The sequence below is a fragment of the Xanthomonas sp. WHRI 7065 genome, from assembly GCF_040203115.2.
Classification (GTDB): Bacteria; Pseudomonadota; Gammaproteobacteria; order Xanthomonadales; family Xanthomonadaceae; genus Xanthomonas; species Xanthomonas arboricola.
On sequence record NZ_CP168194.1, the window covers coordinates 2,857,452 to 2,972,794 of the forward strand.

The following is a 115,343-nucleotide window of genomic DNA, read 5'->3' on the forward strand; positions in this document are numbered from 1 at the left end:
TGGTGGCAGCAGTCTCGAAGTTGATGCGCGTGCAGGACCTGATCCTGGTCGCGCAGAAGACGCGGGTGGTCACGCGCTTTCGCAATACGCTGGGCTTGCGTGGCCGTCTGTCCACGCGCCTGCAGCCCAACCATCCTACCGACGATGCCACCGGCATTGCCGCCAGCGTGCTCGACGGCTTGTTGTACGGCAACGGCGATGCAGTGATCGGCATCAATCCTGCCAGCGACAGCCTGGCCGCCACCACCGCATTGCTGCGCATGCTCGATGCGGTGATCACCGGCTACCAGATCCCCACGCAGTCCTGCGTGCTGGCACACATCACCACCACCATCGACGCGATCAACCGCGGTGTGCCGGTGGACCTGGTGTTCCAGTCGATCGCCGGCACCGAAGCGGCCAATGCCAGCTTCGGCATCAATCTGGCGCTGCTGCAGGAAGGCCATGACGCAGGGGTGTCGTTGCGGCGCGGCAGCGTCGGCGACAACGTGATGTATTTCGAGACCGGCCAGGGCAGCGCGTTGTCGGCCAATGCGCACCATGGCGTGGATCAGCAGACCTGCGAGGTGCGCGCCTATGCCGTGGCGCGGCAGTTCAAGCCGCTGCTGGTGAACACCGTGGTGGGCTTCATCGGCCCGGAATATCTCTACGACGGCAAGCAGATCATCCGTGCCGGGCTGGAGGATCACTTCTGCGGCAAGCTGCTGGGCGTGCCGATGGGCTGCGACATCTGCTACACCAATCATGCCGAAGCCGACCAGGACGACATGGACGTGCTGCTGACCCTGCTCGGCACCGCCGGCATCAACTTCATCATGGGCATTCCCGGCTCCGACGATGTGATGCTCAACTACCAGACCACCTCGTTTCACGATGCGCTGTATGCGCGCCAGGCGCTCGGGCTGCGCGCTGCGCCCGAGTTCGAACACTGGCTGGAACAGCAAGGCATCCTGCGCCTGCGCGATGGCCGCTTCGAACTCGGCAGCGAGCTTCCCGCACCGTTCCGACGTGCGCTGGAGCAATTGAACGCTGGCAGCGTGCAATGAGCAGCCCGACCACTCCTCCGCGCGATGCCTGGGCGCAGCTGCGTCAGCTCACACCGGCGCGCATTGCGCTGGGGCGCGTCGGCACCAGCCTGCCGACCGCGGCGCATCTGGATTTCCAGCTTGCGCATGCGCAGGCACGCGATGCGGTACATCTGGCATTCGACCCACAGCCGCTGCAGGCCGCGCTGCAACAGCGCGGACGGGACAGCATTCTGCTGCACAGCGCGGCGGTGGACCGGCATGCCTATCTGCAACGTCCGGATCTGGGCCGGCGCCTGGGCGAGGATGCGGCCGCGCATCTGCGTGGCCTGACCGCGGTGCATGGCGGCGGGCACGATGTCGCGGTGGTGGTCGCCGACGGACTCTCCGCATTGGCCGTGCATCGGCATGCGGCGCAGATGCTGGAGTATATCGACGCGCTGGCTGCACACGAAGGCTGGTCATTGGCGCCGGTGGCGTTGATCGCGCAAGGCCGCGTCGCCATCGGCGACGAGGTCGGCGAACTGCTCAAGGCGCGTCTGGTGATCGTGTTGCTCGGCGAGCGGCCAGGGCTGAGCTCGCCCGACAGCCTGGGCCTATATCTGACCTACACCCCGCGGGTCGGCCTCACCGACGCCGCGCGCAATTGCATCTCCAATATCCGCGCCGAAGGACTGAGTTACGCCGAAGCCACGCACAAGCTTGCGTACCTGCTGCGCGAATCGTTCCGGCGCAAGCTGTCCGGCGTGCAGCTCAAGGACGAGGCCGAGCAACCGGCGCTGCCGTCGGCGGGCCCGTCCGATGCCGCGCCGCGGACATTCTTACTTCCCGATGGGATGCGGCCGGACTTTTGAACCTAGTTCGTAGTTAGCCGACTTAAGTAAGCGCGCCGTCGTGCGGATCGCTGGCCGCATAGGTGCTGGTCGGCAACTCGTTGTCGTGCGGATGGCGCAGGGCATTGCGTACCTCTTCCGGCAGTTGCTCGACATCCAGCATCACCTTGCCGGAATGCACATCACGCACCACCGACGCAGGCAGCACGAAGTCGCCCCCGTTTTCGATATTGATGACCAGCTCGGCGCCATCCTTGCGCACCTCGCGGACGGCACCGACGCCGACTTCGCCATCGCGCAGAAATACCATCTGGCCGATTTCGATCTGTTGCATCTTGTTTCTCCTTTGGCAGGCAGCGCTCGAACGCGCAGTGCCATGAACGTTCTTGTATGCAATCCAGGCTGACAGCGCCGATCCAGCCTCACAACTGGATCGGCGCTTGCGCAAGCGATAGGACTGAAATTAGGACCGTGCACCATCGCGAAGATCGTGCAGACGTGCAGCAGGCCTCAGCGCAGCGGAACGTCCGCCACCTTGTCCTGGTAATCCTTTTTCGGGTCGACGCCGAACAACACCTTGATACCGGCCAACAGACTGGAACCGTTGAGCCAGATCTGCGCGTGATCGGTGTCCAGACGCAGCAGCGCCAGCTTGGGATCGTCCTTGCCGCCCTCGTACCAGGCAGCCACATGCGGGTTCCACAGGCGCTCGACCACGGCCGGGTCAGTGTCTTCGCGCAACGAGCCGCTGATACTGGCGAACAAGTCATGCCCCTTGCTGCTGAAGGCGCCGATGACGCGGCGGCCCTGCCCCAGCATGGCAATCAGCGCATTGTCCTTGGAGGTGAAGAACCAGATCGGACCACCGCTGTCGCCTTCGATCTGCGCGGTCATCGGGCGGGCATGCCCGTCTTCCACGCCATCCAGGCCCAGCATCACGGTGCGATCGGACTTCAGGGCTTTCCAGAATTTTTCCTGCAGCTCTTTGGGATCTGCCATCTCGATGTCTCACATGCGCGTGTCTACGCGGGTGACTCAGTCTGGAAGTCTCCCCGCCCACGGCATGTGACGATGCGCACTCCTGCCTGCACATGGCGGCAACGCGATCGCCTCCGGTGAAATGGTGCACCTGCATAAATCACGACAGCCCAAGTGCCTGTTTGCGACGCAGTCACGTTGCAGAGCGTGATGCCACCGAAGCTCTTGAACATTGCATCTGAACGCCGGGCCGCTGTAGGGACCACGTCAGTAAGATCGCCCCGCCGATTGCTCCGCCATCCAGGAACACCCAGACGCGGTGACCGGCATCCGCCGATCGCATGCTGCGCCATGGTTGCGGCACATGCACGCGACGTCCGGCGGTTGAAGCCTATCCATCAATCGTCTGCGTCCCTTCCGAGAGAGCGCCACTCATGTCTGCATCGCCCTTGCGCACGACCTGTATCGCCGCCGTCCTGCTGAGCCTTGTCAGTGCCGATGCCACTGCCTTGACCGGCACGGCCAGCCGCCCACAACTCACCAGTAGCGAGGCGAGCACGTACACCATCTCCAAGGCCCTGGCCAAGGCCGGCCCAATCACCGCCCTGGTCACCGACAACTGGAATCCCACTGCAGGGGTCGCGCTGCTCAGCGCAGACTTCGCCGTCGCCGCCGATGGCTCCACGCGCTACCGCACCGTGCAGTCGGCGATCGATGCCGCTGTCGCTGCCGGCGGCAGCACCCGTCGTTACATCAGCATCAAGGCCGGCACCTATACCGAACTGGTTTGCGTGCCGACCAACGCGCCGCCGCTGACCATATTTGGCCTGGGCACCAACACCACCGACACCGTCATCCGCTTCAACAACGCCAACCCGACGCCCAAGCCGGCCGGCACCGCAAGTCACCCCTGTGCCAGCAATGCAGCGGCAACCACGGTGGGCACCTCCAACAGCGCGACACTGACCGTGCGCGCCGCCGGCTTCCAGGCGCGTCACCTGCGCGTGGACAACAACTATGTCGAAGGCACTTACCAGGACAACAACCAGTCGGCAGTCGCGCTGGCGGTGCGTGGCGACCAGGCCAGCTTCGAAGACGTGCTGGTGACCGGCAATCAGGACACCTTGCTGATCAGTGCGACCAATGCCGCCAATGTGATCCGCGCCTATTTCAAGAACAGCACCATCGAAGGCGATGTCGACTTCATCTTCGGCTCGGGTGTGGGCGTGTTCGACAACGCCACCATCCGCTCGGCCGGCGCGCGCCTGGGCAGCAGCCGTGGCGGCTACATCTTTGCGCCAAGCACACGTCCGGGCAGTGCCTATGGGTTCCTGGCGATCAATAGCCGCTTCGTCGCCGGCTCCGGATCACCCGACAACCAGACCTACCTGGGGCGTGCCTGGGACGAAGGCATCAGCAGCCTGTCCGCCTACGTCAACGGCACCTCACCCAATGGCCAGGTCACGGTGCGCAATTCCAGCCTGGGCAGCCACATCCGCAAGACCGCACCGTGGAATGCCTCCACCGTCAGCCGCCCGTACTGCAGCAGCAACTGCACCAATTCGACCAACCGGTTCTACGAATACGGCAATAGCGGTGCCGGCAGCGCGGACTGATGGTTCGCTACGCCAGGTTGCCCTGAGGCACCACGTCGCAACGCGTTGACGTTGCCACCCTCGCCTCTCGGCACGCCGTGTGATGCGGTGAGCCGGCAGGCGTTTTTGTTGCCTCCGATTGCGGCAACGCTGCAGCGCCTTCGGCAATGCGGTGCTGAATTCGCCCAGCCGGCAGCACGCATGGACGCAAGGGGCCACGCTTGCTCGTCGCTCGCCGCCAGCCAAGTGCTGCGGCAAGCGAGATGGTTGGCGCGCTGACGACCTGTGTTGAGGATCGCTGTCATGCGACTGCAACACCCAGGCGCGCCTGTGACTGATCGATAACGTCTTTCGCATCCCACTCCCGGAGCATCCCATGCAGTCCGATTGCCCATTTCCAGCGCTTGCGCCGTTGACGCTCGCGCTGCTTGGTCTGACAACATTCCAGGCCAGCGCCGCGCGGCCGCATACAGCGGACGCGCCCGACACCGCGCACAGCATTTCCACCAGTTGGGGCGTGATCCAGCAACCGACGCTGCCGACGCAGGTCTGCGCAACGCTCAAGGCCGCGTTGACGCCGGTTGCCGGTTCGCTGGACGCGCTCGATGCAGATCCCGCGCAGTCCAAGCGCGACACCGCGCGTTTGCAGGCGGCCATCGATGATTGCCCGGCCGGCAGCGCGGTGCGCCTGGTGCCCGGCGATGCCGGCGAGTCCGGCTTCTTGAGTGGCCCGCTGACGATCAAGAGCAAGGTCACGCTGTGGATCGACCGCGGCGTCACCTTGTTCGGCTCGCGCAATCCGCAGGATTACGACAACGGGCTGGGCACCTGCGGCACCGCGACCAGCGACAAGGCCAAGTCCTGCAACCCGCTGATCCACGTCGCCGATACCGCCAACAGCGCGATCGTGGGTGCCGGCAAGATCGACGGCCGCGGCGGCAGCACGCTCACCGCCGGCCCTAATGCCGGCACCGCCAGCTGGTGGGATCTGGCCTATCTCAATGTCAGCAAGGGACTGAGCCAGCACGTACCGCGGCTGCTGCAGATCGACGACAGCAGCGACTTCACCCTGTACGACATCACCCTGGAAAACTCGCCCAATTTCCATGTCACCACCGACAACGTCGTCGGCCTGACCGCGTGGGGCATCAAGATTCTTGCACCCAGCCTGGTCTACTCGCGCCCCGGTTATCGCTGCCCGGCCGGCACCACGCCCGACGTCACTGCGCACGCCAGTTGCTTCACGCCCGAAACGGCCAAGAACACCGACGGCTTCGATCCGGGCCAGTCGAAGAAGGTGTTGCTGGCGTACTCCTACATCGGCACCGGCGATGACGGCGTGGCGATTAAGGCGCATGCCAGCAGCAAGCGCAGCATCGCCTCGGAAAACATGCTGTTCGCATACAACCAGTTCTACTACACGCATGGTTTTTCGCTGGGCAGCGAAACCGATGCGGGCATGCGCCACATCGCCGTGCGCGGCTTGAGCATCGACGGCTTCAACGCGAATGATGTCGCGAGAGACCCGTATTCGGCCAACGGCTTGCGCATCAAATCCGATGGCACGCGCGGCGGCCAGGTCTACGACATCAGCTTCGAAAACGTCTGCATGCGCGGGGTTGCCCGGCCGCTGGTGTTCGACGCCAACTATGCCAACGCGGCGGTGCGCAGCAAACTGCCGAGTTTCAACGGTATTGCGCTGACCAATGTGCACTCGCTGGGTTCCAAGGCGTTCGGCGGCGGCGAGCTGAGCTTCTATGGGTATCGCGATGCGACCACGACCTTGCCGATCACCCTGTCACTGGACAACGTGGTACTGGAGGGCGGGCCGATCTCGTTCGCGCAACCGCACTTCGGTGGGCCGGCCAGCAATCCGGGCGCGACGCACTTCAGCTTCAAGGGCGGCCCGGTGAGCTTCTTCGATCAGCTATCCGAATCGGTGCCCAACGATATACAGCTGCAAGGCAAGCCCGGGCCGGGCACACCACTGCAGTGCAATGACGCGTTCATTGCCTACCACTCGGTATTGCCGGATTCACCGATCTGATCTTGCGCTTGAGTGGCAGCGATGCTGCGATCAGACGATCCAAGCATGCATCAAAACTCGGCTGATCGAGGGCGCGGCGCCCCCACCGCTTGCGGGACACGCCGTGAACCCATCCCTGGGGCTCGGTGGCGGCCTCCATGCCGCCACACGGTCCCGCAAGCGGTAAGGACACCGCGCCAGGGAGTTGGTCGGTGGCCGCATAAAAAAAGCCGCTAGTAGCGGTGTCCGTTGGACCTCGAGTAGGCGCGTCATGCTCGGACAACGCGCAACGCACTGCTCTTAAGCTTTGCACACCGACCATCTGGACTGGCCCTTGCCTGTCTACCGTCGTGGGACCTTACGCGGCATGGATGCCGCGTGAGGGCCTACATGGACGTACTTGCGGCGTGTCCCGCGACGGTGGGCGGGAAAGGGCCCTGCAGCCAAGCAGCAGATATACCGCTCTACCGCTGATCTATCACACCTTACAAGCCCCAATACACAACGCAGCAAGCAATCGAGACTTAGAGCGGTGGCGTCGTTTAGCCGCGATCAGAGGCTTGAATCAAAAGCTCGGTGGGTCGAGGGCGCGATGCCCTCACCACTTCCGGGACACGCCGTGAATCCATCCATGGAGGCTCCTTGGCGGCATCCATGCCGCCAAGGGTCCCGGAACCGGTAAGGACATCACGCCTCCTAAGTTGGTCGTACGCTGATGCAACCGCAAAACCGAGATGACCTATCCGAGGTGACTTAACGCAGCGGCTTGGTCGCTTGCATGCATGGGTGCATGGCTATCTAGCGATAGGGGCAGACCCACTCAACTTGCTGCCCGCCTTCGACGGAACGTGTTGTTCGGAAATCAGACCACGTCGGCCAGATCGCACAAGGCCCATGCAACCACCGCTGCATCTGACCCGCGGGCCGCCGGTCCTGCTCTTGCCATGCACACCGACGCTCTCGACTGGTCCTTGCCCGCTCACCGTCGCGGGACCTTACGAGGCATGAATGCCGCGTAAGAGCCTACAGGGACGTACTTGCGGCGTGTCCTGCGATGGTGGGCGGGCAAGGGCCTCGCAGCCAAGCCGCAGATCGACCGCTCCACCGCTGATCTACCGCACGTTACAAGCCCTGATACACAACGCATCGAGCAATCGAGACTTGGAACCGCTAACAAAACTACCGCGCTAGCTTCAGACGGGCGCAGCCGATGCTCGGTATCAGCATGTACCACCCGTACACTCCGCTCACCGCGCGCCACCCGCACTCACTGACGACCGTTCGCGACGTTTTGTTAGCCGCTCCTAGTCCGCGCCGCTGGCAGCACGCCAGCTATGCCACAACTGCTGCACGGGCGGTGGATAGGCGGCCTTGCCGGCAAGCTCGCGCTGCAGGCGCAGGCGTGCCAGCCGCGACCATACCCGGTGCGGGCGCGCCAACGCCGGTTTGCGCGGCCAGGCGCGCAGCAATTGCGTGCGCCATGCGGCGAGCGTCATGTCGCCGGGTGCGGCGCTGTCGCCAACCACACGCTGGCGTGCATCCAGCCATTGCAGCGCCACCGCGGTGGCATCGCCAGGCTCGGTGCGCGCAAACAGCGCGGCTTCCACGCCGACCACGGCCTCGGCGAAGGCACGCAATCTCGCCAACGCCTGCTGCAACGATTGCGGCTGCGCACGGGCGTCCTGCATGGCCGGCAAGGTGTCGGCCAGCTGCGCCCATGGCGCAGGCACCGGCTCCAGCACGCGCCCCAGCGGATGGCGCGAACGCTGCTGCGACCAGTCGCGCAGCTCCTGCTGCCACCATGCCAGCTTGGCGTCGGCCGGCAACGGGTCGCCGGCGATGTTCATGATGTCTTCCCATTCCTGCAGCAGCGCAAACCAGGCCGCCGTGAGGCGTCGCTGCGGTTCGGGAATGAAGGGCTCGGCAACCGACCATTCCGGCCAGCGCGTGCGCCACTTGTCGAGAAAACTGTCGAGAGCGCTGGATTGGCTCATGGCGGGTCCAGAAAAAAACGAAAGAAGATCAGGTCTGCGGCCACGCCACGGCATCCCACAGCGTCTGCGGCTGCGCGACGAGGACGTCGGCCTGCCAGCGCGACGGCTCGTCGTCGTGCAGGCGATAGCCCCACAACACCGCCACCGAGGGCATCGCCGCGGCGCGCGCGGCCAGGATGTCGCGCTCGTCGTCGCCGACGTAGACGCAGTGCGCCGGCGCAACGCCGATGCGCTCGGCCGCGGTCAGCAAGGGCAACGGATGCGGCTTGCGCTCGGCCAGCGTATCGCCGCCGATCAGCACCGCGCAGCGTTGCTCCCACCCCAATTGCGGCAGGATCAGCCGGGCCAGATATTCGGGCTTGTTGGTGACCACGCCCCAGATGCAACCGGCGCGCTCCAGCCGCAGCAGCAGTTCTTCGACACCGTCGAACAGCTGCGACTGCGTACCGATCAAGTCCTCGTAACGACGCAGGAATTCCGGCACCAACGCATCGCGCTCGAGCGCATCGAGTTCGGCAAACGCCACCGCCAGCATAGCGCGCGAGCCCTTGGATACCACCGGACGCAACTGCGCCAACGCCATCGGCGCACGCCGGCGTGCATCCAGCATCGCGTTGACGGTCGCCAGCATGTCCGGCGCACTATCAAGCAAGGTGCCATCCAGATCGAACAACACCGCACGCGGAAACTTCGACGATGCAGCGGCGTCTTTCCGCTGAGCGGCGTCATCTTGAACTCGGAATGGCTCGGACATCACCGGCGCCGGTCTCTGTTGTTGCGATTCCCGAATCCCGATTCCCGATTTGTCACGGCTTCACCGCATAGGCCAGGTAATTGACCTCGGTCCGCGACGACAGGCGCGCACGATTGCGCCATGGCTCGTACACCATGCCGCTGACATCTTCCAGCTGCAGTTCGGCACTGCGCAACCACGCCGCAAGTTCTGCCGGCTTGATGAAATCCTTGTAGTGATGCGTGCCCCTGGGCAGCAGCCGCGCGATGTATTCGGCGCCGACCACCGCCAGCGCAAACGCGGCCGGGGTGCGGTTGAGCGTGGACAAAAACAGCTTGCCGCCCGGCTTGAGCAGGCTGGCGCAGGCACGGATGATCGCGGTCGGGTCCGGCACGTGTTCGAGCATTTCCATGCAGGTCACCGCATCGAAGCTGCCCGGCTGTTCGGCGGCCAGGTCTTCCACCGACTGCACGCGGTAATCCACCTGCGCGCCCGATTCCAGACTGTGCAGGCGCGCCACCTTGACCAGCTCTGGCGCCAGATCGATCGCCGTGACCTGCGCGCCCAGACGCGCCATCGACTCGCTGAGCAAACCGCCGCCGCAGCCGACATCGAGCACACGCGCGCCGGCCAGGCCCAGCCGCGCGGACACGTACTCCAGGCGCACCGGATTGAGCGCATGCAGCGGCTTCTGCGGGCCATCGGCATCCCACCAGCGGTTGGCCAGCGCCGCGAATTTGTCCAGTTCGCTCTGATGGAAGTTGCTGGAATTGGATTGGGGATTCGGATTCATGCGGAGCTCCGTGATGGGGTGACGCGCGCTCAGGCGCGGACGGTGCGGATGCGCTCGCGCCACTGCCGCGCATTGGCGACCAGGGCAGCGGTGTCCATGTCGATGAGCTCGCGCTGCACCAGTTTGGGCTTGCCGGCGATCCACACATCGGTGACCTGATGACGGCCGGCAGCGTAGATCAGTTGCGACAGCACATGATGCAGCGGCTGGGTCTCCAGTGCGGACAGATCCACGCAGACCAGATCGGCCTGCTTGCCGATTTCGATCGAGCCGATCCTGTCGCCAAAGCCCAACGCGCGCGCGCCGCCCAACGTGGCCGCGCGCAGCGTGGTGGCCGCGTCCAGTGCGGTGGCATCGTTGGCCACTGCCTTGGCCAGGATCGCCGCCGTGCGGTTCTCGCTGAACATGTCCAGGTCGTTGTTGCTGGCGCAGCCGTCGGTGCCGATCGCCAGGTTCACGCCGGCACGTTGCAGCGCGCAGGCCGGGCAAAAGCCCGAAGCGAGCTTGAGGTTGGACTCCGGGCAATGCACCACGCTGACGCCGCGCTCGGCGCACAGGTGGATTTCCGCCTCGGTGAGCTGGGTCATGTGCACGGCGATCAAGCGGTCGTTGACCAGCCCCAGGCGGTCCAGCCGCGCCAGCGGGCGCTGCCCGTACTGCGCAACCGAATCGGCCACTTCCTGCGCGGTTTCGTGCGTGTGCAGATGCACCGGCAGATCCAACTGGTCGGCCAGCATGCGCACGCGTTCGAAGTTGGCATCGTTGACCGTGTACGGCGCATGCGGCGCGAAGGCGGTGCTGATCAGCGGATCGTCGCGCCACTGGTCGTGCAGTTCGCCGGCCCGTGCGAAGTATTCGTCGTCCGACGATGCCCAGGCGGTGGGGAAATCGATGATCACCGCGCCGACCAGCGCACGGAACCCGTGCTGCTTGTACACGGCCGCCTGCACATCGGCGAAGAAGTAGTTCTCGTTGACGCAGGTGGTGCCGCCACGCAGCATTTCGGCGATCGCCAGCGTGGTGCCGTCGGCCACGAACTCCGGCCCGATCACCGCCGCTTCCACCGGCCAGATGTGCTGCTGCAGCCACACCATCAGCGGCAGATCGTCGGCAACGCCACGCAGCAGCGTCATCGGGTTATGCGTGTGCGCATTGACCAGGCCCGGGATCAGGGCCGCCTCCGGGCGCGAGACGGTCTGCGTCGGCGCAAACCGCAGGCGCGCCTCGGCGGTGGGCAGGATCGCCACGATGACGCCGTTGTGCACCGCTACCGCGTGATCGTCGAGCACCACCGCATGCGGCTCGATCGGCACGACGTAGCCGGCTTCGATCAACAGGTCGCAGACTTCGGGAGGGGCATTGGTCATGAGCGGATCCATAAAAGGTTAGTTGTCGAACGGCCAGCTGGGATCGCCACCGGCCACAGGCACATAGCGCTGGCCGTTGTAGCGCAGCACCTGGCGCACGCGACGGGTGCGTTCGGTATCGGTGTCGCTGCCAGCGGCGCTCTCCACGGTAGACACGTTGGCTGTCAGCACGATGTCCGCATAGCCGGCATGTACCTGCGGCGCCATGCTCACGCTCAGATCGGCCACTTCGGTGATCACGTCGCCCTTGCCCAGACTGCACGGCTCGCCTTTCACACGTTGCCACGCATAGAGATCGCGTTGCAGCACCGGGCGCAGGCTACGCCCCTCGCGCACCAGCAGGGTCAATGCCTGATTGCTGTAAAAATCCGGGCAGCTGGGCCCGCGCGCGGCGCTGTGCACCACCACGCCGATCGCACGCACGCCCTTGGCCAGGTCGTAGCGCGCGGTGTCCAGGCGCAGGCTGTCGGCAGCCAGTTCAAAGGCGGCGTCCTCGCCCATTGCCTGCGCGTAGAACGCCAGCACCTTGCCGCTGGCGGCATCGAGCATGGCCACGCGCAACTCGAGGTCGCGCTCGCCAGGCACGCTCTCCGCATCGCCAGCAAATGCGATTGCCGCCAGCCGGATCGCCGCATCGTTCGGCCACGGCTTGCAGCTCTGGGCCACCAGACGGTCGACCGGCACCGCGGCGGCAGCGCCGCCCACGACGCCGGACGTTGCAATGGCCGCAACGGCGGCCACGTCATGGGCATCGCAGGTTGCGGCAGCCGATTGCGCAAACGCCGGGCACGCGAGCAGCGCACCCCACAGCCCCAACACGACACTGGCACTGCGTCCCGCTCGATCAGGCCAGTGTCCCGGACGCATCGTCTTACTTGACGCGCGCCGAGTATTCGCCCGAGCGGGTGTCGACCTTGATGATTTCGTCCTGGTTGACGAACAGCGGCACGCGCACCACCGCACCGGTTTCCAGCGTCGCCGGCTTGCCGCCGCCGCCGGAGGTATCGCCGCGCACGCCCGGGTCGGTCTCGGTGATCTTCAGCTCGACGAAGTTCGGCGGCTGCACCCAGATCGGCGTGCCGTTCCACAGCGTCACGATGCAGTCTTCCTCGCCCTTGAGCCACTTGTCGGCGCCACCCATGCCGGCCTTGTCGGTCTGCACCTGCTCGAAGGTTTCCGGGTCCATGAAGTGCCAGTACTCGCCATCGCTGTACAGGTAGCGCATGTCGGTATCGACCACGTCGGCCACTTCCACGTCGTCGGTTGCCTTCATGGTCATTTCGACCACGCGGCCGGACTTGATGAAGCGGTACTTCATGCGGGTGAAGGCCTGGCCCTTGCCCGGCTTGACGTATTCGGTCTCGGTGATGACCGCCGGCTCGTTGTTGACCAGGATCTTCATGCCGTTCTTGACGTCGTTCATGCCAACAGTGGCCATGGTGCAGCTCCTCGATAAGACCACGACCTGCCACAGGCCGTGGCAGGTCGGATTAGAATGGGGCGCCCGCCGCAACCGGCGGGCATTGGTTTTGTGACCGCACATGATACCCGCAGCCCCCCTCGCCTTGCAGCCATCTCCGCCGCCCACCCTGCAACCGCCGCGCTGGCAGCAGCAGTGGCGCGACGCCGTGCGCGACCCGCGCGCGCTGCTGGCGCTGCTGGGCCTGGAGGCGCAGGCGGCCGGGATCAGCGACGCGGCTGCCGCCCAGTTCCCGCTGCGGGTGCCGCAGGCATTCGTGGCGCGCATGCGCCGTGGCGACCTGCACGACCCGCTGCTGCGCCAGGTGCTGCCGCTGGACGATGAAATGCGGCCGGTGCCCGGCTTCGGCCTGGATGCGGTCGGCGATGGCGCCGCCAAGACCGCCGACGGGGTGATCCAGAAATACCGCGGCCGCGCGCTGCTGATCGCCACCGGCAGCTGCGCGGTGCACTGCCGCTACTGCTTCCGCCGCCACTTCCCGTATGCCGAGGAAACCGCCGCGCGCGACGGCTGGCGCGACGCGGTCGCCACGATCGCGGCCGACCCCGGCATCGACGAAGTGCTGCTGTCCGGCGGCGACCCACTGTCGCTGGCGACCGGCAAGCTGGCCGAACTCACCGATGCGCTGGCCGCCATCGGCCACATCAAGCGCCTGCGCATCCACAGCCGGCTGCCGATCGTGCTGCCCGAGCGCGTTGACGCGCCGCTGCTGGCCTGGCTGCGCAGCCTGCCGTGGCCGGTGGCCTTCGTGGTGCATGCCAACCACGCCAACGAATTCGATACCGCCGTCGACACCGCCATGCGCGCCCTGCGCGAGGCCGGCGCGCAGTTGCTCAACCAGGCCGTGCTGCTGCGCGGGGTCAACGACAGCGTGGACGCGCTGGCGGCCCTGAGCGAACGCAGCTTCGCCGCCGGCGTGCTGCCGTATTACCTGCACCAGCTCGACCGGGTGGCCGGGGTGGCACATTTCGAAGTGGACGATGCGCGCGCGCGCGCCCTGCACACCGAACTGGCCACGCGCCTGTCCGGCTACCTGGTGCCGCGCCTGGTGCGCGAAATCCCCGGCGACACCGGCAAACGGCCGCTGTAACCACCAGCTCTCAAACACATCGGATCGTAGGAGCGCACCCGGGCGCGACGAAGCATGACCGGTAACGCCCGTCGCGCCCGGGTGCGCTCCTACGCTGCTCAGCCTGCGGCGATCAGCTTGACCATGTCAGCCGGGCTCAGCGGGCGGCTGAACCAGTAGCCCTGGCCCAGGTCGCAGCCGCGCTCGCGCAGCAGGTTGAACTGCGCTTCCTGCTCGATCCCCTCGGCCACCACCGTGATGCCCAGCGAATGCGCCATGCCGATGATGGCTGTGGTCAGCGCCAGATCGTCCGGGTCGCGCTGCAGGTCGGCGATGAAACTCTTGTCGATCTTGACCCCGTCCACCGGCACCTGGCGCAGATGGCTCAAGCCGGAGAAACCGGTGCCGAAGTCGTCCAGCCACACCTTCACGCCGGTGCGGTGCAATTGATCGAGCAGGCTGGCAGCCATCATTTCGTCGCCGATCACCGCCGTTTCGGTCAGCTCCAAGTGCAATCGCGCGGCCGGCAGGCCGGACTCGGCCAGGCACTCGGCCACGGTGTCGATCAGGTCGCCACTGCGCAGCTGACGCGGGGAGACGTTGACCGAGATGAACAAGCCCTCGCCCACCACCGGCCATTGCGCCGCTTCCAGGCAGGCCGCGCGCAGCACCTTGGGGCCGATCACCTCGATCAGGCCGCTCTGCTCGGCGATATCGATAAAGGTGGATGGCGCAATCGTGCCCAGCGCCGGGTGCTGCCAGCGCAGCAGCACTTCCACCCCCACCAGCACCCGGTCGCTGGTGCGGTAGATCGGCTGATAGACCAGCCGCAACTCATCGCGATCCCAGGCCCCGCGCAGCTCGTGCTCCATGTGCACGCGCCGCTCCACCGCATGATCGGCGGCACGGCTGTAGAAGCGATGGCAGTTCTTGCCGGCGACCTTGGCCTGGTACATCGCGATGTCGCCGTTCTTCAGCAACGCAGTGGCATTGCTGGCATCGTCCGGGAACAGCGTGATGCCGATCGAGGTGCCCAGGAACACCTCCCGGCCCTGCACGTTCAAGGGGCGGCTCAATTCGTGCACCAGCCGGTCCGCCAGCTGGGCGGCAAGCAGGCTGACATCGCCGTTTTGCAGCAGGATCACGAACTCGTCGCCGCCAAAGCGCGCCAGGATCGCATCGTCGCCGCCCAACGTACCGACCGCGCGGCTGATGCGGCTGGCGAACTGCAGCAGCGCCTCGTCGCCGGCCTCGTGGCCCAGCGTGTCGTTGACGCGCTTGAAGTCGTCGATATCGGCGAACAGCAGCGCCAGCTTGCTGTCGGTGCTGCGGGCGGTGTTGAGCAGATGGTCCAGGCCCTCGCGGAACCCCAGCCGGTTGGTCAGCCCGGTCAGCGCATCGGTGTAGGCCATGTGGCGCACCTCGCGATCGTGCCGGGCGATGCTCTCGCTCATGCGGCCGAAGGCGGAAATCAACTCGCCGATCTCGTCGTTGCGCGGATGCGGCGGCAACTGCACCGCATAGTCGCCACGCTCGATCTGGCGCGCGGCCGCCGCCAGCAGCCGCACCGGCGCCACCAGGGTGCGCTGCACGTAGATGGCCAACAGCACCCCCAGCGCCACCAGCGCGGCCAGCAGCACCAGCAGCCAGCCCAGATCGCGCTTGCCGATCGCGTTGAGGTTCTGCACCAGGGTCAGGTTGGCGCCGGATTCGATCCTGCGCACCCGCTCGCGCGACATGCCCACCCGCACCCCGCCGATGCGCTGGTCGCCGATCTTGATCGGCACCGTCACGTCCAGCACTTCCGGCGTGGATTGCAACAGCATGGCCCGCGCGGTCACCGCCCTGGCTGCGAGCGGGTCGGTCATGGCCTGGCCGTAACGCTGCAGATTGGGCGAGCCGTCGTGCACCAGCCGGCCGCGTCGATCGAACACCAGCACGTAGCTCACCACCTGCTGCCGCGAGGCATTGCGCACCAGTGCGCCCACCGCGCCGAGGTCGGAGTAGTACAACGGATTGGCCAGGCCGTTCGCCAGCTCGGTGGCCAGGGTCTCGCCACGCGTGCGCAGGCTGCGATCGAACAGCTCGTGCAGGATCTGCGCGCTGAGCCCGCGCACCTCGCGCTGCATCGCGCTCTGGCGCTGCAGCAGCGACGCCAGGATCGCACCGACCAGCAGCAGCGTCAGCGCCATCACCAATAGAAAGCGTGCCTGCAGCCCGAAGCGCACCTGAGTCATTCCACTTGGTCCCTGACACGGTGCAAGCCGGCGCTCAGCGCATCCAGGCGGCGGCGGCTGGCAGCATCCAGCGGGTGGAAGGCGGTGGTGCCGAAGAAGCGCTTCAGGGCCGGCCCGGCCTTGGGGTCGGAGGCCGCCTGCAGCAGCACCACGCGCAGCCGCCGCTCCACCGCCGGATCCATGCCGGTGCGCACCATCTCCACCGCGCGCGGCACCGGCGCACTGCGATGCACGATACGGAAATCGCGCTTGAACACCTGCGGCAGATGACGCTCGTCGTCCCAGTCGGCGTTGCTGAAAGCGCCCGCATCGATCAGGTGCTGATGCACGAAGGCGGAGATATTCAATTTCGAGCCGACCATCAGGTAACCCACCGAGCCCGGCACCTGGCTGTCATCCGGCGACAGCAGCACATCGCAGGCGATGCCGTTGCGCACCAGCTCCAGCATCGGCAGCAGATAGCCGCTGGTGGAAGAGGCGTTCTGCAACGCCAGGGTGTGGCCGCGCAATTGCTTGAGCGACTGGATCGGGCTGTCGCGGCGGACGAAGAACACCGTATGGAACTCGCGCAGGCCGGCGCGCTCGGTCATCACCAGCGGGTGCGCACTGCCGCGCTGTTCCAGCAGCATTGCCGCACCGGTGGTTTCACTGACCCAGTCGACGCGGCCACGCCGCAGGTAACTGGACATCTGCCGTGCATCCGGCGCCATCAGGATTTCGCCACGGCGGATACCGACCTCGTGCATGCGCGGCACCACGTAGTCCAGCAGGGGCTTGAGTTGGGCGTAATGGGTGGCGGGATCGTCGCTGATCCGTCCAAGCACCAATACCGGGGAAGGCGCCGCTGTCGCCGTCGCGGCAAAGCCTGCCCCGGCCAACAGCCCGCAGGCAATCAGACACCATCGTAGACCGCGCAAAACGGACACTCCCCTAGAGCCGCCGACAGCCTAGCCGAATCTTTCGAGATGTGACAGACGTCAGTTTCCGTTGCGCTTTGCCAGCATGGCCATGCGCTGCGCATCGGACAGAATGCCGCGCAGCAAACGCACTTCCTGCTCGCTCATGTCCGCGCGCAACAGCAGCCGCCGCAGCTTGCGCATCGCCGATTCCGGCGCGCGCCCCTTGTGGAAGTCGATCTCGTCCAGGGTCTGGCCCAGCTGGCCGAACATGCCTTCCAGTTGGGCATGGCTGGCCGGGCCCTCGCGCAGCGCGCCGGCCGCCGTGGCGGGTGCAGCCTCCGCTTCGCCGGCCGCCAGCTGCGCCAGCCGCACCTCGTACGCCACGACCTGTACCGCCGCCGCCAGATTGAGCGAGCTGAACGCCGGGTCGGACGGGATATGCAGCGCCGCATGGCAGAGCTGCAGCTCGTCGTTGGTCAGGCCGGTGCGCTCGCGGCCGAACACGATCGCCACTTCGGCCGGTTCGCCGGCCTTGGCCCAGGCACGGCGTGCGCCCTCGTCCGGCGGCAGCTCTTCCAGCGCGACCCGGCGCGCACGCGCGGTGCAGCCGATCACCAGGGTGCAATCGGCCACCGCCTCGGCCAGGGTGGCGAAGACCGGCGCCTCGCCGAGCACGTCCTCGGCACCGGCCGAACGCCGATAGGCGTCTTCGTCGAGCGCACGCTCCGGCGCCACCAGCACCAGGCGCGACACCCCCATTGTCTTCATCGCGCGCGCGGCGGCGCCGATGTTGCCTGGATGCTGGGTGCCGACAAGAACGAAACGGATGCGCTGGCTGACGGACATGAACGGAGATTGGGGAGCGATTCGGTCGTAGATGGTAAACTGCGCGGCCGGCTTTGGTGCCGGACCGCTCTTTTACCTTCGCCATTTTCGATTCTGCCTTCACGGGAGCTTTAACCATGCAGAAACCCGCCGTCACCGTCATGGTCAAAGCCGCCCGCCTCGCCGGCAATGTGCTGTTGCGCGGTATCAACAAGCTCGATGCGCTCAACGTGGTGCAGAAAGGCCGCATGGACTACGCCAGCGAAGTCGATGCCGATGCCGAGAAGGTCATCATCAAGGAACTCAAGCGCGGCTACCCCGAGTACGCCGTGTTCGGCGAAGAAGGCGGCGTGCAAGGTGGCAAGAGTGGCCGCTATACCTGGGTCATCGACCCGCTGGACGGCACCAGCAACTATCTGCGCGGCTTTCCGCATTACTGCGTGTCGATCGCGCTGGTGGAAAACGGCGAACCCACCGATGCGGTGATCTTCGACCCGCTGCGCAACGAGCTGTTCACCGCCAGCCGCGGCGCCGGTGCGGTGCTCAACGACCGCCGCATCCGCATCGCCGAGCGCAAGGACCTGGAAGGCGCGATGGTCCACACCGGCTTTCCGCCGCGCGAGCGCGCACGCACCAGTGCGCAGCTGAAGTGCGTCGATGCGTTGCTGGTGCAGGCCGAGGATGTGCGTCGTACCGGTTCTGCCGCGCTGGACCTGGCCTATGTGGCCTGCGGCCGCGCCGATGCGTATTTCGAAGCCGGCGTCAAAGCCTGGGACATCGCGGCCGGCGTGCTGCTGGTGCGCGAAGCCGGTGGCCGCGTCTGCGACTACAAGGGTGCCACCCCGCCGCGCATGGACAACATGGGCCCGGAAACGCAGCAGATCGTGGCCGGCAACATCAAGATCAGCGACGCGCTGCAGAAGGTCATCGTCAACACCGGCTACGCCCGCGAGTTCGACGCCAAGTTCTGATCGCTCCCCGAGCGCAAGTTCTGACCGACGCCCGCACACCGTAGGAGCGCGCCAGAGCGCGACGGGCCTTCCCGGCAAAGCCCCTCGCGACCAGGGTCGCTCCTACAACAGCGCGCAGTAAAACGCACAAGGCCGGAATTGCTCCCGGCCTTGTTCGTTCCAGCTCGATGCAAAGCCCATCGGCGCCGCACACCGTAGGAGCGCGCCCGAGCGCGACGGGGCTTTCCCAGCAAAGACCCTCGCGACCAGGGTCGCTCCTACAACAGCGCGGAGCAAACGCACAAGGCCGGGATCGCCCCCGGCCTTGTACGTTCCAGTTCGATGCAAAGCCCATCGGCGCCGCACACCGTAGGAGCGCGCCCGAGCGCGACGGGGCTTTCCCAGCAAAGCCCCTCGCGACCAGGGTCGCTCCTACAACAGCGCGGAGCAAACACAAAAGGCCGGGATCGCTCCCGGCCTTTTGTGTTGGGTGACGCTGTCACAGCGCTACGTGGACCCTAGCGCTGATGCAGGACTTCAGGCGATCGCAGCGTGGTAGCGGCGCTCGACTTCTTCCCAGTTCACTGCGTTGTAAAACGCGCCGATGTATTCCGGGCGACGGTTCTGGTACTTCAGGTAGTACGCGTGTTCCCACACGTCCAGACCCAGGATCGGGGTGTTGCCTTCGAACAGCGGGCTATCCTGGTTGGCGGTGCTTTCCACCACCAGCTTCTTGTCCGGGGTCACGCTCAACCAGGCCCAGCCCGAGCCGAAACGGCTGACGGCGGCCTTCGTGAAGGCTTCCTTGAACTTCTCGAAACCACCGATGTCCTTGTCGATCGCCTTGGCGACCTCGCCCTTGGGCTCACCACCGCCATTGGGCGACAGCACGGTCCAGAACAGCGAATGGTTGGCGTGGCCACCACCGTTGTTGCGCACCGGGCCCTGCAGGTTTTCCGGCAGGCTCTTCAGCTTGGACACCAGCTCTTCCACCGGCAGGTCAGCGTACTCAGTCCCTTCCAACGCCGCGTTGACGTTGTTGATATAGGTCTGGTGATGCTTGGTGTGATGGATTTCCATCGTCTGCGCATCGATGTTGGGTTCCAGCGCGTCGTAGGCGTAGGGCAACTGCGGGAGGGTGTAGGCCATGCGTGTCTCCTGGACTTGCCGCCCGGCGAAGACCGGGCGTTGCGGGGTAGATGGTAAGGACGGCGGCGACGCTTACCAAGGGTATTGGCAGGGAAACTTCATCCCATCGCATGCCGCGTCGTGTTCGCTGCACACCTTGCACCATGCCCCGGTTACTTTGGCGTGAACCGTCCCACCGCCCGGCGCGTTCAAAGTCGACACAGTCGCGCAGCGGCATACTTGCTCTGCCGTCCCACCCCCCTGTTTCTGGAACCGTCATGCGCAAGCCCGCTTTGCTGATCGTCGCCATCGTGCTGCTCGTCGCCGGGTTGTGGGGCATGCGCGCGATGCAGACACCCAAGCCGCACTTCGCGCCGCAGCTCAGCGCGCCGATCGCCGCGGCAGCACCGGTCGAACGCTCACCGCAGCAGCAAGCGTTGCCGGGGTTTCTGCCGACTGAGGCCATGGCCACGATCGTGCTGATCCAGCGCGGCGGGCCATTCCCGCATCCGCAGGACGGCAGCGTGTTCGGCAATCGTGAGCAGCGCCTGCCCGAGCGTCCGCGCGGCTACTACCACGAATACACCGTGGAAACCCCAGGCAGTCCCGATCGCGGTGCGCGCCGCATTGTCACCGGCGGTACCCCGCCGCAGGCGTGGTATTACAGCGACGATCATTACCAGAGTTTCAGATCGTTCCAGGGCCCGGCCCCGGAGCAGGCACCATGAGCGCAGGCGACTTCGCACTGGACCTGTCCGACCCGCAGCAATCAGGCGTCTACCAGGCCGAGACCGACGACCTGGACACCATGGCCGCCCTCGCACGCGATGCAGGCCTGCACATCCTGCGCGTGGACCTGGCCAGCTGCGACGACAAGCACAGGTTGCTGATGCGTCTGGCCACCCAACTGGACTTCCCGGCCGGCTTCGGCCGCAACTGGGACGCGCTCTCCGATGCCTTGCGCGATCTGGCATGGCTGCCGGCGTCGCATGGCTATGCGTTGCTGATTGACGGCGCCGATGCGCTGGCCCGCACTGCGCCGAACGACCGCGACACCTTGCTGGACATCCTCGACGAAGCGGCTACCGCCTGGGCCGCACGCGGGCTCACGTTTGCGGCATTCGTGGCGCCTGCGAGTGCCTGCGACTAGGCGCTGCCTGCCAGACGCATCCCGCAATCACGGGACACAGCACGATCAACACAGCGTATTGGTGATCGGTGTTCACTGGTGCGTATCCAGCGCGCGTTTTACGCGACGCACTGCCCCACAGTTGCCATCTTGTAGTGAAGGTGTGGTGCCAGTTATTCGCACCACACCTCAACAGGCCGGCACGCAGTCGCGCACCGGCTCGATCATCAGCTATCCAGTTCGCTCCAGCGCGCGAACGCCGCATCCAGCCGAGCCTGCGCATCGCCCAATGCGGCCGTATGCGCGGCCATCGCCGCACTGTCGCGCTGATAGAAAGCCGGGTCGTTCATCGCCTCGGTCAGTGCCGCGACCTGCTGCTCCAGGGTTTCGATCAAGGCCGGCAATTGCTCCAGCTCACGCGCGTCCTTGTAGCTGAGCTTGCGCTTGGGCGTGGCATCGGCCGGCAGCGCAGCCGCCACCGGCGTGGTCGCCGCCGCCGTTGCCGATGCCTTGGCGACCGCCATCGCGTTGGGCGCCGGGGTGCGACGCTGACGCAACGAATCGCTGTACCCGCCGACGTAATCGCCGATCAGGCCCTCGCCCTCCATCACCAGGGTGGAGGTCACCACGTTGTCGAGGAAGTCGCGGTCATGGCTGACCAGCAACAAGGTGCCGGTGTACTCGCCCAGCAGCTCTTCCAGCAGCTCCAGCGTTTCCACGTCCAGATCGTTGGTCGGTTCGTCCATCACCAGCAGGTTGGACGGCTGCGCGAACAGGCGGGCCAGCAGCAGCCGATTGCGCTCGCCACCGGACAGCCGGGTGATCGGCGCACGTGCGCGCTCGGGGGTGAACAAAAAGTCCTGCAGATACGCATGCACATGCTTGCGCTTGCCGTTGATCTCGATGAAGTCGCGGCCTTCGGCCACGTTCTCGATCGCGCTCCAGTCCTCGCGCAGCGTGGAACGGTACTGATCGAAGTAGGCGATCTGCAGATTGGTGCCGATGCGGATTTCGCCCTGCTGCGCCTGCAAATCGCCCAGCAGCAACTTCAGCAAGGTGGTCTTGCCGCTGCCGTTGGGGCCGATGAGCCCGATGCGGTCGCCGCGCTGGATGATGGTCGAGAAGTCCTTGACCATCGTGCGTGCGCCGAACGCAAAGCCGACTTCCTTGGCCTCGATCACCTTCTTGCCGGAGGACTCGCCCTGCGAGACTTCCATGCGCACGTTGCCGGTCAGGTCGCGACGCTGCACGCGCTCGTTGCGCATCGATTCCAGGCGCCGCACACGGCCTTCGTCGCGGGTACGCCGCGCCTTGATGCCCTGACGGATCCAGATTTCTTCCTGCGCCAGCATCTTGTCGAAACGCGCGTTTTCCTGCGCCTGCGCATTGAGCCGCTCTTCGCGGCGCCGCTCGTAATTGGCCCAGTCGCCCGGCCAGCTGGTGACCTGGCCACGATCGATCTCGACGATGCGGGTGGCCAACGCACGCAGGAAGCGCCGGTCATGGGTGACGAACAACACGCTGCCGTTCCAGTTCTTCAGGAACGACTCCAGCCAGTCGATGGCTTCGATGTCCAGATGGTTGGTCGGCTCGTCCAGCAGCAGCACATCCGGCGAGGACACCAGCGAGCGCGCCAGCAGCACGCGCCGCTTCATGCCGCCGGACAACCGCGCAAACTCCGCATCGCCGTCCAGTTCCAGCTTGGTCAGCGTCTCGCTGACGCGCTGATCCAGCGCCCAGCCGTCGGCCGCGTCGATCTTGGCCTGCACCTTGCCAAACGCGTCGGCATCGAACACCTCGGCATGGCTGAGCTGATGGAACTCGGCCAGCCAGTGACCCAGCTCGCCCAGGCCGTCGGCCACCACATCGAACACGCTGCCGCCGGTGCCCTGCGGCACTTCCTGCTCCAGCCGCGCGATGCGCACGCCCTGTTGCACGCGCACTTCGCCATCGTCGGGCTTGAGCTCGCCGGCAATCAGTTTCATCAAGGTCGATTTGCCGGCGCCGTTGCGGCCGATCAGGGCGATACGCTCGCCCGGCTCGATCGTGAGGTCGGTTTTTTCCAGCAACAAGGGGCCGCCGACGCTGTAGTCGACGCTTTGCAGAGTGATTAAAGGCATGGCGTAATTGTACGGGATTGGTGATTAGGGATTCGGGATTGGCACAAGCGCACGCTGCCGCGGTGACGAATCCCGAATCCCTACTCCCCAATCCCGGCTAAAATGCGCCATGAATGAATTCTCCGCGCTGCCGCTGTCGCCGGCCCTGGCCCCCGGCATCGACGCCCTTGGCTACACCGTCCTTACCCCCATCCAGGCGCAGAGCCTGCCGCCGATCCTGCAGGGGCTGGACGTCATCGCCCAGGCGCCGACCGGCAGCGGCAAGACCGCCGCCTTCGGGCTGGGCCTGCTGCAGAAGCTCGACCCGGCGCTGACCCGCGCGCAGGCGCTGGTGCTGTGCCCCACCCGCGAACTGGCCGATCAGGTCGGCAAGCAGCTCCGCAAGCTGGCCACCGGCATCCCCAACATGAAGCTGGTGGTGCTCACCGGCGGCATGCCGCTCGGCCCGCAACTGGCCTCGCTGGAGGCGCACGACCCGCAAGTGGTGGTCGGCACACCCGGCCGCATCCAGGAACTGGCCCGCAAGCGCGCCCTGCATCTGGGCGGGGTGCGCACGCTGGTGCTGGACGAGGCCGACCGCATGCTCGACATGGGCTTCGAAGAACCCATCCGCGAGATCGCCAGCCGCTGCGACAAGCACCGCCAGAGCCTGCTGTTCTCGGCCACCTTCCCGGACATCATCCGCACACTGGCGCGCGAGATCCTCAAGGACCCGGTCGAAATCACCGTTGAGGGCGCCGACAACGCGCCGGAAATCGACCAGCAATTCTTCGAGGTCGACCCGACCTACCGGCAAAAGGCCGTCGCCGGCCTGCTGCTGCGCTTCAATCCCGAATCCAGCGTGGTGTTCTGCAATACCCGCAAGGAAGTGGACGAGGTGGCCGGCTCGCTGCAGGAGTTCGGCTTCTCCGCGCTCGCCCTGCACGGCGACATGGAACAGCGCGACCGCGACGAAGTGTTGGTGCGCTTCGTCAACCGCAGCTGCAACGTGCTGGTGGCCAGCGATGTGGCCGCACGCGGGCTGGACGTGGAAGACCTGTCGGCAGTGGTCAATTACGAGCTGCCCACCGATACCGAAACCTACCGCCACCGCATCGGCCGCACCGCGCGCGCCGGCAAGCGCGGATTGGCGCTCAGCCTGGTGGCCCCGCGCGAGAGCGGCCGCGCGCAGGCGCTGGAAGCCGAACAGGGCCAGCCGCTGAAGTGGTCGCGCGCGCCCCTGGCCACCGCCCGCCCGGCGCAGCTGCCGCAGGCGGCCATGACCACGCTGCGCATCGACGGCGGCAAGACCGACAAGCTGCGTGCCGGCGACATCCTCGGCGCATTGACCGGCGAAGCCGGACTATCGGGCGCGGCGATCGGCAAGATCGCGATCTACCCCACCCGCTCCTACGTCGCCATCGCCCGCGCGCAGGTCGCCAAGGCGCTGGCGCATCTGCATGCAGGCAAGATCAAGGGACGCCGGTTCCGGGTCAGCAAGCTGTAATCAACGCGCGGCAGCGGCCCTGCCGACCAACCGCTCGGGCGGCGGCGATAGCGTCTGCCGCTCGATCCACAGGGATGGGCATGCTTGCGCATTCCTGTTTTCAGAAAGCCTGATCGGCAAGCTGCTCGATCAGCAAGCTGCCTGGATCAATAGCTCAAGGTAGCCAGCAACGGCACGTCATTGGCCCACTTCTCGCGGCCCTGCAGCGCCAGTAGTTCGACCAGCACCGCCGCGCCGACCACTTCCAGCTCCAGCTGTGCAGCCAGACTCAGGGCCGCGCGCAGCGTACCGCCGGTGGCAAGCACGTCGTCGACAATCAACACGCGCGCGCCGCGTGGCAACGCGTCCTCGTGCATTTCGATGCGGTCGGTACCGTATTCCAGCGCGTATTCCTGGACCAGCGTACGCCCGGGCAGTTTGCCGGGCTTGCGCACCGGCACAAAGCCGGTACGTAGTTCGCGCGCCAGCGCCGACCCCAGGATGAAACCGCGCGCCTCAATGCCCAGCACCGCATCCAGCGGCGTGGTGCGCCAAGGCTGCGCCATTTCATCCAGCGCCGAGGCGAAGTCCGGGCCATCCGACAGCAGCGGCGTGATGTCCTTGAAGACGATGCCCGGCTTGGGAAAATCGGCGATGTCGCGGATCCGTTCGGACCATTGATTGGGTCCGGAAGAATTGGTGCCGGCGCAGCGGGTGCAGTCAGTCATGGTGGTGGTGGCGTCTAGGCCGGTGGGGACCACCCTATTCTAGGCTGCGCGCGCTCACGACGCCGCGTTTACGACATACCTGCATCTGAGCGCGTCAGGAACTGCAGGACAGCATCGAGCAGCCGGCGCGGTCGCGCGCCCAGTTCGGTCGCCGTGCGGCAAACGCCTCGCGGCCCGGCTGCTCGTCGTATGGGTGACGCATGACCTCCAGCAACTCCTGCACGCCGGATGGATCGCCCTGCTCGGCCAGGTCGATCGCCTGCTGCGCCAGATAATTGCGCAGCACGTAACGCGGGTTGGCCAGGCGCATGCGTTCGCGCCGCGCCTGCGGCGACAGCGTGTCCTGCTGCAGCCGCTCAGCGTAGCGCTGCAACCATTCCTGCAGCTGCGCGACATGCGCGAGGCGCTTGTCCTCGTCATAGAACGCCTCACGCAACAGATCGGGATCCGGATGCTCCGGCACCAACGCGATCAGGCCGCGGAAGGTCAGCGTCATGTCCATTTCCGCGTTGTGCATCAGCGCGCGCAGCGCATCGATCAGCTGCAGATCCTCGTCGCGGCAGTCGGCCAGACCCAACTTGGCGGCAGTGTCGCGGCGGTCGCAGGCCAGGTAGGTATCGCGGAAGCGGTCCAGCCCCAGCTGCAGCTGCGCCTGGTCGGCGAACAGCGGTGCCAGCGCCTGCGCCAGGCGCCCCAGGTTCCAATAGGCGACCTGGGGCTGGGTGCCGAAGCGGTAGCGACGGCCCTGCGCATCGGTGGTGTTCGGCGTCCAGTCCGGGTCGTAGTCGTCTACCCATCCGTAGGGGCCGTAATCGATGGTCAGGCCCAGGATCGACATGTTGTCGGTGTTCATCACCCCATGCACGAAGCCCACCCGCATCCAGTGCGCCACCATCACCGCGGTGCGCTCGCAGACCTGTGCGAACCAGGCTGCGTACAGCGCCTCGCCAGCACCTTCCAGCTGCGGGAAATCACGCGCGATGGTGAAATCCACCCATTGCCGCAGCAGCGCCAGATCGCCGCGCGTACTGGGCAGCTCGAAGTTGCCGAAGCGGATGAACGACGGCGCCACCCGGCATACGATCGCGCCCGGCTCGCGCTGCGGCCGGCCGTCGTAGAACATGTCGCGCACTACCGCATCGCCGGTGGTGACCAGACTCAGCGCACGCGTGGTCGGCACACCCAGATGATGCATCGCTTCGCTGCACAGGAATTCGCGGATGGACGAGCGCAATACCGCCCGGCCATCGGCACCGCGTGAATAAGGGGTCGGGCCGGCGCCCTTGAGCTGCAACTCGTAGCGACCGCCATCGACCCCGATTGCCTCGCCCAGCGAAATCGCCCGGCCGTCACCCAACTGGCCGGCCCAATGTCCGAACTGGTGCCCGCCATAATTGACCGCCCACGGCTGCATGCCCGGGTACAGCGCATTGCCGGCGAATACCTCGGCAAACTGCGCGCTGTTGATCTCGGCCTCATCCAGCCCCAGCCGTTGGGCGACATCGGCCGAATACGCCAGCAGGCGCGGCGCGGCCACCGGCGTCGGCATCACCGTCGACCATGCAGCGCGTACCTCGCGGCGGCGTGGACCTTGTTCGGAATCACCGGGCAGCTGCTGGCGCAGGCGGTTGTCAAACTGCAGAGTCGTCATGCATGCCAGCGTAGGCCAACGACAGTGAACTTCGCATGGGCAACCACGCATCCGGCGTTGCGCACGTACCGTATCTTGGAGCAGCTGGCCGCCAGCAAACGGGCTCGTCCTGCACACGCAGGCAACATCCGCCGCGTTATTCCTCCCCGCCCCTCAAACGACATCGCCCATGCCCTCGCGCACTTCCCGCTGGTTTCGCCCCGCCCTGCTGCTGCTCGGCTCGCTGACACTGACTGCCTGCAGCAGCGTGTTCTTTGGCGGCATCAACGCCGCCTCCAGCCGCGAGGGCATTGTCGAGCACCGCGACCAGGTGTTCGATCCGGCGCATGGTCTGGCCCTGGACGTCTACCAGCCGCGCGGCGCGGTGGATGCACCGGTGGTGGTGTTCTTCTATGGCGGCACCTGGAAGCGCGGGACGCGCGCCAACTATCGCTGGGTCGGACGCGCGCTCGCGCGCCAGGGCGTGGTGGCGATGGTGGCCGACTATCGCAAGTATCCGCAGGTCGGCCTGCAGGGCTTCATGTCCGACGCTGCCGGCGCCACCGCCTGGGGCTATCGGCATGCGCATGACTACGGTGGCGACCCGACGCGCCTGGCGGTGATGGGCCACTCTGCAGGCGCGCATATGGCCGCGCTGCTGGGTACCGACGCGCGCTGGCTGCAGGTGCAAGGCCTGCAACCCCGACAACTGTGCGGGGTGGTGGGTCTGGCCGGGCCCTACGACTTCCTGCCGCTGACCGACCCGGAGCTGATCGAGATCTTCGGCGAGGCACCGGCCGCGCAACAGCAATCGCAGCCGGTGCGCTATGTCGGCGGCGACGAACCGCCGATGCTGCTGCTGCACGGCGATGCCGATCGCGTGGTCGAGCTGCAGAACAGCACCTCGTTGCAGCACGCCCTGCAACGTAAGGGCGGCACGGCCGAGTTGAAGGTCTACCCGAGCATGGGCCATCTCGGCATCGTGCTGGCGCTGCGCAAACCGCCCGAGCGCTCGCCCGTGCTGCGCGACACGCTGCAGTTCCTGCGGCAATGTCGGGCGCCTTGATTGGGCGGTACGGGATTGGGCGGTACGGGATTGGGGAGTCGCCAAACCCTGGCAGGACACCGTCGAAGCACGGTGGCCTGTAGCTTCCTGGGCGCATACCGCAACGTCACTCGGCGGGCTTGCGTCCCATCAGCTCGAACGGGCCGCCCTTCTTCAGCGCGGCCTGGTATGCCGGACGCGCCTCAATGCGCGCGAGAAACGCGCGCAGGCGCGGATAGCTCTCCAGCCCGCCGCCGCGTGCGGCGGCGGCCTGTACCGGGAAGCTCATCTGGATGTCGGCTGCAGTGAAACGCTCACCGGCAAACCATTCGCTTGCCTGCAGCGACTGCTCCATCCAGTCCAGATGCAGTTTGAGCTGCGGACCGACGAAGCCGGACATGGCCTTGTCCACGATGGCACGTGCGATCGGCTTGGCGAAGAACGGCATCGGCGCACTGCGAATCCGCCCGAAGATCAGCGTCATCAGCAGCGGCGGCATTGCCGAGCCTTCGGCGTAATGCATCCAGTAACGGAACTTCAGACGCTCCGGCGACTCCAGCGGACGCGGCGGCGGCGACAGCGCGCATTCGGTGTCGTAGCGTTCGGTCAGGAACTCCAGGATCGCGCCGGACTCGGCCACGGTCAGCTCGCCGTCGACAACCACCGGCGACTTGCCGAGCGGATGGATGGCACGCAATGCCGCCGGCGCCAGCATGGTCTTGGGATCGCGCTCGTGCCGCACGATCTGGTATGGCAGCGCCAGTTCCTCCAGCAGCCACAGCACGCGCTGGGAACGGGAATTGTTGAGATGGTGGACAGTGATCATGGAAGAGGCTGCACGCGGAAAGCGCACATGCTACCGATTGGCGTGTCGTCGCTGCGCTCACCTGAGCGGGCCGAACCGCCCGCACTCTCTATTGCACTGATCAAACCGCGCCCAATAAAAAACGCCGGTCGCTTGCGCGACCGGCGTTTTTGGCAACCTTACGGTTGCAGACGGATTAGACCGCCTGCACCTGGTCAGCCTGCATGCCCTTCTGGCCCTGCACGGCGACGAAGGTCACTTTCTGGCCTTCCTGCAGCGACTTGAAGCCGGTGCCCTGGATGGCACGGAAGTGCACGAACAGGTCCGGGCCGCTTTCCGGGGTGATGAAGCCGAAGCCCTTGGCATCGTTGAACCACTTCACGGTACCGCTCTGACGATCTGACATTTACAAACTCCTGAACTATAGATGGATAAATCGCAGCGTCCGAAAAGCCGGAGCTGAGACTGAGTTGCAGGCGTTGGTAAAGCGGAACGATGAAGCGAGATCTGTAACGATCCGGCTGCATCAGGCCACGATTCACGGTGACCCTTGCAAACACAGTGCGTGCACAGTACTCGCGTTCCCAGCAAAAAGCGACACCTTGCGTCAAATTTTTTACTGTCAGGCCGAATCCGACCACCTGTCAGGCCCCTTCCCTCTCGATTTCAACACATGAATACGCCTCCCCTGCCGTCCCGCCCGCATATCTGGGTCGATGCCGATGCCTGCCCGGCAGTCATCCGCGACATCCTTTTCCGCGCCGCCGCACGTACCGGCACCGCGGTGACGCTGGTCGCCAATCATTTCCTGCCCACCCCTCGCCTGGCCCACGTGCGTGCGCTGCAGGTACCTGGAGGCGCGGACGCGGCAGACGACGCCATCGCCGCACGGGTGGCCGCAGGCGACCTGGTCGTCACCCAGGACATTCCGCTGGCCGCTCGCATACTGGAGGCGGGAGCGGCCGCCGTCAGCCCGCGTGGCGAGCCGTTTACCCGCGACAGCATCAACGAGCGCCTGTCGGTCCGCGGCTTTCTGGAGGAACTGCGCGGCGCCGGCGTGGTCACCGGTGGGCCGGCGGCCCTGCACCCGCGCGACCGCCAGGCATTTGCCGCCCAGCTGGACCGCTGGCTGGCCGAGATGGCGCGGCGCTGACCGCAACACGCCGGCATTGCAACGGGGGCGTATCATAAGTGCCCTTTGCAACCGGCATCCTGATGGCCCTTACCGCCACCGTCCGCAGGGCGGAACTCCAGATCAGCGACATGGACCGTGGCTACTACGCCAACCATTCGTTGACCCTGGCCCAGCACCCCTCCGAAACCGACGAGCGCCTGATGGTGCGGCTGCTGGCGTTCGCGCTGTTCGCCGACGACCGCCTGGAATTCGGCCGCGGCCTCAGCAACGAGGACGAACCCGACCTGTGGCGGCGCGACTACACCGGCGACCCGGACCTGTGGATCGACCTCGGCCAGCCGGACGAAAGCCGGGTGCGCAAGGCCTGCAATCGGTCGCGCGAGGCGGTGGTGATCGGCTATGGCGGCCAGGCCACCGAAACCTGGTGGAAGAAGCAGGCCAACGCGCTTAGCCGCCAGCGCAACCTGCGCGTGATCGAGCTGGACTCGCAGGCCACCGAAGCGCTGGGCGCGCTGATCCAGCGCGGCATGCGCTTCGACGTGATCATCCAGGACGGCGAGGTGCAGATGCTTGCCGACCACGGCAGCGTCACCCTGACCCCGATGGTGCGGCAAGCTCCGGCCGAATGAACATGCGTTGCGACGTGCTGGTCATCGGTGCCGGCGCGGCCGGACTGATGAGCGCCTTCACTGCAGGCCGGCGCGGCCGTCAGGTGCTGGTGATCGACCATGCCAACAAGGTCGGCAAGAAGATCCTGATGTCCGGTGGCGGCCGCTGCAACTTCACCAATACCGGCACCACGCCGGGCAACTTCCTCTCGGCCAACCGCCACTTCTGCAAGTCCGCCCTCGCCCGCTACAGCCCGCTGGATTTCGTGGAGATGGTCGAGCGCCACGGCATCGCCTATCACGAGAAAGAACTGGGCCAGCTGTTCTGCGACATCTCGTCCAAGCAGATCGTGCGCATGCTGCTGGACGAGTGCGACGCGGCGGGCGTGCAGGTGCGTACCGACTGCAAGGTGCAATCGGTGCAGCGCGGCAGCGACGGCTTCAGCGTGGAGACCAGCCAGGGACGCGTGCAGGCGCAGTCGCTGATCGTGGCGACCGGCGGGCTGTCGATTCCGAGCATGGGCGCCAGCGGCTTCGGCTATGCGCTGGCCCAGCAGTTCGGCCACACGCTGTTGCCGACGCGTGCCGGGCTGGTGCCGCTGACCCTGAGCGGCAAGCACCAGGAACGGCTGCAGGACCTGTCCGGGCTGGCGCTACCGGTCCAGGCGCAGTGCAACGGGGTCAGCTTCCGCAACTTCATGCTGGTCACTCACCGCGGCGTCAGCGGCCCGGCCATCCTGCAGATCTCCTCGTACTGGCAGCCCGGCGACGACCTGCACCTGGACCTGCTGCCCGGCCAGGATGCGGCGGCGTGGCTGCGCGACCAGAAAAATCAGCGTGGCGCCACCGAACTGCGCAACGTGCTGGCCGACGTGCTGCCGCGGCGGTTCGCCCAGCGCCTGTGCGAGGTGTGGTTGCCGGACAAGCCGGTCCGCCAGCTCGACCCGCCCCAGTTGCAGGCCGCAGCCGACCTGCTGGCCGCCTTCCCGCTGATCGCCAGTGGAACCGAAGGCTATCGCACCGCTGAAGTAACGCTGGGAGGTGTCGATACCAACCAGGTCTCCAGTGCGAGCATGGAGTCGCGCCTGGTGGCCGGCCTGTACTTCGTCGGCGAGGTACTGGATGTGACCGGCTGGTTGGGCGGCTACAACTTTCAGTGGGCATGGGCGTCCGGCCATGCCGCCGGGAGCGTGGCCTGATGTCAGCTTCGACACATGGAAACGTGGCCTGAGTCTCACCCCGGATGCGGCCTTGTCCACAGACATGGACGCAGCCGAGTTCCTTCGTGTATTAAAGCCCGTCGCTAGGGAAACGCGCATGCAAAAAGGCAAAGATCTCACCCTCCGCCTGATGATCGTCGACGACAGCGTCGAAAGCGCGGAGGCGATCGTGACCGCGCTGCGCAACGGCGGCATCGCAGTGCGTCCGTCGCGGCCACAGACACCGGAAGAGCTCGCCAGCATGCTGTCGGGGCAGATCGACCTGGCCCTGCACGGGCAGGCGCTGCAGATCCCGATGAGCGCGTTGCAGCAGCAGATCGCCGGCAGCGGCAAGGATATTCCGATCATCCTGCTGGCCGAGCGGATCGAGGAAAACGCGCTGGTCGAGGCCGCGGCACATGGCATTCGCGCCATCGTGCTGCGTCATCGCCCCGAACACCTGCTGGCGCTGGTGCGCTCGGAATGGGCCGACCTGCAGGCACGCCGTGGCCTGCGTCGCATCGAGGCACAGATGCGCGAAACCGAGCGGCGTTGCGACGCCCTGATCGCCTCCTCGCGCGACCCGATCGCCTACGTGCACGAAGGCATGCACATCCGCGCCAACGAGGCGTATCTGGACATGTTCGGCTTCGAGTCGTTCGACGATGTCGAGGGCGTGTCGCTGCTGGACATGATCGCCGCCCAGTACGTCGACGATTTCAAGCAGCTGCTCAAGGCCATGTCCAAGGGCGAGCCGCCGCCGGCGCAGTACAAGGTCGACGCGCGCCGGCTCGAAGGCGACACCTTCCCGGCGACGATGGAGTTCGCCACCGCGACCTACGAAGGCGAGCCGTGCATCCAGGTGGTGTTCCGCCGTCGCGAGGAATTCGACCCGGAGCTGGCGCGCGAGGTCGAGGACCTGCGCCAGCGCGACCAGGTCACCGGCCTGCTCAACCGCCCCACCTTCATGGTGGCGCTGGAACAGGCGGTGGCGCGCGCCGGCCGCAGCGAAGGCCAGTCCGGCTTCCTGCTGATCGAGCCCGACCACTACGCGCGCCTGCTGCCCGAGATCGGCCTGGATTCGGCCGACGCGCTGATCGCCGCGCTGGCCGCACATGTGGCCAGCGTGAGCGACGACAGCGTGGTCGCCGCGCGTTTCGGCGAGCACAGCTTTGCATTGTTGATGGACGGCAATTACGCGCGCACGCATGCACTGGCGGAGCTGGTACGTGACGCCTTTGCGCAGCACGTCTTCAGCATCGGCGCGCGTTCGGCCACGGTGACGGTGAGCATCGGCGGGGTGCAGATCGGCGAGAAGATCGCCAGCATCGGCCAGGTGCTCAACCGCGGCACCGAGGCGGTGCGCACCACCGCCGAGCTCGGCGGCAATGCGGTCAGCATCTACGACCCGGCAGCAGCCGACCGGGCCGAAGAGGAACGCATCGAGCGCTGGGTGCAGCAACTGCGCGAGGCGCTGGTCGGCGACGGCTTCCTGCTGCATTACCAGCCGGTGCTCAACCTGCAGGGCGAGCCGCTGGAGCTGTACCAGGCCTTCCTGCGGCTGGAGCGCAACGGCGAGATGATGTCGCCGAACGCCTTCATGGCGATCGCCGAAGAACACGATCTGATCACCGAGATCGACCGCTGGGTGGTGGCGCGCGCAATCCGCCAGCTCGGCGAGCGGCAACGTGCAGGACACAGGACGCACCTGCTGGTACGCATCGGGCCCAACTCGTTCTCCGATCCGCAGATGATCGACATCATCCGCGAGCAGCTGGCCGTGTACGGCGTGCCGGGTGAACGGCTGTGGCTGCAGACGCCGGAATCGAAGGTGTTCACCCATCTGCGCAATGCCCAGCAGTTCCTGGCGGCGGTGTCGGCGATGGGCTGCAAGGTCGGGCTGGAACAGTTCGGCTCGGGCCTGGACTCGTTCCAGCTGCTGGCGCATTTCCAGCCGGCCTTCCTCAAGCTCGATCGCGGCATCACCGGCGAAGTGGCCTCGGCGCGCGAAAGCCAGGAGAAGATCCGCGAGATCACCTCGCGCGCGCAGCCAGCCGGCATCCTCACCGTGGCCGAGTTCGTGGCCGATGCGCAGTCGATGAGCACCTTCTTCAGCGCCGGGGTGGACTATGTGCAAGGCGATTTCGTCGCCCCGACCGGGCCGTTGATGAACTACGAGTTCGGCTGAGACCTGCAGCCGTAGCGCATCATTGCCGCCGCGCTCCAGCCAACAAAAAACCCGCAGGACGCGGGTTTTTTGTTGGCTGGCAGGCATCGGTTGGCGCTACCGTCTTACATCGCCGCACCGTTGGCGGCGCGCAGCGCGGCGATACGCTCGGCCAGCGGCGGGTGGCTCAGAAACAGCCGGCGCAGCCCATCGCCACCACCGCCGGAAATGCCGAACGCCTGCACCTGCGAAGGCAGGCTGTTCTGGCCGTGGTTGAGCGACAGGCGCTCCAACGCGGCGATCATCTTGCCGCGGCCCGCCAGTTGCGCGCCACCGGCATCGGCACGGAATTCGCGGCGCCGCGAGAACCACATCGCGATCATCGTCGCGAACAGGCCGAACACCATCTCCAGCACGAACACGATGATGTAGTAGGCAAAGCCTCGGCCACCGTCGCGGTTGCCCGACATGGCGCTGTCGATGACGCCGCCGACCACGCGCGCCAGCACGATCACGAAGGTATTGAGCACGCCCTGCAACAAGGCCATGGTGACCATGTCGCCATTGGCGACATGCGCGATTTCATGGCCCAGCACCGCCTCGGCCTCGTCCTGGCTCATGTTCTGCAGCAGCCCGGTGGACACCGCCACCAGCGCGTTGTTGCGGTTGGCGCCGGTGGCGAAGGCATTGATCTCCGGGCCTTCATAGACCGCCACTTCCGGCATGCCGATGCCGGCCGCCTCGGCCTGGCGCCGCACCGTCGCCAGCAGCCAGCGCTCGGTCGGCGTGCGCGGCTCGCTGATCACCTGCGCGCCGGTGCTGCGCTTGGCCATGAACTTGGACAGCAGCAACGAGATGAACGAGCCGCCGAACCCGAACACGGCCGCCATCACCAGCAGGCCGCTCATCTGCGCAGGATTGACGCCCAGCACCGACATCACGATGCCGGCCAGCATCAGCACCGCAAAATTGGTCAGCAGGAACAGGAAAATGCGGTTGAACATGGTGCGACGACTCCACGCGAGCAGGATGGACTGCAGCGGATCTGCGGTCGTCAGCGCTTGAAATCAAGCGATCACCTGACCGACGATTCAGCCGATCATGCCATCTCTCCCCTACCGCGGCCGCTTCGCACCCTCCCCGACCGGCCCGTTGCACTTCGGCTCCCTGCTGGCGGCGTTCGGCAGCTGGCTGCTCGCGCGGCATGCCGGCGGTCAGTGGTGTGTGCGCATCGAAGACATCGATCCGCCGCGTGCCGAACCCGGCGCCTACGCGCGCCAGCTGCGCACGCTTGCCGCCTTCGGCCTGCACTCGGACCTGCCGGTGCTGTATCAATCCGAGCGCCACGCGCAGTACGAGGCTGCCGTCACCACCTTGCTGGAGGCGGGACTGGCGTTCGAATGCAGCTGCAGCCGGGCCGACCTTGCCGGCATGGGCGGCATCCACCACGCCTGCGTGGCGCCGCTGAGCGCTCGCCGTGCGGTGCGCCTGCGGGTGCCGCCACAGCCGCCGGTCGGCTTCGACGACGCGCTGCAGGGCCACGTGGTGCAGGACGTGCATGCCGAGGTCGGCGACGTGGTGCTGCGCCGCGCCGATGGCTACTGGGCGTACCAGCTGGCGGTGGTGGTCGACGATGCCGCGCAGGCCATCACCGATGTCGTGCGCGGCGCCGACCTGCTCGACTCCACCCCGCGCCAGTTGTTGCTGCAGCGCGCGCTGGGCCTGCCGCAACCGCGTTATCTGCACCTGCCGCTGATCCTGGATCACACCGGCCGCAAGCTGTCCAAGTCGCACGCTGCGCCTGCGCTGGACGACGCCGATCCGCAACCGGCCCTGCACGCCGCCTGGGCCGTGCTGGGACAGCAGCCGGCAGCCTTGCCGCGCCGGGCGGCGCTGGACACCTTGCTGCAGCATGCGGCGCAGCATTTTTCGCCACAGCGCTTGCCCCGGCACCTGCATCTGGACGCGGACGGACGCGCATCACAGCCCCGGCGTGACTAGAATTGCGCCCCAGCACCGGCGTCGGGCCAGGCAGCGCGCCTGTGTCCTGCCCGCCCCCAGTCTTACCTGTCCATTGGAGTCGTCATGACATCTCGCGTCGTATTAGTCACCGGCGGCACCGGCGGTATCGGCACTGCCATCTGCAAGCGCCTGGCCGACCAGGGCCACCGGGTGGCCAGCAACTTCCGCAATGCCGAAAAGGCCCAGGCGTGGCAGCAGCGCATGCAGACCCAGGGCTACGACATCGCCCTGTTCCGCGGCGATGTGGCGTCCTCCGAACATGCGCGCAGCCTGGTGGAGGACGTCCAGGCAGCGCTGGGGCCGATCGAAATACTGGTCAACAACGCCGGCATCACCCGCGACACCACCTTCCATCGCATGACTGCCGAACAATGGCATGACGTCATCAACACCAATCTCAACTCGGTGTTCAACGTCACCCGCCCGGTGATCGAAGGCATGCGCCAGCGCGGCTGGGGACGGGTGATCCAGATCAGTTCGATCAATGGCCTGAAGGGCCAGTACGGGCAGGCCAATTACGCGGCCGCCAAGGCCGGCATGCACGGCTTCACCATTTCGCTGGCACGCGAAAATGCCGCGTTCGGGGTGACCGTCAATACCGTGTCGCCGGGGTATGTGGCCACCGACATGGTGATGGCAGTCCCGGAAGAGGTGCGCGCCAAGATCGTTGCCGACATCCCCACCGGCCGCCTGGGCCGGCCGGAAGAAATCGCCTATGCGGTGGCATTCCTGGTCGCGGAAGAGGCCGCCTGGATCACCGGCTCCAACCTGGATATCAACGGCGGCCACCACATGGGCTGGTGAGCTTTGCTGCAACTTTGCGATGCAGCATAAAAACCCTTGAAAATCATGCTGCGCAACATTTTTTAGATGTCTACTTAAGAAAATAAGGCCTTGTGGCGGTTGCAAGGGCTGCTGCGGTGCGCCATCCTGCGCGCACTATCGTTGTGAGTGAACGTTCCATGGCCGGACTTCGCATCATCAAGAAGTATCCCAATCGCCGTCTCTACGACACGGAAATTTCCAGCTACATCACCATCGAGGATGTGCGTCAGCTCATCATCGACGGCGAAGAATTCGAGGTACGCGACGCCAAGAGCGGCGAAGACCTCAGCCGCGCGGTCTTGCTGCAGATCATTGCCGACCGTGAACAGGACGGCGAGCCGATGCTGTCGACCCAGTTGCTGAGTCAGATCATCCGTTTCTACGGCGACTCGCTGCAGGGCTTCATGGGCAACTACCTGGAACGCAGCATGCAGGTGTTCCTGGATCAGCAGCAGCAGTTCCGCCAACAGATGGGCAACCTGCTCGGGCAGACCCCGTGGGCGATGATGAACCAGCTGACCGAGCGCAACCTGGAGTTGTGGCAGGAATTCCAGCGCAACTTCGGCGCCGGCTTCGGCCGTCCGGGCGGCCCTGGTACGCCGCCGCCGCCGGGTGCCAGCGGCATGGGCAGCGGCCCGATGGGCACCGGCACGCACGGCACGGCCGGTAGCGCCGGCACCACCGGCAAGGCCCGTAACCGCGGGTAAGACAGGCGCAGCGCCTGGGGCGTGAGCCGCTCCACGGCGCAGCCAATCAGCGGCCGGCCTGCTCCGCGCAGGCCGAGCAGATCCGCTCCACGTGGTAGCCACGCGCGCGCAGACGCTCCACCACGCCATCGCTTCCCAGCAGGTGCAACGCACCGACCACCACCAGCGTGGTCCCGCTGCCCTTACCCAGCGGCTGCTCCAGCCGCGGCACCCAGCGCGCATTACGCTCGACATTGATGTCCTGGTACAGCGCCGGGTAGTGCTGCCGCATTTCTTCGGCCATCTGCGTGGACAGGGTGCGCACATCGCCACTGCGCCAGGCCGCATGCAGCTGACGCAGCTGATCGTTGGCGCCGGCATCGTCCAGCGATTCCTCCAGCAGTTGATGCTGTTCGGTGGGCGACATGCCATCGAGCAAGGCAATCTGCTCTTCGGCACGCTCCAGCCCATCGGCTGGTTTGCCGCCCGCCTGTGCCTGCGCCATCAGGTACTGGTCCAGACCGGCGTTCGGGTCCATGCCTTGCCGGCTCATCTCCGCCAGACTGATCGTCAGCGCCACGAACCAGGGTTCCAGGGTCTGCAGGCTGTCCACCGGCATCCCGTGTTTGCGGGCGTAGGTGGTCAGCGCCTGCCAGGTCTTCGGATCCAGTGCGTCCTGCAGGCGACGCCCGTCGCTGCGCCGCGCCGCCTGCAGCATGCGGCCGGCCAGCTCGGGCGACTGCGCATCGGAGGGCGGCAGTTCGAACACCAGCCGGTCGGCCTTGGCGAAAGCCTGCATCACATCCGGCGACAACGGGTAATCACTGGGCTTGAGCACATGGAACGAACCCAGCAGATACAGCGTGCCGCCCTTGCCATCCACCTTCCACAACAGCGGTACCGGCGGACCGGCCGGCGCATCGTTGCCGGAACGCGCCCAGGTCGGCGCGGCCGCCCCGCTCCATAACGCCAGAGCGATCACCGCGCTGCTGCTCCAGGCTGCGAGCCGGGTGCGCATGCTTGCCTTCACCACGTTGGTCTCCACGTCAGTGCGGCACCTTGTAGGTCTTCTCGCCGGCCGACACCGCCAGGTCGATGCGGTTCTCCGGCGGCGGCAGCGGACAGGTCGCAAACGGAGTGAACGCGCACGGCGGGTTGTAGGCACGGTTGAAATCGACGACCACATGCCCGGAGGCGTCGGGCACGTCCAGGTCGAGAAAGCGCCCGGCCGGATAGCTGCCGTGCCCACTGGTGCGATCGGCGAACACCACGAACATCGGCCGCCCGGGTTCGCCAATGGTCTCCAGCCGATACGCCTTGCCATCGCGCTCGAAGGTGATTGCCCCGGCGTTGGGCTGTTCGCTGCTGATGCCGACGATGTCCACGATCGGAATGGTCTTGCCGACATCGTTGGGCACATAGCGCGCGCTGATGCGCCAGGACGGATCGACCGGCCAGTAATCCAGCCCGGCAAAGTGGCTGCGCGATGGCGCGTCGGCATGCTTGACCCGCAGCGCATTGCGGTCGCCACGATGGATCAGGCTCAACACGCCCTTGCCGCCATCGAAATGGATGAAGGTCGGCTGCGGGTCGCGATCGGACTGGAAGCGGATCCGGCCGGTCAGCGGCTTGCCGTCGACGGTCAATGCTGCGCCGCGCTCGGGCACGAACCAGACCGTGTCGGCCTCGGTCGCGACCATGCCCATCTTGGGTGGCCCGACCGCCAGCCTGATGCCGCTGTCGGCGCTGCTGCCGATGTAATGCGCCTTCAACGACAGCCAGTGCAGGCCGACCAGGCTGGTCCAGCCATCGGGCGCGCGCAACTCGGTCAGGCGCGCTTCGCGCCAGGCAGCGTTGTCGGCCAGAAAGACCTTGTCGAGTGCGGCCGGTGCTGCCGGTGGCGGTGCATCCTTGCCGCAGCCGGCCAGCGCCGCACACACCAGCATGCCGAGCAGCCAGTGGTTCCCCTTGTGCAATACAGCCATCAGCGCCCCCTCAGGAACCAGCGATCGATTTCGCCCAGCGTAAACCGTGCCCAGGTCGGTCGGCCATGATTGCATTGGCCCGAGCGCTCGGTGACTTCCATATCGCGCAGCAGTGCGTTCATTTCCGGCACGGTGAGGCGCCGGTTCGCGCGCACCGCGCCATGGCACGCCATGGTGGAGAGCAGTTCGTCGCGCGCACTGGCAATGCGCCGGCTCTGGCCATGCTCGCGCAGATCGCCGAGCACATCGCGCAACAACGCCTCCGGGTCGGCATTGGCAAGCAGCGCGGGAATGCTGCGCACATGCAGCGACTGCGGGCCGGCGCGGGTGATCTCGAAGCCCAGGCTGGCCAGCGTGTCGGCCTCGCGCTCGGCGGTGTCGGCCTCGCGCTCGCCCACCGCCAGCGTCATCGGCACCAGCAGCGGTTGTGCGTGCAGGCCGATGCTGTCGTGCGCGTTCTTCAGCCGCTCGTAGCCGATGCGTTCGTGCGCGGCATGCATGTCCACCACGATCAGGCCTTCGGCGTTCTCGGCCAGGATGTAGATGCCGTGCAACTGCGCGACGGCATACCCCAGCGGCGGCACGCCACTGTCCGCGGCAGTCGCCGGCAGGCCCATCCCGCTGCCCTCCGGCAAGGCGGCAGACTGCTGCTGCGCGCCACTGGACGGCGGCGCATACAGCGCGCTGTAGGCCGCACGCGCCTCGTCCACGCGCAGGCCCAGCGGGGTCTGCGATGGCGTCCACTGACCATAGCCGGCACCGCCGCCACCGCCTCCGTAGTTTGGTCGGTCGAGCATGCCGCCCGGCGCCGCAACCGTGTCGCTGGCGCCGTCCGTGCCGATGCTGTTGGGCATCGCACCGGCGCGCGTATGCGCCAGCGCGTCCTGCAAGGTGCGGTAGACGAAGTCGTGGATCAGCCGCGCCTCACGGAAACGAACCTCGTGCTTGGCCGGATGCACGTTGACGTCCACGCGCGCCGGATCCAGTTCCAGGAACAGCACGTAGGCCGGCTGGCGCCCATGGAACAGCACATCGCCATAGGCCATCTTGACCGCGTGCGCGACGCTGCGATCGCGCACCGAGCGGCCATTGACGTAGAGATACTGCTGGTCGGTACTGGCGCGCGAGTAATGCGGCTGCGCGACCCAGCCATGCAGCCGCAGGCCAGCGCCACTGTGATCGACGCGCAAGGCCTGCCGCGCGAAATCCTCGCCCAGGGTTTCGCCCAGCCGCGCATCCGAATACAGATCGCCCGGCTTGTAGCGACGCGAGGGTTTGCCGTTGTGCGAGACCCGCAATTCCACATCCGGGCGCGCCAGCGCGAGTGAGCGCAGCCATTCTTCGATATGCCCCAGCTCGGTGCGCTCGGCACGCAGGAACTTGCGTCGCGCCGGCACGTTGAAGAACAGCTCGCGCACTTCGACCGTGGTGCCGGGCGCGTGCGCGCGTGGCATCACCTCGCTCAGGCGCCCGCCATCGATCTCCAGTGCGGAGCCATGTTCGGCATCGTGGCGGCGCGAGATCAGCGTGAAACGGCTGACCGAGGCGATCGACGGCAGGGCTTCGCCGCGGAATCCGAGCGTGGCCACGGTTTCCAGATCGTCCAGCGATGCGATCTTGCTGGTGGCATGCCGCGACACCGCCAGCGGCAGTTCGTCGGGGGCGATGCCGCCACCGTTGTCGCGGATGCGGATCAGCCGCACACCGCCCTCTTCCAGCTCGATATCCACGCGGGTGGCGCCGGCATCGAGTGCGTTTTCGACCAATTCCTTGACCACGGACGCAGGCCGCTCGACGACTTCGCCGGCGGCAATCTGGTTGATCAGGATCTCGGGGAGCTGACGGATCGCCATCAGCACAGGCGCTCGCGCTGGACGCAGACTGCGGAGCGCATCGGGGGTATAACAGGCAAGACAGACGTCGGCACGGCAATCCGGCGGCGCGCAGGCGCCGTCATCAAGGAATCAGTGCGGAATGATAGCCGAGCGGCTCAGCGGCTGCCGCCGGCCACGGTGCCGACACCGGCATCGGCTTCGGCCTGCGCGCGTGCGGCAAACAGGGTGCCCGGCGGCGGCTGGCGGGTGAAGAAGGTATCGATGCCATCCAGCACGGCCGAGGCGATCTTGCGCTGGTAGGCCGGGTCGATCAGCCGGCGCTCTTCGTCCGGATTGGAAATGAAGGCGGTTTCCACCAGCATTGCCGGCATGTCGGAGGTACGCAGCACCGCAAAGTTGGCGCGTTCCAGCTGCGGCTTGTGATTGTTGCCGATCCGCTTGAGACCGCCGAGCACATGCCCTGCCGCATCTTCGGAGGCCTTCATGTGGCCGCTCTGCGCCAGGTCCAGCAACACATTGGCCAGCGTGCTTTCGGTCTGCTGCAGACGCACCCCGCCGACCAGGTCGGCGGCATTTTCCTTGTCGGCCAGCCAGCGCGCGCGCTGCGAGGAGGCGCCCTTGGTCGACAGTACATAAACCGAGGAGCCAGTCGCACTGCGGTTTTCGGCAGCGTCGGCGTGTATGGAGATGAAGATGTCGGCCTTGGCGGCGCGTGCCTTCTGCGCGCGCATCGGCAGCGGAATGAACACGTCGGTATCGCGCGTCAGGTAGGCCTTCATGCCGGGCGTGGCATTGATCTGGCGCGCCAGTTCGCGGCCGACTGCCAGGGTGACGTCTTTTTCGCGCTTGCCAGTGGGGCCCATGGCGCCAGGATCCTGGCCGCCGTGTCCCGGATCGATGGCCACGATCAGCGGCCGCATGCCCGGTGCCATCTTGATCCGCGAGGCCTCGCTGGGCAGCACCGGACGCGGCGGCAGTTCATCGCTGTCCGCCGAGGCCATACTGCCGGCAGCCGCATTCGGCATGGCGGCCATGGCATTGGCGGATGCAGCACCCAGCGGCGCGTTGCCGCCATTCAGGATCGCAGCTGGCGATGCGGCGTTGCCTGGCAGCGCCGAGGCCGGCGAGGCACCGGCGACGCGGTTCGGGGTAGTGCTGGCGGTGCTGGCTGGCGCGGCCGTGCTGGTCGTCACCGCGGTCGTGGCGGTGCCTGGACGCGGTGTCGGCACGCCGGTGGCGACCGTGGTCGGTACCGGTGCCGGGGTGACGCTGGGCATGGCCGAGGCAGGCACATACGGTGCGGGCGCCGGAGCAGGCGGCACCACCGACGCACGCTGCGCGGACGCCGCCAACGCAGCGGTTGCACGGGCGGCTTCGGATTGCGCATTGGCCGGACGAGGCGGCGGCAGCGCGGCAGGCGCGGCGGTGGTGGCCACCGTGCCGGCAGCCGGCGGATCGCCCGGCCACTCGATCACCAGGGTGGATGCACTACCCAGCGTCTGCATCTGCGGCTTCAACGGGGTCACCGGCGTTGCCAGCTCGAATACCACTCGAAAGGTGCCCGGCACCGGTTGACCGGTACGCACCGACGTCACCAGGCCGGCAGCCGGCGGCAGCTTGAGGCCACGCACACCCGAGGAATCAGGAAAGTCCACCACCAGCCGATTGGGGTTGGCCAGCGACAGCGTCTTGAATCCGCCGCTACCGGCGAGCTGGATCTCCGCACGCGTGCCGGTGGCACCGGTGCTGACGCCCACGCCCTTGATTTCGCCGGCCCACGCAGCAAAAACCGCCAGGCTGAGGCTGGCGGTCACGGTGGAAACACAGAACTGGCGGAACCCCGGTGTCATGGCGCTGGATTCAATCACCCAAACGTGGGAATTGCAAGGTGATTTCCCTTAATAATCCACAACCTGGCGTTCATTCTTCCTGTGAGCTGGCACAAAGGGACTGCAACTGAGGCAAGTCCGACAGCCGCCTCAGCCAGTCGCGGCCGGTTTCGCTGCGGCCCAGCAGCGTCACGCTGCGCCCCTCGCCGTCGACCGCCAGTTCCACGTCCAGATCCACGGGCGGCAATGCACCAGCGCCACGTTCCGGCCATTCGACCAGCCACAGGCTGGCGCTGCCTTCGTCGAGCCCAAGAAAATCCAGTTCCCCGGCCTGCCCGATGCGGTACAGATCCAGGTGCCAGGCCTCGTCGCCAGTGCCGAGCGGATAGCGCTCGACCAGCGTGTAGGTGGGGCTGCGAATCGGCCCGGTGACGCCGAGTGCGCGCAGCAGGGCGCGCGCCAGCGTGGACTTGCCTGCGCCGAGATCGCCGTGCAGTTGCACCATCGCGCGGGTGGGCCGCACCGCGGCCAGGGCCTGCCCCAGGGTTTCGGTGGCCTGCGCATCGACCAAGTGTGCGCTGAGTGGGCTCATGCAATGGCTCCGGCATTGGCGAGGCGGCGCAGTTCGGGCAGCAGATCGGTGGGCAACAGGCCGCGCTCGCCCTCGCGCGCCGCCGCATCGCCGGCACAGGCATGCAACAAGGCGCCCAGACTGGCGGCATCGAAGGGCGACCAGCCCTGGGCCAGCAAGGCTGCGATCACGCCGGTCAGCAGGTCGCCCATGCCGCCGACCGCCATGCCCGGATTGCCGGCATCGATGATGCGCGGCACTGCGTGCGGCGCTGCAATCACGCTGCCAGCGCCCTTGAGCACCACCACTGCATCGAAACGTTTGGCCAATACGTCTGCGGCAGCCAGCCGATCCTGCTGAACCTGCCTGGTCGACATCCCCAGCAGCCGGCCGGCCTCGCCGGGATGCGGGGTCAACACGCGCGGGCCGCGCGCCGGCACCGGGTTGGCGGCCAGCAGATTCAGGCCATCTGCATCGATGACCACGGCGCTGTCCGAGGCCAGCACCGCGCGCCACAACTGCTGCGCCCAGGCGTCCTGCCCCAGGCCCGGACCCAGCGCGACCACGTCGGCGGCGTCAGCCAACGCGGCGATGTCGTCTTCGGCCTGCACAGAACGCACCATCGCTTCCGGGCAGCGCGCCAGCAGCGGCGCGACGTGCTCGGCGCGGGTGGCGACCTGCACCAGCCCTGCCCCGCTGCGCAGGGCCGCTTCGGCGGTGAGCATGATCGCGCCGCCGCTGCCGAGGTTGCCGCCGACACACAGCACGCGACCGGACTCGCCCTTGTGCGTATTGCGTCGCCGCGGGCGCAACTGCGGGGCCAGGGCGTCGATGTCCCAGCTGTGCGCGGCCGGCGCCAGGCCGTCGAATGCGGTATCCGGCACGTCCAGCGACGCGGTTGCGCGCGTGCCGGCATGCTCCAGCGCATCACCGGTATGGAGCCCCAGGTGCGGCACGATGAACTGCAAGGTGGCCTGCGCGCGCACCGCGGCACCGAAGGCCACGCCATGATCGGCATCGATGCCGCTGGGCACATCCAGCGCAAGCACCGGCACACCGGCGGCGTTGATGGCGTCGATCAAGGCGGTGGTCTCGGCGTCGGGCGCGCGGTTGAGGCCGATGCCGAACAGCGCATCGACGATCACGTCGGCTTGCGCCAGCGGCGAGGGAAACAACTCGATCGCACCGCCCACGCCCAGATAGTCGGTACAGGCGCGTTGCGCCAGCGACGAGGCCGGGCCGTGCTCGGCAAGATGCACCACCTGCACTTGGCGCCCGGCTCGCTGCGCCAGGCGTGCCAGCACATAGCCATCGCCGCCGTTGTTGCCGGTGCCGCAGACCACCACGATGCGGCGCGCCTGCGGCCAGCGTTCCAGCAGATGCTGCCAGGCGGCCTGCCCGGCGCGCTGCATCAAGATGTAGCCGTCGCCGCCGAGCAGCGTGGCGGCCTGCGTGTCCAGCCTGCGCGCGGCGGCGGTGTCGTAAAGATCGAGCGGTGCGTACATGCCGGGAATTCTATACTTGTCGCCATGTCTGCCGTCCTTGCCCGCCCCGACCCCACCGACGCTGCCGCGCGCATCCGTGCGCTCGCGCGCGAGGCCGGCTTCCAACGCTGCGGCATCACCGGCATCGAGCTCGGCGAAGACGAGGCGCATCTGCGCAGCTGGCTGGAAGAAGGCCTGTACGGGACCATGCACTGGATGGCCCAGCACGGCGACAAGCGTTCGCGCCCGCAGGAGCTGGTGCCGGGCACCTTGCGCGTGCTGTCGGTCGGCATGGACTACGGCCGCAAGGACGACACTGAGGCCTGGAACACCTTGCACGACGGCCGCCGCGCCTACGTGGCGCGCTACGCCCTGGGGCGCGATTACCACAAGCTGATGCGCAACCGGCTGCAGAAACTGGCCGAGCGTATCCAGGGCGAAGTCGGCGCGTTCGGCTATCGGGTCTTCGTGGATTCGGCACCGGTGCTGGAGCGCGCACTGGCGCGCAATGCCGGGCTGGGCTGGATCGGCAAACACACCTGCCTGATCGATCGCAATGGCGGCTCGTGGTTCTTCCTGGGCGAGATCTACCTCGACCTGCCCTTGCCCATCGATACCCCGGCCACCGCGCATTGCGGCACCTGCACGCGGTGCATCGACGTCTGCCCGACCCAGGCCATCATCGCCCCGTACCGGCTGGATGCGCGCCGCTGCATCGCCTATCTCACCATCGAACACGAGGGCGCGATTCCCGAGCAGATGCGCAAGCCGATCGGCAACCGCATCTTCGGTTGCGACGACTGCCAACTGGTCTGCCCCTGGAACAAGTTCGCCCAGCGCACCGACGAAGCCGATTTCCGCGCCCGCAACGAGCTGGATGTGGCAACGCTGCCGCAGCTGTTCGCCTGGGACGAAGACGAGTTCCTGCGCCGCACCGAAGGCAGCCCGATCCGTCGCAGCGGCCATCAACGCTGGCTGCGCAACATCGCGGTCGGCCTGGGCAATGCGCCCGGCACGCCGGAGGTGTTGGCGGCACTGGAAGCGCGCCGCCACGACGCCTCGGAGCTGGTACGCGAACACGTGGGCTGGGCGCTGGCGCAACACGGCTTGTGAGGTCTCGCCCGATGCGCTCACGCATGCGCATCGCCGCTGCGGGATAATGCGGCGATGGCCGACCGCAACGAACAGATCCTCACCCCCAGCCAGCTCAACACGCTGGCACGCGACCTGCTGGAAGGCAGCTTCCCGCTGGTCTGGGTGGAGGCAGAGCTGAGCAGCGTCACGCGCCCGTCCTCGGGCCATCTGTACTTCACGCTCAAGGACGCGCGCGCGCAGATCCGTTGCGCGATGTTCAAGCCCAAGAGCACCTGGCTGAAGTTCCAGCCGCGCGAAGGGCTGCGCGTGCTCGCGCGCGGACGTCTCACGCTGTACGAAGCGCGCGGCGACTACCAGCTGGTACTCGACCACATGGAAGAGGCCGGCGAAGGCGCCCTGCGCCGGGCTTTCGACGAACTGCGTGCACGCCTGGCCGCCGAGGGCCTGTTCGATGCCGAGCGCAAGCAGCCGTTGCCGGCACATGTGCGACGGCTGGGAGTGATCACCTCGCCCAGCGGTGCGGCGGTGCGCGACGTACTCAGCGTCCTGGCGCGCCGCTTTCCATTGTTGGAAGTGGACCTGCTGCCCTCGCTGGTGCAGGGCGACAGCGCCGCGGCGCAGATCACCTCGTTGCTGCAGCGCGCCGATGCCTCCGGGCGCTACGACGTCATTCTGATCACCCGCGGCGGCGGCTCGCTGGAAGACCTGTGGGCCTTCAACGACGAACGCCTGGCCCGCGCGATTGCCGCCGCGCACACGCCGGTGGTGTCGGCGGTCGGGCACGAGACCGACTTCAGCCTCAGCGATTTCGTGGCCGACGTGCGCGCGCCCACGCCCTCGGTGGCGGCAGAACTGCTGGTGCCCGATCAGCGCGAGCTGGTCGCGCGCGTGCGGCGTGCGCATGCCCGCATGGCCCAGCTGCAACAGCACGCGCTGGGCAATGCGATGCAGCGTGCCGACCGGCTCGCCCTGCGCCTGCGTGCGCACAGCCCGCAGGCGCGGCTGCAGTTGCTGCAACGCCGGCAGCAGGACGCCGGCCGCCAGCTGCGCGCGCGCATGACCCAGGTGCTGGAGCGTCTGCAGGCACGCCTGCAACGGACGCAGGCGCGCCTGCACGCGCATAACCCTCAACGCGATCTGGCCACGCTGCAGCAACGACTGCGCGCACTGCATCCGCAGGCAGCGATGCAGCGGCGCCTGCAGCATGACCAACTGCGGCTGCGCAGCCTGGCACGCTCGCTGGAAGCGGTCAGCCCGCTCGCCACCGTCGCGCGTGGCTATGCCATCGTGACCCGTCCCGCCGATGGCAGCGTGGTGCGCAGCGCCGCCGAGGTCGGCGCCGGCGAGCGCCTGCGTGCGCAGCTGGCCGATGGCAGCATCGAAGTGCGGGTCGAGCCAGGCAACGAGGACTGAGGGCGGCAACCACGCGTGCTGCCTGGTTGCCGCGGGCGATCAGCAAGCGCACACGCATCGCAGTGCCGCGATGACGATGAGTTCCAGGGCGGTCGCCCGAGCAGAGCCGTGGATTGGCACAGAGGGCGCGCCTGGGCGGCGCTATCCACTTCGCCCAGGCGGGCCAAGCCTGGATCAACCCTTCAACCCGCCGCAGACCGCTCCGCGTGCAGATCAGAGGGCATCACCGGCTCTCAAACCATGAACGGGCGTCTGCGCCGCCTGCCGCCAGCCCCGCAGCAGCAGCCCGGCCAGCACCACCGGATCGTGGTCGAAGTGATGCCCGCCCGGACGCGCCACCACCTGCACGCCACGCGCGCGCAATTCCGGGCACAACGTGTCCTTTTCCTGATCGCCATAGATGCATTGCAGGCGATGCGCATCCAGCGACTGGATCGCCGGCTCCACATCGCGCTCGGCATCGTTATGCCAGCCCAGCCAGCCACCGACACGCACCTTGAAATCGGCCTGATGGGCAAGGCCGAGCAGGCTGACAAACTGCACCGATGCGCGCTGCTGCGGCGACAGCTCGGGATAGGCAAACGGCAGCACATCGGCGCCGAACGAGTAGCCCACCAGCGCGACGTGGTGGATATGCCAACGCTGCTGATAGGTCGCGATCACCCGATCCAGGTCCGCCCCGACCTGCTGCGGCGTGCGGCTGGCCCAGAAGTAGCGCAGGCTGTTCCAGCCCACCACCGAAACGCCTTGCTGCTGCAATTGCGCGGCAATGCCCTTATCCAGTTCGCGCCAGCCGCCGTCGCCGGACAGCATGACCACCATGCGGTCGCTGCCGGGCGCATGCAGTTCTACCAGTGGCAGATCGCCCACGCCCTGCGCCTGGGCCGTCAGGAAATGGCCCCGGGTGGCCGCAGCGATCTGCAGGGGGCTGGCAGCGTCGACCAGGTCGTCGAGGAAGCCTTGATTGGCATCGGGCACGTCGCGCGAGCAGGCCAGGCCGCCATCGCCGGCGTCGCCATCGGCGACAACCGCGCCGCCCAGCACGTCGGGCGCGGCCGAGGCCAGCGCCTGCCGCGCCAGCACCGCGCCATCGCCCTGCCCCACCAGCACCGGCGGCAGGAACGCGTCGACATGCTCGGCGCGCAGCAACTTCTTGCCCAATCGTTCGGCATCGTCGGCCAGGGAGCTGCAGGCTGCGTGATGCGCGCGCACCCGTTCGCGATAGCTGGCGGTATCGACCACCGCGACCAGCGCGCCGTCGTTGCTCAGCATCTCCGCAAGCCGCTGGCCGTCCTGCGCATGGCCGCTGTCGGGCAACAGCACCACCATGGCCTTCGGCGTGCCTTCCGGACGCAGCACCTCCACCGAGCGGTAATGCCCGGCGGTATTTCCGTCCTGCAGATGCCGCGCCACGGCGTAGCCGCTACCGCCAATCAGCAGTACCGCGATGACCCAACGAAACACCTTGATTCCCCAGCCCATCACCGCAATCCTCGCAAGCGCTGGCGCTTGGACCGCGGCCGAGGCGGCCGGTTCCATGGCGATCGCCAGCAGCGTTCGCTGCGGTTAAGCCTGCGCGCCCGGGCTTGCGGCGGGACCAACCGAGAAAGTGTTCAGGTCGTCGCGAACGACAAGCACTTCGACATGAGCATGGCATCCGGACAACATGGCGATCGGCGATCAGCGATCAATCGCCGTGCAGCCGCAAACCACGCATGCGCACTGACTTACAGCTGCGCCCTAGATCCCGCGCGCCACGCGGAAGCCGATCCGTGCGCTGGTGCTGTCCGAATCCTGCGACTGCCGCCAGGCCGCACGCGTCTGCTGCGGCGAGTTGGCCCAGCTGCCGCCGCGGATCATGCGCTGCCGGCAGCCGGGGTTGAACCAGGCGGCACCGTCGGCCGGCGCGCGACGGTAGCTGGCATGCCAGCAATCGGCCACCCACTCGCTCAGGTTGCCGCCCATGTCGTGCAGCCCCCAGGCATTGGCGCGAAAGCTGCCGACCGGCGCCGGGCCCCAGAAGCCGTCGCCGTAGCCGACGAAGCCGTTGTTCCAGTGCCGGCCGCTGCGCGAGACATCGTTGCCGCCGGTGAAGTTGCCCGCATCCAGCGGCGGCGAGCCGGCGTTGCCCCAGGGATAGCGCCCGGTGGTGCCGGCGCGCACCGCGTATTCGAACTCGGCCTCGCTGGGTACGTGGTAGTGGCGGCCGGTCTGTTCCGACAGCCAGCTCGCATAGGCTTCGGCGTCGCGGATGCTGACGTGCATCACCGGGCTGTTGGGCGCGGCCTGCGCACCGTTGTAGTCGGACTGCCAATCCACCCCGCTGCGGCGGATGAAGTTGCCGCTGCGCTCGTCGTAGACCACCGAGTGCCCGCGCCGGGTGGCACGCGGACGAGCGCCGGTCGCCTCGACGAACTGGCGGAATTCGGCAACCGTCACTTCGGTGATCGACAACGCAAACCCGCGCGCGAAACGCACGTAATGCGCCGGGCGCTCGTTGTCGGAGGCGCCGGGCTCGGCATCGCCGGCGCCCATCTGGAACGCGCCATGCGGCACCACGATCATCTGCGGACCGCGCCCGCCAACCTTGAGCCCGTCGGTGAACACCTGCCCAGGGCGAAAGCTGCCGTAATGGGTGGCCAGTTCCAGCCGCCGACGCAGATCGCCGGCCACCGCATCGCCCGGGTCGGCAATGCGCAGCACCTCGGCCAGTGTTTCGCCAGCCGCCTTGAGGCCGCGGGGCGAGGTGAGATCGTCCAGGCCGGCGTCGTGCAGTGCGGCGATCTGGGCACGACGCATGCGCTCGATGCGCGCACGTGCATCGGCAATGGTCGGTGCGCGCTCACGCACCTGCCCGGCCATCTGCAACCAGTAGCGTGCGCCGATGAAGTCGCTCGCCTCGGCCGCCTGCTCGGCGCGTGCCAGCAGGCCGCTTTCCACCGCAGCCAGCCCCTGGCGCGTGCGTGGGTTGTCCGGATCCAGCTGCGCCGCATCGCGGAAGTTCACCAGCGCCCCGTTGCCGTCCTCGCCCAGGCGGCCGCCACGCAAATCCTCCTCGCCGGCACGGTTGAAGCTCAGCACCCGCTGCGCGGTTTCCACCGCGCGTTGCAGTGCGCGCACCTTCGGGTCCTGCGGAGCGAGCGCCAGCGCCACGATGGCCAGCTCACGCGCCTGTTCCAGCGCGCTGTCCTGACGGTCGGTCTGCGCGATCAGCGCCTGGCCGCGCTCGATCAACCGACGCCGCGCCTGCTCCAGTCCGCGCCGGCTGGCCGCGTCCTTGCCGTCGGCGCGTTGCTGGATTGCCAGATACAGCGGAATCGCATCGTCGGCGTCGCGATAGAGCCGATCGTCCTTCAATGCCTGGTCGGCGCGCTTGCGCACCTGCGCCAGCGGCTCATCGCCCAGGTCCACTGGCGGCGGCTGCCATTGCGTCACGGTTTCAGCGGATTCTTCGCCACCGATGGACACATTCGGCTTGCTCGGCACCGCGGCGGCAGCAGCAGGTTGGGGCGCAGCGGCAGGCGCTGGCGTCGGTGTCCGCGAACAGGCGCACACGCTTAGCGCAACCAATGCCCACGCTGCGATCCGGTTACCGCACTCACCCACCACCTGCTCCTTCCAGTGCTCTGCCGCACGACAGGCGATCGCGACGTTAGGCTATTCTGCGCGTTCTGCGCAAACCCTTGCTGTCGACGGAAATCACGTGCCCCATTGGATCACCCACCCCTCCGAGCTGAGCGAACGCCTGCAGGCATCGCGTCCGTCCCGCATTGGCCTGGATACCGAATTCATTCGCGAACGCACCTACTGGCCGCAACTGGCGCTGGTGCAGATGGCCATCGGCGAGGAGATCCTGCTGATCGACCCGCTGATCCCCGGCATGAACGAGGCGCTCAGGGAATGGTTGACCGCCACCGACATCGTCAAGGTGATGCATAGCGCCAGCGAGGATCTGGTCACCTTCAAGTGTGCGTGCGGGGTGTTGCCGCGGCCATTGTTCGATACCCAGATCGCCGCCGCGCTGGCAGGTGTGGGTGGTGGCATGGGCTACCAGAAACTGGTGCAGGAAGTGACCGGCACCTTGCTGACCAAGGGCGAGACCCGCTCGGACTGGATGCGTCGCCCGCTGTCGCCGGCGCAGCTGGAATACGCTGCCGACGATGTGCGTTACCTGTTCGCCATCCACGACGAACTCACCCGCCGCCTGACCGAACAGGATCGCCTGGGCTGGCTGGCCGAGGACGCCGAGCGCCTGCTCGCCACGGTGGAGCATGACGATGGCGAGCGCTGGCCGCATGTGAGCCTGCGCACCGCGCAATTCCTGGAGCCTGCGGCGCAGCGCCGCCTGCTGCGCCTGCTGCGCTGGCGCGACCTGCAGGCGCGCCAGAGCGATCGCCCGCGCAGCTGGATCCTGGACAACGAACTGGCCAGCCAGCTGGCGCGCTTTCCGCCTGCCGATCTGGATGCCTTGCTGCGCCAGTTCGACAAGTTTCCCAAGGCGCCGCGCAAGCTCGCCGCCGCAGTGTGGGAAGCGCTCAACACGCCGCTGCCCGACGAGGACCATGCACCGCTGGCGCAGGCGGCCACCGACGGCAACAAGGCCGTGCTCAAGCGCCTGCAGGATGCGGTGGCCCAGCGCAGCCGCGAGCTGGGATTGCCCGACGGCATCCTGGCCTCGCGCCGGCATCTGGAAACCCTGATCGAACAGCGCAGCTGGCCCGCACCGCTGGGGCAATGGCGCCGCGACGCGCTGGAAGCGCAGCTGACGCCGTTGCTGGAAGACGCTGCAGCGCAGTGAGGTGATGTAGTGGTCGCTAGGCCACGCATCCCACGCTGCCGTGGTGATGCGGGCAAGGCGCAGACGGCCGTACGCCAGCTGCGTCTGCACATCGCCGGCCGTGGATCAGATCAGAAATTCGAGCAGCATCCTCTTCCATTGCCGCATCTGCCCTTGCACAGCGCGCTATCGAAACCGGCGCAGTCCATCGGGACACGGTTGGCCATGCTGCAGTCAATATCTGGCCAGCGCTGCACGCAGGTGTCATCCCGTCTGGCCTGCTGCTGTATCGTTATGGTCGGGGTCGCCGCCTGCGCAAGCAGGCTCGGCGACCTCGCCAGGACACTGCAAACGCGTGACCAGACGCTGTGAAAGGCCTGGCCACGCCGCGTGCAGGCACGCGCACGCGCAACGGCCGCCCCCGGGCCACATGCCATAATGACGCGCGCCCATTGGGCAACGTCTCCACCCCCTTATTCCGAGGCCATACCTCTGTGAGCAATACCACCTCCAAACTGGATTCCATCGCGCAAGCCAAAGCCAAGCTGCTGGACGAGCTGCAGAAGCTGGAAGAACAGGAAAAGACCGAGCGCGCGAGCGAGGCATCCTCTGCGCATGCCACCATCCTCTCGCTGCTTGAGCAGTTTGCCGGCCACTTCAATACCAAGCAGCGCAACGACATTGCCGCTTACCTGGGCACCACCGCTGCACGCAAGGAAGTGGTCAAGAGCGGCCGCAGCGAAGTCAAGCCGAAGTACGAACTGCCGCACACCGGCGAGACCTGGTCCGGCCGCGGCCGCACGCCCAAGGCCTTTGCCGCCTGGGAAGGCTCGGTGTCGTACAAGGAATGGAAGGCCAAGAACCCGGACCTCAAGTTCCCGCTGGTTCGCGAGTGATTGCCGCTGGATCGCGCCTCCGGGCGGCGATCCAGGCCGCCAGACTGCTTGGCGAATCGCGCGACATGTGGTTAGAATCCAGGCACGTGGGGCGGTAGCTCAGCTGGGAGAGCGTCGCGTTCGCATCGCGAAGGTCGAGGGTTCGATCCCCTTCCGCTCCACCATTGCTTCAATCGTAAAGGCCTCGGAAACGTCATGTTTCCGGGGCTTTTCCGTTCTGGGCTCCTGCATCGGCAGCGCGTCGGCCTGGTGCATGCCAGGCCCCGGTACGGCCATGTCGCCAGGATCACATCGAGCGCGCTAACGTCCGTTTCATCACCACCCCGGACGCAAGCCATGAGCAACAAGCAGAGCCAGCCCGACAAGGCCGCCGACAATCAGCACGGTGTTTCGGAGAGCCAGCAGGATCGCCAACAGGATGAGGCCGCCAAGCAGCGTCCCGGGCAGAAGGACATGCAGATCCACGACGAACAGACCCGCCGCCCCAAGGGCAACGACGGCCAGGGCGAATGAGACGTCCGGCAGGGCGGCTCTGCGGCGCGTCAGAACGGAGTCGCTGACCCTGACCTGCCCTGCCCGATGTGGCAAGATCGGTGACAGGCGTCATCCGCTGGGGTGGATGAGGTCTGCGCCAACCAACGCGTGCGATGGGCCCAGACACGGCAGCGCCACGCGCATATCCATCGCCTGACGGCGCCTTGTTCCGGTGGTCTATCCATGCAGATTCCTGACGCGTCCGCGTTGCACCTCTTCCACGCGACGCTGCTGCCGGGTGGCACCGCCGTTGCAGCGCAGCTGCCGGCGAACGAAGACGAACGTCTGGCCGCATTGCAGGACTACCAGCTGCTCGACACTGCACCGGAGCCGGTCTATGACGCCTTCACCTCGAGCGCGGCCGAGCTCTGCGGTACGCCGATGGCCCTGATTTCGCTGATCGACACGCAGCGCCAGTGGTTCAAGTCGAAGCTGGGCATGGCGCCACGCGAAACCCCGCGCGAACTGTCGTTCTGTGCGCACGCGATCCTCGAACCCGACCAGGTGATGGAGGTGGGCGACACCCACCAGGATGGGCGCTTCGTGGGCAATGCGCTGGTCACCGGCGAGCCGCAGATCCGCTTCTATGCCGGCGCCCCGCTGCTGACCTCCGATGGGATCGCGCTGGGCACATTGTGCGTGCTGGATCGCACACCCCGGCGCCTGTCGGTGGCGGAGCGCGACGCACTGCAGGCGCTGGCACGGCAGGTCGTCGACACCATCGAGCTGCGGCGTGCGGCCAAGCTGGTCGAGCTGGACGCGCTGCGCGACGAACTCACTGGGGTGTGGAACCGCGCCGGTCTGGAGCATGCGCTGCAGACACACGCACAAAGCTCACCCACTGCCGCCACACCATCGCTCGCGCTGGCGCTGATCGAGCTGGATGGCTTCAAACGGCTGAGATTGCAGGCGGGCGCCGCGGCAGCGGATGCAACGCTGATCCAGGCTGCCAGGGTGATCGAAGCGCAGTTGCCGAATGCCGCCACGGTGGCACGATTGAGCCGGGATCAACTCTGTGTTGCCTTGCCGGAGACAGCGGCGACCGAGGCAATGGAGCTGATCGAGGCTGTGCGCAAGGCGATCGAAACGGCCAGCTGGCCAGCCGGCGGACTGACGATCAGCGCAGGGCTGGTCGAGGTGGCAGCCGGTGCCTCGCTCGACAGCAACGCCTTGCTGGCGCGCGCGCGGCACGCCCTGCAGGGCGCGATCGGCAATGGACGCAACTGCGTGCAGCGCTTCAATGGCTGGCATCGGCAGGACTGAGCGGCAGACCGCGCGTGGGCTCGGCGAGGTAGGCCAGCAGGGCGCTGATCGACACGACTGCGCAACCTTGAATCGCTAGGTCGATGCCTGTGTAGGGCTGCAGTCTCTCCACTTACGACCGCAGCGTGCACACACCCGCCAGCGCGCCTGTCTTGAGCGGCTACCGCGTGTGGCGATCAGCTGCCAGGCGGCAGCCGTATCGTCAGCTGCGCTTGGCCAGCCTCAGGCTGCCAGGGCATCGGTGTTGCCGGCGATTTCGTCCACCTGCAGCACCTGCTCCATCTCCAGCAGCACCACGAAGCGCTCGCCCACCTTGCCCATGCCGCGCAGCAGGTCGCGGCGGATATGCGTGCCGAACGATGGCGCCGCTTCGATGTCCTGATCGGCCAGTTCGATCACCGCGTTGACCGCATCGACCAGCACCCCGATCACCTGCGGTCCCTGCGCCTGCTCGGTGGCCAGGATCACGATGCAGCTGCGCTTGCCGATCGCGCTGTCGGCACGCCCCAGCCGCGATTGCAGATCCACCACCGGCACCACCGCACCGCGCAGGTTGATCACCCCGCGCACGCAGGCAGGCATCGACGGCACCGGCGTGGGTGCGCGGTACTGGATGATTTCGCGGATGCCAAGAATGCTGATGGCGAAGGTTTCGCCATCCAGCTGGAAGGTCAGGTACTGGGCCGCCGCATCGGCGTCGCCAGGCATCACATCGGGGGTCTGTGCAGTCATCGATCGGTCTCTCAGAAGCGGGCGAACTGGCCTTCGTCCGGGCCCTCGGACATCGCATAGGCAGGTGCCGCGGCGCTGCGCCAGCCGCGCGCACCGGGCGCACGTGTCGGGCGTGCGGCCGCCACCGTGCCGCGCTTGGGCGGCGTGCTCGCCGGCCCCTGCCCGCCCAGGCGGAAGAACGCCATGCTCTGCTGCAGCTGCTCGGCCTGTGCGCTCATTTCCTCGGCAGTGGCGGCCAGTTCTTCCGACGCACTGGCGTTCTGCTGGGTGGTCTGGCTCAGCTGCACCACCGCCGAATTGATCTGGCTGACGCCGGAGGATTGCTCTTCGGAGGCCGCTGAAATCTCCTGCACCAGGTCCGAGGTGCGCTTGATGCTGGGCACGATGGTGTCGAGCAGACGGCCGGCGCGATCGGCCAGTTCGACGCTGGAACTGGCCACCTCGCCGATCTCCTGCGCGGCCACCTGGCTGCGTTCGGCAAGCTTGCGCACCTCGGCGGCCACCACGGCAAAGCCCTTGCCGTGTTCGCCGGCGCGCGCCGCTTCGATCGCGGCATTGAGCGCGAGCAGATTGGTCTGATACGCGATGTCGTCGATGATGCCGATCTTCTGTGCGATCTGCTTCATCGCCTGGGTGGTGGCGACCACCGCTTCGCCGCCTTCGATGGTCTCCTTCGCAGCCTGCGTGGCCATGCCATCGGTGATGCGGGCGTTTTCGGTGTTCTGGCTGATCGATGCGGTCATCTGCTCCAGCGAGGCGCTGGTTTCCTCCACACCGGCAGCCTGTTCGCTGGCGGCCTGCGACAACGACTGTGCGGTGGCGCTGACTTCTTCCGACGCGCTGGCCAGAGTTTCGGCACTGGTGTTGACCTCGCCGACCACCTGCGACAGCTTCTGCACCATCGTGCGCATCGCTTCGAGCAGCTGCGCGGTTTCGTCGCGGCCATGCACGTCGATGCGCATGGTCAGGTCGCCTTCGGACAGCCCGTTGGCCACCGTCACCGCGCGGCGGATCGGGCCGGTGACGCTGCGGCTGATCACCACGCCAAGAACCGCACCGAGCAGCACGCCGCCGCAGATGATGGCCATCAGCAGCTTGGAGCTGCGCGCGTGGATGCTGCCGGCTTCGGCATTGGCCGAGGCAGCGCTGCGCTCGCGCAGGCCGCTCAGATCGGTCATCAAGGTATCAACTTCATCCGAGCTGGCGCGCACCGCACGCGAGAGTTCGGCAAGTTCCGGGTTGGCGTCGCGCAAGGCTTCGCGGTTGGCGGCGTCGATGAAGCGGCCGCGCTCTTCCAGGTATTTTTGCCAGGCGCGGTCGAACTGCGCCAGCTTGTTCCTGCCTTCCTCGGTCTGGAAGCTGGAACGCGCGCGCGTCATGTAATCGACCACCTTGGCGGTGTACTTGTCGATATTCTGCACATGCGACTGGCGCTCTTCGGCACTGCTGGCCAGCAACAGGTTGGCGCGCGCGCGGCCGGCGTAGATCAGGTTGATGTTGGCCTCCTTGACGTTCGACAAGCCAAGCAGCTCGCGCTCGTAAAGCGAGGTCGACAGGTCGCTGATCCGACCGGAGTTGGAATAACCCACCCACCCGATGCATGCGCCGATCGCCGAGACGATCAGGAACGCCACGATCAGCCTGGTTCCGATTCTGAAGTTGCCTAACATTGGGGAGTTCTCTTGAAGGTGGTGCATGCGCGACCTGCGTTGCAGGGTCGCCCGGTGGCCTGGTGCGGGTGCCGCTCACTGTGTGCGGCTTGTCTAACCAATCGCTAATGGCTATCGGCGACGGCAAAACGCGCTTGAGACGCAAACGGCACTTAACCGCGTATTCACACCATCGGATATGCGCTTTTGTGACCGGTCACGCGCTCGTACGGTCCGCGTTCGGAAAATTCCTACCCCTGGTTCCTGCCGTGTCCGGAACAGTCCGCTGGGACATCACGACTGCGCGGTTAGGCTTGGCGCATGTCATTGCAAGCACTTCCACGCAGCTTCTATGCACACGATGCCCGCCAGGTCGCGCCGCGCTTGCTCAACAAGGTATTGGTCAGCGCGGACGGACGCCGCGGCCGCATCACCGAGGTCGAGGCGTATTGCGGCAGCGAAGATCCGGCCGCGCATTCGTTTCGCGGCATGACCCCGCGCACGCAGGTGATGTTCGGCGCACCGGGGCATCTGTATGTGTATTTCATCTACGGCATGCATTGGGCAATCAACGCGGTGTGCGGCGGTGCGCCCGGGCATGCGGTGCTGATCCGCGCGCTCGAACCGCTGGCCGGGATCGCCACCATGCAGGCCGCGCGCAACGCCGCTCCACTCAAGACCTTGACCACCGGTCCCGGTCGCCTGGCCCAGGCGTTCGGGGTGAGCGCGACGGACAATGGGCTGGACTTGACCGACGCCGGCGCACGCCTGTGGATCGAGGACGACGGCATGCCACCGCCCTCAGCAGCGCTGGCGACGCCGCGCATCGGCATCCGCAAGGCGGTGGATGCGCCGTGGCGCTGGGTGGTCCCGGATAACCCCTATCTGTCGCGTCCGCTGCCGCGCGCGACCGGCGTACGCGCGGTGCTGCCGGGCGACTGAGCCAGCCATCGCTCCATCGGCGTCTGCTCGGCGGCGCCCGGTCCACGCTGCAGCAGGCGCAGGGCCTGCTCGGCCTGTTCGTCGCTCAGGTCCTGCAGCGGCTGGAAGCGATCTGCCGCCCACACCGCCATCGGCAGGCCATCGAGATACGCCACACGGTTGCCCGGCACGCGCGCCACGCGCTCGCCCGGCAGGACGCTGCCCAACAGATTGCTCGGGTCGCTCGCACTGACGCACACCCACTGCTGCGGCAAGGCTTGCGCACGCACGCGGCGCAGCGCCGCGATCGCATCCGGCAACGCGAACTGCTCGCCGGACAGCCCGGCGATGAAACGCCCGCCACGGATCTCGCCACGCGCTTCCAGCCGTTGATACATGCGCAGCAACTCGCGCCACGGCGGCAACCACGCCGCCTCGCGCTCCAGCAGCCGCCAGCAGACCACGCCGTAGCGCCGCAACAAGGTATGCGCCACATGTTCGAGCATGTCCTGGTGGCGCTCGCCCGCTTCGGCCAGCGGCAGCTCCGGCAGCGCGCGTACCGGCGCCCAGCGTCCGACATCGCGGATGCCCAGCGCGCTGGCGCGGCGCCGGTGGCGCGACAGCGCCGAGGGCCGCTTGGAGGCCGGCACCAGCAGCGCGCGCAGCCCTGCGTAGCTGTCGCAATGCGCACGCCCACGCATCACCAGTTCGCTCAGGGCATCTTCCAGCTCGGTACTCATCAGGCGGGCCGCATCGGCAATCTCGTCGAAGAACAAGGCGCCCTGCTGCTGCAGCACCTCGGCCACCCGTTGCGCGCGCGAGCCCAGCGGCGCGTCGTCGGCATCGCGTGCCAGGCTGCTCCAGCGCTGCGCCTCGCGACGCGGCAGCAACACGATCGGCGTGCTGCGCAGCGCGGCACCGCTGCGGCCGCCACCGGGCCGCAACCGCGCCCACACGGTGCGCCCGGCGGTGCACAGCTCGTCCAGCCAGGCCGGTTGATAGTCGCGCACGCGTGCCGGCAGCAGCTCGCTCTCCCACAGCACTGCAGGTGCCTCGAAACCTTCCAGCTGCCCGACCACGCCGGCCAGTGCGTCCGGCCCCGCCACCCGGCTGGCGCTGTCGAGGTGCTGCCACTCGAACAGGAAACGCGCGTAGTCGCGTTGCGCCACCGGCTCGATCTCGCGGCGCAAGCGTCCCAGGGTATAGCGATGGATGCGCGCCAGCAGATGACGTTCGCACCATTCTTCCGACGGCGCCTGCGCGCTGAAATGGCCGGCCATGACATAGCCCTCGCGCTGCAGGGCGGCCAGGGCAAGCACGATCTCGGACTCGGGCAAACGCAATGCGCCGGCCAGGGCCGACACCTGCGCCGGGCCGACCGCAGACAGGCGGCCGCGCAGCAGCTCGCGCACCGCCCAGTCGCGCTGCCAGTCGGCAACGCGGCAATCTGCCGGCGCCTGTAGCGGCGGCTGTGCGGATGCATGCGCATACAGTGGCGCAAACCAGTCGATGCGCTCGGCACTGATCCACAGCGCAGGCACACCATCGAACGCAAGACAGCTGGCACGCCCATCACCTGCAAGTACAGCCAGCCAGGCCTGCCAGTGCGCATCGTCCGCTTCATCGACCGGAAGCACGCCAAGCCCGACCAACGCTTCGTGCATTTCTTCACCATCGCGCGGCTGCGGCCAGGCCTGTTCGCGCACCGAGGCAATCGCCTCGGGATCGAGCTGCCCCAGGTCGTCGCTGCTTTGCGGGGTATAGCGACGGCTTTGCACGGCCTGAGTGCGGCGTTCTTCCAGCGGTGCATCGTCCAGGAATGCGTACGGCCGCGCATTCAAGGCTTCGGCCGCCAGCGGCGACGGTGCTGCCAGATCGCGCGCGACAAGCGTGATCGCCCCTGACTCCAGCCCGCGCAGTACCTGCAACCAGCCCTCGCTGTCCATGGACTGATGCAGGCAGTCTTCCAGTGTCTGCGTCACCAACGGATGATCCGGCACCTCGCGCTCGCCGACCAGATTCTCTGCGCAGGCGACCTGATCGGGGAACACCGTCGCCAGCAGATCTTCCGACTTCATCCGTTGCAGTTGCGGTGCGACCTTGTTGCCACCGGCAAAGCGCGGCAGCGCCATCGCATTGGTCGCATTCCAGCGCCAGCGCACGCCGAACAGCGGCGCATCCAGCAAGGCCTGGATCAACACATGCTCGGCCGATGACGAATGCAGGTAGCGCGCCACCTCCTCCAGGGCAAAACTATGACTGGTGGACAGCGACAACACGATCGCATCCTCGGTCGCGGCGGCCTGCAGTTCGAAGTTGAAGGTGCGGCAGAAGCGCTTGCGCAACGCCAGCCCCCAGGCACGATTGATGCGGCTGCCGTACGGCGAGTGGATCACCAGCTGGGTGCCGCCGCTGGCATCGAAGAAGCGCTCCATCACCAGGCACTGCTGGGTCGGCATCGCGCCCAGCGCGGTGCAGGCATGGGCGAGATAGTCGACCAGCTGGCGTGCCGCTTCCACCGAGAGATCCAGCACGGTGTGCAGCCAGTCGCAGGCCGCCTGATGTGGCGGGCTATCCAGCCGCAGCGCAATCTCGCCACGCAGACGCGACACCGCCGCCGACAATTCATCGCTGCGGCCGGGCGCCTCGCCCAGCCAGAACGGAATGTTCGGTGGCGCGCCCTTGGCGTCTTCCACCCGGACGCGCCCGGCATCCACGCGCAGGATGCGGTAGCTGGCATTGCCGAGCTGGAACACGTCGCCGGTAAGACTTTCGACCGCAAAATCCTCGTTCACCGTGCCGATCTTTTCGGCCTGCGGTTCCAGCACCACGCTGTAGTCGCCGGTTTCTGGGATGGTGCCGCCGGAGGTCAGCGCAGTCATGCGTGCACCGCGGCGCGCATGCAGGCGCCGATGCACCGCATCGCGATGCAGGTAGCCTGCACGCGGCCCGAGCCGTGTGCTGAAGCCGTCGCACAGCATGCGCACCACGTCATCGAAGCTCGCGCGGCTCAGCTGCGCGAACGGCCAGGCGCGTCGCACCAAGGCGAACAGCGCATCTTCGTCCCAGTCCTCGCACGCGGCCTCGGCCACGATCTGTTGTGCAAGCACATCGATCGGCGCCAGCGGAATGCGCAAGGCGTCCAGCTCACCGCGGCGCACGCTGTCCAGCAACGCAGCACATTCGACCAGTTCGTCGCGGGTCTGCGGAAACAGGCGCGCCTTCGGCGTGCCGCCAACCGCATGCCCGGAGCGTCCGGCACGCTGCAGGAAGGTGGCGATCGAGCGCGGCGAACCGAGCTGGCAGACCAGGTCCACATCGCCGATATCCAGGCCGAGTTCCAGCGATGCAGTGGCCACCAGCACGGTAAGGTCGCCGGCCTTGAGTCGCTGCTCCGCCAGCAGACGCGTTTCGCGCGACAGGCTGCCGTGGTGCGCGGCGACGCGCTGCTTGCCGAGCAGATCGCCAAGATGGCGCGCAGCGCGCTCGGCCATGCGCCGCGTGTTGACGAACACCAGCGTGGTGCGATGCTGCTGCGCGAGCGTGGCGACATCGGCATACACCTGCAGCCACTGATCGTTGGACATCACCACGCTCAGCGGCGTCGGCGGCAGGGCCAGGGCCAGATCGCGCCTGCGGGTGTAGCCGATATCGACGATCTCGCACTGCGGCGGCTGGCCGGCATCGCCCGCCCCGACCAGGAACTGCGCCACGGTCTGGATCGGCTTCTGCGTGGCCGACAGCCCGACGCGCGTGATCGGGCGCTCGGCCAGCCGCTGCAATCGCTCCAGGGTCAGCGCCAGATGACTGCCGCGTTTGTCCGCCGCCACCGCATGGATCTCATCGACGATGACGGTGCGCACATGCCGCAATGCAGTGCGCCCGGAGGCCGAGCCCAACAGCACATACAACGACTCCGGCGTGGTCACCAGGATATGCGGCGGCGTGCGGCGCGCCTGTGCCCGCTCGCGTTGCGGGGTGTCGCCGGTACGCACCGCCGTGCGCACCGCCACGTCCGGCAGACCGCTCGCGACCAGCGCCGTGCGGATGCCCTGTAACGGCGCATCCAGATTGAGGTGGATGTCGTTGGACAACGCCTTCAGTGGCGACACGTAAACCACCCGGGTTTCGTCCGGCAGCGCGCCGCCGTTGGCCAGGCCATCGCGGATCAAACCATCGATGGCCGCGAAGAACGCGGTCAGCGTCTTGCCCGAGCCGGTCGGCGCGGCCACCAGCGTGTGGCGTCCGGCCTGGATCGCCGGCCACGCGGCAATCTGCGCCGGCGTGGGCGCAGCGAAGGTCTGCGCGAACCACGCAGCCACGACAGGATGGAACTGCTGCAGGACAGGATGCATAGGCGATGCCGCAGGCCGCGATGCCAGGCCAGGAGCGGCGTGTGGATTCAACGGGGCGAAGTCCAATGGATGGGGTTGCGCTGCGCCCGACACAAGCCGACCACGGGAATGGCGGTGAATGGTTAAAGCGGCTGTCAGCCTGACCGCGCAGCGGCCAAGCCCGGTGCGCCCGCTGCACCGCTTCGACCTGCTGCAACTTTCCCGTCAACTCCGGTTCGACCGGGCGCGTCCAGTTCGCCCGGGCGCGATGCCGAGCACTCGCGCGACGTGACGACAGGCGTTGGTGGTAAAGCGAAGGGCTGCCTGGACGAGCGGCAGATACCGGCCGGCGCATCGGGTCACCAGCCATCAACGCAACGCTGCGGCCCGGCGCGATGATTGTCGATCGGGCGCAGGCCATGGCACATTGACGCCATGCCCAGCCTTATTCTCTTCATGATTGCCGGCGCCGCGCTGTACGCGTTCTGGAACTCCTCGCGCGCGGCGGCCGAACGTGCCGATATCCTCGGCCGCAATGCCTGCCGCGCCGCCGATGTGCAATGGCTGGATCAGAGCGTGCATTCCACCAACATCCGCATCTGCCGCAAGCCCAATGGCTGGCTGGGCTTCGAGCGGACGTTCCGGTTCGAGTATTCCTACGACGGCATCGACCGTCATAGCGGCCGCCTAGTGCTGCGCGGCGACCAATTGATCGCCTTCACCGGACCGCAGGTGGCCACGGTGACGCCGTTGAGCCCGGACCATCAGCGCCTGAACTGACCGCGATTGGGTCGATGTATGCGTCTGCAGGCACCTGGCCTGCATGCAGCGCCGTACGACCGAAGATCCGTGTCGCTGCTGCCTATCCGCAACGCCGATGCACACATGCAACGGCGTGTCCTGGGTTCTGTTGGAAAAATGCGCATGCGATGCAAACCGCACGCGTACATGGCGCAACAACGCACGAACGCGCGATGCGCGTCCGTGCGTGCAGTTACTTGACAACGCGCAGATGCGGACGCTTGCCCGCGCTTGGCGGCTCGTCCGGCGTGGGCGCGCTTGGCGGCGGTGCACCCGGATCCGGCGGCTCGGTACTGGTGCCGGGGATATCGTCCGGCAAGGCCATGCCCTGCCCGGTCTCGCGTGCATACACCGCAAGGACCGCGGCCATCGGCACCATCACCGGATAACTGACGCCGCCAAAGCGTGCGGTGAACTGCACGCTTTCGTTGTCGACCTGCAGCCCGACCACGGCGCGCTCGGCGATGTTCAGCACCACGCGGCCGTCCTTGACGGCACTGGCAGGCACCTGCACGCCGGGCAGCCCGGCGTCCACCAGGACGTGCGGGGTCATGCCGTTGTCGTTGATCCATTCGACCAAGGCCCGCAGCAGGTACGGGCGATGGCTGGTCATGCGGGGGAAATCTTCGCTCATGACGTCATTTTACCCGCACACGGCCCGCAGCGGCGGCTGCGCGCTGGGGCGTCGGTCTGTTGGCATACAGCCGTCGCATCAGCCCGGCAGGTCGCGCAGTTTCTTTTCCTGATCGGTCAGGCTGCGGATGAAGCCGGGATTGCGGAAGATCCGGTTGCCGTAGTCTTCGATCGCCTTGCCGTCCTTGGGCAGACCGATCTCCAACGCGTCCAGTCGCCAGATGATCGGCGCCATCGCGCAATCGGCCAGACTCATTTCCGGGTTGAGGAAGAACTTGCTGGCCTTGAACAGCGGCACCGACGCGGTGAGCAGTTCCTTCAGGCGCTTGCGGCCGGCCTCGGCCTGGGTCTTGTTGCCGAGCTGGATGGCCTGCACCTGCGGCACCCAGTCGTGCTCGATCCGCAGCATCGCCAGACGCAGACGTGCGCGCGAGAGCGGATCGACCGGCATCAGCGGCGGATGCGGGTAGCGCTCGTCCAGGTATTCGCTGACCACCGATGCCGCGTACAGCACCAGGTCGCGTTCGACCAGGGTCGGGACCGAATGATAGGGATTGAGATCGATCAGATCTTCCGGGGGATTTTGCGGGTCGACCGGCACCAGGTCGTAGGTCACCCCTTTCGCCGCCAGGACCAGACGGACCCGGTGGCACAACACGTCGTCGTTGGACGAAAACAAAGTCAAGGTATTCCGCATACGCACACTCGTCGCCATTCAAGGCTCTCCGACGACCGGAATCCGCCGGCCGCATCGGCGCGGCCGGCCCAACGCCGACCGTCACCACGGTCCTTCGAGTGTGCAATCACGTCACGCAAAAGCCAAGAGTGATAGGGCCGATTAATGCCCGGACAGGCCGCTTGTTGCGCCGAGATGCAGCTTCCGGTCACGTGCGCGTGTCGCAACGGTGCGACCGCCGGTGCACGACATCGGATGCGGCAAAGGCGATTTGTCGTCAACCGACGCGTTGATTGCTTGCCGACCCTCACCGCACCCCTCTCCCGCAGGGAGAGGGGCTCAGCGGTCGGTTTGCTGCAGCCGTTGCATGGTTTGCGCATGCATGGCCGTCGCGCTCTGCAGCCGATGACCGGCCTGCAGACCGGTCAGTGCACGTCCTTCCAGTATTCCTTCTTCAGCAGGTAGGCCATGAAGGTGAGCAAGGCCAGGAACAGGATCACCCACACGCCCATGCTCTGCCGCTTCAAGGCCGCCGGTTCGCCGGCGTATTCGAGGAAGTTGGCGATATCGCGCACGGTCTGATCAAACTCGACCGGCGTCTGTCGCCCTGGCTGACCGAGTTTGAGCGCCTGCACCGGCTTGTCGCCGGTCGCCTTGTCGGGCGGGCCGAACTGCGCCTGCTGCAGGCCCTGCAGCTCCCACAGCGGATTGGGCATGGAGGCATTCGGAAACAGCTGGTTGTTCCAGCCCAGCGGGCGGGTCTGATCCAGGTAGAACGACTTGAGGTAGGTATAGACCCAGTCGGTGCCCCGCACGCGGGCGATCAAGGTCAGATCCGGCGGCGCCTTGCCGAACCACTTGGTGGCCGCATCGTGCGGCATGGTGCCTTCGATATGTTCGCCGATCTTGGCGCCGGTGAAGTTGAGGTTAGTCATGACCTCCTCTTCGCTCAGTCCCAGATCGCTGGCCATGCGCGAATAGCGCAGGTACTTCAGCGAGTGGCAGCCGGAGCAGTAGTTCATGAACAACTGCGCGCCACGCTGCAGCGAGGCACGGTCGCTCAGGTCGTTGCCGGCCTGCTGCACCTTTCCGCCTTCGGCTGCCAGCGCCCCTGCAGCCAGGGTCAGCCCGCACAGCAGGGCGACCACACGCGACGTCCATGACCTCACGTTGGAATTAGTCATGGGTGGTCACCCGCTCCGGCACCGGCTTGGTCTTGTCCAGCCGCGTCCACACCGGCATGGTGATGAAGAAGGCAAAGTACAGGAAGGTCAGCACGCGCCCGACATAGGTTTCGTGTGCGTCGGTGCCAGGACCGGAGCCGATCACGCCCAGCCACACGAAGCACACCACCAGCACGCCGAGCGCGACCTTGGAGATCCAGCCGCGGTAGCGGATCGAGCGCACCTTGGCCCGATCCAGCCATGGCACCAGGAACAGGATCGCGATCGCCGAGAACATCACCAGCACGCCGCCGAGCTTGTTGGGGACCACCCGCAACATTGCGTAGTACGGCGTGTAGTACCAGACCGGTTTGATGTGCTCCGGGGTCACCAGGCGATTGGCCTCGGTGAAGTTGTCGTGCTCCAGGAACAGGCCGCCGAACGCCGGCGCGAAGAAGATGATGAAGGCCGCGATCAGCAGCAAAAAGCCGACCCCGACCAGGTCCTTGACCGTGTAATACGGATGGAACGGGATGCCGTCGGCCGGCTTGTGCGCGTCCCAGCGGTTGCCCTTGGGCCCCTTCTTGATCTCCACGCCGTCGGGATTGTTGGAGCCCACCTCGTGCAGCGCGCCGATGTGCAGCACAATCAGCAGCAACAGCACCAGTGGCAGTGCGATCACGTGCAGCGCGAAGAAGCGGTTGAGCGTGGCATCGCCAGGCAGATAGTCGCCCATGATCCATTCGGTCAGCCCGTTGCCGATCACCGGGATGGCGCCGAACAGCGAGATGATCACCTTCGCGCCCCAGAACGACATCTGCCCCCACGGCAGCACGTAGCCCATGAAGGCTTCGGCCATCAGCACCAGGTAGATCAGCATGCCGAGAATCCACACCAGCTCGCGCGGCTTCTGGTAGCTGCCGTACATCAGCCCGCGGAACATGTGCAGATACACCACGATGAAGAACAGCGAGGCGCCGGTACTGTGCATGTAGCGGATCAGCCAGCCCCACTCCACGTCGCGCATGATGTATTCGATCGAGGCGAACGCATCGGCGGCGCTGGTCTTGTAGTGCATCGTCAGGAAGATGCCGGTGACGATCTGGTTGACCAGCACCACGATGGCCAGCGAGCCGAAGTAGTACCAGAGGTTGAAGTTCTTCGGCGCGTAGTACTCGCTGACGTGCTTGCGGTACATGGGCATCAGCCCAGGCGCGCGTTCGTTGACCCAATCGAACACACCGTTGGCGGTACGGACCAGGATATTGCTCATCAGGCAGCCCCCGTGCTGTTGGCCGACGTACCGGTACCGTCGGGATCGACGCCGATCACCAGGGTGTTGTCGTCCACATAGTGGTGTGGGGGCACCAGCAGATTGATCGGTGCCGGCACGCCGTCGAAGACGCGGCCGGACATGTCGAAGCGCGATTTGTGGCAGGGGCAGAAATAGCCGCCCTTCCACTGCGGGTCGTAGGGCTCGGGGCGGATCTCGGCGACCATTTCCGGCGAGCAGCCCAGATGCGTGCACAGCCCGACCAGCACCGAGATGTCGGACTTGATCGAGCGGTACTCGGGGTTCTTCAGTACGTAGTCCGGCTGCTGGTCCTTGTTCTCGGACTTGGGATCCTTGAGCCGGTCATCCAGCGATGGCAGTGCGTCGAGCATCGCCTTGGAGCGCTTGACGATCCAGATGGGCTGACCGCGCCATTCCAGAACCAGCCGTTGCCCTTCCTGCAAGGCGCTGATGTCGGCGGTCACCGGGGCACCGGCCAACTTGGCGCGTGCGCTGGGATTCCACGACTTCACGAACGGAACTGCGACAAATCCTGCTCCGACCGCACCGACCACGGCCGTTGTCGCGGTCAAGAACCGACGACGCCCGATATCAGCAGGTGCGTTAACCCCATCGTTGGCCATCCGGCTCTCCGATCTTGATTAGGTAGCGTGAGGCTGCCAACGGCTGGCGGGGGGTCCAGCCGCGATGAATCGACCGCAGTGTAGCGGAACGCTTAATGCACAGACAACGCAATGTACGCAGTCGGACTGGCGCAGTGCAAACACTGGATGCAGGCATGCGTCGACCGCTTCACGCGCCAGCCCTGCACAAGGCGGACAGCTGTGACCCAGTGCTGACAAAAAGACCGTGCCAGTTGCAGACATGCTGCGCGTTGGCTGCACTACTGCGCCGGTGCGATGGCGGCCTGCGCGGCCTGATGGCCGCATGACATCTGTCTCGGCTGGTGACGGTCAAAGCAGGCCGCAGCGCGCGCAAATGCGTGCAAAGCACACGGCTCAGTTGGCCGCCGTGGTCTGCCCACGATAGCGTCCGGCCAGCACGCCGACGCGTTGGACGTAGCGCTGGGTCTCGCTGTAAGGCGGCACGCCGCCATAGCGATCCACCGCGCCCTCGCCGGCGTTGTAGCCGGCAGCGGCGAGCGTGAGATCGCCGTTGAAGCGCTTCAGCAACCACGAAAGATATTGCACGCCACCGCGAATATTTTGCGTTGCATCATAGGCATCGCTGACGCCGAAGCGGCGCGCGGTGCCGGGCATCAACTGCATCAGCCCCTGCGCGCCGGCCCGACTCAGTGCCAGCGGGTTGTAGGCCGACTCTGCATGGATGATCGCGCGCACGATCGCTTCCTCGACCCCGAACTCGCGCGCGGCTGCGGTGATTTCCTGCTGATAGGCATTGGTGTTGAGCCGGATCGCACCGAAATTGACGCCGGGCTTGGCCGCGCAGGCGTAACAGGTTTCGATGAAGCTGTAATGGATGGTGCGCAGGCCTTCGATGCTGGCGACCTGACGCGGGCGCGCACTGGTGTAGTGACGCACGCCGTCCTTCATATACGAATAGACCTGCCCGCTGACCACCCGGCGCGGATTGACCGCGGCGGCGGGTGCCTGCACGACCGAGGTTTCCGACACCGGCAGCGCGCGCGGCGTCACCGCCGAGGCGACCTCGGCAGTGCGACGTGGCGCCTGGCCAACCGGCTGACTGATGATGGTGGCTGGCGCGCCACTGTCAATCGAGGTACTGGCGCGCGCAGGGCCGGCGGCCATGCCCTGCGCCGGGCGAGCCATGGCCGGCGGCGCGCGGCGCGCGGATCGCTCCGGGGTATAGCTGCTGATGACGCTGCAGGTCGCGCCGCTCTGGCGCTTGCTCAGGTAGCTGGTGATTCCGTCGCCGCTGACACACTTGTACAAGGTGCCGGCGCAGACCGGCGCTGCCGGCAACGTGACGAGTAACAGCCCCAGCAATCTTGACATCCCCTTCATGCGGCGGAGTGTCCCAGCTTGGCCCGGGCTTGCCAAGTGGCCTAAATGGTTATCCGGGCAGCGGCTCCAGCCGCGTCCGCAACGCGTTCAGCGCCTCGGCCAGCGGCAAGCGCACGGCATCCGGGCAGATCGCATCGAACGGCAGGTCGAGCAGCAGCAGGTTGGCCGCCAGCGCCGGCATGCTCGGCGCGCCCAGACCCAGCCAGCAATGCGCCGGCCCGTCGGCTTCCAGCGCGCCCAGCCAGGGCGGGATGCGCGCGGCGAGTACCTCCAGCGTGCCGTGCAGGCGTACCCGGGCCCGGCACGGAAACGGCGACTCGCCGATCGCCTTGCGCAGGAGTTGCAGTGGCTCCTCCGGCAGTGCGCGAGCGGCGAATTGCGCGCCGGTCGTCTCGGCCCGGTCGATGCGGTCGGCGCGCAAGGTGCGCCAGTCCTGGCGCTCGCAGTCCCAGGCCAGCAGATACCAGCGCCGCCCGTAATTCACCAGCAGGGCCGGCTCGACGCAACGCGTGATCGGGGCACCGGAGTGGCGGCGATAGTCCAGCCGCAGCGTGACCCGGTCGCGGCAGGCGCTGGTCAGTTGCGCCAGCCGCGCCGCATCCACCAGGGCACCCGTCTCCTCGGTGACCGGCAAACTGGCGGTGGCCGCGTGCGCGGCACTGGCACGCTGGCCGCTGCGCCGCGGCAGCAGCGGATCGAGCTTGAGCAACACCCGCGCCGCCGCCGCATCCATGCCGCGTATCGCCGGGGCCGCTGCGCGCAGCGCGATCGCCACCGTCAGCGCCTCGTCCTCCTCGAACAACAGCGGCAGGGCGGCTGCACCCTGCCCCAGCCGGTAGCCGCCACCGGCGCCGGGCACGGCATGCACCGGGTAACCCAACTCGCGCAGGCGCTCGATCGCGCGCCGCACGCTGCGCGGATGCAGTTCCAGCCGCTCGGCCAGCGCCACGCCCGACCAGCTGCGGCCGCCCTGCAGCAGCGCAAGCAGACGCAACAAGCGGGCAGCGGTCGAGGCCATCGCATTACCGTATTGCGGACAGAAACTGTCCGCAATAGCTGCGTAGGATTGCCTGGCACCTCGTTCTCTATGCCTTCCGCATCCACCAAGGAAACCGCAATGTCCGACCAGCGCCACATCACCCTGTTCCACAACCCCCGTTCGCGTTCGCGCGGCGTGCTGGTGCTGCTGGAAGAGCTCGGCGCCAGCTACGACCTGCAGATCGTCAACCTGGAAAAAGGCGAGCAACTCGCGCCCGCGTACCTGGCGATCAACCCCATGGGCAAGATTCCGGCGATCCGGCATGGCGACAGCGTGGTCACCGAACAGGGCGCGATCTACCAGTATCTGGCCGAGCTGTATCCGGAAGTCGGGCTGTCGCCGGCGCCGGGCGATGCCGATCGCGGCGCCTACCTGCGCTGGCTGGCCTTCTACGGCTCGGCGTTCGAGCCGGCGATCATCGACCGCGCAATGAAGCGCGATGCGCCGCCGCGCTCGATCTCGCCCTACGCCGACTGCGCCACGGTGCTGCAGGTGATCGATGCGCAGCTGGCCAAAGGCGACTATCTACTGGGCCAGCGCTGCAGCGCGGCCGATGTGCTGTGGGGCGGCGCGCTGGGCTGGATGGTCGATTTCGGCCTGATCGACCCGCCTGCCAGCACCCGCGCCTACATCGCCCGCATGGCCGACCGGCCGGCGTTCGCGCGTGCCGAGGCCACCAACGCCAAGGCCTGACCAAACGGACGGGCCCGGCGCAAGCGGGTAAACTGTGCGGCTATCTTCTACCCGCCTGGAATAAGCGCCATGCCCGGGACATCCGTTTCCGACCTGTCCGCGGCCACCGCCGTGGACGCACCTGCCCTGTTGCCGCTGCCGGTGGCCCGCCCGTCGGCGCCTGCCGTGGTGCGCGGCAAGCTCTACATCAAGACCCACGGGTGCCAGATGAACGAGTACGACTCGGCCAAGATGGCCGACGTGCTCGCCGCCTCCGAAGGCCTGGAGCTGACCGACAACCCCGAAGACGCCGACGTGGTGCTGGTCAACACCTGCTCCATCCGCGAGAAGGCGCAGGAAAAGGTGTTCAGCCAACTGGGCCGCTGGAAGGCGCTGAAGGCCGGCGGCAAGCCGGTGATCATCGGCGTGGGCGGCTGCGTGGCCTCGCAGGAAGGCGAGGCCATCGTCAAGCGCGCGCCCTATGTGGATCTGGTGTTCGGCCCGCAGACCCTGCATCGCCTGCCGGAGCTGATCCGCGCGCGGCGCGAATCGGGCAAGTCGCAGGTGGACATCAGCTTTCCGGAAATCGAGAAGTTCGATCGCCTGCCCGAGCCGCGCGCCGAGGGTCCGTCGGCGTTCGTGTCGATCATGGAAGGCTGCTCCAAGTACTGCTCGTTCTGCGTGGTGCCCTACACCCGTGGCGAAGAAGTCAGCCGGCCGTTCGAGGACGTGCTGGTGGAGGTGGCGCAGCTGGCCGCGCAAGGCGTGCGCGAGATCAATCTGCTCGGCCAGAACGTCAACGCGTATCGCGGCGCGTACGGCGCCGATGCCGGCGACGCGGCGCAATACGCGGATCTGGGCTTGTTGATCCGCACCATCGCGCAGATCGAGGGCATCGGCCGTATCCGTTTCACCACCTCGCATCCGCTGGAATTTTCCGACTCGCTGGTGGATGCGTACCGCGACGTGCCGCAGCTGGCCAATTATCTGCATCTGCCGGTGCAGGCCGGCAGCGACCGTATCCTGTCGGCGATGAAGCGTGGCTACACCGCGCTGGAATTCAAGTCCAAGATCCGCAAGCTGCGCGCGGTGCGTCCGGATATTTCGATCAGCTCGGACTTCATCGTCGGTTTTCCCGGCGAGACCGAAGCGGATTTCGAAAAGACCATGAAGCTGATCGAGGACGTGGGCTTCGACCAGAGTTTCTCGTTCGTGTATTCGCGGCGTCCCGGCACGCCGGCCTCAGACCTGCAGGACGACACGCCGGAAGCCGTCAAACAGGCACGGCTTGCGCGTTTGCAGGCGCAGATCAACGCGCACGCCACACGCATTTCGCAGTCCATGGTCGGCAGCATGCAACGGGTACTGGTGGAAGGCCCGTCGCGGCGCGATCCGAACGAATTGACCGGCAAGAGCGAGAACATGCGTCCGGTGAATTTCCCCGGCAATCCGCGCCTGATCGGGCAGTTCGTCGATGTGCTGATCACCGAGGCGATGAGCAATTCGCTGCGTGGTCTTATCCAGGTGGACGACAGCGAAAGCTGATGCCGCATAGGTGCCGGGGCGCGTGGTGCCACGGCATGCATCGCGTCTTGCTGACTGGAAGGTGCACGTTGGTTGGTCACTACTTCCGTAGCGCTGCGGCCGGCTACGCGATGCTGCGTCTGCCTGCGATTGTTGTTGCGTTGCGTTGCGCAGCTGCGTGCGTGCAACACGCTGGCAATTGCGTTGAGGTCACGCGCGTCGTGCCTCGCACCTCGATCTTCGGCAAGCACGCAGCTTGCGTGCTTGCCGCACTCGCCGACCGGCGCTCCGGCATCTACGCGCTTCCGAGCCTTGGTCGGTCCAGGTCAACAACAGCGCGCACTGCTCGCATACGCCGGGCATGGTCGTGATCGCGCACAACAACGACACCGACCTCCCTGGTCACACGGCACACAAGGTAAGTGATCAAAATTTCACCACTTGTCTGCAACACCTTGCGGCATAAGGCGTGCGAGCACTTACCCACAGGCTTTGCCGAATTCGATCCACACCGCTTGTGGACAACCGCCACCGCAGTGGTGATTTTTTCGCCATGTCCCTGCCGGACCTTGTGCGAGTAGGCGCCACGATTTTTATCCACAGGTTAGTGATGCGTGACTCCACAGCGATTGTGGAAAACCCGCGCGCACCGCCGGGGACCGGCAATGACCACGCGCTTGCGGCAGCCTGGCGTGTTGGTGGGATCACACGCTGCGCGCTACCCTCGTCTGCCGCCCAACCGACCAGCGCATGCGTGCGCGGTCCGATCCGACCATGAACTCACCTGCACATCGCGACTTCACCCTGGAACCCGACGACACCGAGCGCCTGGCCAACCTGGCCGGCCCGTTCGACGCGCACCTGCGCCAGATCGAACTCAAGCTGGGCGTGGAGATCGCCAACCGCGGCAACGTCTTCCGCGTCACCGGCCCGGAGCCGGCGATCACCGCCGCGCAGACGCTGCTGACCGCCCTGTACGATGAAGCCGCCTCCACCACCTTCGACAACCACGCCATCCACCTGCGCTTGAACGATGCCAACGTCGAGCAGGTGGTCGATCGTTCCTACGTGGCCCAGGACGTGGCGATCAAGGTCAAACGCGGCACCGTGCGTGGCCGCGGTGCCAACCAGGCCAAGTACCTGCATGCGATCGCCACGCACGACATCAACTTCGGCATCGGCCCGGCCGGTACCGGCAAGACCTTCCTGGCCGTGGCCAGCGCGGTCGAGGCGCTGAACGAGTCGCGCGTACAGCGGCTGATCCTGGTGCGCCCGGCGGTGGAAGCCGGCGAGAAGCTGGGCTTCCTGCCGGGCGATCTCAGCCAGAAGGTGGACCCGTATCTGCGCCCGCTCTACGACGCGCTCTACGAAATGCTGGGCGTGGAAAAAGTGGTCAAGCTGCTGGAAAAGAACGTCATCGAGATCGCGCCGCTGGCCTATATGCGCGGCCGCACGCTCAACGATGCCTACGTGATCCTGGACGAGGCACAGAACACCACCATCGAGCAGATGAAGATGTTCCTGACCCGGCTGGGCTTCGGCTCCACCGCGGTGGTCACCGGCGACCTGACCCAGATCGACCTGCCCAAGCACGTCAAGTCCGGCCTGCGCGACGCGATCGAGGTGCTGCGCGATGTGGACGGCGCCAGCTTCACCTTCTTCGAAGCACGCGACGTGGTGCGCCACCCGCTGGTGCAGCGCATCGTCACGGCCTATGAAAAGCGCGATCAGCAGGACGCTGCGATCAAGAACAACGCTGAATGAGGCTATTCCTTGCCAGCTTGACGTTGGCAAGCGGATTGGTCGCGGCGGCATCGCTCGGTGCCACCGAAGCGCCGCTGCTTCCGGGAATCCCGATCGTGGATCGCGATGTGATCCCGGCGACGCAGGTGGCGCCCCCCTGTGTGTCGCTGGCCGCCGAACAAACCAGCATCAGCATCCCAACCGCGCACCTGGAGAGGCTGGCAGAACAGGGGCGCGGCGATATGCCGGCAGGGAACGATCGCGTACGACTCAGTGCTTGGCAGCAAGGTCGCAGCGCGCGCTGGCTGCTCGATCTACCGGGAACGGTCACGGATGCACGCGGCTGCGAAAGCTCACCGATCCAGCACGCGCATCGCTCAAGCCAGTCGCTGGTCGGCGGACTCCTGGAAAGCGGTATCGCTGCGGTCTGGATGCATGACCAGCCAGGATTCGTTTCAAGCTTGCGGGTGCGGGATTACAATCGCGGCTGCGGGCGCGGCCCGATCGGCAGTTCGAGCTACCGCGTGGCCAACGGGCCTGTGGTGATACTGCTGATCACCTGCACGCGCTGACCCTCTGCCCAGGAAACTCTCGCCATGACCCGTGGACCTGTCCGCCTCGACGTCGCTGTCAGTTATGCGCTGCCGCGCGCCGGCCTGCCGTCGGCGGTGAGTTTTCGCAAGTGGGTGGCCGCTGCGCTGAAGGGACGCATCCGCGAGGCCGACCTGGCGGTGCGGATTGTCGACGAGAAGGAAGGCTGCTCGCTCAACCATCATTACCGTGGCAAGGATTACGCCACCAATGTGCTGAGCTTCCCGGCCGATTTACCCGAAGGCCTGCCCAAGGGCGTCAAGATGCCGCTGCTCGGCGATCTGGTGATCTGCGCGCCGGTGGTGGCGCGCGAGGCGGCCGAACAAGGCAAGTCGCTGGCCGCGCATTACGCCCATCTGACCGTGCACGGCACCCTGCATCTGCTCGGCTGGGACCACGAAGACGACAAGGAAGCCGATGCGATGGAGCAACTCGAACGCGAGATCCTGGCCGATCTCGGCATCGACGACCCGTACGCGGGAGAGCGCTGATGCGGGCCTGCCTCGCCACCGCGTTGCTGTTGCTGGCCTGCTCCAGTGCCTGGGCGCAGGCCGCGCCGGCACGCCCCGACCTGCCGGCCCTGATCGAATGCCGCCAGCGCATCGGCGACTTCAACGCGCTGGCACCGGTGCTGGCCGACCCGCTCAAGGCGGTGGCGCTGGGCTGGACGCCGCTGGACCAGGCCAACCTGTTCATGACCGAGTACACGCTCAACACGCCGATCAGCGTGTTCGGCCATAGTACCACCCACATCGCGTTCTCCGGGGCCAGCGTCATGGCGCTGCTGGACCTGCCCGACCCCCGCCCGCTGGCCAAACAGCTGAACCTGGAACTGGGCGTGGATAACGCCGACAAGGTCATGTATGGCCGCGAGCTGGTCAGCGAAGACACCACCAATCCCAAGACCGGCGAGGCGATGATCGAATCGATCGTGCTCAGCGTCTCCAACGTGAAGTCGCATCCGGGCAAGACCGTAGTCGGCTGCGGCTACAGCCTGGACCTGCCCTGAAGCGTAGCGCCCGCCCCACCCCGTCCACAGCGCCTTAGCGGCTTCCTGTTAGACTGACGGCTATCGCCTGGTTTGCCGGGTGCCGTCCCACGTCACGATGTCCGAAGACGACAGTAGCCAATCCCAAGAAACACCCGAAAAACGCCGTAGCTGGCTTGAGCGCCTGAGCGCTGCCTTCTCTGGCGAACCCCATACCCGCGACGAACTGGTCGCGCTGCTGCGGACCGCCGAACAGGACGGTCTCATCGCTGCAGACACCTTGCGCATGATGGAAGGCGCAATCTCCGTGTCCGAGCTCACCGTGGGCGACGTGATGATCTCGCGCTCGCAGATGGTCTCGCTGCCGGTGGAGGCGCGCTTCATCGACCTGATGAAGCAGGTGGTGGAATCCGGCCATTCGCGCTTCCCGGTGCACGGCGAGAACAAGGACGAGGTGCTCGGCATCCTGCTGGCCAAGGACTTGTTGCGCGGCGTGGTTGCCGACAACGGCCCCGGCAACGTGCGCGAACTGCTGCGCCCGGCGGTGCTGATCCCCGAGTCCAAGAAGCTCAACGTGCTGCTCAAGGAGTTCCGGCTGTCGCGCAACCACATGGCGATCGTGGTGGACGAGTACGGCGGCGTCGCCGGGCTGGTCACCATCGAAGACGTGCTGGAGCAGATCGTCGGCCAGATTGACGATGAGCACGACGATGCCGAAGACGAGAATTCGCTGATCGCGATCCAGGCCGACGGCCGCTATGTGGTCGATGCACTGACGCCGATCGAAGACTTCAACGAGCGCTTTGGTGCCGACTTCCCCGACGACGAGTACGACACCGTCGGCGGCCTGGTCACCGATGCGATCGGCCACCTGCCGGAAACCGGCGAAGAGCTGACGCTGGGGCGCTTTGCCTTCCGTGTGGCCAAGGCCGATGCGCGGCGCGTGCACGCCTTCCACGTGACCATTCTGCCGCCAGACCCACAGGACGACGCTTGAACCGTTGGTACCGCGTCACCGCTGCAGCGCCAGCCCGCGGCAGCATCCGGCGCCGGGCGGCAGCGTGTCTGCTGCTGTTGCTGGCGTGGTTGGTGGCACCTGCCGCCATGGCCCAGGCCACCGGGCAGGCGCCTGCCCAGTCCAATGTACCGGCACCGCGGGTCGGCGTCGTCACCATGCAGCCGGGCGAGGTGTTCTTCGAGCGCTTCGGCCACGATGCCATCGTGGTGGTCGATCCCGTCACCGGGCAGGCCACCTCGTACAACTTTGGCTTCTTCGACCCCGGCGAGCCGGATTTCGTCCCCCGCTTTGCGCGCGGCGAGATGATGTATTACCTGGTCGCGTTGCCGCTGGAAGAAGACCTGCAGCAATACCGTGCGGTCGGCCGCGGCGTCAGCATCCAGTGGCTGGACCTGCCACCGGACCAGGCGCGCGCGCTGGCTGACGGGCTGGCCATCCGCAGCCAGCCCGAGAACGCGCGCTACCACTACGATTACTTCGTGGCCAACTGCGCCACCATGGTCCGCGACACGCTGGACCGCGCCATGGGTGGCGCGTTGAAATCGCAACTGGCCGGGCGTTCGCGCGGCAATACCTTCCGCAGCGAAGCGGTGCGCCTGGCCTCGCCTGCCCCGTGGATGTGGCTGGGCTTCGACCTGGGCCTGGGGCCGTATGCGGACCGCCCGCTGTCGCGCTGGGAAGAAGCCTTCGTGCCGATGCGCCTGGCCGACAGCCTGACCCAGGTGCACAACAGCGCCGGCCGCCCGTTGGTGCAGTCCACCCAGGTCCTGCTGCCGCATCGCATCGCACCGGAGCCGGCCGAACAGCAGCGCCACTGGTGGCCATGGCTGCTGACCGGGCTGATCGTCGCTGCCGGCGTGCTGGCACTCGGTCGCCGGCAACGCTTGCTGGCCGCCCTGGCCCTGCCGTACTGGCTGCTGTGCGCGATCGGCGGCGGCTTGCTGGTGTATCTGTGGGGCTTCACCGCGCATCAGTCGGCCTGGGCCAATCGCAACCTGTTGCTGGTCAACCCGCTGTGCGTGCTGCTGTTGATCGGCGGCATCGCCGTGCTGCGCGGGCGCCGGCCCGGGCGCTGGTTCGATATGCTGCGCTGGGTGGTGGCCGCCGCGGCACTGCTGGCGCTGCTGATCCACTGGCTGTCGTTCCAGGCGCAGGACAACCTGCAGTGGGTGCTGCTGCTGTTGCCGATCCATACCGCGCTCGCCATCGCATTGCGGCAGCGTGACTTGTCCGTCCGCACGCGCTGATCCAGGATGCGCCCATGAACCACCACGGCCGCCATCCGGACAACCCCTCCTGCGTCATCACCTGCGCCTATTACGACGGCCAGGGCGAGCGCCACGACATCAGCCTGGAGCAGATCAGCGACGTGCTGCAGCGCCCGGATGGCTTTGTCTGGGTCGGCCTGTACGAGCCGCAGGAATCGGTGCTGCACAAGCTGCAGGATGAGTTCGGCCTGCACGATCTGGCCATCGAGGATGCGCTCAAGGCGCACCAACGTCCCAAGGCCGAGAGCTACGGCAATTCCTTGTTCGTGGTGGTCAACACCGCACAACTGGTCAACGAGCGCATCCGCTACGGCGAGACGCACGCGTTTCTGGGCGCGCGCTTTCTGTTGACGGTGCGCCATGGCGCATCGCTGTCGTACACGCCGGTGCGGCACCGGGTCGAACGCGAACCGGCGATGCTGCGCATGGGCGCCTCGTTCTGCCTGTATGGCGTGCTCGACTTCGTGGTCGACAACTACCTGCCGATCATGGACGAGTTCCGCGACACGCTGGAAGGCCTGGAAAAGGACATCTTCGCCGACAACTACAAGCGCGAAACCGTGGTGCGCCTGTACGAGCTCAAGCGCGAACTCAACAAGATGCGGTTGGTCGTGGCGCCATTGCAGGACGTGCTCTCGCACCTCAAGCGCAACCCCGGCTCGCTGATCCATGACGAAGTCGGCATCTACCTGCGCGACGTGCTCGACCACGCCGTGCGCATCAACGACGCCATCGACACCTTGCGCGAAATGCTGGGTACCGCACTGAGCGTCAACCTGTCGATGGTGACCCTGGCCCAGGGCGAAACCGTCAAACGCCTGGGCGCCTGGGCCGCGCTGCTGGCCGCCCCCACCCTGATCACCAGTTGGTACGGCATGAATTTCACCCACATGCCCGAACTCGACAAACCTTATGCCTACCCGCTGCTGGTAGCCGGCGTGGTCGCCTCGTGCCTGGTGTTGTATCGCCTGTTCAAGCGAGCGCGGTGGCTTTAGGCCGCTTTGCGGCTGGGATTTGGTAGTGGGGATTGGGGATTGGTTGGAGCTGGACGCGTGACTGTGGCGCGCGTGCTGCACGTTCCCTCATCCGCCCTTCGTGCACCTTCTCCCGAGCGGGAGAAGGAAGGCTGCCTGCTTTTACGAATCCCCAATCCCGAATCCCCAATCCCCGCACTCAAGCCACATAGATCGTCTTGATGTTCATGAACTCGTGGATGCCGTGCTCGGCCAGCTCGCGGCCGAAGCCCGAGCGCTTGATGCCGCCGAACGGTAGCCGCACGTCGCTCTTGACCACCGAATTGACGAACGCCGCACCGCACTGCAATTGCTGCGCGACGCGTTCGCCGCGCTTGGCATCGGCGGTCCACACGCTGCCGCCCAGGCCGAAGCTGGTGTCGTTGGCCACGCGTACTGCTTCTGCTTCATCCCGCACGCGAATGACCGACGCGACCGGGCCAAAAAACTCCTCCTCGTAGGCCGGCATGCCCGGGGCGACATGATCGAGGATGGTGGCCGGATAGCCTGCATGCGAACCGGGTACCGGTTCGCCGCCCAGCAGCACCTTCGCACCCTTTTCCACACTGTGTTGCACCTGCTTGTGCAGCTCGTCGCGCAGATCCGCGCGGGCCATCGGCGCCAGCGTGGTGCCCTCCTGCTGCGGGTCGCCGAGCACGCGCTGGGAGGCAGCGGCAACGAAGCGTTCGATGAAGCGATCGGCGATGGCGTCCACCACGATGAAGCGCTTGGCGGCGATGCAGGTCTGCCCGCTGTTGTCGAACCGCGACTGCGCGGCGGAGGCGACAGTGTGCTCTAGGTCGGCGTCTTCCAGCACCACGAACGCATCACTGCCGCCGAGTTCCATCACGCACTTCTTCAACTGATCGCCCGCATTTGCAGCCAGCGAACGTCCGGCACGTTCGCTGCCGGTCAGCGTCACCGCGGCGATGCGCTCGTCACGCAACACATCTGCAGCCTGGTCGTTGTCGATATGCAGCACATCGAACACGCCGGGCGGAATACCGGCGGCATCCAGCACCTCCTTCATCGCATCGGCGCAGCGCGGCACATTGCTGGCGTGCTTGAGCAGCGCCACATTGCCGGCCATCAGACCCGGGGCGAGGAAACGGAACGCCTGCCACAACGGAAAATTCCATGGCATCACCGCAAACACGCAGCCCAGTGGCTCGTATCGCACATAGCTGGACTGCGCCTCGGTCGGGATATCGCGCGGTGCCAGGTAGTCAGCTGCATGGTCGGCGTAATAGGCGCAGCCCTGCGCGCACTTGTCCACCTCGGCCAGCGCCTCGTGGCGCAGCTTGCCCATTTCGGCAGTCATGATGCGCTGCAGGTCGTCGCGCCGCCGGGTCAGCTCTTCGCCGACCCGGCGCAGCAGCGTGCCGCGCTCGGACAGCGGCAGCGCCGCCCACTGCGGAAATGCCTTGGCGGAAGCAGCCAGACGCGCCTCGATGGCGGCGGCGTCCAGGGTGTGCTGGGTATGTTCGACCTGGCCATTGGCCGGGTTGACGGTGTCGTAGGACATGACGGTCTCCTGTTACAGGCCCGCCATGCTAGTCGCCGGCAAGTTGCAGCCGCGTCACAACCGCGGCAAATCGCTGCAACGCTGTGTTTACCCATGCCGCGACGCAATGCCGCACCTCCATCGCACCGCTCGCGATCACTGGCAGCCGGAATACCGCTCCCGGACACGCGAACGAAAGCGGCCCTGCCCTGTCCCGACCGTCCCACCGCACAAAAATGCTCTAGCATTCGGCACTTGGCAGCTTCATCCATCCACGGAAGACCACCACGATGCGCAGGGATCTGATTGTTCTAGTTGTACTTGGCATCGGCGCCTGCCTGCCGGGATGCGCCGTCCTGCAGGACATGCTGCACGGCCCGCGTCCGGGTCCGAACGGATTTGTCACCGTGAGCTGCACCAATACGCTGCCCAATCCCAGCCAACCCTGCGAGGAACAGGCACTGCGTGCCTGCTCGGACACTGCCATCCGCCAATTCGTTACCGCGCACTCGTCGCCGAACATGGTCACGATCTATCCGAGCAAGCAGAAATCCAAGGACGACGGCGACAAGAACGGCAAGAACAGGGACAAGGATCGCGCTGACGAACAACCCAAGGTCGAGCAACAGGGCTACGACATCAGCGCCGAGTATCAGTGCTACCTGACCAAGCCGCAGCCCTGGGACAGCGGGTACACGCCTCCGGCCAGGTAACAGCGGCCCAACCAACTACTGTGCCCGGCGCCCGCTAGCCGCCGCAGGCATCCGCAAGCGGCTTGCAGCCGTCGTGGATGTCGGCGGTTTCCGCCTCGCAGCCGTCTGGCCGCCGCTGGTGGCGATGCATTCGCCACACCCATGTTGGTGCCTGCTCAGGAAGCAGCTTGCAGCGCCAGTTGCGCATCGCGCTGACGCCGTCTTTCGCTGCGCGCCAGCAGCCACCAGCCGATCACTGCGGCGATCGACACCGCCAGCACCATCAGCGTGGCCAGTGCGTTGATCTTGGGGCTGATGCCCAGTCGCACCGACGCAAACACCTTGATCGGCAAGGTGGTCGAACTGGGCCCTGCCAGAAAGCTGGCGATCACCACGTCATCCAGCGACAGCGTGAACGCGAGCAGCCAGCCCGATACCAATGCCGGAACGATGATCGGCAAGGTGATCAGGAAGAACACCTTCAGCGGTGTCGCGCCCAGATCCATCGCAGCCTCTTCCAGCGAGCGATCCAGTTCCTGCAGGCGCGAAGAAATCACCACCGTCACGAACGAGACGGTGAAGGTGACATGCGCCGCCCAGATCGACACCGCGCCACGCGGTGCGATCCCGAGGACACCGCCCATCGAGACCAGCAACAACAGGATCGACAGGCCGATGATCACTTCCGGCATCACCAGCGGTGCGGTGATCAATGCACCGAACAGGGTCTTGCCGGGAAAACGCCGCATGCGCACCATCGCCAGCGCCGCCATCGTCCCCAGCACCGTCGATGCACAGGCGGTCCAGAGCGCGACTTGCAGGCTGACCCAGGCCGCCTCCAGCAACTGGCGATCGCGCAGCAATTCGCCGTACCAACGCGTGGAAAAGCCGCCCCACACCATCGCCAGACGGGAGGCGTTGAACGAGTAGACCATCAGCAACAGGATCGGCAGATACAGAAAGCCGAAGCCCAGCGCGAGCACGCCAGCGCCCAGCAGGCGCGTGCCGGGAGAAACGCGCATCATGCCAGCCGCCCTTCCAGCTCGCGCTGCTGATAACGGTGGAACAGCACGATCGGCACCAGCAACAGCAGCAACATCACCGTGGCCACCGCAGCGGCCACCGGCCAGTCGCGATTATTGAAGAACTCGCCCCACAGCACGCGGCCGATCATCAAGGTGTCCGGCCCGCCCAGCATTTCCGGAATCACGAACTCGCCCACCGCCGGAATCATCACCAGCATGCAACCGGCCACGATCCCGTTGCGCGACAGGGGCAAGGTGATGCGCACGAAGGCCTGCCACGGCCGTGCGCCCAGATCGTAGGCGGCTTCGAGCAGGCGCGCGTCGTGCTTGACCAGATTGGCGTACAACGGCAACACCATGAACGGCAGATAGCAGTACACGATGCCGATGTAGGCGGCGAGCGGTGTGTACAGCAACTGCAAGGGCTGGCGGATCACTCCCAGCGCCAGCAGCGCCTGATTGAGCAGGCCGTTGCCGTCGAGGATGCCGATCCAGGCGTAGACGCGGATCAGGAACGAGGTCCACGACGGCAGCACCACCAGCATCATCGCCACATTGCGCGTGGCCAGCGGCAGACGCGCAATGACATAGGCCATCGGGTAGCCGATCAACAGCGCAAACACGGTCGACAGTGCGGCGATCCTGATCGAACTCGAATACGCCGCTACGTATTGGCTGTCGCGGAGCATGACCAGGTAATTGCCCAGATGCAGCTTGAGGCTCACCGCCCCATCGGCCGCAACGGCAAACAGCGGCGTGTACGGCGGCATCGCGGTGGCGCGCTCGGCGAAGGAGATCTTCAGCACGATCAGGAACGGGATCGCGAAGAACACCAGCAGCCACAGATACGGTGCGGCGATCACGCCCCAGCGCGCACCCGGCAATGCGCGGATCAGACGCCTCATGCGGTGAGTACCACGCCGTCGTCCTCGCCCCAGCTCAGCCAGACGGCGTCGCCCCAGGTCAGCGCTTCGCTGGCCCAGCGCTGACGGTTGGCGAAGTTGGCCATCAGCTTGAAACCGCCGGGCAGGCGCACGTGATAGACCGAATGGCTACCGAAATAGGCGATGTCCTCGATCACGCCCTGCGCCTTGTTGCAGGCTTGGGCCGGTTCGTCCTTGCCGATGAGGAGTTTTTCCGGGCGCAGCGCGAACGCCACTGCCTGCCCTTCGAAACCGGTGATGCCGTGGCCGATCCGGATATTGGCGTCGAAGGCCGACGCCTTCAGGCCGACGTAGTCGGGTTTGTCCTCGACGATCACCGCGTCGATCAGATTGACCGAGCCGATGAAGTCGGCAGCGAACCGGTTGGCCGGTTGTTCGTAGATTTCGTCCGGGGTGCCGACCTGCTGGATCCAGCCCTGGTCCATCAACGCGATGCGGGTGGCCATGCTCATGGCCTCTTCCTGATCATGGGTGACCATGACGCAGGTGACGCCGGAGGTCTCGATGATGTTGACCAGTTCCAGCTGCATCTGCGCGCGCAGCTTCTTGTCCAGCGCGCCCATCGGTTCGTCCAGCAGCAGCAGCTTGGGCCGCTTGGCCAGCGAGCGCGCCAGCGCCACGCGTTGCTGCTGCCCGCCGGACAATTGATGCGGCTTGCGCCTGGCCAGGCTGCCAAGCTGCACCAGCTCCAGCATCTCGCCCACGCGCGCCGCGATTGCCGGCTTTGAAAGCGCTTCCTGCTTCAGTCCAAAGGCGATGTTCTGTTCCACGCTCATGTGCGGAAACAGCGCATACGACTGAAACATCATGTTGATCGGGCGCTCGTACGGCGGCAACCCGTCGATCGGCTGGCCATCGAGCACGATGCGGCCTTTGGTCGGCCGCTCGAAGCCGGCCAGGCAGCGCAGCAAGGTGGACTTGCCGCTGCCCGAGCCGCCCAGCAGCGCGAAGATCTCGCCCTTGCGGATCTGCAGGCTGACCTCGTCGACCGCCACGACGCCATCGAATTCCTTGCGGACCTCGCGGATGCTCAGATAGGCGTTGTCGCCAGGGGAAAGCGGCGCCGCTGCGGCCTCGGTAACTGCCATGGATCCTCTCGATTGCGAAGCGTGGCCCGGCACCGACTGTGCACCTCAAGACACCGGCGCCGCCAGTGCTTGGTGCGACATCAGCGCTCGTCCGTTTGCGCCCAAGCGTCTCGCCTGCAGCGAGCCGACGACGACTTGCTACATCGGGTGACCGCCTGCCGGCGCGGGCGCTGCAGCAACACTCTGTCTGCAACGGCAGAGCGACACCCTAGCGCGAACAAAGCGCCGACGCCCGCCGCGACGGCTATCGATCAGCGTGGCTCCGGCACCGGCGCGCTCCAGCCCAGACCCAGGCTCTTCTGCAGCGCGACGTAGTTCACCAGCAACTGCACCTGTGCCTGCGCGGCGGCGTCCTGCGCGGACAGCTGCTGGCGCTGCACGTCGAGCAGATCGATCGACGAGGTGGCACCGGCATCGCGCCGTTGCTGCATCAAGCCGGCCGAGCGGGTGGCCGAGGCTTCGGCCTGCCGCGCCACCACCAGCTGCTTGCGCGCCGAGCCGAAGCGCGCCAATGCCGAATTGGCATCCTGCAACGCAGCCAGCACCGCGCCCTGGTACGCCGCCTCGCGGCCGGCGTTGCCGGCACGCGCCTGCTCGACCTGTGCCTTGGTGCGGCCGAAGTCGAAGATCGACCAGCGCAGCATCGGCACCGCCAGCGTGGTCAAGGCGTCGGAATTGAAATCGCTGGGCGAACCGGCCACCCAGCTCAGGCCGCCCAGCAGGCTCACCTGCGGAAAATACCCGTTCAACGCCTCGCCGATCTGCGCGCTGGAGGCAGCCAGTTCGCGCTCGGCCTTGCGCACATCGGGGCGGCGACGGATCAGGGCGCCGGCATCGTCCACGCGCACCTGGGTGGGCAGCATCGGCAACGGCTGCGGCGCGCTCAACTGCGCGTCCAGCGCGCCGGGCTCGCGCCCCACCATCAGCGCCAGTTGGTCCAGCGCTTCCTGCGATTGCATCTCCAGCGGCAGGCGCTGCGCCTGTTGCTGCTGCACTTGCGTGGCGATCTGTTCGACCTGCAGGTCCGACGCAGCGCCACGCTCGCGGCGCTGCTGGGTCAGGCGCAGGGTCTGCCCGATCTTGTCCAGGTTCGCATCGGCGATCGCCAGCCGCGCCTGCAAGCCGCGGTAGTTGAGGTACACCTGCCCCACTTCGGCTGCCAGCTGCACCTGCGCATCGGCCAGCTCGGCCTCCGAGGCCTGCGCCTGTGCCAGGGCGCCTTCGGCGGCGCGACGGCGGCGGCCGAAAAAATCCAGCTCCCAGCTGGCGTCGAAACCGGCGCTGTAGATCTGGGTCTTTTCCAGATCCAGCGCCTCGCTGCCCTGTGCCGGTGGCTGGCCGTTCTGGCCGTTCTGCAAGCCGCCCAGCGTATCGACGATGGTCTGCGGCGGCTCGGCATACGCATACACCGCGCTGGCGTTGAGCTTGGGCAGGCGCTCGGCACGGCGCTGGCTGGCCAGTGCGCGGTTGGCGCGCAGCCGCGCCTGCGCCGCACGCAGGTTGGGGCTGTCGGCCAGGGCCTGGGTGACCAGTTGGGTGAGGGTCGGGTCCTGCAGCTGCTCCCACCAATGATTCAACGGCGCGGCAGCGACCACCTCGGCGCCAGCGGCACGGTGCAGGGCCGGCGCCTGCACCGCCGTGTCGGCCACTGCCGGGGGCTTGGTGTAGTTGGGGCCGAGCATGCAGCCGCCGAGCAAAACCACGCTCAACGCCGCAGCCAGGGGCACGCGGATCAGGCGCATGGAATCAGTGCATTGCAAGGTGCGCCCCCTTGGGTAACGGCTTGAGCAAAAAGGCCAGCGGAATCGTGCAAACCACGATCACGCCGAAGATCCAGAACAGATCGCTATAGGTCATCACCAGGGCCTGCTGCTGCACCAGGCGCGCCAGCTGCGCGACCGAGCGAATGGCCGCCTCGCCGCCGGCGCTGCCCTGCATCTGCGCAGTCAACCCGGAAAGAAAATCCTGCGCGCGCGAGGAATTGGCGGTGATCGCGCTGCCGATGGTTTCGGTATGGAAGGTCATGCGGCGCTCCTGGAAGGTGGAGATCAGCGCAAGCCCCACCGAGCCGCCCAGGTTGCGGCCGGCGTTGAACAGGCCGGACGCATCGCCGGCCAGTTCGGGCGGCACCGAGGAGATGGCCGCCTGGTTCAACGACATCATCGCCAGCGCCAGGCCGCAACCCTGCAACAACTGGCCGGCGACAAAATGCATGCCCACGGTGTCGGCGGTCAGCGACAGATTGGCGAAGCAGGCCGCGGCAAAGCAGATCAGCCCGGCGATCACCAGGATGCGCACGTCCACCACCTCCAGCAGCTTGGGCATCATCGGCATCAGCAGCACGGTCGGCAGGCCTGACAGCAGCAGCACGTAGCCGGCCTGCTCGGTGTTGTAGCCGGAGATCACCGCCAGGAACTGCGGAATCATGTACATGACGCCGAACAGGATCATGCCCACCGCCATGATCATGACGAACACCGCACCGAAACTGCGATGCAGCAGCAGCGACAGCCGGATCACCGGCGCGCGCCGGCGAAATTGCGAAATCACCAATGCGATGAATCCGCTCAGGGCGATCACGCTCAGCGCATTGATCTCGCTGGATTCGAACCAGCGCTCGCGCTGGCCCTCTTCCAGCACCACGGTGAGCCCACCCAGGCCGGCGGTCAGGCCGTAGATGCCCAGCCAGTCGGCATTGAGCAGGCCGGCCCAGTCGCCTTTTTCATGCTTAAGGCCAAGCAGCAGCAAGGCCACCAGGCCGACGCAGATCGGCACGTTGATGAAGAAGGCGTAGTGCCAGCTGACGTTCTCGGTGAGCCAGCCGCCGAGCAACGGACCGATCACCGGGCCCATGATCACGGTCATGCCGAACAAGGCGGTGCCCATGGTCTGCTGGCTCGGCGGCAGGCGCGTGGCTACGATGGTCAGCGCGGTCGGAATCAGCGCACCACCGGCCAGGCCCTGCCCCACACGGCCGATGATCATCATCGTCAACGAGGTCGACAGCCCGCACACCACCGAAAACGCGGTGAACATCACCGCGCAGATCAGCAGGAAGTTGCGCAGGCCCAGCGTGCGCACGAACCAGCCGGTCAGCGGGATCATGATGATCTCGGCAACCAGATACGCGGTGGAGATCCAGGTGCCTTCGGTGCCGCTGGCGCCGACCTCGCCCTGGATGGTGGGCAGCGCCGCGTTGACGATGGAGATATCCAGCGTCGCCATGAACGAGCCGATGGTGCCGGCCAGCACCGCCAGCCAGGCGCCCGGCTCGGCCTTCTCGCGTTGCGCGCTGCCGCCGGCACGCGGGCCGGTGGCTGCCGTTGCATTCATCGCGCGCGCTCCTGCGCCTGCACGCGATCGGATTCCTCCTCGGCCCGTTGCTTGGCATCCTTGGCCGAGCGCGTGTCCACGGTGACCTCGACCGACATGCCCGGCACCAGCACCTTGCGCGCCTCGTCGCCGGCCAGCACGCGGATGCGCACCGGCACGCGTTGCACCACCTTGGTGAAGTTGCCGGTGGCATTTTCCGGCGGCAGCAACGCGAACTGCGAGCCGGTGCCCGGCGACAGGCTCTCGACCTTGCCGTGCAGCTTGACGCCCGACAAGGCATCGACCTCGATCTCGGCCGGCTGGCCGGGACGCATCAGGCCGACCTGGGTTTCCTTGAAATTGGCGATCAGGTACAGCGATTCCTGCGGCACGATGGTCATGGTGCGGGTGCCGGCCCCGAGGAACTGGCCGACCTGCACGGTCTTGTCGCCGACGCGGCCGTGGATGCGGCTGGTCAGCAAGGTGTCTTCCACCGCCACGCGGGCCTGGTCGGCATCGGCGCTGGCCTGCTTGAGGCCGGCCTGGGCCTGCTCCAGCTGCGCGTTGCTGGCCAGGATCTGGCTCTGCGCGCCCTTGGCCTGTGCCTGCGCGGCCTCGTACTGGGCGCGTGCGCGTTGCAGTTCGTGCTGCAGGCTTTCCTGGTGTTCGTGGGTGTCGGCGCCGGAGGCGGCCAGCGGGGCGAAGCGCTTCACTTCGGCCTGGGCGAAGGTCAGGCTTGCCGCTGCGGAGGTCACCTGGCTACGCGCCTGCACCAGCGCCGACTCCTGCCCGGACACATTGGCGGTGGCCGCGGCGATATCGGCCTGGCGCGCGGCGATCGCGGCTTCGGCCTGCTGCAGGGTCGCCTGGTAGGTGCGGTCGTCGATCTGCAGCAGCGGCTGGCCGGCTTCCACGATCTGGTTGTCGCCCACCATCACCTTGGTAACGTAGCCGCTGACCCGCGGCGCCACGGCCACCGAGTCGGCCTGCAGGTAGGCATTGTTGGTGTCCTGCATGTAGCGGCCCTTGATCAGGTAATAGGCCAGCCAGATCACCAGCAGCACCACCACCAGCACCCCGACCACGATCAGCGTCCATTTGACCTTGGGATTCTTCAACGGCGAGGGCTTTGGCGGCTCCTGCTCGTTGTGCGCGCCGGTGCCTTGCGCATCCGTGCCCGAAGGCTGGCCGTCGTTGGACTGCTGGTCGTGGTTGCTCAAGGTGAGGCGTCCTGTGTCGTGGGCGAGGCGCGCGACGACGACGGGCCGCATCAGCGGTCCGGCGAAGGCGGCGCAACCATACAATTATTTGAACCGCCCGGTACAGATTGCGTGATGACCGCAGTCAGCGCGCGCTCGGACTTCCAAACACGCGAATGGCAGGCGTTGTTACAGGAATGGAAGAATGCCTGCGTCGTCAGCGACCGGTCTTGATCTCGGTCCACAGCCGCGTGTACAGCCGGTCCACCTCGGGCTGATTGATCGCATAGGTGAACATCTTGGCGGTCACCTCCGGCGGCGGGTAGATGGTGGGGTCGTTGCGGATCGCCGCGTCCACCAGCGGCGTGGCGGTGCGCACCGGGTTGGCGTAGTGGATGAAGTTGCTGTTGGCCGCGGCCACGTCCGGCTTCAACAGATAATTGATGAAGGCGTAGGCGTTGTCGGGGTGCTTGGCGTCCTTGGGAATGGCCAGCATGTCGAACCACTGCGGCGCACCTTCCCTGGGGATCGCATAGGCCACCTTGATGCCGTTGCCGGCTTCCACCGCACGGTCGCGCGCCTGGATGATGTCGCCCGACCAGCCCACCGCCAGGCAGGTGTTGCCGTTGGCCAGCGAGGTCACGTACTGGCTGGAATGAAAGTTCTGCACGTACGGGCGGATCGTCTTGATCAGCGCGGCAGCCTGCTCGATCTCGGCCGGCACGCTGCTGTGCGGATCCAGGCCCAGATAATTGAGCGCGATCGGAATCAGGTCCGAGGGCGTGTCCAGCAGGGTCACGCCGCAGTCCTTCAACCTGGACAGGTTTTCCGGCTTGAACACCAGGTCCCAGCTGTTGGCGACCTCGGTGTTGCCGAAGATCGCCTTGAGCTTGTCCACGTTGTAGCCGATGCCGGTGGTGCCGATCATGTACGGCACGCCATAGGCGTTGCCCGGGTCTTGCGCGGCAATGCGCCGCATGATGTCCGGGTCCAGATTGGCCAGATTGGGGATCTTGGCCTTGTCCAGCGGCAGGAACACGCCGGCCTGGATCTGCCGGCCGAAGAAGTTCAGCGTGGGCACTACCACGTCGTAATCGCTGCCACCGGCAAGCAGCTTGGTTTCCACCATCTCGTCGCTGTCGAAGACGTCGTAGGTGACCTTGATGCCGGTGCTCTTCTCGAACGCGGGAATGGTGTCTTCGGCGATGTAGTCCGAATAGTTGTAGACATTGAGCACCTTGGCCTGCGCCTCGGCACCGCCGGGTGCATTGCTGCCACCGCAGGCGGCCAGCAAGGTGGTGGACAGCGTCAGGGCGAGCAGTCGCAGCGTCATGCGGGTCTCCAGGGCAGCACGATCAGGGCGGGCCGGGATGCGGCCGGTCGAAGGGCCAGCCTACCCATGGTGTTTGTGTTTGCACAGCGCGGCGTGGCGGATACCAACCGTGCCACCCGCTGGCCGGCGCGGCCGGTGCCGCAATCGCCTCTGCCGGCCGCCCTCGCAGGTACGCGACCGGCAAAGCTTGACATGCGCCGGCAGGCTTACCCCGCACCGATGCCCAGCGCCTGCGCAGTATCGTCCAGCGCCGCCCAGGCCTTGTCGAACAGCTCATCGACCTGTTCGCAGGTGATGATCAATGGCGGCGACAGCAGCATCGCGTCATAGGTGGCACGCAGGATCAGCCCGCGCCGCAGCGCGAAATCGCGGCACATCGCACCGACCCGGCCGCGTTCGGGGAAATAGACCCCGCGCCGGCGTTTGTCTGGCACCAGTTCCAGTGCCCCGACCAGGCCGGCGATACGCGCCTCGCCGACCAGCCGGTGCTCGCCCAGCTCGGCCCAGCGCTGTGCCAGATACGGCGCGATCCGGGTACGCGCGGTGTCCACGATGCCTTCGTCCTGCAGCAGGCGCAGGTTCTCCAGCGCCACCGCCGCGCAGACCGGATGCCCCGCATAGGTGCCGCCGTGCGCGAGCTCGCCGCCCTGCGCCTTGAGCACGCCGGCCACGCGATCGTTGAACATCGCCGCCGCCAACGGGATATAGCCGGAGGTGATGCCCTTGGCCAGCGTCATCACGTCGGGCTGGAAGCCGAAATAATCCGCACCGAACCAGGCGCCGGTACGCCCGAACCCGCAGATCACCTCGTCGGCCACCAGCAGCACGTCGTAGCGCCGGCAGATGCGCTCGATTTCCGGCCAGTAGCTGCGCGGCGGGATGTACACCCCGATCGCGCCCATGATCGGTTCACCGATGAAGGCCGCCACGTTTTGCGGCCCGAGCTGCAGGATCCGGTCTTCCAGCCGACGCGCCGCCAGCAGCCCGTACTCCTCCGGGTCCATCTCCCCGCCATCGCCGAAGTGATACGGCGGTGCGATGTGGTGGATATCCGGAATCGGCAGGCCACCCTGCCTGTGCATGCCGCGCATGCCGCCCAGGCTGGCACCGGCCATGGTGGTGCCGTGATAGCCGTCATGACGGCCGATGAAGATGCGTTTTTCCGGCTGCCCCTGCACCGCCCAGAAATGCCGCACCAGCCGCAGGATGGTGTCGTTGGCCTCCGACCCGGAGTTGGCGAAGAACGCATGGTTCAGATCGCCCGGCGTCAGCACCGCCAGCTTGGCAGCCAGATGGATGGTGGGCTCGGTGGTGCACTGGAAGAAGCTGTTGTAGTACGCCAGCTGTTCCATCTGCCGCGCCGCCGCCTGTGCCAGCTCCTTGCGCCCGTAGCCGACATTCACGCACCACAAGCCGCCGAACGCATCCAGCAACTTGTTGCCCTGCGCGTCCCAGACATACACGCCCTCGCCGCGTGTCAGGATGCGCGTGCCCTTTTCGGCCAACGCCGCGTTGTCGTTGAACGGATGCAGGTGATGGGCGGCATCGAGTTGCTGCAAGGTTTCCAACACAGTGGGGTGCACGGCTTGCTCCGGAAGGTGGCTCACGCCAGTGGCGCGAATGCAGTGGCGTTACGAAAGGCAGCTGGGGCAAAACGCATCGGACGCCAGCAATGCACGTGAGTCTGGACCATGGCCAGACGACCTGCCCTCATCCGCCATTCGGGCAGCTTCTCCCGAGGGGAGAAGGAAATAACGCGGCACGCTGCGCCGAGCGCAGACGCCTTACACATTCAACAACAGGAACTCCCGCTCCCACGAACTGATCACGCGGAAGAACGTCTCGTACTCCTTGCGCTTGACCGAGATGTAGGCGCGCACGAAGCGCCGCCCCAGCATCTCCTGCAAGGCCTCGCAGCCCTCCAGACCGTCCAGCGCCTCGCCCAGCGAGCGCGGCAGATCGTAGCCCTGCTCCTTGCCGTTGCTGCTGATCGGCGCGGTCGGCTCGAGCTTCTCGCGGATGCCGAGCAGCCCGCAAGCCAGGGTCGCCGCCATCGCCAGGTACGGATTGGCGTCGGAGCCGGCAAAGCGGCTTTCCACCCGCATGTTCTGCGGCACATCGATCGGCACCCGCAGCCCGCAGGTGCGATTGTCGAAGCCCCACAGCACATTGCTCGGCGACACCTCGCCGAACATCAGCCGCCGGTAGGAATTGACATTGGGTGCCAGCAGCCCCATCGCCATCGGAATGTATTTCTGCAGGCCACCGAGATAGTGCGCAAAGGTGTCGCTGAAGCCGCCTTCGCGTTTGCCGCTGAACACGTTCTTGCCGGTGCCGGCATGCAGCAGGCTCTGATGGATATGCATTGCACTGCCCGGCTCGGTCTCCATCGGCTTGGCCAGAAATGTCGCATACACCCCATGCCGCAACGCGGCCTCGCGCATGGTGCGCTTGAACAGGAACACCTGATCGGCGCGCGAGAGCGCATCGGCGTGGGTGAAGTTGACCTCCAGCTGCGCGGCGCCGGATTCGTGGATCAGCGTATCCACGTCCAGTTCCATCGCATCGCAATAGTCGTACATCAGGTCCAGGATCGGGTCGAACTCGTTGACCGCATCGATCGAATACGACTGCCGCGCAGTCTCCGGCCGACCCGAGCGCCCGGCCGGCGGCAACAACGGAAAGTCCGGGTCGGTGTTCTTCTGCACCAGGAAGAATTCCAGCTCCGGCGCCACCACCGGTTGCAGCTTGGCTTCGGCATAGGCGTCGAGCACGCGCCGCAGCACATTGCGCGGGGCAAGCTCATGCGGCTGGCCGTCCTTGGTGTAGCAATCGTGGATGACCTGCGCGGTGGGATCGGCCGCCCACGGCACCATGCGCACGGTGGATGCGTCCGGGCGCAGATGCATGTCCGAATCCGATGGCGAGGTCAGCTCGTAGTAATCGTCCGGGAAATCGCCGGTGACGGTAGTGGCGAAGATGCCTTCCGGCAGGCGGGTGCCGTAGTCGTGCGAAAACTTGTCCGCCGGAATGATCTTGCCGCGTGCGTTGCCGGTGATGTCCGGCACCAGGCACTCGACCTCGGTGATGTGGCGGTCCTTGAGCCAGCGGCGCAGCGCGCTCTCGGGCTGCTTGGGCGTGGATGTGCGCGAACGGGTGCGGATCGACATGCAACCTCACTGACCGCGTCGAGCGGCGTATTGGCGACAGGCCTCGCCGAAGGCCTGGAAGATGGCACGGTAGAACGGATGCCGTGTGACACGCCACTCCGGATGCCACTGCACCGCGAGCAGAAAGCTCGGCCCGGGGCCGCGAAAGGCTTCGATCAGGCCATCCGGCGCGGTCGCCTCGATCAGCAGGCCGTCGGCCAGGCGTGCAATGCCCTGCCCGTGCAGCGAGTTCACCGCGACCTGCGCGCTGTCGCTCATGCCGGCCAGCAGGCCGCCGGGATGCAGCTGCACCGAATGCGCCGGGCCGTACTGCGTGTCCAGCGGCATGGCGCGGTCTTCGCGGTGATCGGCCAGGCCGGGCACGTCATGCACGCGTTGGTGCAGGCGCCCGCCCAGCGCCACATTGACCTCCTGCATCCCGCGGCAGATCGCCAGCACCGGCAGGCCACGCGCAAGTGCCTGCGGAATCAGTCCCAGGCTGGTGGCATCGCGCGCCGGGTCGTGCGGATTGCCCTCCCAACTCGGCTCGTCGCTGTAGTGATGCGGCTCGACATTGCTCACCGCACCGGTCAGCAACAGGCCATCCAGGCGATCCAGCCACGCGCCCGCATCCAGCGTGGGCTGCAGGCTCGGCAACAGCACCGGCATGGCTCCGGCTGCGTCCACCACCGCGCGGATGTACTTCTCGCCGGTGGCCAGAAACGGATGCGGCCCTTGCTGGATGCGATCGGTCGGCAACCCGACCAGTGGAACGACAGCCATGCGGATCTCCCGGTTGAACGCGGCTGCATCACGTCTGCGCTCGCCACCAGGCAGGCGCTGGCACTGTACAGGGCAGATGTGGCGCGCAGCTGTCGGCTCGCATCACCTGCATCCCTCCGACTGCGACGAATTGTCAGCGAATGCTCGTCACGGGTTGATGGGGTGCGTTGCCGATGCCTGCGAACTTACCGTGCGGCCACCTGCATTGCCAGGGTCCACACGCGCACGGTTGCGAACGATCACATGCGCTTTGCTAGTCTGAGCGGCGACCTTGCAGGTGGTGCCCATGGTTTCCGAGAACTCCGTCGCGTACTTGCCCGCCATCGATGCCGCCACGCTGGCGCGGATCGATGGCTGCGAAGCGGTCGATCTGCTGTTGCCCGACACCAATGGCGTGCTGCGTGGCAAACGTGTGACAGCCGAAGTCCTGGACAAGGTCTATCGCGATGGCGTGTGCCTTCCGATGTCGCTGATCGCCACCGACATCACCGGCAATACCGTCGAGGAAACCGGGCTGGGCTACGCCATCGGCGATGCCGATCGCATCTGCCGGCCGATCGCCGGCTCGCTGCGCCCGGTGCCGTGGGCACCGCGGCCGATGGCGCAGCTGCTGCTGGCAATGCATCAGCCGGACGGCAGCGTGTTCGAGGTCGCACCGCGCGCGGTCTTGCAGCGCGTGCTGCACGGTTTTGCTGCGCTCGGCCTGACCCCGGTCATTGCGGTGGAACTGGAGTTCTATCTGTTCGATGCGGTGCCCGATGCGCAGGGACGCCCGCAGACGCCGCGCGACCCGCAGACCGGTGCACGCAGCGACAGCACCCAGGTGTATTCCTTGCAGGACCTGGACGACCAGCGCACCTTCACCGACGCGGTGACTGACGCCTGCCGGCAGCAAGGCATCCTGGCCGACACCGCCGTGGCCGAATACGCACCCGGCCAGTTCGAAATTAACCTGCAGCATCGCGCCGATGCGGTGGCCGCCTGCGACGAGGCGATCCTGCTCAAGCGCACCATCAAGGCGATTGCGCAACAGCAGGGCAAGCTTGCCAGCTTCATGGCCAAGCCGTTTCCCGGCCAGGCCGGCAGCGGCCTGCACCTGCATGTGAGCCTGCTCGATGCCGACGGGCACAACGTGTTTGCCGGCAACGTCGATGCGCCCGCCGACCGCCTGCGCCATGCCATCGCCGGCCTGCAGCGGCACGCCGATGCCTCGCTGCTGATGTTCGCGCCGCACGCCAACAGTTACCGCAGGTTCGTCAGCAATGCCTTCGTGCCGCTGGATGCGAGCTGGGGCTTCAACAACCGCACCGTGGCGCTACGCATCCCGCATAGCGATGCACGCAACACCCGTATCGAGCATCGCATCGCCGGCGCCGATGCCAACCCGTACCTGGCCGCCGCCGCCGTGCTCGCCGCCATGCTGGACGGCCTGCAACATCCCGGCGAGCCCAGCGCGCCAGTCACCGGCAATGCCTATGCGCAAGCGGTCTTTCGGCCGCGCACCTGGCAAGCCGCGGTGGATGCATTCGGCGCCAGCGACTTTGTCGGCGCGCAGTTCGGCAGCCAGTTCCAGCACGTGTTCGGCCAGCAGAAACAGCGCGAGCTGCTCGACTACCAGGCGCAGGTGCCCGATCTGGATTACGCCCGGTACCTGCGGATCGTCTGATGGACGGCCCGGCCACATCGCTGCCGCCTGCCGATCCGTCGGGTAACGGCTATCCCGACAGCTGGTACGCCCGCAGCACGCCGGCCTTGCCGGAGCAGCCGTGCCTGCAGGGCGTGCAACGTGCCGATGTCTGCATCCTCGGCGCCGGCTACACCGGCCTCACCGCCGCGCTCGCCCTGGCCGAGGCCGGCTACAAGGTCATCGTGCTGGAGGCCAGGCGCATCGGCTGGGGCGCCTCCGGGCGCAACGGCGGCCAGGCCATCGTCGGCTACGGCTGCGAGCAGGAAACCCTGGAAGCGCTGGTTGGCGATGCCGACGCGCGGCTGCTGTTCGACTTCTCGCGCGACGGCATGCACCTGCTGCGCGCGCGCATCGCGCGCCACGCCATCGCCTGCGACTGGCGCGACGGCCACGCCCACGTGCCGCTGAAGCCGCGCCAGGTGCGGGCCTTGCAGCACGGCATCATGCGCATGGCCGAGCGCTACGACTACCCGCTGGAATGGTGGGACCGCGCGCGTACGCGGCAGGTGCTGGACAGCCCGCTCTACCTGGGCGCGATGTTCGACCCGGCCAGCGGCCATCTGCATCCGCTGGCCTATGCGCTGGGCCTGGCGCGCGCAGCGCTGGCCGCCGGCGTGCGCATCCACGAGGCCTCGCCGGTCTCCCGGCTGGAGCATGGCGCGCGCGTGACCATGCAGACCGACCAGGGCAGCGTCAGCGCCGAGTTCGGCGTGATCGCCGGCAACGCCCTGCTGCAGGGCATTTCCACAGCGCTGGAACGCCACATCATGCCGGTGGGCACCTATGTCGGTGCGACGCCGCCACTGGGCCAGGCCCGTGCACGCGCGTTGATCGCCAACGACATGGCGGTCGCCGACACCAACTGGGCGCTGGACTACTACCGGCTCAGCGCCGACCACCAGCTGCTGTTCGGCGGACGCGCCAGCTACTCCTCGCGCCCGCCGCCCGGCCTGGATCGCTTGATGACCCGGCGCATGCACACGGTCTTCCCGCAACTGCGCGACGTGCCGCTGCAAACACTGTGGGGCGGCTACGTGGACATCTCGCGCAATCGCGCCCCGCATTGGGGCCGGCTGGGGCCCAACGTGTATTTCGCCCAGGGATTCTCCGGGCATGGCGTCGCCGCCACTGGCCTGGCCGGCCAGGTCATCGCCGAGGCCATCGCCGGCCAGAGCCGACGGCTGGACGTGTTCGCACGCATTCCGCATCGGCCCTTCCCCGGTGGGCGCCTGCTGCGCACGCCGCTGCTGGTGGCGGCGATGGGTTGGTACCGGCTGCGCGATGCGTTGTGGTGAATAGGCGCCGTCTTGGGCACTTTGAGACGCGGCGCTCAAGTTTTGGCGAGCAGGGCCGTTAGCTGGTATGACGGTTCGATCCGCACGGCCAGCCGATGTCCCCAGGTACCCTACATCGCAATAGTGAAAGCGCAGTCCTGCCGCAACGCGTGTTGTTGGTGGAGAACTCGCGCACTTTCACCAGCATGCTGCGCGAGGCCATCGAGCAACGCGTGGAGCTGCCGGTCACGGTCGTGTCGACTCTAGCGGAAGCCGCCCGTGTACTGGACGAAGAAGACGGCTGGTTTCTGGTCCTGACCGGCCTGGTGTTGGTGGACGGCGACCGCGACAAGGTCGTGGAATTCTTCCTCTCGCGCAAGCTGCCCACGGTGGTGGTCAGCGGCGTCTATGACGAGGATCTGCGCCAGCGTGTGCTGCAGCAGCAGATCATCGATTACGTGCTCAAGAACGCGCCCGGCAGCATCGAATATCTGGCCTGGCTGGTACAACGCCTGGAGCGCAATCGCCGCATCGCCGCGCTGGTGGTGGACGATTCCCTGTCCGCACGGACCTATGCGGCCGCGTTGCTGTCGATGTACGGCTACCGCGTGGTGCTGGCAGCCGATGGTGCGGCCGGCCTGCAGGCGATCGAGCGCGACCCCGGCATCCGCCTGACCATCGTCGACCAGGAAATGCCCGGCATGGAAGGGGTGGAATTCACCCGCCGGCTGCGCGCGATCCGTTCACGCGACAAGGTCGCGGTGATCGGCATCTCCGGCAATAACGACTCATCGCTGATCCCGCGTTTCCTGAAGAACGGTGCCAACGATTTCCTGCGCAAGCCGTTCTCGCGCGAAGAGTTCTTCTGCCGCGTGTCGCAGAACGTGGACCAGCTGGAATTGATCGGCACGCTGCAGGACCTGGCCACCCGCGACTTCCTCACCGGCCTGCCCAACCGGCGTTATTTCCTGGAACAAAGCCAGCGGGTGATCCCCACCCTGCTGTCGCAGGAGCAGACGGTTACCGCGGCGATGCTGGACATCGACCACTTCAAGCACATCAACGACACCTGGGGCCACGAAGCCGGCGACCAGGCGCTACGCGCGGTGGCCGCGTCGGTCTCCAGTCATGCGCGGCCGCAGGATCTGGTGGCGCGTTTCGGCGGCGAAGAATTCTGCCTGCTGGTCCCGGGGCTGGATGCCGCCAACGCCACCAGCTACTTCGAAACCCTGCGCGAACGCATCAGCGCACTGCGTGTGAGGATCGGCGACGAAACCCTTAGCATGACGGTGAGCATCGGGGTGTGCATCGCCACCGAAGACGGCCAGTCGCTGCACCATCTGCTGGGCGAAGCGGACAAGTACCTGTACCTGGCCAAGGCGGGCGGCCGCAACCAGGTGCGTCTGGCCAGCTGAGCGGGGGCAGGTTCGTGCGCTGCACGGCCGGCGGCGCGCTCCCAGGCCGGCTGTATCTTCGGCAACACAGAATCGCCCCGCAGCATGCACGCCGCCCGCGCGCCGTAGCCGGATTTGATCCAGATCAACGCGTTGGCGATCACGCGCGCCTATCGTGCCCTCATCCTATGGAACAAGGGCGAACGATGGCTTTGCTGGTCTGGCAGGACGACCTCAACACCGGGATCGAGGTCATCGATCACCAACACCGGCGCATCGTGGAAATGATCAATCAGTTGCATGCCGCGCACGCCAGCCTGCAACGCCTGGCAGTGGCCGAGGTGATCGACGAATTGATCGACTACACGCTGTCGCATTTTGCCTTCGAGGAAGAACTGATGGAGGAAGCCGGCTACCCCTTCAGCCTGGCGCACAAGCGCGTGCACGAGGTCTTCGGCAAACGTGTCGGCGAGTACCGGCTGCGGTTCCAGGCCGGCGAAGACGTCTGCGACGAACTCCGCAGCATGCTCTCACGCTGGTTGTTCAACCATATCCGCGGCGACGACCAGGCCTATGCGCCGCAGGTGATCGCACATCTGGACCAGTTCGCGCGCAGCCACCAGCACGGCAACTGGCTGGGACGCACACTCAAGCGCCTGTTCCGCTAGCGACCGCTCTGCACCTGGGCGCAATCCGCCTCACCGATGACGCCGCCCAGCGTACGCCTTCAAACGCCAACCCGGCGACGCGATCTGCGGGCCGCGACCAACGCCAGCAGGCTCAACACCGCCGCGGCGCCCAGATACTGCCCGACCGCCTGCACGCCATAGCGTGCGGCCAGTTGCGTGGCCACGTACGGCGCCGGTGCTGCCCCCAGAATGCTGGCTAGGTTGAACGACAGCGAGGCCCCGGTGTAGCGCACTTCGGTGGGATACAGCTCGGCCAGCAGCGTGCCGCACGGGCCGTAGGTCAGGCCCATGAAGAAGAATCCCAGTGCCAGGAATGCGAGTACCTGCAACGGGTGATTGGCCTGAAACAGCGGCGCAAATGCCAACCCAAACGCGATGATCGCCACACTGGCCAGCATCATCGCCAGCGGCGCGCCATGCCGGTCGCCGAACCTGGCCGACAGCGGAATGCCGATCGCGAAAAACACGATCCCTGCCATCTGCAACAGCAGGAATTGCTCCTTGTCGTAGCCTAGGGTCTTGGTCCCGTAGCCCAGCGCGAACACCGTCATCAGATAGAACAGCACGAAGGTGGCGAATGCGCCCAGTGTGCCGATGATCAGCGCCGGCCAGTGCTGCGAGATCACCGTACCCAGCGGCAGGCGCACGCGCGTCTTGCGGTCCAAGGCCTTCTGGAAGTCCGGCGTCTCGGTGATGCTCAGGCGCACCCACAGGCCGGTCAGCACCAGCAATGCGCTGGCCAGAAACGGCACCCGCCAGCCCCATTGCATGAACTGCGCATCATTGAGCAACGCGCCCATGCCGAGAAAGGTGCCGGTGGACAGCAGAAAGCCCAGCGGCGCACCCAGCTGCGGAAACATGCCGTACCACACGCGCTTGCCGGGCGGCGCATTTTCGGTGGCAAGCAGCACGGCCCCGCCCCACTCGCCCCCCAGCCCCAGGCCCTGGCCAAAGCGGCACAGCGCCAGCAACGCAGGTGCGAACACGCCGATCTGGGCGTAGCTGGGCAGCAAGCCGATCGCCACGGTGGACAGGCCCATCGTCAGCAGCGCCGCCACCAACGTGGCCTTGCGCCCGATCCGGTCGCCGAAATGGCCAAACACCGCCGAGCCCACCGGCCGTGCGATAAAGGCCACCGCAAACGTCGCCAGCGACTGCAGCATCGCCGCGCTGCCATCGCCCGCCGGAAAAAACAGCGTTGGGAACACCAGCACCGCGGCGGTGGCGTAGATATAGAAATCGAAGAACTCGATGGTGGTGCCGATCAGACTGGCGAACAGCACGCGCGCAGGCGAATTGATGGGAGCGGCAAGCGGCGCAGCAGCAGTCATCGTTGATCGGCATCCAGACAAGACAAGTCAGCCGATTCTGGCAGATTGCAGCAACGGTTTGCGCAGACCAACCTGCTCACGAAAGGTTACAGCCGTGACTGCCTGCCTTTCGGGCCGAATCAGCTTCTCGTCGGATAATGATCGGTAAAGCAAAGCGAACTGTCGTCAGCTGATGATTGACCGCGCTGAGAATGCGTCAGTTTCAGAGCCTCGGGTCTGCGGTTTGGTAGCTGGACCTTTGCCCTCCCACCATCGCGGGGCACGTCGCAAGCACGTCCTCAGGCACCGCCAACACTCGGAATCTCGGTTGCTTTGGAGCATCGGACAGTGTTGATAGATTATTTGTAGAGCGGATGATCTGCAGTTTTGCTGCAATGCCCTTGTCCGCCCACCATCGCGGGACACGCCGCAAGTACATCCTTGTAGGCTCTTACGCGGCATCCATGCCGCGTAAGGTCCCGAGACGGTGAGCGGACAAGGACCTGTCGAGGTGGTCGGTGTGCGCGGTAAGAGCAGTGCTTGATGCGCGTTGTTCGGATCGCGTTGCACCCGATCAGCTCCCGATGCAGGCCGAGCAACAGGCTTTCAACACGCGACTTACAAACGTCTCATCTTCCCACCGCAAGCCGAGAAATAAGCTTTGAGGAAAGCAGCCGACCAACTCTCTGGTGCGGTGTCCTTGCCGGTTGCGGGACCCTCGGCGGCATGGATGCCGCCGAGGAGCCTCCACGGATGGATTCACGGCGTGTCCCGCAAGCGGTGAGGGCACCGCGCGCTCGATCAACCAGGCTTTTGACCCAAGTCTTCGACTGCATCCATAACGGCGCCACCATTGAAGAGCTCGGTGGGTCTTGGAGTGGTCGGATAGTGCTGATAGATCGCTTGCAGAGCGTCGGGTCTGCGACTTTGCTGCGGGGCCCTTGCCCGCCCACCATCGCGGGACACGCCGCAAGTACATCCTTGTAGGCTCTTACGCGGCATCCATGCCGCGTAAGGTCCCGCGACGGTGAGCGGACAAGGACCAGTCAAGATGGTCGGTGTGTTTGGTTGCAAGCAAAGCGTGGCCTGCGTTATTTGGATCACGGTGCGTCCGACCAGCTTCCGGTGCAAGTGAAGCAGCCGGGAAGAACCAGCAAGTTGCTCAGTCGCCCTACTGCGTTTGCGTTATTGCACGTTGCGCATGCGCTGCCAGCCCGAGATCCGTCAGCACTGCGAGCTGGCGCTCGCCGCGGTCTTCTACCTGGATCCAGCCCGGACCGGGTTGACCATCCAGACTGGCGTTACCCAACCACGCCAGGGTGCGCAGCAGCACGCTCATGCGCACGCCCAGTTGCTTGCACAGGCGCGCCAGCGACACGCCCTCGGGCGTGTCGGCCAACGCGGCAAGCAGCAGCGCGGTGAGCTGTGGATCAGCGGACAAGCACCGCTCCGATGTCTCGCGGCGCCGCATCGGCGGTTTCGGCACGGTGCGGCAGCACGATCACCGGAATCGACTTAGAGGTGGGCGTGCGCGCTTCGTCGGCGAAGCTGGACAACGGCACCAGCGCGTTGGTTTCCGGGTAATACGCCGCCAGGCAGCCGCGCGGAATGTTGTAGTCCACCAGCAGGAAGCGACGCGCCTCGCGGTGCACACCGTCCTCGCACAGGCTCTCCAGGTCCACCCAGTCGCCGGCCTTCATGTTCAACGCGGCGATATCCGCGCCATTGATGAAGAGCACGCGGCGCTCGCCGAACACGCCGCGGTAGCGATCATCCAGCCCGTAGATGGTGGTGTTGTATTGATCGTGCGAGCGCGTGGTGGCCAGCGTAAACACCATCTGCTCGGTGTGGCTGCGGCGTGCGCGATGGATCGGGTTGTCGGTCGGCACCGCGTGCGGTTTGAACACCGCGCGCTTTTCGGGCGTCACCCACTGGCGATCGCGCGCGGTGTTGGACAAGCGGAAGCCGCCCGGCACCCGCACACGCTGGTTGAAGTCGGCAAAATCGGGGAACACCTGGGCAATCAGGTCGCGAATGCGGTCGTAGTCGCCCACCAGCCAACGCCAGCGGATCGCGCTGCGCGCACCCAGCGTCGCCTCGGCCAGCCGCGCCACGATCGCCGGCTCGGACAACAGCTCCGCCGAGGCCGGCGGATTGATGCCGGCCGACAGGTGCACCATGCTCATCGAATCTTCCACCGTCACGCCCTGCGACCCGGCGTCCTGGATGTCGATTTCGGTACGGCCCAGGCAGGGCAGGATCAGCGCATCGCGCCCGTGCACCAGGTGGCTGCGATTGAGCTTGGTGGTGACATGCACGGTCAATTCGCAATTGCGCAGCGCGCGATGCGTGGCGTCGGTATCCGGCGTGGCGGCGGCAAAATTGCCGCCCATCGCGAAGAACACCTTGCCGCGCCCGTCCAGCATTGCCTCGATCGCACCAACGGTGTCGAAACCGTCTTCGCGCGGCGGCGCGAACCCGAACAGCGTCTGCAACTTGTCCAGAAACGCGGCCGGCGGTTTTTCGTAGATCATCATCGTGCGGTCGCCCTGCACGTTGCTGTGTCCCCGCACCGGGCACACGCCCGCGCCCGGCCGGCCAAGATGGCCGCGCAGCAACAGCAGGTTGGTGATCATGTGGATGGTGGCCACCGAATGCTTGTGCTGGGTGATGCCCATGCCCCAGCAGGCGATCACGCGCTCGGCATTGAGATAGAGTTCGCCGGCCTTGCGCAGCGCCGCTTCGTCCAGCCCGGACTCTTCGACGATGGTGTCCCAGGATTCGCCGTGCACCTCGGCAGCGAAGGCGTCGAAGTTGGCGGTGTGGGCGTCGATGAATTCCAGATCCAGCAGCCGTGGCGTGCCGTCGCGCTGGGCCTGTGCGTCGCGCTCCAGCACATGCTTGATGATGCCCTTGACCGCGGCCAGATCGCCGCCGATCTTGAGCTGGAAATAATCCGAGGCGATGCGGGTAGAGCCGTTGTGCAGCATCTCCAGCTTGTCCTGCGGGTCGGCGAACTTCTCCAGCCCGCGCTCGCGCAGCGGATTGAATGCCGCAATCGCCGCGCCGCGCTTGGAAGCCTGACGCAACTCGCCGAGCATGCGGGGATGGTTGGTGCCCGGGTTCTGGCCGAAGATGAAGATCGCATCGGCCAGTTCGAAATCGTGCAGCGACACCGTGCCCTTGCCCACGCCGATCTGCGAACGCAGCGCGGTGCCGGACGGCTCGTGGCACATGTTGGAGCAGTCGGGGAAGTTGTTGGTGCCGAACTCACGCACGAACAACTGATACAGGAAGGCCGCCTCGTTGCTGGTGCGCCCGGAGGTGTAGAAGATCGCCTCGTCCGGCGATGCCAGCCCGTTGAGGTGCCCGGCGATCTGCGCGAAGGCCTCGTCCCAGCTCACCGGCACGTAGTGATCGGTGGCCACGTCGTAACGCATCGGCTGGGTCAGCCGGCCCTGCCCTTCCAACCAGTAATCGCTGTACTGCGACAGCAGGCTGACGCTGTGCGAGGCGAACAGCTCCGGCCCGGCGCGACGCGCCGTGGACTCGGCCGCGACGGCCTTGGCGCCGTTCTCGCAGAACTCGAAGGTGGAGGTGTGATCGCGGTCGGGCCAGGCGCAGCCGGGGCAGTCGAAACCGTCCGGCTGGTTGGCGTGCAGCAGCGTCTTGGCGCCCTGCACCGCGATGTCCTGTTCCATCAGGTGCTTGGCGACCGAGCGCAATGCGCCCCAGCCGCCGGCGGGATTGTCGTATTGCTGGATGGTCTTCTTGCTCATGCGGGCTCTCCCACGCCAACGCCCAGATTCAGGCGCTGCGGATGGCTGTAAACGACACAATCGTGATCGCGGGCAAACCCGATCAGGGTCAGTCCCGCACTGTCGGCCAGGCTGATCGCCAGAGCGGTCGGTGCCGAAATCGCTGCGAGCAGCGGGATCCGGGCCTGCGCGGCTTTCATGGCCATTTCGTAACTGGCGCGGCTGGTGACCACCGCAAACCCTTGCGATGCATCGACGCGCTCCCGCGCCAGCGCACCGATCAACTTATCGAGCGCGTTATGGCGGCCGACGTCTTCGCGCACGTAGCGCACCACACCGTGTGCATCGGCCCAACCGGCGGCATGCACCGCGCCGGTCTGTGCGGCGATCGGCTGCTGCGCGTGCAGCGCTTCCAGCGCACGCGCCAAGGCCTGCGCATCGATCTGCAACGCCGACTGCAGCAGCGGCGGCACACGCAGTACCGCCTCGATCGATTCGTTGCCGCACACCCCGCAACCGCTGCGGCCATCCAGATTGCGCCGTCGCCGGTCCAGCGCAGCGGCACGCTCGGGCGGGATCTCGATCTGCAGCGAAGCGCCTTCCAGAAACGTCTCCACCGCCACCACCCGCAGATCCTGCGGGTGGTCGACGATGCCCTCGCTCAGCGAAAACCCGAATGCAAAATCCTCCAGGTCTTCCGGCGTGGCCATCATCACCGCGAACGGCACGCCGTTGTAGTTGAACGCGACCGGCATTTCGGCCGCCACCATGTCCTGCACCGTGGCGTTGCGGCCGCCGCGGTGGCGGACAACCGTGCGCACCACACTGCCAGCGCGTACGGAACGGGAAGACGGAAGTGTCATCTCATCTCAATGAAACAGCACGAAGGCTTTCTGCAGCGTGACCCAGATACCCCAGGACATCGGCACACCTACCGCCAGCCAGGCCAACGCGACCAGGGCGGGGTTGCCGCCATGCCCGATGCGCGCCATCTGCTCCGGCGGCAGCACCGCCTTGCCGCTGCGGTCGACCTTCTCGTGCGCCAGCTGCTTCTCGCGCGCCAGTTCTTCGGGCGTCATGAAATGACGCGCGGCCACCGGGCGCACCAACAGGTTGCAGATCAGACCGAGCACCAACATGCCGGCGAGGATGTACATGGTGGTGTTGTAGACCTGTGACGGCGGGCTGCCGTGGGCCAGCTGGTACTCGCGCATGTAGCCGACCACCACCGGACCGAGGATGCCGGCGGTGGCCCAGGCGGTCAGCAGGCGGCCGTGGATGGCGCCCACCATCTGGGTGCCGAACAGGTCGGCCAGATATGCCGGGATGGTGGCGAAGCCGCCACCGTACATCGACAGGATGATGCAGAAGATGCCCGCAAACAGCGCGATGCCGCCCACGCCGCCGGCCGACGGCGCAGCCGCGTACAGGCAGATGCCCAGCACGAAGAACAGCGTGTAGGTGTTCTTGCGGCCGAGCTTGTCGGACATGCTGGCCCAGAAGAAGCGCCCGCCGATGTTGAACAGGCTGAGCAGGCCGGTAAAGCCGGCCGCGATGGCCGCGATGCTGGCCAGCTGCGCCGTATCCAGGCTGCCGAAGCCGACATCCACCCCGATCAACCGGCCGCCGAACACTTCCTGCAGCATCGGCGAGGACATGCCGATCACGCCGATGCCGGCCGACACGTTCAGGCACAGCACGCCCCACAGCAGCCAGAACTGCGGGATGCCCCAGACCTTGCTCACGTGCACGTGGTTGGCAGTGATCATGGCGTTGTTGCTGGCCACCGGCGCGGTCCAGCCGGCGGGGGTCCAGCCGCTCGGCGGCACGCGGTAGCCGAACGCGCCGGCCATCATGAAGACGAAGTACAGCGCCGCCATCACCAGGAAGGTTTCCAGTACGCCCACCGAGGTCGGCGTGGCGAAGTGACGCATCAGCGCATCGGCCAGCGGGCTGCCGATCATCGCGCCGCCACCGAAGCCCATGATCGCCATGCCGGTCGCCATGCCGCGACGGTCGGGGAACCACTTGATCAGCGTCGACACCGGCGAGATATAGCCCAGGCCCAGACCAATGCCGCCGATCACGCCCGAACCCAGCCACAGCATCCAGATCTGATGGAAGTGGATGCCGGCCGCCGAAATCACCAGCCCGCCGCACCAGCACAGCGCCGAGACCACACCGGCCTTGCGCGGGCCGGCACGTTCCAGCCAGCCGCCCCAGATCGCCGCCGAGCAGCCCAGCAGCACGAAGAACAGCGTGTACATCCACTGCAGCTCGCTGATCTTCCAGTCGCAGGTGGTGGCGACCATGCGCGCGAACAGGCCCATGTCGGCCGGGCACGCGATTGCCTCGGTGATGCCCAGCGCCTTGGACAGCGGCAACCAGAACACGCTGAAGCCATAGGCCATGCCGATACACAGGTGGATCGCCAGTGCTGCCGGCGGTACCAACCAACGATTGAAGCCCGGACGCGCAACGATGCGCTCCTTGGACAGCAGGCCGGCGTCTGCGCCGTTGGCGCTCGCCACGGTGGACCCTTGTGTCATTCCCGTTCCCCTAAAAAGTGCGATGAAGTGTGTCCGGAGCGCCCGACAGGACGGCTGCGCGCAGGCGGTGTCAGTGGTTCCGAAAACGATTGATGGCTGCGATCGATTGACGTGTTGCGATAAGGGCAGCGGCGACTACCAGGCCCAACTGGCACTCGTCTGGCGCATCATCGGCGATCGTTGAATCTTTGCAATGCTTCGGCGCGCCCCGTAGCCAGTCAAAAACCCGTCATGGCCTGCGCCACAAGGCGTTCCCAAAGCTTAGCGGCCGACGTTGCGACTAATTGACTAGTCCATGCGGATCGGCGCATGCGGGTCCGCAAATCGTGCTCGCCGTCGCGCTCGGCCGGGGTGACGGCAGACGCGCGGTGGCCGTACAGTCGGACGCTTCCCAGCGACGGAGTCCGCCATGCACGACCACCCTCCGCGCGATGGCGCGCACGCGCTGCAGGCACCGGCGCACCTGGACGCGTTCTGGATGCCGTTCACCGCCAACCGCCAGTTCAAGGCGCACCCGCGCCTGCTGGCCTCCGCTGCCGGCATGTACTACCGCGATGTCGACGGCCGCCAGATCCTGGACGGCACCGCCGGGCTGTGGTGCTGCAATGCCGGCCACGCCCGCGAACGCATCGTGGCGGCGATCCGTGAGCAGGCCGGCACGCTGGATTTCGCGCCGACCTTCCAGATGGGTTCACCGCTGCCGTTCGTGCTGGCGCAGCGGCTGGCCGCGATCGCACCGCCGGGCCTGGGCCATGTGTTCTTCACCAACTCCGGCTCGGAGGCGGTCGATAGCGCGATGAAGATCGTGCTGGCCTACCACCGCCTGCGCGGCGAGGGCCAGCGCACCCGCTTCATCGGGCGCGAGAAGGCCTATCACGGGGTCGGCTTCGGCGGCATGTCGATCGGCGGGCTGCCCAACAACCGCAAATGGTTCGGCCCCCTGCTGGCTGGCACCGACCATCTGCGGCATACGCTGGATCTGCAACGCAATGCGTACGCGCGCGGGCTGCCGGCGCACGGCGCCGAGCTGGCCGACGATCTGGAACGCCTGATCACCCTGCACGACGCCTCGACCATTGCGGCGGTCTTCGTCGAGCCGGTATCCGGCTCGGCCGGAGTGATCCTGCCGCCGGAAGGTTATCTGCAGCGGCTGCGCACCATCTGCGACCGCCACGGCATCGTGCTGGTGTTCGACGAGGTCATCACCGGCTTCGGCCGGGTCGGCGAGGCGTTCGCGGCGCAACGCTTCGGCGTCACGCCGGACCTGATCACCGCCGCCAAGGGGCTGACCAGCGGCAGCGTGCCGATGGGCGCGGTACTGGTGGCCGATGCGATCCACGCGGCCTTCATGCAGGGGCCGCAGAACGCGATCGAGCTCTTCCACGGCTACACCTATTCCGGCCATCCGCTGGCCTGCGCCGCGGCGATCGCCACGCTGGACACCTACGCCGAAGAACACCTGTTCGACCGCGCGATCACGCTGGGCCCGCAATGGGAAGACGCGCTGCACAGCCTGCGCGGGCTGCCGCATGTCATCGACATCCGCAACATCGGCCTGATCGGCGCGATCGAGCTGGCGCCACGCGACGGCGCGCCCGGCGCACGCGGCTACGAGGTGTTCGAACGCTGCTTCCACGACGGCGGCCTGCTGGTGCGCGTCACCGGCGATGTCATCGCGCTGTCACCACCGCTGATCGTCACCCCCGAACAGATCGGGCAGATGGTTGAAACGCTGGCAAAGATCCTGCGCAGCACCGCCTGACGACGAGCGACCCAGGCGCCCGCGCGTAACGCCGGCACGCGGCGCGGTCAAGCGCGCAAAGCCGGGGCAGGCTCACTACAATGCCGGCCCCGCACTTCCCCGCAGTTGCCGCATGAACATCGTTGTCAAAGAAGAACTCAAGGCCTACATCGACCCGCTGACGCCCGACGAGCACGAGGCGCTGGAGCGCAGCCTGCTGGCCGAAGGCTGCCGCGATGCGCTGGTGCTGTGGGGTGACGTGCTGGTGGATGGCCACAACCGCTACGGCATCTGCCAGAAGCACGACCTGCCGTTCCAGACCGTGCAGAACCCGCGCTTCCAGTCGATGCAGGATGTGCAGCTGTGGATGATCGAGCAGCACCTGGGCCGGCGCAGCGTGTCGGACTTCCAGCGTGGCGTGCTGGCACTGCGCAAGCGCGAGATCCTGGCCGCACGCCAGCGCAGCCAGCGCGACGCCGACGCCGCTGCCGAAGCGCCGGCGGTTGCCGACGCTGAGCAGCCGGCCACCGGCATCGACCACGACGCCACGCCGGCGGCCGCGGACAGCGACAGCCCACCGTGGGAAGAAACCTCCACCCCGGTCAGCCGCGCCGAGCTGGCGCGCGAGGCCCGCCTGAGCAACAACCAGGTGGTGATGATCGAGCGCATCCACAAGCAGGCCGCCCCGGAAGTGGTGCAGGCGGTCAAGGCCGGCGAGATTTCGATCAGCGCCGCCGCTGCCGTGGCCACCTTGTCCGAGGACGAGCAACGCGCCGCCGCGCAGGCCGGCAAGGCCGAGCTCAAACAGGCTGCCAAGCGCGTACGCGACGCCAAACGCAAACCCAAGCCCGACGAGGCCGAAGGCGGCGAAGCCGAACGCCGCGACATGAAAGCCTTGCAACGCCGCGTCACCGAACTGGAAAACGAAAACGCCGCGCTGCAGGCCAAGGTGACCGCGCTGCAGTCGCAGCTGGAGCGCCTGCGCGGCTAAGTGCCAGACGGTGCATCACCGTAGGAGCGCACCCGGGCGCGACGTGGCTGTCCCGGTAACGCCATCACGCGCAAGCGCGCTCCTACAGAATCGATCGGCCACCACCGCGAACGGCAACCGCGATCGCTGCAACCACCCGTTAGGAGCGCACCCGGGCGCGACGCGGCTTTCCCGGTAACGCCGTCGCGCTCAGGCGCGCTCCTACCGGGCCATTACGCCCGGCTGTGGACATGCCCTGCTCCGGCGACTGGGTACACTGCGCAGATGGAACCAAGCGTTAGCACTCCCCGCCCCGTCGATCCCCGTCGTGCCCAGCTGCAGCGCATGAAGCTGCTGGCGGTGGCCCTGCTGCTGGCCATGTTCGCCGGCTTCGTCGTCAGCCACGTGATGGGCGAACAAGGCGTCTGGGCCTGGGTCTCGGCCTTCTGTGAAGCCGCCACGGTCGGCGCACTGGCCGACTGGTTCGCGGTGGTGGCCTTGTTCCGGCGGCCGATGGGCCTGCCGATTCCGCACACCGCCATCCTGCCGCGCGGCAAGGACCGTCTGGCCGATGGCCTGGCGGTGTTCGTGCGCGACCAGTTCCTCGCCCCCGAGGCGTTGATGGACAAGCTGCGCGTGTTCGACCCGGCCAGCCGCCTGGGCGAATGGCTGGCCAAACCCGAACAGGCGCGCATGCTCGCGCAGATGGCGCGCAGTTGGATGCTGCAGGCGCTGGAGCTGCTGGACGAGGCCGCGGTGCGCCGCGCGATCCAGCGCTTCGTGGTCGACCGTCTGCGCAAGTGGAATGCCGCCGCCACCGTCGGCGATGTGATGGCGCTGCTCACCACCGATGGCCGGCATCAGAAATTGCTGGACGAGGTGCTGCTGCGCCTGGGCGAGTGGCTGGATCAGGAGCAGGTCAAGACGCGTGCCTCGGCCTTGATCGTGCGTTACGCGCGGCGCGAGTGGCCCAAGCTGGTCGGCACGGTGAACTGGGTCAAGCCGATCGAGGAGATCGGCGACAGCCTGGCCGACCGCATGGCGCGTGCGGCGATCGAGGAGTTGCAGGACATCCTCAAGACGCCCGAGCATCCAATCAGGCTCGACTATGAAGCCTGGCTGCAACGCTACATCGCACGCCTGCGCGACGAGCCGGCAATGGCCGAGCGCGTGGAAGAACTCAAGCAGCGCGCGATCGAACATCCGGCCTTGCAGGACTACGTGCAAGGTCTGTGGGGCGAGATTCGCGATGCACTGCGCAACGACCTGGCGCGTGAGGAATCGTCGATGGCCGCGCATATGGAGCGCTCCATGCAATCGCTCGGCCAGGCCCTGTCGCAGGATCCCTCGCTGCGCGAAGCGCTCAACCAGCACATGTTGCAGGCTGCCGACAAACTCACCACACGCTTGCGCGCATCGGTGACCGACCATATCGCGTCGACGATGAAAAGTTGGGACGAACGTCACCTCGTCGAACAATTGGAATTGGGTGTCGGACGCGATCTGCAATACATTCGGTTCAATGGAACGTTGGTGGGCGGACTGATCGGCCTTGCCCTTCACGCATTATCGATCTGGCTGGCGTTCTGATGCATTGGCAATGACGTTGATCGCCCACCGGAAGCACGTGCGGACGCCGGGGGGACTGCACGTAGTCTGATGATCGTCAGGCGCCACCACGAGACCGACTTCGCTGTCGGCCAGCACACCGGGCACGCAACAGGCAAGGCAAGGGAACAGAAATGCCGAATGGCCGCTGGGATCTGCGCAGAAAATACGGGCGTCGTGCATCGATCGGGGCCCTGCTGATTCTCGCCGCAGGTCTGATCGCCGCCATTGCTGCCGGCCTGTCGCTACAGCGACATAACGAGCTCGAGCGCCAGCAGCGTTTCAACTATGTGGTGCGCACGCTGACACGCAACATCAGCGAGCGCATGTATACCTTCGAACACGGATTGCGCGGCGCGCGTGGCGCGGTGATCGGCGCCGGCAAGGATGTCATCGGTCGCGACCGCTTCACCCTGTACAGCCGCTCGCGCGATTACGCGCGCGAGTTTCCCGGCGTGCTGGGCTACGGCTACATCCATCGCGTCGCGCCTGCCGACGAAGAGGCCTTCCTGCAGGCCGCGCGCGCCGACGGCGCACCGGACATCAAGCGCCGGCCGCTGGAGCCCTGGGACGGCGAGCGTTACATCGTGCTGTATTTCGAACCGGAGTCCTCGGGCAACCGTCCGATCGGCCTGGACATCGCCTCCGAGCCGCGTCGCCGCGCAGCGGCACTGCAGGCCGCACGCAGCGGCGTGCCGATCATGACCTCGCCGATCTCGCTGTCCGGTTATCGCATTCCCAGCGAAAGCGGATTCCTGGTGCTGCTGGCGGTGTATCGCGAAGGCATGCCGCTGCAGACACCGCAACAGCGCATGGCCGCGACCAGTGGCTGGGTGTATGCGCCCTTCAGCGTCGAGCAGATGGTGCAAAGCACCCTGGGCGAGCGCGACGACGTGGCGCTGGATCTGTCCGACCGGAACGAGCCGACCCACAACTTCTTCCGCAGCGGCACGCCGTCCAGCGACAGCGCGCGTCGCCCGCCGGTGGTGCAGCAGCTGCAGATCTACGGCCGCACCTGGATCATCACCGCCCACCCCACCGCCAGCTTCCTGGCCTCGCTCAACCAGACCTCGCCGTGGCTGATCGGCGGCCTGGTGCTGGGGGTGTCGGTGCTGCTGGCGGCATTGCTGGTGCTGTATTTCAGCAACGGCCTGCGGCGCGAGGAAGTGCTGCGCAAACAGATGGAGCTGGCGGCACTGGTCAGCCATTCCAGCGAAGCCATCGTTGCCGAGACCCCGGACGGACACATCACCCACTGGAATCCCGCTGCCGAAGCGATGTTCGGCTACAGCGCGGACGAGGCGATCGGCCAGAACCTGACGATGCTGCTGTCGCCACAGCCGTATGCGATCCCCGACATCGAGCATGCCGACGAAGGCCATTCGGTCGATACATCGGCGGCGCTGAGCATGCGCCATCGTGATGGGCACCTGGTCCATGTGCTGGCCAGCAAGGCCCCGATCATCGAACGCGATGCCACCCTGAGCGGGCATTCGCATTTCTTCCGCGACATCTCCGAGCGGGTGCGTGCGCACCAGCGCATCGTCGCGCTGAATGCATCGCTCGAACATCAGGTCGCCGAACGCACCAGCGAGCTGATGAAGTTCTCCGCGCTGCATCGCGCGATCCTGGCGCACGCCGGCTTTGCCATCATCGCCACCGACTCCAGCGGCTTTGTCACGCTGTTCAATCGCGCCGCGGAAAAACTGCTGGGCTACAACGCCGACGAGGTGATCGGCCGCCGCAAGGCCGGCCAGTTCATCGAGCAGGAGGAACTGCAGGAGCGCGCGCACCTGCTCTCCGAGCAGACCGGCGCGCCGGTGGCGCATACGCTGGAGGCGATCGCGGCGCTGACCAGCCTGGGCCGCAGCGACACCAGCGAATGGACCTACGTCAGCCACGAAGGCCGCCGCCTGCCGGTGCTGCTGACCCTGAGCACCCTGCGCGACGATAACGATCAGGTGATCGGTTACCTGGGCATGGCGGTGGACCTGACCGAGCAGAAACTGCACGAGAAACAGCTGCGCCTGGCGATGGACGCGGCCAAGAGCGCCAACCAGTCCAAGTCCGATTTCCTGGCCAACATGAGCCACGAGATCCGCACACCGATGAACGCGATCCTGGGCATGCTGTACCTGCTCCAGCGCAGCGAGCTTCCCGGTGCCGCGCAGGACATGGTGACCAAGATCGACCGCTCCGCACGCTCGCTGCTGGAAATCATCAACGACATCCTGGACTTCTCCAAGATCGAGGCCGGGCGCATCGATCTGGAACGCGCACCGTTTGACCTTAATCAACTGTTCGACAACATCGCCGACCTGATGCGTTCCTCGCTCAGCACCAAACCGGTGGAAATGATCGTCGAACCGCTGCCGCGCGATTGCCGCTGGTTGCTCGGCGATGCGCTGCGCATCAACCAGGTGCTGGTCAACCTGGTCGGCAACGCGATCAAGTTCACCGAGCAGGGCGAAGTGGTGCTGTCGGTGCGGCGCTTCCCCAGCGGCGATCCGAACAAGCTCAAGCTGCTGTTCTCGGTGCGCGACACCGGCATCGGCATTTCCAAGGAAAAGCAGAGCCTGATCTTCTCGCCGTTCCTGCAGGCCGATACCTCCACCAGCCGGCGCTACGGCGGCAGCGGCCTGGGCCTGACCATCAGCCGGCGCCTGATCGAATTGATGGGCGGCGAGCTGGAGGTGGAAAGCGTGCCCGGCCGCGGCAGCGAGTTCTATTTCGTGGTGACGCTGGAAAAATCCGCCCCGCCGCTGGCCCAGCGCGACCTGCCGGCGCTGCCGCCGGAAGCGATGCCGCGGGTATTGATCGCCGACGACCACGATGCGGCACTCAACAACCTGGTGCGCATCGCCACCGAACTCGGCTGGCGCGTGGATGCGGTCGCCAGCGGCCAGGCCGCCCTGCAGGCGATCGAACAGGCCAGCGAGCCCTATGACATCTTCCTGCTCGACTGGCGCATGCCCGACATCGACGGCGTGGCGATTGCGCGGCAGATCCGCGCACGCGCCGTGCCCGGCCCGCATCCGGTGATCGTCATGGTCACCGCGTACGAGCGTCGCCTGCTGGAACAGCATCCCGAGCAGCAGGACCTGGATGCGGTGATGACCAAGCCGGTCACCAGCGCGGCGCTGCACCGGCTGGTGGAGCAACTGGTCCACGAACGCCCCGGCGCGCGGCCGGTGGCGCCCACCTTCGTGGCGCGTCGGCTGGAAGGCGCGCATCTGCTGCTGGTGGACGACAGCGAAATCAACTGCGAAGTGGCGCAGCGCATTCTCGAAGGCGAAGGCGCCATGGTCACGGTCGCCCACGATGGCGAGCAGGCCATCAACACGCTCAGGCGCGCGCCGGAGCTGTTCCAGCTGGTGTTGATGGACGTGCAGATGCCGGTGGTCGATGGCTATGAAGCCACGCGGCGGCTGCGGCAGATCCCCGCGCTGGCCAGCCTGCCGGTGATCGCGCTGACTGCCGGCGCCTTTCGCCCGCAACAGGAGAAAGCGCTGGAAGCGGGCATGAACGGTTTCATCGCCAAGCCGTTCAATGTGGAGGAACTGGTCACCGCCATCCGCCACTTCCTGCAGCCCGGTGTGCGGCGCATCCCGTCGCTGCCGCACGAGACCGCTGTGCAAGGCGGCCCCGAGTGGGAGCACGCCGACCCGGAGGTGCTGGATGCGGCGCGTGCACGCAGCCTGTGGCGCGAGCGCGAACCGTACGAGCGCTATCTGCTCAAACTGCTGCGCGACAACCCCGACCCGGCCGAGGCCGCAGCCGAGCATCTGCGCCGCAACGAGCTGCCGGCGATCGGCGCACTGGCGCACAAGCTGCGTGGCGCGGCCGGGTCGCTGGCATTGCCGGCCCTGGCCGGCGCCGCCAGCGACCTGGAAACCCGCATCGAGCAAGGCCACGACATCACCTCGGCACTGCTCGCACTCAAGGACACCATGCAGCGCACCGCCGCGGCGATCCACGCCTTCCTGCAACACGGCGACAGCGACGCCGAAGCAGGCGATGACGATGCCGCGCTGGACGCGGACAGCGTGCAGATCCTGGAAGCGGCCCTGGGCAGCGACGATGCCGACAAGATCGACCACGCGCTGCTGATC

Annotated in this window: 94 protein-coding genes, 1 tRNA gene, 1 other RNA gene and 1 pseudogene (2 of these 97 cut by a window edge); 45 read left to right on the forward strand and 52 right to left on the reverse strand. The window is 66.5% G+C overall.

The annotated features are described in order from the left end of the window. Positions 1–1,046: the 3' portion of an ethanolamine ammonia-lyase subunit EutB gene (locus ABQY64_RS12020; RefSeq protein WP_039521883.1), read on the forward strand. 364 nt of this gene lie to the left of the window's left edge; 1,046 of the gene's 1,410 nt are visible here — the last part of the coding sequence; its start codon lies off the left edge, out of view; its stop codon occupies positions 1,044–1,046. Then, a complete protein-coding gene (gene eutC, locus ABQY64_RS12025) occupies positions 1,043–1,879 on the forward strand; it encodes an ethanolamine ammonia-lyase subunit EutC (protein WP_047125246.1) in 837 nt (278 codons plus the stop codon). Before ABQY64_RS12020 ends, eutC begins: the two co-directional genes overlap by 4 nt. A 22-nt stretch (positions 1,880–1,901) precedes the next feature. On the opposite strand, the gene ABQY64_RS12030 is transcribed toward eutC, so the two are convergent. Together ABQY64_RS12030 and ABQY64_RS12035 are read right to left on the reverse strand one after the other, a co-directional pair. After that, the gene (locus ABQY64_RS12030) at positions 1,902–2,192 is read right to left on the reverse strand and encodes a hypothetical protein (RefSeq protein WP_047125245.1); all 291 of its coding nucleotides are present in this window, start codon (positions 2,190–2,192) and stop codon (positions 1,902–1,904) included. 176 nt (positions 2,193–2,368) lie between these two features. Next, positions 2,369–2,857: a pyridoxamine 5'-phosphate oxidase family protein gene (locus ABQY64_RS12035; RefSeq protein WP_024940409.1), complete on the reverse strand. Its 489-nt coding sequence runs from the start codon at positions 2,855–2,857 to the stop codon at positions 2,369–2,371. 455 nt (positions 2,858–3,312) lie between these two features. Between ABQY64_RS12035 and ABQY64_RS12040 the strand changes: the two genes are divergently transcribed. From ABQY64_RS12040 to ABQY64_RS12050, 3 genes are all read left to right on the forward strand, one after another. Continuing rightward, a complete protein-coding gene (locus ABQY64_RS12040; protein WP_349779410.1) occupies positions 3,313–4,452 on the forward strand; it encodes a putative acyl-CoA thioester hydrolase in 1,140 nt (379 codons plus the stop codon). A 355-nt stretch (positions 4,453–4,807) separates the two neighbouring features. After that, positions 4,808–6,478 (forward strand): glycoside hydrolase family 28 protein, encoded by a 1,671-nt coding sequence (locus ABQY64_RS12045; protein ID WP_349779353.1) that lies wholly within the window; start codon positions 4,808–4,810, stop codon positions 6,476–6,478. Between the two features lie 1,204 nt (positions 6,479–7,682). Continuing rightward, positions 7,683–7,757: non-coding RNA, sX9 sRNA (locus tag ABQY64_RS12050), on the forward strand. A 4-nt stretch (positions 7,758–7,761) separates the two neighbouring features. Here the strand turns inward: ABQY64_RS12050 and ABQY64_RS12055 are convergent. The 6 genes from ABQY64_RS12055 to efp are packed head-to-tail and all read right to left on the reverse strand — an operon-like array spanning position 7,762 to position 12,782. After that, the gene (locus tag ABQY64_RS12055) at positions 7,762–8,451 is read right to left on the reverse strand and encodes a squalene/phytoene synthase family protein (protein WP_349779352.1); all 690 of its coding nucleotides are present in this window, start codon (positions 8,449–8,451) and stop codon (positions 7,762–7,764) included. Between the two features lie 28 nt (positions 8,452–8,479). Further along, positions 8,480–9,205: a phosphoglycolate phosphatase gene (locus ABQY64_RS12060; RefSeq protein ID WP_349779351.1), complete on the reverse strand. Its 726-nt coding sequence runs from the start codon at positions 9,203–9,205 to the stop codon at positions 8,480–8,482. Between the two features lie 52 nt (positions 9,206–9,257). Next, the gene (gene ubiG / locus ABQY64_RS12065) at positions 9,258–9,977 is read right to left on the reverse strand and encodes a bifunctional 2-polyprenyl-6-hydroxyphenol methylase/3-demethylubiquinol 3-O-methyltransferase UbiG (protein WP_104595267.1); all 720 of its coding nucleotides are present in this window, start codon (positions 9,975–9,977) and stop codon (positions 9,258–9,260) included. 29 nt (positions 9,978–10,006) lie between these two features. Continuing rightward, the gene (locus tag ABQY64_RS12070) at positions 10,007–11,344 is read right to left on the reverse strand and encodes a TRZ/ATZ family hydrolase (protein WP_024940415.1); all 1,338 of its coding nucleotides are present in this window, start codon (positions 11,342–11,344) and stop codon (positions 10,007–10,009) included. An 18-nt stretch (positions 11,345–11,362) separates the two neighbouring features. Further along, positions 11,363–12,211, reverse strand: coding sequence for a hypothetical protein (locus ABQY64_RS12075; RefSeq protein WP_102596282.1), 849 nt, complete (start codon positions 12,209–12,211; stop codon positions 11,363–11,365). A gap of 4 nt (positions 12,212–12,215) precedes the next feature. After that, complete coding sequence (gene efp, locus ABQY64_RS12080; protein WP_007962665.1) at positions 12,216–12,782, reverse strand: elongation factor P; 567 nt, start codon at positions 12,780–12,782, stop codon at positions 12,216–12,218. A 103-nt stretch (positions 12,783–12,885) separates the two neighbouring features. On the opposite strand from efp, the gene epmB reads away from it, so the two are divergent. Then, on the forward strand, positions 12,886–13,914 hold the full coding sequence (gene epmB, locus ABQY64_RS12085) for an EF-P beta-lysylation protein EpmB (RefSeq protein ID WP_047128831.1): 1,029 nt from the start codon (positions 12,886–12,888) through the stop codon (positions 13,912–13,914). 98 nt (positions 13,915–14,012) lie between these two features. On the opposite strand, the gene ABQY64_RS12090 is transcribed toward epmB, so the two are convergent. From ABQY64_RS12090 to ABQY64_RS12100, 3 genes are read right to left on the reverse strand one after another with little or no spacing between them, the layout of a single operon-like run. Continuing rightward, complete coding sequence (locus ABQY64_RS12090) at positions 14,013–16,130, reverse strand: bifunctional diguanylate cyclase/phosphodiesterase (protein ID WP_104622771.1); 2,118 nt, start codon at positions 16,128–16,130, stop codon at positions 14,013–14,015. After that, a complete protein-coding gene (locus ABQY64_RS12095) occupies positions 16,127–17,056 on the reverse strand; it encodes a phosphate/phosphite/phosphonate ABC transporter substrate-binding protein (protein WP_039526931.1) in 930 nt (309 codons plus the stop codon). The genes ABQY64_RS12090 and ABQY64_RS12095 overlap by 4 nt, the downstream gene beginning before the upstream one ends. Before the next feature lie 51 nt (positions 17,057–17,107). Beyond that, a complete protein-coding gene (locus ABQY64_RS12100) occupies positions 17,108–17,875 on the reverse strand; it encodes an RNA methyltransferase (RefSeq protein WP_104559571.1) in 768 nt (255 codons plus the stop codon). A 116-nt stretch (positions 17,876–17,991) separates the two neighbouring features. Here ABQY64_RS12100 and ABQY64_RS12105 point away from each other — a divergent pair, with 116 nt between their 5' ends. Further along, complete coding sequence (locus ABQY64_RS12105) at positions 17,992–18,825, forward strand: inositol monophosphatase family protein (protein ID WP_039521909.1); 834 nt, start codon at positions 17,992–17,994, stop codon at positions 18,823–18,825. Positions 18,826–19,341: 516 nt separating this feature from the next. On the opposite strand, the gene ABQY64_RS12110 is transcribed toward ABQY64_RS12105, so the two are convergent. Continuing rightward, complete coding sequence (locus ABQY64_RS12110) at positions 19,342–19,953, reverse strand: superoxide dismutase (RefSeq protein ID WP_016904847.1); 612 nt, start codon at positions 19,951–19,953, stop codon at positions 19,342–19,344. Between the two features lie 257 nt (positions 19,954–20,210). Between ABQY64_RS12110 and ABQY64_RS12115 the strand changes: the two genes are divergently transcribed. Next, positions 20,211–20,660: a ribonuclease domain-containing protein gene (locus tag ABQY64_RS12115; protein ID WP_016904848.1), complete on the forward strand. Its 450-nt coding sequence runs from the start codon at positions 20,211–20,213 to the stop codon at positions 20,658–20,660. Further along, positions 20,657–21,082, forward strand: a complete 426-nt coding sequence (locus ABQY64_RS12120) for a barstar family protein (protein WP_047125236.1) — start codon at positions 20,657–20,659, stop codon at positions 21,080–21,082. The genes ABQY64_RS12115 and ABQY64_RS12120 overlap by 4 nt, the downstream gene beginning before the upstream one ends. A gap of 206 nt (positions 21,083–21,288) precedes the next feature. Here ABQY64_RS12120 and ABQY64_RS12125 read toward each other — a convergent pair whose 3' ends face one another. Then, positions 21,289–23,181 carry an ATP-binding cassette domain-containing protein gene (locus ABQY64_RS12125; protein WP_039813680.1) on the reverse strand — a complete coding sequence of 631 codons (1,893 nt, stop codon included), beginning with the start codon at positions 23,179–23,181 and terminating at the stop codon, positions 21,289–21,291. 109 nt (positions 23,182–23,290) lie between these two features. Between ABQY64_RS12125 and dbpA the strand changes: the two genes are divergently transcribed. After that, positions 23,291–24,667, forward strand: a complete 1,377-nt coding sequence (gene dbpA, locus ABQY64_RS12130) for an ATP-dependent RNA helicase DbpA (protein ID WP_039521915.1) — start codon at positions 23,291–23,293, stop codon at positions 24,665–24,667. Between the two features lie 146 nt (positions 24,668–24,813). Here dbpA and ABQY64_RS12135 read toward each other — a convergent pair whose 3' ends face one another. Continuing rightward, complete coding sequence (locus ABQY64_RS12135; protein WP_024939306.1) at positions 24,814–25,374, reverse strand: adenine phosphoribosyltransferase; 561 nt, start codon at positions 25,372–25,374, stop codon at positions 24,814–24,816. Between the two features lie 94 nt (positions 25,375–25,468). Further along, positions 25,469–27,025 (reverse strand): protein adenylyltransferase SelO, encoded by a 1,557-nt coding sequence (locus tag ABQY64_RS12140; RefSeq protein WP_349779350.1) that lies wholly within the window; start codon positions 27,023–27,025, stop codon positions 25,469–25,471. A gap of 169 nt (positions 27,026–27,194) precedes the next feature. Here ABQY64_RS12140 and ABQY64_RS12145 point away from each other — a divergent pair, with 169 nt between their 5' ends. Next, positions 27,195–28,070: an alpha/beta hydrolase gene (locus ABQY64_RS12145; protein ID WP_211920182.1), complete on the forward strand. Its 876-nt coding sequence runs from the start codon at positions 27,195–27,197 to the stop codon at positions 28,068–28,070. Between the two features lie 106 nt (positions 28,071–28,176). Here ABQY64_RS12145 and ABQY64_RS12150 read toward each other — a convergent pair whose 3' ends face one another. Together ABQY64_RS12150 and ABQY64_RS12155 are read right to left on the reverse strand one after the other, a co-directional pair. Beyond that, positions 28,177–28,875: a glutathione S-transferase gene (locus ABQY64_RS12150; RefSeq protein ID WP_024939303.1), complete on the reverse strand. Its 699-nt coding sequence runs from the start codon at positions 28,873–28,875 to the stop codon at positions 28,177–28,179. Between the two features lie 175 nt (positions 28,876–29,050). After that, entirely contained in the window at positions 29,051–29,260 is a 210-nt protein-coding gene (locus ABQY64_RS12155; RefSeq protein ID WP_006451993.1) for a cold-shock protein, read from the reverse strand. Between the two features lie 267 nt (positions 29,261–29,527). Between ABQY64_RS12155 and ABQY64_RS12160 the strand changes: the two genes are divergently transcribed. The 4 genes from ABQY64_RS12160 to ABQY64_RS12175 all read left to right on the forward strand — a co-directional run bounded on the left by ABQY64_RS12160 (position 29,528) and on the right by ABQY64_RS12175 (position 33,984). After that, entirely contained in the window at positions 29,528–30,007 is a 480-nt protein-coding gene (locus ABQY64_RS12160; RefSeq protein WP_047125231.1) for a YaiI/YqxD family protein, read from the forward strand. A gap of 62 nt (positions 30,008–30,069) precedes the next feature. After that, positions 30,070–30,618, forward strand: coding sequence for a YaeQ family protein (locus ABQY64_RS12165; RefSeq protein WP_024939301.1), 549 nt, complete (start codon positions 30,070–30,072; stop codon positions 30,616–30,618). Next, on the forward strand, positions 30,615–31,796 hold the full coding sequence (locus tag ABQY64_RS12170) for an NAD(P)/FAD-dependent oxidoreductase (protein WP_349779349.1): 1,182 nt from the start codon (positions 30,615–30,617) through the stop codon (positions 31,794–31,796). Before ABQY64_RS12165 ends, ABQY64_RS12170 begins: the two co-directional genes overlap by 4 nt. Positions 31,797–31,914: 118 nt before the next feature. Continuing rightward, positions 31,915–33,984 carry an EAL domain-containing protein gene (locus ABQY64_RS12175; protein WP_039526904.1) on the forward strand — a complete coding sequence of 690 codons (2,070 nt, stop codon included), beginning with the start codon at positions 31,915–31,917 and terminating at the stop codon, positions 33,982–33,984. 104 nt (positions 33,985–34,088) lie between these two features. Here the strand turns inward: ABQY64_RS12175 and htpX are convergent, their stop codons facing one another. Beyond that, entirely contained in the window at positions 34,089–34,967 is an 879-nt protein-coding gene (htpX, locus tag ABQY64_RS12180) for a protease HtpX (RefSeq protein ID WP_349779348.1), read from the reverse strand. 97 nt (positions 34,968–35,064) lie between these two features. On the opposite strand from htpX, the gene gluQRS reads away from it, so the two are divergent. The 3 genes from gluQRS (at position 35,065) to phaR (ending at position 37,517) form a co-directional block, all read left to right on the forward strand. Next, positions 35,065–35,964, forward strand: coding sequence for a tRNA glutamyl-Q(34) synthetase GluQRS (gene gluQRS / locus ABQY64_RS12185; protein ID WP_349779347.1), 900 nt, complete (start codon positions 35,065–35,067; stop codon positions 35,962–35,964). Between the two features lie 84 nt (positions 35,965–36,048). Next, positions 36,049–36,789 carry a beta-ketoacyl-ACP reductase gene (locus tag ABQY64_RS12190; RefSeq protein WP_024939297.1) on the forward strand — a complete coding sequence of 247 codons (741 nt, stop codon included), beginning with the start codon at positions 36,049–36,051 and terminating at the stop codon, positions 36,787–36,789. 158 nt (positions 36,790–36,947) lie between these two features. After that, on the forward strand, positions 36,948–37,517 hold the full coding sequence (gene phaR / locus ABQY64_RS12195) for a polyhydroxyalkanoate synthesis repressor PhaR (protein WP_039521933.1): 570 nt from the start codon (positions 36,948–36,950) through the stop codon (positions 37,515–37,517). 46 nt (positions 37,518–37,563) lie between these two features. On the opposite strand, the gene ABQY64_RS12200 is transcribed toward phaR, so the two are convergent. The 6 genes from ABQY64_RS12200 to ABQY64_RS12225 all read right to left on the reverse strand — a co-directional run bounded on the left by ABQY64_RS12200 (position 37,564) and on the right by ABQY64_RS12225 (position 45,221). Next, positions 37,564–38,514, reverse strand: a complete 951-nt coding sequence (locus ABQY64_RS12200) for a TraB/GumN family protein (protein WP_349779346.1) — start codon at positions 38,512–38,514, stop codon at positions 37,564–37,566. Between the two features lie 28 nt (positions 38,515–38,542). Continuing rightward, a complete protein-coding gene (locus ABQY64_RS12205; RefSeq protein ID WP_349779345.1) occupies positions 38,543–39,481 on the reverse strand; it encodes a DUF1684 domain-containing protein in 939 nt (312 codons plus the stop codon). Further along, positions 39,481–41,334 (reverse strand): DNA mismatch repair endonuclease MutL, encoded by a 1,854-nt coding sequence (gene mutL / locus ABQY64_RS12210; protein WP_349779344.1) that lies wholly within the window; start codon positions 41,332–41,334, stop codon positions 39,481–39,483. Before mutL ends, ABQY64_RS12205 begins: the two co-directional genes overlap by 1 nt. A 137-nt stretch (positions 41,335–41,471) precedes the next feature. Further along, complete coding sequence (locus ABQY64_RS12215; RefSeq protein WP_349779343.1) at positions 41,472–43,166, reverse strand: N-acetylmuramoyl-L-alanine amidase; 1,695 nt, start codon at positions 43,164–43,166, stop codon at positions 41,472–41,474. A 70-nt stretch (positions 43,167–43,236) separates the two neighbouring features. Then, entirely contained in the window at positions 43,237–43,737 is a 501-nt protein-coding gene (tsaE, locus tag ABQY64_RS12220) for a tRNA (adenosine(37)-N6)-threonylcarbamoyltransferase complex ATPase subunit type 1 TsaE (RefSeq protein WP_104574821.1), read from the reverse strand. Beyond that, positions 43,734–45,221 (reverse strand): NAD(P)H-hydrate dehydratase, encoded by a 1,488-nt coding sequence (locus ABQY64_RS12225; RefSeq protein ID WP_349779342.1) that lies wholly within the window; start codon positions 45,219–45,221, stop codon positions 43,734–43,736. Before ABQY64_RS12225 ends, tsaE begins: the two co-directional genes overlap by 4 nt. A 24-nt stretch (positions 45,222–45,245) precedes the next feature. Between ABQY64_RS12225 and queG the strand changes: the two genes are divergently transcribed. Both queG and xseA read left to right on the forward strand, forming a co-directional pair. Then, entirely contained in the window at positions 45,246–46,313 is a 1,068-nt protein-coding gene (gene queG, locus ABQY64_RS12230; RefSeq protein ID WP_047124330.1) for a tRNA epoxyqueuosine(34) reductase QueG, read from the forward strand. A gap of 54 nt (positions 46,314–46,367) precedes the next feature. Beyond that, entirely contained in the window at positions 46,368–47,708 is a 1,341-nt protein-coding gene (gene xseA / locus ABQY64_RS12235) for an exodeoxyribonuclease VII large subunit (RefSeq protein ID WP_104573464.1), read from the forward strand. 213 nt (positions 47,709–47,921) lie between these two features. Here xseA and ABQY64_RS12240 read toward each other — a convergent pair whose 3' ends face one another. Next, positions 47,922–49,190 (reverse strand): virulence factor family protein, encoded by a 1,269-nt coding sequence (locus ABQY64_RS12240; protein WP_104573774.1) that lies wholly within the window; start codon positions 49,188–49,190, stop codon positions 47,922–47,924. Between the two features lie 258 nt (positions 49,191–49,448). Beyond that, the gene (locus ABQY64_RS12245; protein WP_374151295.1) at positions 49,449–51,314 is read right to left on the reverse strand and encodes a formylglycine-generating enzyme family protein; all 1,866 of its coding nucleotides are present in this window, start codon (positions 51,312–51,314) and stop codon (positions 49,449–49,451) included. Positions 51,315–51,411: 97 nt separating this feature from the next. Between ABQY64_RS12245 and rnd the strand changes: the two genes are divergently transcribed. From rnd to ABQY64_RS12270, 5 genes are all read left to right on the forward strand, one after another. Continuing rightward, a complete protein-coding gene (gene rnd, locus ABQY64_RS12250) occupies positions 51,412–52,506 on the forward strand; it encodes a ribonuclease D (RefSeq protein WP_016904996.1) in 1,095 nt (364 codons plus the stop codon). Between the two features lie 473 nt (positions 52,507–52,979). Beyond that, positions 52,980–53,381, forward strand: a complete 402-nt coding sequence (locus ABQY64_RS12255; RefSeq protein ID WP_349779340.1) for an H-NS family nucleoid-associated regulatory protein — start codon at positions 52,980–52,982, stop codon at positions 53,379–53,381. 88 nt (positions 53,382–53,469) lie between these two features. Further along, positions 53,470–53,545 (forward strand) — tRNA-Ala (locus ABQY64_RS12260). 172 nt (positions 53,546–53,717) lie between these two features. After that, positions 53,718–53,894 (forward strand): hypothetical protein, encoded by a 177-nt coding sequence (locus ABQY64_RS12265; RefSeq protein ID WP_180971245.1) that lies wholly within the window; start codon positions 53,718–53,720, stop codon positions 53,892–53,894. A gap of 204 nt (positions 53,895–54,098) precedes the next feature. Further along, complete coding sequence (locus ABQY64_RS12270; protein WP_349779339.1) at positions 54,099–55,178, forward strand: sensor domain-containing diguanylate cyclase; 1,080 nt, start codon at positions 54,099–54,101, stop codon at positions 55,176–55,178. A gap of 222 nt (positions 55,179–55,400) precedes the next feature. On the opposite strand, the gene ABQY64_RS12275 is transcribed toward ABQY64_RS12270, so the two are convergent. Next, on the reverse strand, positions 55,401–55,910 hold the full coding sequence (locus ABQY64_RS12275; RefSeq protein ID WP_016901606.1) for a chemotaxis protein CheW: 510 nt from the start codon (positions 55,908–55,910) through the stop codon (positions 55,401–55,403). Positions 55,911–55,921: 11 nt separating this feature from the next. Continuing rightward, the gene (locus tag ABQY64_RS12280; protein WP_102584742.1) at positions 55,922–57,580 is read right to left on the reverse strand and encodes a methyl-accepting chemotaxis protein; all 1,659 of its coding nucleotides are present in this window, start codon (positions 57,578–57,580) and stop codon (positions 55,922–55,924) included. Between the two features lie 300 nt (positions 57,581–57,880). On the opposite strand from ABQY64_RS12280, the gene ABQY64_RS12285 reads away from it, so the two are divergent. Further along, entirely contained in the window at positions 57,881–58,501 is a 621-nt protein-coding gene (locus ABQY64_RS12285) for a DNA-3-methyladenine glycosylase (RefSeq protein ID WP_349779338.1), read from the forward strand. Here the strand turns inward: ABQY64_RS12285 and ABQY64_RS12290 are convergent. Beyond that, the gene (locus tag ABQY64_RS12290) at positions 58,441–62,835 is read right to left on the reverse strand and encodes a DEAD/DEAH box helicase (RefSeq protein WP_349779337.1); all 4,395 of its coding nucleotides are present in this window, start codon (positions 62,833–62,835) and stop codon (positions 58,441–58,443) included. The genes ABQY64_RS12285 and ABQY64_RS12290 overlap by 61 nt on opposite strands. A 378-nt stretch (positions 62,836–63,213) precedes the next feature. Between ABQY64_RS12290 and ABQY64_RS12295 the strand changes: the two genes are divergently transcribed. Further along, positions 63,214–63,594 carry a DUF3301 domain-containing protein gene (locus tag ABQY64_RS12295; RefSeq protein ID WP_039516191.1) on the forward strand — a complete coding sequence of 127 codons (381 nt, stop codon included), beginning with the start codon at positions 63,214–63,216 and terminating at the stop codon, positions 63,592–63,594. A 214-nt stretch (positions 63,595–63,808) separates the two neighbouring features. On the opposite strand, the gene ABQY64_RS12300 is transcribed toward ABQY64_RS12295, so the two are convergent. The 7 genes from ABQY64_RS12300 to ABQY64_RS12330 form a co-directional block, all read right to left on the reverse strand. Then, on the reverse strand, positions 63,809–64,249 hold the full coding sequence (locus ABQY64_RS12300) for a ClpXP protease specificity-enhancing factor (protein WP_016901612.1): 441 nt from the start codon (positions 64,247–64,249) through the stop codon (positions 63,809–63,811). A gap of 78 nt (positions 64,250–64,327) precedes the next feature. After that, entirely contained in the window at positions 64,328–64,963 is a 636-nt protein-coding gene (locus ABQY64_RS12305; protein ID WP_024939278.1) for a glutathione S-transferase N-terminal domain-containing protein, read from the reverse strand. Positions 64,964–65,349: 386 nt separating this feature from the next. Beyond that, the gene (locus ABQY64_RS12310) at positions 65,350–66,108 is read right to left on the reverse strand and encodes a cytochrome c1 (RefSeq protein WP_166767284.1); all 759 of its coding nucleotides are present in this window, start codon (positions 66,106–66,108) and stop codon (positions 65,350–65,352) included. Then, a complete protein-coding gene (locus tag ABQY64_RS12315; protein WP_024939276.1) occupies positions 66,101–67,360 on the reverse strand; it encodes a cytochrome bc complex cytochrome b subunit in 1,260 nt (419 codons plus the stop codon). Before ABQY64_RS12315 ends, ABQY64_RS12310 begins: the two co-directional genes overlap by 8 nt. Beyond that, a complete protein-coding gene (gene petA, locus ABQY64_RS12320; protein ID WP_039526849.1) occupies positions 67,360–68,004 on the reverse strand; it encodes a ubiquinol-cytochrome c reductase iron-sulfur subunit in 645 nt (214 codons plus the stop codon). The genes ABQY64_RS12315 and petA overlap by 1 nt, the downstream gene beginning before the upstream one ends. Positions 68,005–68,379: 375 nt before the next feature. After that, positions 68,380–69,366, reverse strand: a complete 987-nt coding sequence (locus ABQY64_RS12325) for a lytic transglycosylase domain-containing protein (RefSeq protein WP_349779336.1) — start codon at positions 69,364–69,366, stop codon at positions 68,380–68,382. 49 nt (positions 69,367–69,415) lie between these two features. Continuing rightward, on the reverse strand, positions 69,416–70,384 hold the full coding sequence (locus ABQY64_RS12330; RefSeq protein ID WP_349779335.1) for a WYL domain-containing protein: 969 nt from the start codon (positions 70,382–70,384) through the stop codon (positions 69,416–69,418). A 156-nt stretch (positions 70,385–70,540) separates the two neighbouring features. Here ABQY64_RS12330 and ABQY64_RS12335 point away from each other — a divergent pair. The 9 genes and pseudogenes from ABQY64_RS12335 (at position 70,541) to ABQY64_RS12375 (ending at position 79,204) form a co-directional block, all read left to right on the forward strand. After that, positions 70,541–71,129, forward strand: a pseudogene (locus tag ABQY64_RS12335) (glutathione S-transferase family protein). A 38-nt stretch (positions 71,130–71,167) separates the two neighbouring features. After that, positions 71,168–72,622 carry a tRNA (N6-isopentenyl adenosine(37)-C2)-methylthiotransferase MiaB gene (gene miaB, locus ABQY64_RS12340; RefSeq protein ID WP_349779333.1) on the forward strand — a complete coding sequence of 485 codons (1,455 nt, stop codon included), beginning with the start codon at positions 71,168–71,170 and terminating at the stop codon, positions 72,620–72,622. A gap of 753 nt (positions 72,623–73,375) precedes the next feature. Then, positions 73,376–74,365, forward strand: a complete 990-nt coding sequence (locus ABQY64_RS12345; protein WP_127159049.1) for a PhoH family protein — start codon at positions 73,376–73,378, stop codon at positions 74,363–74,365. Continuing rightward, complete coding sequence (locus tag ABQY64_RS12350; protein ID WP_065050144.1) at positions 74,362–74,916, forward strand: hypothetical protein; 555 nt, start codon at positions 74,362–74,364, stop codon at positions 74,914–74,916. The genes ABQY64_RS12345 and ABQY64_RS12350 overlap by 4 nt, the downstream gene beginning before the upstream one ends. 24 nt (positions 74,917–74,940) lie before the next feature. Further along, complete coding sequence (gene ybeY / locus ABQY64_RS12355) at positions 74,941–75,426, forward strand: rRNA maturation RNase YbeY (RefSeq protein ID WP_016901623.1); 486 nt, start codon at positions 74,941–74,943, stop codon at positions 75,424–75,426. Next, positions 75,426–75,944: a hypothetical protein gene (locus ABQY64_RS12360; protein WP_039521973.1), complete on the forward strand. Its 519-nt coding sequence runs from the start codon at positions 75,426–75,428 to the stop codon at positions 75,942–75,944. The genes ybeY and ABQY64_RS12360 overlap by 1 nt, the downstream gene beginning before the upstream one ends. Positions 75,945–76,041: 97 nt before the next feature. Further along, positions 76,042–76,920: an HlyC/CorC family transporter gene (locus ABQY64_RS12365; protein WP_024939270.1), complete on the forward strand. Its 879-nt coding sequence runs from the start codon at positions 76,042–76,044 to the stop codon at positions 76,918–76,920. Continuing rightward, positions 76,917–78,188: a DUF4105 domain-containing protein gene (locus ABQY64_RS12370; RefSeq protein ID WP_374151296.1), complete on the forward strand. Its 1,272-nt coding sequence runs from the start codon at positions 76,917–76,919 to the stop codon at positions 78,186–78,188. The genes ABQY64_RS12365 and ABQY64_RS12370 overlap by 4 nt, the downstream gene beginning before the upstream one ends. 14 nt (positions 78,189–78,202) lie before the next feature. After that, on the forward strand, positions 78,203–79,204 hold the full coding sequence (locus ABQY64_RS12375; protein WP_016901627.1) for a magnesium and cobalt transport protein CorA: 1,002 nt from the start codon (positions 78,203–78,205) through the stop codon (positions 79,202–79,204). Between the two features lie 178 nt (positions 79,205–79,382). Here the strand turns inward: ABQY64_RS12375 and ABQY64_RS12380 are convergent, their stop codons facing one another. Continuing rightward, entirely contained in the window at positions 79,383–80,747 is a 1,365-nt protein-coding gene (locus ABQY64_RS12380; RefSeq protein WP_349779332.1) for an NAD-dependent succinate-semialdehyde dehydrogenase, read from the reverse strand. Positions 80,748–81,133: 386 nt separating this feature from the next. Here ABQY64_RS12380 and ABQY64_RS12385 point away from each other — a divergent pair, with 386 nt between their 5' ends. Next, positions 81,134–81,439: a hypothetical protein gene (locus ABQY64_RS12385; protein ID WP_374151297.1), complete on the forward strand. Its 306-nt coding sequence runs from the start codon at positions 81,134–81,136 to the stop codon at positions 81,437–81,439. Between the two features lie 155 nt (positions 81,440–81,594). On the opposite strand, the gene ABQY64_RS12390 is transcribed toward ABQY64_RS12385, so the two are convergent. The 10 genes from ABQY64_RS12390 to ABQY64_RS12435 form a co-directional block, all read right to left on the reverse strand. After that, positions 81,595–82,443: an ABC transporter permease subunit gene (locus ABQY64_RS12390; protein ID WP_349779331.1), complete on the reverse strand. Its 849-nt coding sequence runs from the start codon at positions 82,441–82,443 to the stop codon at positions 81,595–81,597. Beyond that, entirely contained in the window at positions 82,440–83,348 is a 909-nt protein-coding gene (locus tag ABQY64_RS12395) for an ABC transporter permease subunit (RefSeq protein ID WP_349779330.1), read from the reverse strand. Before ABQY64_RS12395 ends, ABQY64_RS12390 begins: the two co-directional genes overlap by 4 nt. Continuing rightward, on the reverse strand, positions 83,345–84,475 hold the full coding sequence (locus ABQY64_RS12400; RefSeq protein ID WP_349779329.1) for a polyamine ABC transporter ATP-binding protein: 1,131 nt from the start codon (positions 84,473–84,475) through the stop codon (positions 83,345–83,347). The genes ABQY64_RS12395 and ABQY64_RS12400 overlap by 4 nt, the downstream gene beginning before the upstream one ends. A gap of 251 nt (positions 84,476–84,726) precedes the next feature. Beyond that, the gene (locus ABQY64_RS12405; RefSeq protein WP_349779328.1) at positions 84,727–86,217 is read right to left on the reverse strand and encodes an efflux transporter outer membrane subunit; all 1,491 of its coding nucleotides are present in this window, start codon (positions 86,215–86,217) and stop codon (positions 84,727–84,729) included. Positions 86,218–86,221: 4 nt separating this feature from the next. Further along, a complete protein-coding gene (locus ABQY64_RS12410) occupies positions 86,222–87,808 on the reverse strand; it encodes an MDR family MFS transporter (RefSeq protein WP_104645877.1) in 1,587 nt (528 codons plus the stop codon). Then, a complete protein-coding gene (locus ABQY64_RS12415; protein WP_102584755.1) occupies positions 87,805–89,007 on the reverse strand; it encodes an HlyD family secretion protein in 1,203 nt (400 codons plus the stop codon). The genes ABQY64_RS12410 and ABQY64_RS12415 overlap by 4 nt, the downstream gene beginning before the upstream one ends. A 196-nt stretch (positions 89,008–89,203) precedes the next feature. Continuing rightward, the gene (locus tag ABQY64_RS12420; protein WP_349779327.1) at positions 89,204–90,319 is read right to left on the reverse strand and encodes a polyamine ABC transporter substrate-binding protein; all 1,116 of its coding nucleotides are present in this window, start codon (positions 90,317–90,319) and stop codon (positions 89,204–89,206) included. A gap of 206 nt (positions 90,320–90,525) precedes the next feature. Continuing rightward, positions 90,526–91,902, reverse strand: coding sequence for an aspartate aminotransferase family protein (locus ABQY64_RS12425; protein WP_349779326.1), 1,377 nt, complete (start codon positions 91,900–91,902; stop codon positions 90,526–90,528). 201 nt (positions 91,903–92,103) lie between these two features. Next, positions 92,104–93,489 (reverse strand): glutamine synthetase family protein, encoded by a 1,386-nt coding sequence (locus ABQY64_RS12430; RefSeq protein WP_039521987.1) that lies wholly within the window; start codon positions 93,487–93,489, stop codon positions 92,104–92,106. Positions 93,490–93,495: 6 nt separating this feature from the next. Beyond that, the gene (locus tag ABQY64_RS12435) at positions 93,496–94,251 is read right to left on the reverse strand and encodes a gamma-glutamyl-gamma-aminobutyrate hydrolase family protein (protein WP_349779325.1); all 756 of its coding nucleotides are present in this window, start codon (positions 94,249–94,251) and stop codon (positions 93,496–93,498) included. 286 nt (positions 94,252–94,537) lie between these two features. Between ABQY64_RS12435 and ABQY64_RS12440 the strand changes: the two genes are divergently transcribed. The 4 genes from ABQY64_RS12440 to ABQY64_RS12455 all read left to right on the forward strand — a co-directional run bounded on the left by ABQY64_RS12440 (position 94,538) and on the right by ABQY64_RS12455 (position 99,274). Next, the gene (locus ABQY64_RS12440) at positions 94,538–95,917 is read left to right on the forward strand and encodes a glutamine synthetase family protein (RefSeq protein ID WP_349779324.1); all 1,380 of its coding nucleotides are present in this window, start codon (positions 94,538–94,540) and stop codon (positions 95,915–95,917) included. Further along, complete coding sequence (locus ABQY64_RS12445; protein ID WP_349779323.1) at positions 95,917–97,233, forward strand: FAD-binding oxidoreductase; 1,317 nt, start codon at positions 95,917–95,919, stop codon at positions 97,231–97,233. The genes ABQY64_RS12440 and ABQY64_RS12445 overlap by 1 nt, the downstream gene beginning before the upstream one ends. 95 nt (positions 97,234–97,328) lie before the next feature. Further along, the gene (locus tag ABQY64_RS12450; protein ID WP_024940515.1) at positions 97,329–98,627 is read left to right on the forward strand and encodes a diguanylate cyclase; all 1,299 of its coding nucleotides are present in this window, start codon (positions 97,329–97,331) and stop codon (positions 98,625–98,627) included. A 185-nt stretch (positions 98,628–98,812) separates the two neighbouring features. Continuing rightward, a complete protein-coding gene (locus ABQY64_RS12455) occupies positions 98,813–99,274 on the forward strand; it encodes a bacteriohemerythrin (protein ID WP_039526813.1) in 462 nt (153 codons plus the stop codon). 59 nt (positions 99,275–99,333) lie between these two features. Here ABQY64_RS12455 and ABQY64_RS12460 read toward each other — a convergent pair whose 3' ends face one another. From ABQY64_RS12460 to ABQY64_RS12480, 5 genes are all read right to left on the reverse strand, one after another. Continuing rightward, positions 99,334–100,626 (reverse strand): MFS transporter, encoded by a 1,293-nt coding sequence (locus ABQY64_RS12460; protein WP_349779322.1) that lies wholly within the window; start codon positions 100,624–100,626, stop codon positions 99,334–99,336. A gap of 1,150 nt (positions 100,627–101,776) precedes the next feature. Beyond that, on the reverse strand, positions 101,777–102,046 hold the full coding sequence (locus ABQY64_RS12465) for a hypothetical protein (RefSeq protein WP_349779321.1): 270 nt from the start codon (positions 102,044–102,046) through the stop codon (positions 101,777–101,779). Further along, positions 102,036–104,384: an FdhF/YdeP family oxidoreductase gene (locus ABQY64_RS12470; RefSeq protein WP_349779320.1), complete on the reverse strand. Its 2,349-nt coding sequence runs from the start codon at positions 104,382–104,384 to the stop codon at positions 102,036–102,038. Before ABQY64_RS12470 ends, ABQY64_RS12465 begins: the two co-directional genes overlap by 11 nt. After that, positions 104,381–105,226: a formate dehydrogenase accessory sulfurtransferase FdhD gene (fdhD, locus tag ABQY64_RS12475; protein ID WP_349779319.1), complete on the reverse strand. Its 846-nt coding sequence runs from the start codon at positions 105,224–105,226 to the stop codon at positions 104,381–104,383. Before fdhD ends, ABQY64_RS12470 begins: the two co-directional genes overlap by 4 nt. Positions 105,227–105,232: 6 nt before the next feature. Beyond that, positions 105,233–106,912: an OFA family MFS transporter gene (locus ABQY64_RS12480; protein WP_047125188.1), complete on the reverse strand. Its 1,680-nt coding sequence runs from the start codon at positions 106,910–106,912 to the stop codon at positions 105,233–105,235. Between the two features lie 409 nt (positions 106,913–107,321). Here ABQY64_RS12480 and ABQY64_RS12485 point away from each other — a divergent pair, with 409 nt between their 5' ends. From ABQY64_RS12485 to ABQY64_RS12500, 4 genes are all read left to right on the forward strand, one after another. Continuing rightward, on the forward strand, positions 107,322–108,674 hold the full coding sequence (locus ABQY64_RS12485) for an aspartate aminotransferase family protein (protein WP_104567413.1): 1,353 nt from the start codon (positions 107,322–107,324) through the stop codon (positions 108,672–108,674). Positions 108,675–108,786: 112 nt separating this feature from the next. After that, positions 108,787–109,644: a plasmid replication/partition related protein gene (locus ABQY64_RS12490; RefSeq protein ID WP_104569912.1), complete on the forward strand. Its 858-nt coding sequence runs from the start codon at positions 108,787–108,789 to the stop codon at positions 109,642–109,644. A 264-nt stretch (positions 109,645–109,908) separates the two neighbouring features. Further along, the gene (locus ABQY64_RS12495) at positions 109,909–111,213 is read left to right on the forward strand and encodes a DUF445 family protein (RefSeq protein WP_349779318.1); all 1,305 of its coding nucleotides are present in this window, start codon (positions 109,909–109,911) and stop codon (positions 111,211–111,213) included. A 152-nt stretch (positions 111,214–111,365) separates the two neighbouring features. Then, positions 111,366–115,343: the 5' portion of a response regulator gene (locus tag ABQY64_RS12500; protein ID WP_349779317.1), read on the forward strand. 117 nt of this gene lie beyond the right edge of the window; 3,978 of the gene's 4,095 nt are visible here — the first part of the coding sequence; it begins with the start codon at positions 111,366–111,368; its stop codon lies off the right edge, out of view.

Excerpts from the sequence above, each read along its gene's own strand:
- eutC (WP_047125246.1), top strand. The coding sequence starts at position 1,043 with ATGAGCAGCCCGACCACTCCTCCGCGCGATGCCTGGGCGCAGCTGCGT.
- ABQY64_RS12030 (WP_047125245.1), bottom strand. The coding sequence starts at position 2,192 with ATGCAACAGATCGAAATCGGCCAGATGGTATTTCTGCGCGATGGCGAA.
- ABQY64_RS12035 (WP_024940409.1), bottom strand. The coding sequence starts at position 2,857 with ATGGCAGATCCCAAAGAGCTGCAGGAAAAATTCTGGAAAGCCCTGAAG.
- ABQY64_RS12045 (WP_349779353.1), top strand. The coding sequence starts at position 4,808 with ATGCAGTCCGATTGCCCATTTCCAGCGCTTGCGCCGTTGACGCTCGCG.
- ABQY64_RS12055 (WP_349779352.1), bottom strand. The coding sequence starts at position 8,451 with ATGAGCCAATCCAGCGCTCTCGACAGTTTTCTCGACAAGTGGCGCACG.
- ABQY64_RS12060 (WP_349779351.1), bottom strand. The coding sequence starts at position 9,205 with ATGTCCGAGCCATTCCGAGTTCAAGATGACGCCGCTCAGCGGAAAGAC.
- ubiG (WP_104595267.1), bottom strand. The coding sequence starts at position 9,977 with ATGAATCCGAATCCCCAATCCAATTCCAGCAACTTCCATCAGAGCGAA.
- ABQY64_RS12070 (WP_024940415.1), bottom strand. The coding sequence starts at position 11,344 with ATGACCAATGCCCCTCCCGAAGTCTGCGACCTGTTGATCGAAGCCGGC.
- ABQY64_RS12075 (WP_102596282.1), bottom strand. The coding sequence starts at position 12,211 with ATGCGTCCGGGACACTGGCCTGATCGAGCGGGACGCAGTGCCAGTGTC.
- efp (WP_007962665.1), bottom strand. The coding sequence starts at position 12,782 with ATGGCCACTGTTGGCATGAACGACGTCAAGAACGGCATGAAGATCCTG.
- epmB (WP_047128831.1), top strand. The coding sequence starts at position 12,886 with ATGATACCCGCAGCCCCCCTCGCCTTGCAGCCATCTCCGCCGCCCACC.
- ABQY64_RS12090 (WP_104622771.1), bottom strand. The coding sequence starts at position 16,130 with ATGACTCAGGTGCGCTTCGGGCTGCAGGCACGCTTTCTATTGGTGATG.
- ABQY64_RS12100 (WP_104559571.1), bottom strand. The coding sequence starts at position 17,875 with ATGTCCGTCAGCCAGCGCATCCGTTTCGTTCTTGTCGGCACCCAGCAT.
- ABQY64_RS12105 (WP_039521909.1), top strand. The coding sequence starts at position 17,992 with ATGCAGAAACCCGCCGTCACCGTCATGGTCAAAGCCGCCCGCCTCGCC.
- ABQY64_RS12110 (WP_016904847.1), bottom strand. The coding sequence starts at position 19,953 with ATGGCCTACACCCTCCCGCAGTTGCCCTACGCCTACGACGCGCTGGAA.
- ABQY64_RS12115 (WP_016904848.1), top strand. The coding sequence starts at position 20,211 with ATGCGCAAGCCCGCTTTGCTGATCGTCGCCATCGTGCTGCTCGTCGCC.
- ABQY64_RS12120 (WP_047125236.1), top strand. The coding sequence starts at position 20,657 with ATGAGCGCAGGCGACTTCGCACTGGACCTGTCCGACCCGCAGCAATCA.
- ABQY64_RS12125 (WP_039813680.1), bottom strand. The coding sequence starts at position 23,181 with ATGCCTTTAATCACTCTGCAAAGCGTCGACTACAGCGTCGGCGGCCCC.
- dbpA (WP_039521915.1), top strand. The coding sequence starts at position 23,291 with ATGAATGAATTCTCCGCGCTGCCGCTGTCGCCGGCCCTGGCCCCCGGC.
- ABQY64_RS12135 (WP_024939306.1), bottom strand. The coding sequence starts at position 25,374 with ATGACTGACTGCACCCGCTGCGCCGGCACCAATTCTTCCGGACCCAAT.
- ABQY64_RS12140 (WP_349779350.1), bottom strand. The coding sequence starts at position 27,025 with ATGACGACTCTGCAGTTTGACAACCGCCTGCGCCAGCAGCTGCCCGGT.
- ABQY64_RS12145 (WP_211920182.1), top strand. The coding sequence starts at position 27,195 with ATGCCCTCGCGCACTTCCCGCTGGTTTCGCCCCGCCCTGCTGCTGCTC.
- ABQY64_RS12150 (WP_024939303.1), bottom strand. The coding sequence starts at position 28,875 with ATGATCACTGTCCACCATCTCAACAATTCCCGTTCCCAGCGCGTGCTG.
- ABQY64_RS12155 (WP_006451993.1), bottom strand. The coding sequence starts at position 29,260 with ATGTCAGATCGTCAGAGCGGTACCGTGAAGTGGTTCAACGATGCCAAG.
- ABQY64_RS12160 (WP_047125231.1), top strand. The coding sequence starts at position 29,528 with ATGAATACGCCTCCCCTGCCGTCCCGCCCGCATATCTGGGTCGATGCC.
- ABQY64_RS12165 (WP_024939301.1), top strand. The coding sequence starts at position 30,070 with ATGGCCCTTACCGCCACCGTCCGCAGGGCGGAACTCCAGATCAGCGAC.
- ABQY64_RS12170 (WP_349779349.1), top strand. The coding sequence starts at position 30,615 with ATGAACATGCGTTGCGACGTGCTGGTCATCGGTGCCGGCGCGGCCGGA.
- ABQY64_RS12175 (WP_039526904.1), top strand. The coding sequence starts at position 31,915 with ATGCAAAAAGGCAAAGATCTCACCCTCCGCCTGATGATCGTCGACGAC.
- htpX (WP_349779348.1), bottom strand. The coding sequence starts at position 34,967 with ATGTTCAACCGCATTTTCCTGTTCCTGCTGACCAATTTTGCGGTGCTG.
- gluQRS (WP_349779347.1), top strand. The coding sequence starts at position 35,065 with ATGCCATCTCTCCCCTACCGCGGCCGCTTCGCACCCTCCCCGACCGGC.
- ABQY64_RS12190 (WP_024939297.1), top strand. The coding sequence starts at position 36,049 with ATGACATCTCGCGTCGTATTAGTCACCGGCGGCACCGGCGGTATCGGC.
- phaR (WP_039521933.1), top strand. The coding sequence starts at position 36,948 with ATGGCCGGACTTCGCATCATCAAGAAGTATCCCAATCGCCGTCTCTAC.
- ABQY64_RS12200 (WP_349779346.1), bottom strand. The coding sequence starts at position 38,514 with ATGCGCACCCGGCTCGCAGCCTGGAGCAGCAGCGCGGTGATCGCTCTG.
- ABQY64_RS12205 (WP_349779345.1), bottom strand. The coding sequence starts at position 39,481 with ATGGCTGTATTGCACAAGGGGAACCACTGGCTGCTCGGCATGCTGGTG.
- mutL (WP_349779344.1), bottom strand. The coding sequence starts at position 41,334 with ATGGCGATCCGTCAGCTCCCCGAGATCCTGATCAACCAGATTGCCGCC.
- ABQY64_RS12215 (WP_349779343.1), bottom strand. The coding sequence starts at position 43,166 with ATGACACCGGGGTTCCGCCAGTTCTGTGTTTCCACCGTGACCGCCAGC.
- tsaE (WP_104574821.1), bottom strand. The coding sequence starts at position 43,737 with ATGAGCCCACTCAGCGCACACTTGGTCGATGCGCAGGCCACCGAAACC.
- ABQY64_RS12225 (WP_349779342.1), bottom strand. The coding sequence starts at position 45,221 with ATGTACGCACCGCTCGATCTTTACGACACCGCCGCCGCGCGCAGGCTG.
- queG (WP_047124330.1), top strand. The coding sequence starts at position 45,246 with ATGTCTGCCGTCCTTGCCCGCCCCGACCCCACCGACGCTGCCGCGCGC.
- xseA (WP_104573464.1), top strand. The coding sequence starts at position 46,368 with ATGGCCGACCGCAACGAACAGATCCTCACCCCCAGCCAGCTCAACACG.
- ABQY64_RS12240 (WP_104573774.1), bottom strand. The coding sequence starts at position 49,190 with ATGGGCTGGGGAATCAAGGTGTTTCGTTGGGTCATCGCGGTACTGCTG.
- ABQY64_RS12265 (WP_180971245.1), top strand. The coding sequence starts at position 53,718 with ATGAGCAACAAGCAGAGCCAGCCCGACAAGGCCGCCGACAATCAGCAC.
- ABQY64_RS12270 (WP_349779339.1), top strand. The coding sequence starts at position 54,099 with ATGCAGATTCCTGACGCGTCCGCGTTGCACCTCTTCCACGCGACGCTG.
- ABQY64_RS12275 (WP_016901606.1), bottom strand. The coding sequence starts at position 55,910 with ATGACTGCACAGACCCCCGATGTGATGCCTGGCGACGCCGATGCGGCG.
- ABQY64_RS12280 (WP_102584742.1), bottom strand. The coding sequence starts at position 57,580 with ATGTTAGGCAACTTCAGAATCGGAACCAGGCTGATCGTGGCGTTCCTG.
- ABQY64_RS12285 (WP_349779338.1), top strand. The coding sequence starts at position 57,881 with ATGTCATTGCAAGCACTTCCACGCAGCTTCTATGCACACGATGCCCGC.
- ABQY64_RS12290 (WP_349779337.1), bottom strand. The coding sequence starts at position 62,835 with ATGCATCCTGTCCTGCAGCAGTTCCATCCTGTCGTGGCTGCGTGGTTC.
- ABQY64_RS12300 (WP_016901612.1), bottom strand. The coding sequence starts at position 64,249 with ATGAGCGAAGATTTCCCCCGCATGACCAGCCATCGCCCGTACCTGCTG.
- ABQY64_RS12305 (WP_024939278.1), bottom strand. The coding sequence starts at position 64,963 with ATGGCGACGAGTGTGCGTATGCGGAATACCTTGACTTTGTTTTCGTCC.
- ABQY64_RS12310 (WP_166767284.1), bottom strand. The coding sequence starts at position 66,108 with ATGACTAATTCCAACGTGAGGTCATGGACGTCGCGTGTGGTCGCCCTG.
- ABQY64_RS12315 (WP_024939276.1), bottom strand. The coding sequence starts at position 67,360 with ATGAGCAATATCCTGGTCCGTACCGCCAACGGTGTGTTCGATTGGGTC.
- petA (WP_039526849.1), bottom strand. The coding sequence starts at position 68,004 with ATGGCCAACGATGGGGTTAACGCACCTGCTGATATCGGGCGTCGTCGG.
- ABQY64_RS12325 (WP_349779336.1), bottom strand. The coding sequence starts at position 69,366 with ATGAAGGGGATGTCAAGATTGCTGGGGCTGTTACTCGTCACGTTGCCG.
- ABQY64_RS12330 (WP_349779335.1), bottom strand. The coding sequence starts at position 70,384 with ATGGCCTCGACCGCTGCCCGCTTGTTGCGTCTGCTTGCGCTGCTGCAG.
- miaB (WP_349779333.1), top strand. The coding sequence starts at position 71,168 with ATGCCCGGGACATCCGTTTCCGACCTGTCCGCGGCCACCGCCGTGGAC.
- ABQY64_RS12345 (WP_127159049.1), top strand. The coding sequence starts at position 73,376 with ATGAACTCACCTGCACATCGCGACTTCACCCTGGAACCCGACGACACC.
- ABQY64_RS12350 (WP_065050144.1), top strand. The coding sequence starts at position 74,362 with ATGAGGCTATTCCTTGCCAGCTTGACGTTGGCAAGCGGATTGGTCGCG.
- ybeY (WP_016901623.1), top strand. The coding sequence starts at position 74,941 with ATGACCCGTGGACCTGTCCGCCTCGACGTCGCTGTCAGTTATGCGCTG.
- ABQY64_RS12360 (WP_039521973.1), top strand. The coding sequence starts at position 75,426 with ATGCGGGCCTGCCTCGCCACCGCGTTGCTGTTGCTGGCCTGCTCCAGT.
- ABQY64_RS12365 (WP_024939270.1), top strand. The coding sequence starts at position 76,042 with ATGTCCGAAGACGACAGTAGCCAATCCCAAGAAACACCCGAAAAACGC.
- ABQY64_RS12375 (WP_016901627.1), top strand. The coding sequence starts at position 78,203 with ATGAACCACCACGGCCGCCATCCGGACAACCCCTCCTGCGTCATCACC.
- ABQY64_RS12380 (WP_349779332.1), bottom strand. The coding sequence starts at position 80,747 with ATGTCCTACGACACCGTCAACCCGGCCAATGGCCAGGTCGAACATACC.
- ABQY64_RS12390 (WP_349779331.1), bottom strand. The coding sequence starts at position 82,443 with ATGATGCGCGTTTCTCCCGGCACGCGCCTGCTGGGCGCTGGCGTGCTC.
- ABQY64_RS12395 (WP_349779330.1), bottom strand. The coding sequence starts at position 83,348 with ATGAGGCGTCTGATCCGCGCATTGCCGGGTGCGCGCTGGGGCGTGATC.
- ABQY64_RS12400 (WP_349779329.1), bottom strand. The coding sequence starts at position 84,475 with ATGGCAGTTACCGAGGCCGCAGCGGCGCCGCTTTCCCCTGGCGACAAC.
- ABQY64_RS12405 (WP_349779328.1), bottom strand. The coding sequence starts at position 86,217 with ATGCGCCTGATCCGCGTGCCCCTGGCTGCGGCGTTGAGCGTGGTTTTG.
- ABQY64_RS12410 (WP_104645877.1), bottom strand. The coding sequence starts at position 87,808 with ATGAATGCAACGGCAGCCACCGGCCCGCGTGCCGGCGGCAGCGCGCAA.
- ABQY64_RS12420 (WP_349779327.1), bottom strand. The coding sequence starts at position 90,319 with ATGACGCTGCGACTGCTCGCCCTGACGCTGTCCACCACCTTGCTGGCC.
- ABQY64_RS12430 (WP_039521987.1), bottom strand. The coding sequence starts at position 93,489 with ATGTCGATCCGCACCCGTTCGCGCACATCCACGCCCAAGCAGCCCGAG.
- ABQY64_RS12435 (WP_349779325.1), bottom strand. The coding sequence starts at position 94,251 with ATGGCTGTCGTTCCACTGGTCGGGTTGCCGACCGATCGCATCCAGCAA.
- ABQY64_RS12440 (WP_349779324.1), top strand. The coding sequence starts at position 94,538 with ATGGTTTCCGAGAACTCCGTCGCGTACTTGCCCGCCATCGATGCCGCC.
- ABQY64_RS12445 (WP_349779323.1), top strand. The coding sequence starts at position 95,917 with ATGGACGGCCCGGCCACATCGCTGCCGCCTGCCGATCCGTCGGGTAAC.
- ABQY64_RS12450 (WP_024940515.1), top strand. The coding sequence starts at position 97,329 with ATGTCCCCAGGTACCCTACATCGCAATAGTGAAAGCGCAGTCCTGCCG.
- ABQY64_RS12455 (WP_039526813.1), top strand. The coding sequence starts at position 98,813 with ATGGCTTTGCTGGTCTGGCAGGACGACCTCAACACCGGGATCGAGGTC.
- ABQY64_RS12460 (WP_349779322.1), bottom strand. The coding sequence starts at position 100,626 with ATGACTGCTGCTGCGCCGCTTGCCGCTCCCATCAATTCGCCTGCGCGC.
- ABQY64_RS12470 (WP_349779320.1), bottom strand. The coding sequence starts at position 104,384 with ATGAGCAAGAAGACCATCCAGCAATACGACAATCCCGCCGGCGGCTGG.
- fdhD (WP_349779319.1), bottom strand. The coding sequence starts at position 105,226 with ATGACACTTCCGTCTTCCCGTTCCGTACGCGCTGGCAGTGTGGTGCGC.
- ABQY64_RS12480 (WP_047125188.1), bottom strand. The coding sequence starts at position 106,912 with ATGACACAAGGGTCCACCGTGGCGAGCGCCAACGGCGCAGACGCCGGC.
- ABQY64_RS12485 (WP_104567413.1), top strand. The coding sequence starts at position 107,322 with ATGCACGACCACCCTCCGCGCGATGGCGCGCACGCGCTGCAGGCACCG.
- ABQY64_RS12490 (WP_104569912.1), top strand. The coding sequence starts at position 108,787 with ATGAACATCGTTGTCAAAGAAGAACTCAAGGCCTACATCGACCCGCTG.
- ABQY64_RS12495 (WP_349779318.1), top strand. The coding sequence starts at position 109,909 with ATGGAACCAAGCGTTAGCACTCCCCGCCCCGTCGATCCCCGTCGTGCC.